This is a genomic window from Kitasatospora sp. NPDC059973 (assembly GCF_042737525.1).
Classification (GTDB): Bacteria; Actinomycetota; Actinomycetes; order Streptomycetales; family Streptomycetaceae; genus Kitasatospora.
The window spans coordinates 57672-151781 of the sequence record NZ_JBHWUI010000003.1; the positions used below are offsets into that span (position 1 = coordinate 57672).

The 94110-nt window shown below is 74.7% G+C and carries 15 protein-coding genes and 2 pseudogenes (1 of these 17 cut by a window edge); 14 read left to right on the forward strand and 3 right to left on the reverse strand.

The window, feature by feature from the left end; translation table 11 throughout:
- The 13 genes and pseudogenes from ACFWA9_RS01595 to ACFWA9_RS01655 all read left to right on the forward strand — a co-directional run.
- A protein-coding gene (locus ACFWA9_RS01595) for a type I polyketide synthase (RefSeq protein WP_380382310.1) crosses the window boundary here: on the forward strand, positions 1 to 2331 show its 3' end. 17352 nt of this gene lie to the left of the window's left edge; only the last 2331 of its 19683 coding nucleotides appear in the window; its start codon lies beyond the left edge, outside the window; it ends in the stop codon at positions 2329 to 2331.
- A 110-nt stretch (positions 2332 to 2441) separates the two neighbouring features.
- Positions 2442 to 17399, forward strand: coding sequence for a type I polyketide synthase (locus ACFWA9_RS01600; protein ID WP_380382329.1), 14958 nt, complete (start codon positions 2442 to 2444; stop codon positions 17397 to 17399).
- A gap of 82 nt (positions 17400 to 17481) precedes the next feature.
- Positions 17482 to 34077 (forward strand): annotated as a pseudogene (locus ACFWA9_RS01605) (type I polyketide synthase); the annotation flags it as partial.
- A gap of 31 nt (positions 34078 to 34108) precedes the next feature.
- On the forward strand, positions 34109 to 48817 hold the full coding sequence (locus ACFWA9_RS01610) for an SDR family NAD(P)-dependent oxidoreductase (RefSeq protein WP_380382312.1): 14709 nt from the start codon (positions 34109 to 34111) through the stop codon (positions 48815 to 48817).
- A gap of 264 nt (positions 48818 to 49081) precedes the next feature.
- Positions 49082 to 49798: a hypothetical protein gene (locus tag ACFWA9_RS01615; protein WP_380382314.1), complete on the forward strand. Its 717-nt coding sequence runs from the start codon at positions 49082 to 49084 to the stop codon at positions 49796 to 49798.
- A 5-nt stretch (positions 49799 to 49803) separates the two neighbouring features.
- Positions 49804 to 53058, forward strand: coding sequence for a condensation domain-containing protein (locus ACFWA9_RS01620; protein ID WP_380382316.1), 3255 nt, complete (start codon positions 49804 to 49806; stop codon positions 53056 to 53058).
- Positions 53059 to 53138: 80 nt separating this feature from the next.
- Positions 53139 to 54005 (forward strand): 3-hydroxyacyl-CoA dehydrogenase family protein, encoded by an 867-nt coding sequence (locus ACFWA9_RS01625; RefSeq protein ID WP_380382318.1) that lies wholly within the window; start codon positions 53139 to 53141, stop codon positions 54003 to 54005.
- Entirely contained in the window at positions 54002 to 54292 is a 291-nt protein-coding gene (locus ACFWA9_RS01630; RefSeq protein WP_329490249.1) for an acyl carrier protein, read from the forward strand. The genes ACFWA9_RS01625 and ACFWA9_RS01630 overlap by 4 nt, the downstream gene beginning before the upstream one ends.
- Positions 54285 to 55400 (forward strand): acyl-CoA dehydrogenase family protein, encoded by a 1116-nt coding sequence (locus ACFWA9_RS01635; protein WP_329490250.1) that lies wholly within the window; start codon positions 54285 to 54287, stop codon positions 55398 to 55400. The genes ACFWA9_RS01630 and ACFWA9_RS01635 overlap by 8 nt, the downstream gene beginning before the upstream one ends.
- Positions 55401 to 55445: 45 nt before the next feature.
- Positions 55446 to 56552, forward strand: coding sequence for an HAD-IIIC family phosphatase (locus tag ACFWA9_RS01640; RefSeq protein WP_380382320.1), 1107 nt, complete (start codon positions 55446 to 55448; stop codon positions 56550 to 56552).
- Positions 56553 to 56833: 281 nt separating this feature from the next.
- Positions 56834 to 76627, forward strand: a complete 19794-nt coding sequence (locus ACFWA9_RS01645; protein WP_380382322.1) for an SDR family NAD(P)-dependent oxidoreductase — start codon at positions 56834 to 56836, stop codon at positions 76625 to 76627.
- Positions 76628 to 76690: 63 nt separating this feature from the next.
- A pseudogene (locus ACFWA9_RS01650) lies at positions 76691 to 87490 on the forward strand (SDR family NAD(P)-dependent oxidoreductase); the annotation flags it as partial.
- Positions 87491 to 87556: 66 nt separating this feature from the next.
- The gene (locus ACFWA9_RS01655) at positions 87557 to 90721 is read left to right on the forward strand and encodes an amino acid adenylation domain-containing protein (protein ID WP_380382324.1); all 3165 of its coding nucleotides are present in this window, start codon (positions 87557 to 87559) and stop codon (positions 90719 to 90721) included.
- A gap of 88 nt (positions 90722 to 90809) precedes the next feature.
- On the opposite strand, the gene ACFWA9_RS01660 is transcribed toward ACFWA9_RS01655, so the two are convergent.
- The 3 genes from ACFWA9_RS01660 to ACFWA9_RS01670 all read right to left on the reverse strand — a co-directional run bounded on the left by ACFWA9_RS01660 (position 90810) and on the right by ACFWA9_RS01670 (position 93441).
- Positions 90810 to 91472 (reverse strand): response regulator transcription factor, encoded by a 663-nt coding sequence (locus tag ACFWA9_RS01660; protein ID WP_329490255.1) that lies wholly within the window; start codon positions 91470 to 91472, stop codon positions 90810 to 90812.
- Entirely contained in the window at positions 91457 to 92782 is a 1326-nt protein-coding gene (locus tag ACFWA9_RS01665; protein WP_380382327.1) for a sensor histidine kinase, read from the reverse strand. The genes ACFWA9_RS01660 and ACFWA9_RS01665 overlap by 16 nt, the downstream gene beginning before the upstream one ends.
- Before the next feature lie 212 nt (positions 92783 to 92994).
- On the reverse strand, positions 92995 to 93441 hold the full coding sequence (locus ACFWA9_RS01670) for a hypothetical protein (RefSeq protein ID WP_329490257.1): 447 nt from the start codon (positions 93439 to 93441) through the stop codon (positions 92995 to 92997).
- A 355-nt stretch (positions 93442 to 93796) separates the two neighbouring features.
- Between ACFWA9_RS01670 and ACFWA9_RS01675 the strand changes: the two genes are divergently transcribed.
- Positions 93797 to 94015, forward strand: coding sequence for a DUF5988 family protein (locus tag ACFWA9_RS01675; RefSeq protein ID WP_329490258.1), 219 nt, complete (start codon positions 93797 to 93799; stop codon positions 94013 to 94015).
- Positions 94016 to 94110: the final 95 nt, after the last annotated feature.

The window sequence follows — 94110 nt, forward strand, 5'->3', positions numbered from 1 at the left end:
CCGCTCCAGCGGCGCGACGAGCAGGGGGTGACCGGCCTGCTGGGCGGTCTCGCCCGGGCCTACGTCAACGGCGCTGCCGTGGACTGGAGTTCGGTGCTGCCGACCGGTACGCCGGTCGAGCTGCCCACCTACGCGTTCCGGCACCAGCGGTTCTGGCCGGAGGGCATCCTCTCGCTGCCGACGGCCGCGCCGGCGGTCGGCGGGGACGGTACGAGCACCGAGGCGGAGGCCCGGTTCTGGGCGGCCGTCGAGGACGGCGACCTGGCGGGCATCGCCGACACGCTGGCCATCGAGGACCAGCACCGGCTCGGCGAGGTGCTGCCGGCGCTGGCGTCCTGGCGGCGCCGGGAGCAGGACCGGTCGATGACCGCGAACTGGCGCTACCGGGGCGGCTGGGCGGCGATCGCCGAGCCCGACGCCCGGGTGCTGTCCGGCACCTGGCTGGTGGTCGTGCCGGCCGGAGCGGCCGAGCAGGCGTGCGCTGCCGCGCTCGCCGACCGTGGTGCCGAGGTCGTCACGGTCGAGGTCCCGGCGGGTGCCGTGGACCGGGCCGAGGTGGCCGGGCTGCTGGGCGCGGCGGTCGAGCCGTCGGCGGTGGCGGGTGTGCTGTCGCTGCTGGCGCTCGACGAGACGCCGGTGCCGGGCCACCCCGCGGTGACCGGCGGTCTGGCCGCCACCCTGGCGCTGGTCCAGGCCCTGGGCGACGCCCGGATCGGCGCGCCGCTCTGGCTGGCGACGCGCGGCGCCGTGGCGGCCGGTCCGGGCGAAGCCCTGGCCCACCCGCTCCAGGCGCAGGCCTGGGGCCTGGGCCGGGTCGTCGGCCTGGAACAGCCGGACCGCTGGGGCGGGTTGGTCGACCTGCCGGAGACCGTCGACGAGCGGGCGGGTGCGCGACTGGTCGCGGTGCTCGCCGGCTGCGGCGAGAACCAGGTCGCGATCCGGACGGCCGGGATCCTCGGCCGCCGGCTCACCCGGGCCGCCCAGCCCCGCGGCACCGCCCGGTGGACACCGCGCGGCAGCGTGCTGATCACCGGCGGCACCGGCGCCATCGCCGGGCACGTGTCGCGGTGGCTGGCCGGCCGCGAGGCGGAGCGGCTGGTGCTGACCGGTCGTTCCGGTCCGGCGGCCGCCGGGGTCGCGGCGACGGTCGCCGACCTCGCCGCCCGGGGCATGGACGTCGACGTGGTGTCCTGCGACGTGACCGACCGCTCGGCGCTGGCCGGGCTGGTGGAGTGGACGGGGAAGACCGGTCCGGCGCTGTCCTCGGTGCTGCACACCGCGGCGGTGCTGGACGACGGTGTCGTGGACCGGCTGTCGGTGGAGCGGCTGGAGACGGTGCTGGCCGCCAAGGCGGCGAGCGCGGTCCACCTGGACGAGCTCACGGCCGATCTCGACCTGGACGCCTTCGTGCTGTTCTCCTCGGCCGCGTCCACGCTGGGCGCCGCCGGGCAGGGCAACTACGCGGCGGCGAACGCCTTCCTGGACGCCCTGGCGGAGAACCGCCGCAGCCGCGGCCTGGCCGCGCTCACCGTCGCCTGGGGTGCCTGGGCCGGTGGCGGAATGGCCGGGTCCAGCAAGGTGGTCCGGGCGAGGGTCGAGCGGGCCCCGATGCCGGCGATGGACCCGCAGCTCGCGGTGCGCGCGCTGGGCGAGTCGCTGGACGGCCCGGACGCCGTGGTCACGGTGATGGACGTCAACTGGGCCGAGCTGGTGGCCTCGCCGGGCCCGGTGGACCCGCGGGAGTTGCCGCTGGTGCGGGACCTGCCCGAGATCCGCCGGCTGGCCGCGGCGGGTGCGACCGGCGGCGCGGTCCGCGAGGAGGGCGGACTGGCCCGGCAGCTGGCCGGGCTCGGCCGGGCCGAGCAGGAGCGGGTGCTCACCGAGGTGGTGCGGGCCGAGGTGGCCGTCGTGCTGGGGCACGCCTCGGCCGACGCGGTCGAGGACCGGCGCGCGTTCAAGGACCTCGGCTTCGACTCGCTGACCTCGGTCGAACTGCGCAACCGGCTGAACGGTGTGACGGGGCTCCGGCTGCCCGCCACGCTGGTGTTCGACTACCCCACCCCGAACGCCCTTGCCGCGTGGCTGCGAACCGAGGTTGTCTCGGACGAAGCGGTGTCGGTGCCGGTCCTCGCGGAGCTCGACCGGCTCGAAGCCGCCCTCCGCACCGGGTCGATGGCGGACCAGGTGCGGGAGGAGGCCACCGACCGGCTGCGCCGGCTGCTGGACGCCATCGGTGACCAGGCCGCCGACAAGAGCAAGGAACGGCGCGAAGCGGAACTCCGGGAAGCGACCGACGACGAGCTGTTCGCTCTCGTCGACGAACTGGAGTGACGCCTGCCAGGCCCTGACGGGCTCCGTTCGAACCCGGGCTGCCCCGCACACACCGTGCGGGGCAGCCCGCCCCTGACTCTGCCGAAAAACACCATTGCTGGGAGATGACCGTGTCCGACGAGGACAAGCTCCGTAGTTACCTGAAGCGGGCCATCGCAGACGCCCAGGACGCCCGCGCCCGACTGCGCGAGGTGCAGGAGCAGACGGCGGAGCCGGTGGCGATCGTCGGAATGGCGTGCCGCTTCCCGGGGGGCGCGGACACCCCGGAGGAGTTCTGGGAGCTGCTGGCCTCGGGCGGTGACGCGGTGGGCGCCTTCCCGACCGACCGCGGCTGGGACCTGGACGGCGTCTACGACCCGGACGGCGAGCGCGAGGGCACCTCGTACGTGGCGCAGGGGGCGTTCCTGCGGAACGCGACCCGGTTCGACGCCGGGTTCTTCGGCATCTCCCCGCGCGAGGCCATGGCGATGGACCCGCAGCAGCGGCTCCTGCTGGAGACCTCGTGGGAGGCGCTGGAGCGGGCGGGCATCGACCCGGCGACCCTGCGGGAGAGTGCGACCGGGGTGTTCGCGGGCGGATTCGCGTCCAACTACGGGATCGGGGTCTCCTGGTCCGCCGAGGCCGGGTCCGGCGTCGAGGGTCACCTGATGACCGGCAACGCGACCAGCGTGCTGTCCGGCCGGGTCTCCTACGCACTGGGCCTGGAGGGCCCGGCGGTCACCATCGACACCGCCTGCTCGTCCTCGCTGGTCGCCCTGCACCTGGCGGCCCAGGCGCTGCGCTCGGGCGAGTGCACGCTGGCCCTGGCGGGCGGTGTCACCGTCCTGGTGTCGCCGGGGACCTTCGTGGAGTTCTCGCGGCAGCAGGGGCTGTCGGCGGACGGCCGGTGCCGGGCGTTCTCCGAGGACGCGGACGGCACGGGCTGGGCCGAGGGCGTGGGCATGCTCGTGGTGGAGCGGCTGTCGGACGCGCGGCGCAACGGGCACCGGGTGCTCGCGGTGCTGCGCGGCTCGGCGGTGAACCAGGACGGCGCGTCGAACGGTCTGACCGCGCCGAACGGGCCTTCGCAACGGCGGGTGATCCGCGCCGCGCTGGCGAACGCGCGGCTGTCGGCCGCCGACGTGGACGTGGTGGAGGCGCACGGGACGGGGACCACGCTGGGTGACCCGATCGAGGCGCAGGCGCTGCTGGCCACCTACGGCCGGGAGCGGCCGGCGGGCCGGCCGTTGTGGCTGGGCTCGGTGAAGTCCAACATCGGGCACACCCAGGCGGCCGCCGGGGTGGCGGGCGTGATCAAGATGGTGCTGGCGATGCAGCACGAGGAGCTGCCGAAGACCCTGCACGCCGAGGTGCCGTCCTCGCACGTGGACTGGACGGCCGGTGAGATCGAGCTGCTGACGGCGCCGGTGCCGTGGCCCGCCGGGGAGCGGCCGCGCCGGGCGGCGGTCTCCTCGTTCGGGATCAGCGGGACCAACGCGCACGTCATCGTGGAGGAGGCGCCGGCTCCCGAGACGGCCCGGGCCGAGGCCGTGGCGCCGCTGCTGGCGGGTGCCGGTGCGTGGCTGGTGTCGGGCCGGACGGCCGAGAGCCTGACGGCGCAGGCGGGCCGGCTGCGCGCCTGGACGGTGGCGCGTCCGGAGCTGGCGCCGGTGGACGTGGCGTGGTCGCTGGCGGCGACGCGTTCGGCGTTCGAGCACCGGGCCGTGGTGGTGGGCACCGAGCGGGCCGAACTGGTCGGTGGCATCGAGAGCCTGGCCGCCGGGGTCTCCTCGGCCGCGGTGGTGTCGGGTGTGGCGCGGCCGGGTGCCCGGGTGGGTCTGGTCTTCGCCGGTCAGGGTTCGCAGTGGGTCGGCATGGGCCGGGGTCTGTACACGGCGAGCACGGTCTTCGCCGAGGTCTTCGACCGGGTCTGCGGGCTGCTGGAGCTGGAGTTGGGCGTCTCGGTCCGGGACGTGGTGCTCGGCGCCGAGGGTGTGGACGAGTCGCTGGCGCAGCAGACGCTGTACGCGCAGGCCGGGCTGTTCGCCTTCGAGGTGGGCGTCGCGGCGGTGCTGGCGGCTGCGGGCGTGACGCCGGACGCGGTAGTCGGTCACTCGGTGGGCGAGGTCGCGGCCGCGTATGTGGCCGGGGTGCTGTCGCTGCCGGACGCGGTGCGGCTGGTGGCGGCGCGGGCGCGGTTGATGCAGGCGCTGCCGGCGGGCGGGGCGATGGCGGCGGTCAACGTCTCGGAGGCCGAGGTGCTGGCCGAGCTGGTGCCCGGGGTGGTGATCGCCTCGGTGAACGGGCCGGAGTCGGTGGTGGTCTCCGGCTCGGTCGAGGCCGTCGATGAGGTGGTGGAGCTGTGGCGGGAGCGGGGTCGCCGGGTGCGGCGGCTGCGGGTCTCGCACGCCTTCCACTCCCCGGCGATGGACCCGGTGCTGGAGGAACTCGCGGCCGTGGCCGACGGGTTGGAGTACCACCGGCCGGCTGTGCTGTGGGCGGGCGCGCTTTCGGGTGAGCTGGTCACCGAGCCCGAGGCGGGCTACTGGCCGGCGCAGACGCGCCAGGCGGTGCGCTTCGCGGACGCGGTGGCGACGCTGGCCCGCCAGGGTGTCTCGGTGTTCGTCGAGGTCGGCCCCGACGGGTCGCTCTCCTCGCTCGGCCCGGACGCGGTGGCGGGGATCGACGGGGACGAGCCCGTGTTCGTCCCCCTCCAGCGGCGCGACGCGGAGGGCGTCGCGAGTTTCGTCACGGGTCTCGCCCGCGCCTTCGTGCACGGCGTGCCGGTGAACTGGAGCTCGGTTCTGCCCGCCGGGAAGCCTGTCGAGCTGCCCACCTATGCCTTCCGTCAGCAGCGCTTCTGGCCGGAGGGCGTGGTGCCGCTCACGCCGCCGGCGGCGGGCGGCGGCGACGGTGCGGGCACGGCGGGGGAGGCGCGGTTCTGGGCGGCCGTCGAGGACGGGGACCTGGCGGGCATCGCCGACACGCTGGCCATCGAGGACCAGCGGCAGCTCGCCGAGGTACTGCCGGCGCTGGCGTCCTGGCGGCGCCGCGAGCTGGACCGCCTGGTGACCACCGACTGGCGCTACCGGACGGCCTGGTCGGCCGTGGCGGAGCCCGACGCGCGGGTGCTGTCGGGGACGTGGCTGGTGGTGGTGCCGGCCGGTGCGGGCAAGCAGCCGTGCGCGGCCGCGCTGGCGGCGCGTGGCGCGGAGGTCGTCGTGGTCGAGGTCCCGGCCGGTGCCGTGGACCGGGCCGAGGTGGCCGCGCTGCTGGGCGCGGCGGTCGAGCCTTCCGCCGTCTCCGGTGTGCTGTCACTGCTCGCCCTGGACGAGACGCGCGTGCCGGACCACCCGGGGGTGACCGCCGGGCTGGCGGCCACGCTGGCGCTCGTCCAGGCGCTGGGCGACGCCGGGATCGGCGCGCCGCTCTGGCCGGCGACGCGCGGCGCCGTGGCCGCCGGTCCGGGCGAGGCGCTGGCCCACCCGGTGCAGGCGCAGGTCTGGGGGCTCGGCCGGGTCGTCGGTCTGGAACACCCCGAGCGCTGGGGCGGGTTGATCGACCTGCCCGAGGTGCTGGACGACCGGGCCGGTGCCCGGCTGGTCGCGGTGCTGGCCGGTGCCGGGGAGAACGAGGTCGCGATCCGGGCCGACGGGATCCTCGGCCGCCGGCTCAAGCGGGCCGGACAGACCCGCGACCGGGACCGCTGGTCGCCGCGCGGCAGCGTGCTGATCACCGGCGGCACCGGCGCCATCGCCGGGCACGTGGCGCGGTGGCTGGCCGAGCGCGGAGCCGAGCGGCTGGTGCTGACCAGCCGCTCCGGCCCCGCGGCCGCCGGGGTCGCGGCCACCGCCGCCGAACTGGCCGGCCGGGGTACGGGAGTGGACGTCGTGGCCTGCGACGTCGGCGACCGGTCGGCGCTGGCCGGGCTGCTGGCCCGGATCGGGGAGACCGGTCCGGCGCTGTCCTCGGTGCTGCACACCGCCGCGGTGCTGGACGACGGCGTGGTCGACCGCCTCTCGGCGGCGCGCCTGGCGTCCGTGCTCGGGGTGAAGGCCGAAGGCGCGCAGCTGCTCGACGAGTTGACCGCCGACCTCGATCTCGACGCCTTCGTGCTGTTCTCCTCGGCCGCCTCCACGCTGGGCGCCGCCGGTCAGGGCAACTACGCGGCGGCCAACGCCTACCTGGACGCCCTCGCCGAGAACCGCCGCGGCCGGGGCCTGCCGGGCCTGTCGGTCGCGTGGGGCGCCTGGGGCGGCGGCGGGTTCGCCGAGTCCAGCGCGGCGGCCCGGGCGCGGGTCGAGCGCGGCCCGATGCCGCCGCTGGACCCGCGGCTCGCCGCCCGCGCCCTGGGCGGGGCACTGGAGGGGCCGGACGCCGTCGTCACCGTGATGGACGTCGACTGGGCCCAACTGGCGTCCGCGCAGGGCACGGCGGACCTGCGGGAGGCACCGCTGTTCCGCGAGCTGCCGGAGGTCCGCCGGCTGACCGCCCGGGGCGCCGGGAGCGGGGACGGCACCCGGACCGAGGGTGAACTGCCCCGGCGGCTGGCCGGGCTCACCCGGGCCGAGCAGGAGCGGGCGCTCACCGACATCGTCCGGGCCGAGGTGGCCGTCGTACTGGGGCACGCCTCCGCGGACGCGGTCGAGGACCGGCGGTCGTTCAAGGACCTGGGCTTCGACTCGCTGACCGCCGTCGAACTGCGCAACCGGCTGGGCGTGGCGACCGGCATCCGGCTGCCCGCCACCCTGGTCTTCGACTACCCCACCCCGCTGCTGCTGGCCGGCTACCTGCGGGGCGAACTGACCGGGGACGCGGCCGGGCCGGGGCCGGTCGTCGTGGCGGCCGCGGCCGCGGCCGAACCGCTGGCGATCGTGGGCATGGCCTGCCGCTTCCCGGGCGGGGCCGGCAGCCCCGAGGAGTTCTGGGAGCTGCTGGCCTCGGGCGGTGACGCGGTGGGCGCCTTCCCGACCGACCGCGGCTGGGACCTGGACGGCGTCTACGACCCGGACGGCGAGCGCGAGGGCACCTCGTACGTGGCGCAGGGCGCCTTCGTGGGGGACGCCACGGAGTTCGACGCCGGGTTCTTCGGGATCTCGCCGCGCGAGGCGCTGGCGATGGACCCGCAGCAGCGGCTGCTGCTGGAGACCTCGTGGGAGGCGCTGGAGCGGGCGGGCATCGACCCGGCGGCGCTGCACGGCAGTGCGACGGGCGTCTTCGCCGGCGGCTACGCGTCCGGGTACGGCTTCACCCTGGCGGGTGAGGGCGGGGCCGGTGTCGAGGGCCACCTGCTGACCGGGAACGCGACCAGCGTGCTCTCCGGCCGGGTCTCCTACGTGCTGGGCCTGGAGGGCCCGGCGGTGACCATCGACACCGCCTGCTCGTCCTCGCTGGTCGCCCTGCACCTGGCGGCCCAGGCGCTGCGCTCGGGCGAGTGCACGCTCGCGCTGGCCGGTGGTGCCACGGTGATGGCCACGCCCGGCATGTTCATCGACTTCTCGCGGCAGCAGGGGCTGTCGGCCGACGGCCGCTGCCGGGCGTTCTCCGAGGACGCCGACGGGACGGGCTGGGCCGAGGGCGCGGGCATGCTCGTGGTCGAACGGCTCTCCGACGCCCGGCGCAACGGTCACCCGGTGCTCGCGGTGCTGCGCGGCTCCGCCGTGAACCAGGACGGCGCGTCCAACGGCCTGACGGCGCCGAACGGCCCGTCCCAGCAGCGGGTGATCCGGTCCGCGCTGGCGAACGCGCGGCTGTCGGCCGCCGACGTGGACGTGGTCGAGGCGCACGGGACGGGGACCACGCTGGGCGACCCGATCGAGGCGCAGGCGCTGCTGGCCACCTACGGCCGGGAACGGCCGGAGGGCCGGCCGCTGCTGCTGGGGTCGGTGAAGTCCAACATCGGGCACACCCAGGCGGCCGCCGGCGTGGCGGGCGTGATCAAGATGATCCTCGCCCTCCAGCACGAGGAGCTTCCGAAGACGCTGCACGCGGACGAGCCCTCCTCGCACGTGGACTGGTCGATGGGTGAGGTGCGGCTGCTGGCCGAGTCGGTGCCGTGGCCGGTGGGGGAGCGGCCGCGCCGGGCAGCGGTCTCCTCGTTCGGGATGAGCGGCACCAACGCGCACGTCATCGTCGAGGAGGCGCCGGCGGTCGTCGAGACCTCCGAGGTGGTCGAGGCCGTGGCGCCGGTGGTGTCAGGGGCCGGTGCCTGGCTGGTGTCGGGCCAGTCGGCCGAGGGGCTGACGGCGCAGGCGGAGCGGCTGCACGCGTGGGTGTCGGCACGGCCGTCGGTGGATCCGGCGGAGGTGGCGTGGTCGCTGGCGACGACGCGGTCGGCCTTCGAGCGCCGGTCGGTGGTGGTCGGTACCGAGCGCGCCGAGCTGGTGGCCGGGTTGGAGAGCCTGGCGGCCGGTGTGCCGTCGGGGTCGGTGGTGTCGGGTGGGGCGCGGCCGGGTGCGCGGGTGGTGTTCGCCTTCGCCGGCCAGGGTTCGCAGTGGGTCGGCATGGGCCGTGAACTGGCGCTGTCGAGCGCGGTGTTCGCGGCGCGGCTGGCGGAGTGCGAGGCGGCGCTGGCGCCGTATGTGGACTGGTCACTGGGCGATGTCCTGGCGGGTGTGCCGGAGTTGACGGCGGCGGATGTCGTCCAGCCGGCGCTGTGGGCGGTGATGGTGTCGCTGGCGGCGGTCTGGGAGGCCGCCGGTGTCAAGCCTGCTGCGGTGGTGGGGCATTCGCAGGGCGAGATAGCGGCGGCGACGGTAGCCGGGATGCTGTCGCTGGAGGACGGTGCCCGGGTGGTGGCGCTGCGTTCGCGGTCGCTGAAGGTGCTGGCGGGCCTGGGCGGGATGCTCTCGGTGAGCCGGTCGGCCACCGTGGTCGAGGAGCGGATCGCGCGCTTCGGTGAGCGGCTGGCGCTGGCGGCGGTCAACGGGCCGTCGGCGGTGGTGGTTTCGGGTGAGCCCGAGGCGCTGGAGGAGCTGAGGGCGGAGTTCGAGGCGGAGGGTGTCCGGGCCCGCCTGGTCGCCGTGGACTACGCCTCGCACTCGGCGCAGGTGGACCGCCTCGAAGCGGAGATCACCGAGGTTCTCGCGGCGGTGGCGCCGCGCCGGGGCCGGATCCCGATGGTCTCGGCGATGACCGGGGAGACGCTGACCGGTGAGGAGCTGGACGCCGCCTACTGGTACGGCAGCCTGCGCGCCACGGTCCACTTCGACCGTGCGGTGCGCACGCTGGCGGTCCAGGGGCACCAGCTGTTCGTCGAGGTGACTCCGCACCCGGTGCTGCTGGGCGCGATGAACGACACGCTCGAAGAGGTCGCCCAGGAGGCCGGCCCGGGCATCGTGCCCGCCGCCGTCTGCGGCACCCTGCGCCGTGACGAGGGCGGCGTGACCCGGCTGGTCACCTCGCTCGCCGAGGCCTTCGTCAACGGCGCTCCGGTGGACTGGCGCACCGTCCTCCCCGCCGCCGAGCGGGTCGAGCTGCCGACGTACGCCTTCCAGCACGAGCGGTACTGGCCGCAGGGGATGCTGCCCCTGTCGCCGGTGGGTGCCGGCCGGGACGCGGCGTCGCTGGGCCTGGGCGCGGTGGACCATCCGCTGCTGGGCGCGGCGGTCGAACTGGGCGGCGGCGCGGGCCTGGTCTGCACCGGGCGGCTCTCCGTGCGGACGCACCCGTGGCTGGCCGACCACACGGTGGGCGGGACGGTGCTGCTGCCGGGGACCGGCTTCGTCGAGATGGTGGTCCGGGCCGGGGACCAGGTGGGCTGCGGCCTGCTGGAGGAACTGACGCTCCAGGCGCCGCTGGTGCTGCCCGCCGACGGCGGCGGGGTCCAGGTCCAGGTGGTGCTGGCCGAGGCGGACTCCGAGGGCCGCCGCGCGGTCGAGGTGTTCTCCCGCCCCGACGTGTCCGACCCGCAGCAGGACTGGACGCGGCACGCGAGTGGCGCGGTGGCCCCGGTCCCGGCGGAGCGGCCGGCCCCCGGGGAGCTGTCGGTCTGGCCGCCGGAGGGCGCGACCGCGCTCGACGTCGGCGAGGTGTACGCCGTCCGGCTGGCGGAGGTGTACGGCCCGGCGTTCCACGGGCTGCGGGCCGCCTGGCGGCGCGGTGAGGACGTCTTCGCCGAGGTGGCGCTGCCGGAGCCGGTGGCGCGCGAGGCGGGTGCGTTCGGTCTGCACCCGGCGCTGCTCGACGCGGCCCTGCACGCCGCGCTGCTGGAGGGCACGGCCCCGGCGGACGCGGACGGCGGGCCGGGCGAGGTCCGGATGCCGTTCGCCTGGACGGGCGTCGAGCTGCACGCGAGCGGGGCGACCGTCCTGCGGGTGCGGCTGCGGCGGGACGCCCGGGGGGCGCTGGCGCTGACGGCCGTGGACCCGGCCGGCTCCCCGGTGGTGTCGGTGGAGTCGCTGGTCAGCCGGCCGGTGTCGGCCGCGCAGCTGCGGGCCGCCGACAGCGGGGTGTCGGACGCGCTGTTCGTGGAGGAGTGGGCCCCGGTGGCCGAGGTCCCGGTGGCCGAGGTGCCGGTCGGGGCGTGGGCGCTGATCGGCGCCGACCGGTTCGGTCTGGTCGAGGCGCTGGCCGCGGCCGGTGTGCCGGTCCGGTCCTTCACCGGTCCGGCCGAGGCGGCCGAGGCCGAGCCGCAGGTCGTGCTGGTCTGTGCGGGGGCCGAGGAGGCCGAGGACGGCGACGTGGCCGGGGCCGCCCGCCGCCGCACCGCCGACGCGCTGGCGCTGGCCCAGGAGTGGCTGGCCGAGGAGCGCCTGGAGAACGCCCGGCTGGTGGTCGTCACCCGGGGCGGCGTGGCCGCCGGGGAGGGCGAGGCCGTGGCCGACCTGGCCGCCGCCGCCGTCCGGGGCCTGCTGCGCTCGGCGCAGTCGGAGAACCCCGGCCGGCTGGTCCTGGTGGACCTGCCCGCCACCGGTACGGCCGAGCGGATCGCCGTTCTGCCGGGCGTCCTCGCCACCGGCGAACCGGAGCTGGCCCTCCGTGACACGGCCGTGCTGGGCCGGCGGCTGGGCCGTCCGTCCGGCGCTGGAGCAGCGGTTGAACGCCCCGTGGGCCGCGCGGCCGGCGGCCCGCGGACGCTGCTGGTGACCGGCGGGACGGGCACCCTGGGCGGTCTGGTGGCCCGGCACCTGGTGGTGACCGGGCAGGTCAACGGCGTGGTGCTGACCAGCCGTTCGGGCCCCGCCGCCCCCGGCACGGCCGCGCTGGCGGCCGGGCTGGCGCAGCTGGGCGCCCCGGTCCGGATCGTGGCGTGCGACGTGGCGGACCGGGACGCGCTGGCCGCGCTGCTGGCCACGATCCCGGCCGACCGCCCGCTGGGCTCCGTCTTCCACGCCGCCGGGATCATCGACGACGGCGTGATCGGTACCCTCACCGCCGACCGGCTGGCGGCGGTCATGCGGCCGAAGGTCGATGCCGCCTGGCACCTCCACGAACTCACCCGGGACCTGGACCTGGCGCACTTCGTCCTGTTCTCCTCGGCCGCCGCCGTCTTCGGCGCACCGGGGCAGGGCAACTACGTCGCCGCCAACTCCTTCCTGGACGCGCTGGCCGGGTACCGCCGGGCCGCCGGCCTGGCGGGCCTGTCGCTGGCCTGGGGCCCCTGGGTGCACGAGGCGGGCATCGGCCGGGAGCTGGGCGAGCGGCTGCTGAGCCGGATCAGCCGGTCCGGGGTCGCGGCGCTGGGCGCCGATGAGGGCCTGGCCGTGCTGGACGAGGCGCTCACCCGCGGCGAGGCCGTCCTGGTGCCGGCCCGGCTGGACCTGGCGGACCTGCGGGCGCGGGCCGCCCGCAGCGGGGACGTCCCGCCGCTGTGGCGGGCGCTGGCCGGTGGCCGGGTCCGGCGGGCCGCCGCCGCGGCCGGGACCGGCACCGAGGCCGGCGAGGCGCTGCGGCACCGGCTGGCCGGGCTCTCCGGCCAGGACCGTGACCGGGCGCTGCTGGACCTGGTCCGGGCGCACGTGGCCGCGGTGCTCGGGCACGCCTCCGCCGAGGCGGTCGAGCCCACCCGGGCCTTCACCGACCTGGGCTTCGACTCGCTGACCGCGGTGGAGCTCCGGAACCGGCTGCGGACCGAGACCGGGCTGCGGCTGCCGGCCACGCTGGTCTTCGACCACCCCACCCCCGTCGCGCTGGCCGCGCTGCTGCGCGGCGAACTGGCGGGCGGCCTGCCCGCCGCGGCCCCGGCGGTCCGGCCGTCCGCCGCGGTGGCGGACGAGCCGATCGCGATCGTCGGCATGGCCTGCCGGTTCCCCGGCGGCGCCGCCGGCCCGGAGGAGCTGTGGGAGCTGCTGGCCTCGGGCCGGGACGCGATCGGCCCGTTCCCGCAGGACCGCGGCTGGGACCTCGACGCCCTGTACGACCCGGACACCGAGCACGCCGGGACGTCCTACACCCGCGAGGGCGGCTTCGTCCGGGACGTCAGCGGCTTCGACCCGGCGTTCTTCGGGATCTCGCCGCGCGAGGCGCTGGCGATGGACCCGCAGCAGCGGCTGCTCCTCGAGGTGTCCTGGGAGGCCTTCGAGCGGGCCGGGATCGACCCGGCCGCCCTGCGCGGCAGCCTGACCGGCGCCTTCGTCGGCGGCTACGGGTCGGGGTACGCCGGGATGAGCCTCGAAGGCGAGTCCGAGTTCGAGGGCATCGACGGCCATGTGATGACCGGGAACGCGACCAGCGTGCTCTCGGGCCGGCTGTCCTACACCTTCGGCCTGGAGGGGCCCGCCGTCACGATGGACACGGCGTGCTCCTCGTCGCTGGTGGCGCTGCACCTGGCCTGCCAGTCGGTCCGGGCGGGGGAGTGCTCGCTCGCACTCGCGGGCGGCATCACCGTCATGGCGGCCCCGGACGGCTTCATCGCCTTCTCCCAGGCGCGCGGGCTGGCCGTGGACGGCCGGTCCAAGGCGTTCGCCGCGTCCGCCGACGGGATGGGCATGGCCGAGGGCGTCGGCATGCTCGTGGTGGAGCGGCTGTCCGACGCGCGCCGCAACGGGCACCCGGTGCTCGCGGTGGTGCGCGGTTCGGCGATCAACCAGGACGGCGCGTCCAACGGCCTCACCGCCCCCAACGGGCCTTCGCAGCAGCGGGTGATCCGGGCCGCGCTGGCCAGTGGCGGGCTGACGGCCGCCGACGTGGACGCGGTCGAGTCGCACGGCACGGGCACCAAGCTCGGCGACCCGATCGAGGCCCAGGCGCTGCTGGCGACCTACGGGCAGGACCGCCCCGAGGACCGTCCGGTCTGGCTGGGGTCGGTGAAGTCCAACCTCGGGCACACCCAGGCGGCCGCCGGGGTGGCCGGGGTGATGAAGATGCTGCTGGCGCTCCAGCACGAGGAACTGCCGCGGACGCTGCACGTGGACGAGCCGTCCCCGCACATCGACTGGTCGGCCGGGCACGTGCGGCTGCTCACCGAGCCGGTGCCGTGGCGGGCGAACGGGCGGCCGCGCCGGGCGGGCGTCTCCTCGTTCGGGATCAGCGGCACCAACGCGCACATCATCCTGGAGGAGGCACCGGCGGCCGACGCCGTCGAGCCCGCGGCGCCGGCGCCGTCCGGGGCCGGCGCGTGGGTGCTGTCGGGCCGCTCGCCCAAGGCACTGGCGGGCCAGGCGGGCCGGCTGCGCGAGTGGGTGGCCGCCCGGCCCGGGGCGGAGCCGGCCGACCTGGCCTGGTCGCTGGTCGCGACCCGGTCCCTGTTCGAGCACCGGGCCGTGGTCGTGGGCGGGGACGGCGCGGAGCTGGCCGCCGGGCTGGAGAGCCTGGCGGCGGGCGTGTCCGCGGGGTCGGTGGTGTCGGGCGTGGCCCGGGCCGACGCGCGGCCGGTGTTCGCCTTCCCCGGCCAGGGTTCGCAGTGGGTCGGGATGGGCCGTGAACTGGCCGCGGTGAACCCGGTGTTCGCCGCCCGGCTGGCGGAGTGCGAGGCGGCGCTGGCGCCGTATGTGGACTGGTCGCTGGGTGACGTCCTGGCGGGCGCCGAGGGTGCGCCGGAGTTGAAGGCGGCGGATGTCGTCCAGCCGGCGCTGTGGGCGGTGATGGTGTCGCTGGCGGCGGTCTGGGAGGCCGCCGGGGTGGCACCCGAGGCGGTGGTCGGCCACTCGCAGGGCGAGATAGCGGCGGCGACCGTCGCGGGGATGCTGTCGCTGGAGGACGGCGCCCGCGTGGTGGCGCTGCGCTCTCAGTCGCTGAAGGTGCTGGCCGGTCTCGGCGGGATGCTGTCGGTGAGCCGGAGCGCCGCGGTGGTGGAGGAGCGGATCGCGCGCTTCGGCGAGCGGCTCTCCCTCGCAGCCGTCAACGGGCCGTCCGCGGTGGTGGTTTCGGGTGAGCCGGAGGCGCTGGAGGAGCTGAGGGCGGAGTTCGAGGCCGAGGGCGTGCGTGCCCGGATGGTCGCGGTGGACTACGCCTCGCACTCGGCGCAGGTCGAGCGGCTGGAAGCGGAGATCATGTCCGTGCTGGCCGCGGTGGAACCGCGCCCGGGCCGGATCCCGATGGTGTCCGCGATGACCGGGGAGACGCTGACCGGTGAGGAGTTGGACGCCGCCTACTGGTACGGCAGCCTGCGCGCCACGGTGCACTTCGACCGGGCGGTGCGCACGCTCGCCGGACAGGGGTACCGGGTGTTCGTCGAGGTCTCCCCGCACCCGGTGCTGCTCGGCGCGATGACCGAGTCCCTGGAGGAGGTCGCGCAGCAGGCGGGCGCGGCCGCCGTGCCCGCCGCCGTCTGCGGCACCCTGCGGCGTGACGACGGCGGCGCCCAGCGCCTGCTGACCTCGCTCGCCGAGGCCTTCGTGAACGGCGCGGCCGTCGACTGGACGGCCGTCCTCCCGGCCGGCCGGCGGGTGGACCTGCCGACGTACGCCTTCCGGCACGACCGCTTCTGGCCGAAGGTCCCCTCGGCGCTGCCGGCGGGCGGCCCGGCCACCGGCCGGGACGGGGCGGCCACACCGGCCGAGTCCGCGTTCTGGGCGGCCGTCGAGGGCGGCGACCTGGAACAGCTCGCGGACACCCTGGCGATCGAGGACGGGCGCGAGCGGCTCGGCGAACTGCTGCCCGCGCTGACGACGTGGCGGCGCCACGACCTGGACCGCTCGACCACCGCGAGCTGGCGCTACCGGATGGGCTGGGCGCCGGTCGCCGAGCCCGACCCGGGCGTGCTCACCGGCACCTGGCTCGTCGCGGTGCCCGAGGCGGACGCCGCCGGCGACCTGGCGCAGGGCTGCGCGGTCGCGCTGGGTGTGCGCGGGGCCGAGGTCGTGCCGGTCGAGGTCCCGGCCGGGACGACGGACCGCGCCGTCCTGTCCGCGCTGCTCGCCCGGGCGCTCCGGGAGGCGGGCGCGGAGCCGTCCGGCGTGACCGGCGTGCTGTCGCTGCTGGCGCTGGACGGGACACCGCTGCCGGACCACCCGGTGGTGACCGGCGGGCTGGCCGCCACCCTGACCCTCATCCAGGCGCTCGGCGACGCCGGGATCGAGGCACCGCTCTGGCCGGCCACCCGCGGCGCGGTCGCGGCCACGCCCGGCGAGCTGCCGACCGCTCCGGCGCAGGCACAGGTCTGGGGCCTCGGCCGGGTCGTCGCCCTGGAGCACCCGGACCGCTGGGGCGGTCTGATCGACCTGCCCGAGGTGCTGGACGACCGGGCCGGCGCCCGGCTGGTCGCGGTGCTCGCCGGCTGCGGCGAGGACCAGGTCGCCATCCGCCCGGCCGGGATGCTGGGCCGCCGGATGAGCCGGGCCGCCGGGGTGCGGGCCGGTGAGGACCGCTGGACCCCGCGCGGCAGCGTGCTGATCACCGGCGGCACCGGCGCCATCGCCGGGCACGTGGCCCGCTGGCTGGCCGAAGGGGGCGCGCCGCGCGTCGTGCTGACGGGCCGTTCCGGCCCGGCGGCCGCCGGGGTCGCGGCCACGGTCGCCGAACTGGCGGAGCGCGGCACCGCGGTGGACGTCGTCTCCTGCGACGTGAGCGACCGCGCGGCGCTGGCCGGGCTGGTGGACCGGATCGGGAAGACCGGTCCGGCGCTGTCCTCGGTGCTGCACACCGCCGCCGTCCTGGACGACGGCGTCGTCGACCGCCTCACCCCGGCCCGCCTGGAGACGGTGCTGGCCGCCAAGGCCGCGAGCGCCGCCCACCTCGACGAGCTGACCGCCGACCTGGACCTGGACGCCTTCGTGCTGTTCTCCTCCGCGGCGTCGACCCTCGGCTCCGCCGGGCAGGGCAACTACGCGGCCGCCAACGCCCACCTCGACGCCCTGGCCGAGAACCGGCGGGCCCGCGGGCTGACCGGTCTGTCGGTGGCCTGGGGCCAGTGGGGCGGCGGCGGCCTGGCGGAGTCCAAGGAGGCGATCCGGGAGCGGATGAAGAAGCTCCCGATGTCGGCGATGGACCCGCAGCTGGCGGTCCGGGCCCTGGACGAGTCGCTGCGCGGCCCCGACGCCGTGGTGACGGTGATGGACGTGGACTGGGCCCTGCTGGCGCAGACCGCGGTGGACCTGCCGAAGGCCCCGCTGGTGCGGGACCTGCCGGAGGTCCGCCGGATCGCCACCGCCGCCGCCCGGCCCGCCGAGGCGGCCGGCCCGGGCGAGGGCGAGCTGGGCCGGCGGCTGGCGGGCCTGGACCGGGCCGAGCAGGAGCGGCTGCTGTCGGACCTCGTACGGGCCGAGGCGGCCGTGGTCCTGGGCCACGCGTCGGCGGACGGGGTCCAGGCCCAGCAGGCCTTCAAGGACCTCGGGTTCGACTCGCTGACCGCGGTGGAGATCCGCAACCGGTTGAACACCGCGACCGGACTGCGGGTGCCCGCTACGTTGATTTTCGACTACCCCACCCCGGTGGCGGTGGCCGCCTGGCTGCGCACCGAACTCGCCCCGGACGAGGCGGACTCGGTGCCGGTGCTCGACGACCTCGACCGGCTCGAATCCAGCCTGTCCGGTCCGGCACCCGACCAGGACACGAGCGAGCGAATCACGAGGCGGCTGCAGAGCATTCTGTCGAAGTGGATCGAGAAGCAGGGCGAAGCGGAATCCGGCAGCGGCGAGGTTGAACTCGAATCGGCGACACCCGACCAGGTGTTTGAGTTTCTCGACAAGGAACTTGGTCTGTCCAACTAGTTACTTCGCGCTAATTGACGGCATGTTTTGGTAAGGGGTCACTGTGGATAACCAAGAGAAACTCTTCGACTACCTCAAGAAGACCGCGGCCGAGCTCCAGGAGACGCGCAAGCGCCTGCACAAGCTGGAGGCCGGCGAGTACGAGCCGCTGGCGATCGTCGGCATGGCGTGCCGCTACCCGGGCAACGTGGAGACCCCGGAGGACCTCTGGGAGCTGCTGGCGGCCGGCGGCGACGCGGTGGGCGAGTTCCCCACCGACCGCGGCTGGGACCTGGAGAGCATCTACGACCCGGACCCGGAGAAGTCCGGCCGGTCGTACACCCAGTCCGGGGCCTTCGTGAAGGACGCCAGCGGATTCGACGCCGCGTTCTTCGGGATCAGCCCGCGGGAAGCCGTCGCGATGGACCCGCAGCAGCGCCTGCTGCTCGAAGTCGCCTGGGAGGCGCTGGAGCGCGCGGGAATCGACGCGGGAACGCTCAAGGGCAGCCGGACCGGCGTCTTCGTCGGTGGTTTCACCTCGAACTACCTGGTGAACCTGGAGCTGGCGGAAGGGGGCACGGCCGGGCTGGAAGGCCACATGATGACCGGCAACCTGACCGCCGTGCTCTCCGGCCGGGTCTCGTACGTCATGGGCCTGGAGGGCCCCGCCGTCACGGTGGACACGGCGTGCTCCTCCTCGCTGGTCGCGCTGCACCTGGCCTGCCAGGCGATCCGCGCCGGGGAGTGCTCGATGGCACTCGCCGGCGGTGTGACCGTGCTGGCGCAGCCCGGCATGTTCGTCGAGTTCTCCCGCCAGCAGGGCCTGTCGGTGGACGGCCGCTGCCGCGCCTTCTCCGACGACGCGAACGGCACCGGCTGGGCCGAGGGCACCGGCATGCTCGTCGTGGAGAAGCTCTCCGACGCGCGCCGCAACGGGCACAAGGTGCTCGCGGTGATCCGCGGCTCGGCGATCAACCAGGACGGCGCGTCCAACGGTCTGACCGCCCCGAACGGCCCCTCGCAGCAGCGGGTGATCCGCGCCGCGCTGGAGAGCTCCCGGCTGTCCGCCGCCGACATCGACGCGGTGGAGGCCCACGGCACGGGCACCAAGCTCGGCGACCCGATCGAGGCGCAGGCGCTGCTGGCGACGTACGGCCAGGAGCGCGGCGGCGGGCAGCCGCTCTGGCTGGGGTCGGTGAAGTCCAACCTCGGACACACCCAGGCCGCCTCCGGGGTGGCCGGCGTGATCAAGATGGTGATGGCGCTGCGCAACGGCCGGTTGCCGCGGACGCTGCACGTCAACGAGCCCACCCCGCACGTCGACTGGTCCGCCGGTGAGGTGGAGCTGCTGACCGAGTCCGTCCCGTGGCCGGCCGGCGAGCGGGTCCGCCGCGCGGGCGTGTCGTCGTTCGGCGGCAGCGGCACCAACGCGCACCTGATCCTGGAGGAGGCACCCGCCGAGGAGGACGCGGCCGAGCCGGTGGAGGCGGCGCCGCGGGTCGTCTCGGGCGCCGGCGCCTGGCCGGTGTCGGGCCGTTCGGCCGAGGGGCTGGCGGCGCAGGCCGGCCGGCTGCGGGACTGGGTGGCGGCGCGGCCGGAGGCGGAGCCCGCGGACGTGGCGTGGTCGCTGGCGACCATGCGCGCGACCTTCGAGCACCGCGCCGTGGTCGTGGGCGGGGACCGCGCGGAGCTGGCGGCCGGGCTGGAGAGCCTGGCCGACGGTGTGCCCAGCGGCGCCGTCGTCGCGGGCGTGGCCCGGGCCGACGCGCGGCCGGTGTTCGTCTTCCCCGGTCAGGGTTCGCAATGGCTCGGCATGGGCCAGGAGTTGGCGCGGTCGAGCCCGGTGTTCGCGGCGCGCCTCGCGGAGTGCGAGGCGGCGCTGGCGCCGTATGTGGACTGGTCGCTGGGTGACGTCCTGGCCGGCGCGCCCGGCGCTCCCGAGTTGAAGGCGGCGGATGTCGTCCAGCCGGCGCTGTGGGCGGTGATGGTGTCGCTGGCGGCGGTCTGGGAGGCCGCCGGGGTGGCACCCGAGGCGGTGGTCGGCCACTCGCAGGGCGAGATAGCGGCGGCGACCGTCGCGGGGATGCTGTCGCTGGAGGACGGCGCCCGGGTGGTGGCGCTGCGTTCTCAGTCGTTGAAGGTGCTGGCCGGTCTCGGCGGGATGCTGTCGGTGAGCCGGAGCGCCGCGGTGGTGGAGGAGCGGATCGCGCGCTTCGGTGAGCGCCTGTCGCTGGCGGCCGTCAACGGGCCGTCCGCGGTGGTGGTTTCGGGTGAGCCGGAGGCGCTGGAGGAGCTGAAGGCGGAGTTCGAGGCCGAGGGCGTGCGTGCCCGGATGGTCGCGGTGGACTACGCCTCGCACTCGGCGCAGGTCGAGCGGCTGGAAGCGGAGATCATGTCCGTGCTGGCCGCGGTGGCTCCGCGTCCGGGCCGGATCCCGATGGTGTCCGCGATGACCGGGGAGACGCTGACCGGTGAGGAGTTGGACGCCGCCTACTGGTACGGCAGCCTGCGCGCCACGGTGCACTTCGACCGGGCGGTGCGCACGCTCGCCGGTCAGGGGCACCGGGTGTTCGTCGAGGTCTCCCCGCACCCGGTGCTGCTCGGTGCGATGACCGAGTCGCTGGAGGAGGTCACCCAGGAAGCCGGGCCGGGCGCGGTGCCCGCCGCCGTCTGCGGCACGCTGCGCCGTGACGACGGCGGCGCGACCCGCCTGGTCACCTCCTTCGCCGAGGCGTTCGTCAGCGGCGCGGCCGTCGACTGGGCCGCCGTGCTCCCGGCCGGACCGGGAGTGGACCTGCCGACCTACGCCTTCCAGCACGAACGGTTCTGGCCCAAGGGCACGCTGGGCGAGCTGCGCTCCGCGCGCCCGGGCGGCGGCGACGCGCTGTCGCTCGGCCTGGGCGCGGTGGGCCACCCCATGCTCGGCGCGGTGGTGGAACTGGCGGGCGGCGCGGGCCTGGTGTGCATGGGCCGGGTGTCGCTGCGCACGCACGCCTGGCTGGCCGACCACGCCGTCGGCGGCGTCGTCCTGCTGCCCGGCACCGGCTTCGTGGAGCTGGCGGTGCGCGCCGGTGACCAGGTGGGCTGCGGCCTGCTGGAGGAACTGACGCTGCACGCACCGCTGGTGCTGCCCGCCGACCGCGGCGGGGTCCAGCTCCAGGTGGTCGTGGCCGCGCCCGACGCCGAGGGCCGCCGCGGGGTCGAGGTGTTCTCCCGCCCCGAGGAGACGGCCGCCCCGCAGGCCTGGGTCCTGCACGCGAGCGGTGTGGTCGCCCCCGCCACCGCGGCCGGGCGGACCGACGAGGACTTCCTGGTGTGGCCGCCGAAGGACGCCGCACCGGTGGACATCACCGACGTGTACGCGGTGCACCTCGCCGAGGTGTACGGCCCGACGTTCCACGGTCTGCGGGCCGCCTGGCGCCGGGGCGAGGACGTCTTCGCCGAGGTCGCGCTGCCCGAGGAGGCGGCGGCCGAGGCCGGCGCGTTCGGCCTGCACCCGGCGCTGCTCGACGCCGCCCTGCACGCCTCGCTGCTGGCGGAGCCGGTCGTCGAGGCCGAGCCGGGCCAGGTGCCGATGCCGTTCGCGTGGACCGGCGTCGAGCTGCACGCCGGTGGCGCGTCGGTGCTGCGGGTGCGGCTGCGCCAGGACGCCCAGGGCGGTGTGTCGCTGACCGCCGCGGACGCCACCGGCGCACCCGTGGTGTCGGTGGGGTCGCTGGTGAAGCGACTCGTCGCGATGGACCAGCTGCGCTCCGCGCAGAACGAGTTGAACGACTCGCTGTTCGTCCAGGAGTGGACCGAGGTGCCCGCCGGCGCCGCCCCGGCCGGCGAGTGGGCGCTGATCGGCGCCGACCGCTTCGGGCTGGTCGACGAGCTGGGCGCCGCCGCTGTGCCGGTGCGCGCCTTCGCCGGCATCGCCGAGCTGGCCGCCGCCGTCGAGACGGGCGAGGCCGCCCCCGGCACCGTCCTGCTGTGCGCGGACGCCCTGCTCGGCGGGGACGCGGACCAGGGCGCCGGCCTCCCGGACACGGTGCGCCGGGCCGGTGCCGAGGCACTGCGGCTGGTGCGCGAGTGGCTGGACGAACCACGCCTGGACGCCGCGCGGTTGGTGGTCGTCACCCGGGGCGCCGTGGACGCCGGCGGCGAGCCGGTGACGGACCTGGCGGCGGCCTCCGTACGGGGGCTGCTGCGGTCCGCCCAGGCCGAGAACCCGGGCCGGCTGGTCCTGGCCGACCTCCCGGCCGTCGAGGCCGGCGCCCGAAGCGCGCTGCTGACCACCGTGGTCGGCGGCGACGAGCCCGAGCTGGCGATCCGCGGCGAGGCCGCCTACGGTCGGCGCCTGACCCGACCCTCGGGCGAGCTGGAGGCGGTCAGCTGGCCGGCCGACCCGGTGGCCGACCCGGCGGCGCGTTCGCTGCTGGTGACGGGCGGCACCGGGACGCTGGGCGGGCTGGTCGCCAAGCACCTGGTGGCGACCGGCCGGGCCGGCGGTGTGGTGCTGACCAGCCGCTCCGGCCCGGCCGCCGCCGGAGCCGCCGCGCTGGCGGCCGAGCTGGCGGAGCTGGGCGTCTGGGTCCGGATCGTCGCGTGCGACGCGGCCGACCGGGACGCGCTGGCCGAGGTGCTGGACCGGATCCCGGCCGAGAACCCGCTGGGCTCCGTGGTCCACTCGGCCGGCGTCGTCGACGACGGCGTGATCGCCTCCCTGACGCCGGAGCGGCTGGCGGCCGTCATGCGGCCGAAGGTCGACGCGGCCTGGAACCTGCACGAGCTGACGGCTGGGCTGGACCTGGAGCGCTTCGTCCTGTTCTCGTCCGCGGCCTCCACCTTCGGCGCGGCCGGCCAGGCCAGCTACGTGGCGTCGAACTCCTTCCTGGACGCCCTGGCCGGGTACCGCCGGGCCGCCGGCCTCGCGGGGATGTCGCTGCAGCTCGGCCCGTGGATGCACGAGGCGGGCATCGGCCGGAACCTGGACCGGACCTCGCTGTCGCGGATCGACCGCGGCTTCGTCCCGCTCGGCGCCGAGGACGGTCTGGTCGTCCTGGACGTGGCGCTGGCCCGGGACGAGGCGGTGCTGATGCCCGCCCGCCTCGATCTGGCGGCGCTGCGGGCGCAGGCCGCCGGCAGCGCGGACGTCCCGCCGCTGTGGCGCACGCTGGCCGGGGTGTCCGTCCGGCGCACGGCCGTCTCGGCCGCCGCCACCGGCACCGGCGCCGACGCGGCCGAGGCGCTCCGGCGCCGGCTCGCGGCGGTCTCCGGCCCCGAGCGGGACCGGGTGCTGCTGGACCTCGTCCTCGCCCATGTCGCCGCCACGCTGGGGCACGCCTCGGCGGACGCGATCGACACCGGCCGCCCGTTCACCGACGTCGGCTTCGACTCGCTGACCGCCGTCGAACTGCGCAACCGCCTGAACGCCGAGACCGGCCTGCGGCTGCCCGCGACGCTGGTCTTCGACTACCCCACCCCGACCGCGCTCGCCACGCTGCTGCGCGGCGAGCTGGCCGGCGACCTGCCCGCCGTCGCGGCACCCGCCGCACCGGTGGCCACCGGCGCCGCGGACGAGCCCATCGCGATCGTCGGCATGGCCTGCCGCTTCCCCGGCGGCGCGGCCAGCCCCGAGGAGCTGTGGCGCCTGCTGGCCTCGGGCTCGGACGCGATCGGCCCGTTCCCGCGCGACCGCGGCTGGGACTTGGAGAGCCTCTACCCGGACACCGACCCGCACGGCGAGTCGTACACCCAGGCCGGCGGCTTCGTCCAGGACGCCAGCGCCTTCGACGCGGGGTTCTTCGGCATCTCGCCGCGTGAGGCGCTGGCGATGGACCCGCAGCAGCGGCTGCTGCTGGAGACCTCCTGGGAGGCGTTCGAGCGGGCCGGGATCGACCCCGCGTCGCTGCGCGGCAGCCAGACCGGCGCCTTCGTCGGCGGCTACAGCTCCCGGTACGCGACCGACGTCCAACTGGAGGGCACCGAGGTCGTCGAGGGCCACCTGGTGACCGGGAACGCGACCAGCGTGCTCTCGGGCCGACTGTCCTACACCTTCGGCCTGGAGGGCCCGGCGGTCACGGTGGACACGGCGTGCTCCTCCTCGCTGGTGGCGCTGCACCTGGCCGCCCAGGCGCTGCGTTCCGGTGAGTGCTCGCTCGCCCTGGCCGGCGGGGCCACCGTCACCGCCACCCCCGGGGTGTTCGTGGCCTTCGCCAAGGCCGGCGGCATCTCGATGGACGGGCACTGCAAGTCCTTCGCCGCGGCGGCCGACGGCTCCGGCTTCGCCGAGGGCGCGGGCATGCTCGTGGTGGAGCGGCTGTCGGACGCGCGGCGCAACGGGCACAAGGTGCTCGCGGTGATCCGCGGTTCGGCGATCAACCAGGACGGCGCGTCCAACGGTCTGACCGCCCCCAACGGTCCCTCCCAGCAGCGGGTGATCCGCGCGGCGCTGGCCAGCGCCCGGGTGTCGCCCGCCGACGTGGACGTCGTAGAGGCGCACGGTTCGGCGACCACGCTGGGCGACCCGATCGAGGCACAGGCGCTGATCGCCACCTACGGCCAGGACCGGCCGGAGGGCCGGCCGCTGTGGCTGGGCTCGGTGAAGTCGAACATCGGGCACACCCAGGCCGCGGCCGGTGTGGCCGGGGTGATGAAGATGGTGCTGGCGCTGCAGAACGAGCAGCTCCCGCAGACGCTGCACGTGGACGAGCCGACCCCGCACGTGGACTGGTCGGCGGGCGAGGTGCGGCTGCTGACCGAGCCGGTGGCGTGGCCCACCGGCGAGCACGTCCGCCGGGCCGGCGTGTCCGGCTTCGGAATGAGCGGTACCAACGTGCACGTCATCCTGGAGGAGGCGCCGGCCGCGGTCGCCGAGGAGGCGGAGGCCCTGGACGAGCCGGCCGGTGAGGCCGGGGCGGTGGCGGTGCTGGAGCCGGCCGGGCCGGTGGCGTGGCCGGTGTCGGCGCAGTCGTCGGAGGCGTTGGCGGGTCAGGCGGATCGGCTGCGGGAGTGGATCGGGGCGCGGCCGTCGTTCGAACCGGTGGATGTGGCGTGGTCGTTGGCGGCGACGCGGTCGGTGTTCGAGCACCGGGCGGTGGTGGTCGGCGGCGGGCGCGAAGAGCTGCTGTCCGGACTGGGCAGCCTGGTGGCCGGGTCCCGTGCGGCCGAGGTGGTGTCCGGTATTGCCCGTTCGGGTGGTCGGACGGCGTTCGTGTTCGCGGGTCAGGGTGCGCAGTGGGTCGGTATGGGCCGTGAACTGGCCCTGTGCAGTCCGGTGTTCGCGGCGCGTCTCGCGGAGTGTGAGGCGGCGCTGGCGCCGCACGTGCCGTGGTCGCTGAGCGAGGTTCTGGCGGGTGCGCCGGGTGCGCCGGAGATCGAGTCGGCTGATGTGGTGCAGCCGGTGCTGTGGGCGGTGATGGTGTCGCTGGCGGCGGTGTGGGAGGCCGCCGGTGTGACGCCCGACGCGGTGGTCGGTCACTCCCAGGGCGAGATCGCCGCGGCCACGGTGGCGGGGATGCTGTCCCTGGAGGACGGTGCGCGGGTGGTGGCGGTGCGGGCTCGGGCGCTGACGGGTTTGTCGGTGCAGGGTTCGATGGTGTCGGTGGTGATGCCGTCGCAGGCGGTGCGGGAGATCGTCGAGGGCTGGGGCGAGCGCCTGTCGGTGGCGGCGGTGAACGGTCCGGCTGCGGTGGTGGTGTCGGGTGAGCCGGAGGCACTGTCGGAGTTCGAGCGTGAGTTGGCTTCGCGCAAGGTGCTGCGGTGGCGGATCCCGGCGACGGACTTCGTGGCGCATTCGCCGGCGGTGGAGCCGTTGGAGGCGGTGCTGGCAACGGAGCTGGCCGGGATCGTCCCGAAGGCGGGCCGTGTCCCGATGATCTCCACGGTGACGGGCGAGTGGCTGACCGGCACCGAGGTCGACGCCGCCTACTGGTTCGCGAACCTGCGGCGGATGGTCCGCTTCGAGGAGGCCGTTCGCACGCTGCTGGGCGGCGGTTACGGCTCGTTCGTCGAGGTGTCCACGCACCCGGTCCTGACGGCGGCGGTGGCGGAGACGGCCGAGGACGCCGGTGTCGCCGACGTCCTGACGGTGGGCACGCTGGAGCGTGACAACGCGGGCGCCACACGCCTCCTCACCTCGCTCGCCCAGGCCTACGTCGGCGGTCTCGCGGTGGACTGGAAGGTCGTGCTGCCCGCCGCCGAGACAGTGGAGCTGCCGACCTACGCCTTCCAGCACCAGCACTACTGGCTCCAGTCCGCCGCAGCGCCGTCCCCACTGGGCGGCGACGGTGCGAGCACGGCGGCGGAAGCGCAGTTCTGGGCCGCCGTCGAAGGCGGCGACCTGGCCCACCTCACCGAGGCGCTGGCCATCGAGGACCAGCAGCTCATCGAGGTGCTGCCCGCGCTGGCGTCCTGGCGGCGCCGCGAGCGGGACCGCTCGGTCACGGAGGCCTGGCGCTACCGGGTGACCTGGTCTCCGGCGACCGTCCCCGGCGGCCTCGCCCGGCTGTCCGGCCGGTGGCTGGTGGTGCTCCCCGCCGGGGAGACCGACGGCGATGTGGCCCAGGGCTGCGTGGCCGCCCTGTCCTCCCGCGGCGCCGAGCTCGTCTTCGTCGAGGTCCCGGCCGGGACGGTCGACCGGGCGGCTCTCGCCGCACTGCTCGGCGAGACGCTGCGGGGCACCGGGGAGGTGTCCGGCGTGCTGTCGCTGCTCGCGACCGACGAGACCCGTCTGCCGGACCACCCGGTGGTGACCGTGGGCCTGGCCGCCACGCTGGGCCTGGTGCAGGCGCTGGGCGACGTCGAGGTCGTCGCGCCGCTCTGGGTCCTCACCCGGGGCGCCGTGGCCACCGCCCCGAACGAGGTGCTGACCAGCCCGCTGCAGTCCCAGGTCTGGGGCTTCGGTCGGGTCGTCGGACTCGAATACCCCGACCGCTGGGGCGGGTTGATCGACCTCCCGCCCGTCCTGGACGAGCGGACCGGCTCGCAGCTGGTGGCCGTACTGGCCGGCTGCGACGAGAACCAGGCCGCACTCCGCCCGGCCGGGATCGTGGGCCGCAGGCTCACCCACGCCCCCCAGCCGGCGGCGGCCGGGACGTGGCGGCCGACCAACGGCACCGCGCTGATCACCGGCGGTACCGGCGCGCTCGGCGGGCACGTGGCCCGCTGGCTGGTCGGACGCGGTGTGGAGCGCCTGGTGCTGACCAGCCGGTCCGGCGCCGGCGCCGCCGGTGTCGCCGCGCTCGCGGCCGAACTGGCCGCCCGGGGCGCCCGGGTGGACGTGCTGGCCTGCGACGCGGCCGACCGGGCCGACCTGGCCGGCCTGCTCGACCGGATCGCCACGACCGGACCCGCGCTGGGCACCGTGGTGCACACCGCGGCGGTGCTGGACGACGGCGTGATCGACGGCCTCTCGGCGGCGCGCCTGGAGTCCGTGCTCGCGGCCAAGGCCGCCGGTGCGGCCTACCTGGACGAGCTGACAGCCGACCTCGACCTGGACGCCTTCGTCCTGTTCTCCTCCGTGGTGGCCACCACGGGCGGCCCGGGCCAGGCCAACTACGGTGCGGCGAACGCCTACCTGGACGCCGTGGCCGAGAACCGGCGCAGCCGCGGCCTGGCCGCGCTCGCCGTGGCCTGGGGCCCGTGGGCGGCCGGCGTGGCGCAGGGCTCCGAGGCGGCCCGGCAGCGGCTGGCCCGCAACCAGTGGGAGGGCGTGATGGACCCGGACCTCGCGGTCCGGGCCCTGGGCGAGGCCCTGGACTGCCGCGACACCGTGCTGACCGTCACCAACATCGACTGGTCCGTCATCCTCGCGCAGCCGCAGCCGGCGGCGAGCCTGCTGACCGTCCCCCTGATGCGGGACCTGCCGGAGATCCACCGGCTGGCCGCCCTGCTGGCCGAGGTCCCGGCCGCGCCGGTCGAGCAGGACCTGGTCCGCCGACTGGCCGGGATGAGCCGGGCCGAGCAGCGCCGGGTGCTGACCGAACTCGTCCAGGCCAAGGCCGCCCACGTGCTCGGCTACGCCTCGCCCGAGGCGGTCGAGACCAACCGCGCCTTCAGCGAACTCGGCTTCGACTCGCTGACCGCGGTCGAGCTGCGCAACGACCTCAGCTCCGCCACGGAGCTGCGGCTGCCCGCGACCCTGCTGTTCGACTACCCGACCGCGGCCGCGCTGGCCGACTACCTGGAGGCGGAACTGCTGGGGGCGGTGCCGGACGGCGCCGGGACGCCGGCGGCCGTGCCGGCCACGATCGCGGCCGACGAGCCGATCGCGATCGTCGGGATGGCCTGCCGCTACCCCGGCGGCGTGGTCGACCCCGACGGGCTGTGGGCGCTGCTGGCCTCCGGCGGAGACGGGATATCCGGCTTCCCGGACGACCGCGGCTGGGACCTGGAGGCGCTCGGCGAGTCCTCGTACGTCAGGTCCGGAGGGTTCGTCCAGGACATGAGCGGGTTCGACGCCGGCTTCTTCGGCATCAGCCCCCGCGAGGCGCTGGCGATGGACCCGCAGCAGCGGCTGCTGCTGGAGCTGTCCTGGGAGGCGGTGGAGCGGGTCGGCATCGACCCGGAGTCGCTGCGCGGCAGCGCGACCGGCGTCTTCGTCGGCGGCTACACCTCCGGCTACGGCTACGGCGCGGACATCGAGGGCATGGCCCACCTGATCACCGGCAACGCCACGAGCGTGCTGTCCGGCCGGGTCTCCTACGCGCTCGGGCTGGAAGGCCCGGCGGTGACGATCGACACGGCCTGCTCGTCGTCCCTGGTGGCGATGCACATGGCCGCCCAGGCGCTGCGCTCCGGCGAGTGCTCGATGGCGCTGGCCGGCGGTGTCACCATCCTGGTGTCCCCGGAGGGCTTCGTCGGCTTCAGCGAGCAGAGCGGACTGGCGGCGGACGGCCGCTGCAAGGCCTTCTCGGCCGACGCGGACGGCATGGGCTTCGCCGAGGGCGCGGGCGTCCTGGTGGTGGAGCGGCTGTCCGACGCGCGGCGCAACGGGCACCAGGTGCTCGCGGTGCTGCGGGGCAGCGCGACCAACCAGGACGGTGCGTCCAACGGTCTGACGGCGCCGAACGGTCCGTCCCAGCAGCGGGTGATCCGGGCCGCGCTGGCGAACGCCGGCCTCACGGCCGCCGATGTGGACGTGGTGGAGGCGCACGGGACGGGTACCAAGCTGGGTGACCCGATCGAGGCGCAGGCGCTGCTGGCGACCTACGGTCAGGACCGTGGTGCCCGGAAGCCGCTGTGGCTGGGGTCGGTGAAGTCCAACATCGGGCACACCCAGGCGGCGGCCGGTGTGGCGGGTGTGATCAAGATGGTGCTGGCGTTGCAGCACCAGGAGCTGCCGAGGACGCTGCACGCGGACGATCCGTCGCCGCACGTGGACTGGTCCGCCGGTGAGGTGGAGCTGCTGACGGAGGCGGCGCCCTGGCCGAGCAACGGCCGGGTGCGGCGAGCGGGGGTGTCCTCGTTCGGTCTGAGCGGCACCAACGCGCACGTCATCCTGGAGGAGGCCCCGGCGGTCGCCGAGCCGGCCGATGCCGGGAACGACGCCGGGAACGACGGCCGGGGCGACGTCCCGGACAAGGTGGTCGAGCCCGGTGCGGTGGGCGCCTGGCTGGTGTCGGGCCGCTCGGCCGAGGGCCTCACCGCGCAGGCGGGCCGGCTGTACGACTGGGCGGTGGCACGGCCGTCGGTGGAACCGGCGGAGGTGGCGTGGTCGCTGGCGACGACGCGGTCGGTGTTCGAGCACCGGGCGGTCGTGCTGGGCGACGGGCGCGGTGAGCTGGTGGCCGGGTTGGAGAGTCTGGCGGCCGGTGTGCCGTCGGGTGCGGTGGTGTCGGGTGTGGCGCGGCCGGGTGCGCGGGTGGTGTTCGCGTTCGCCGGTCAGGGTTCGCAGTGGGTCGGGATGGGCCGTGAACTGGCGGCGTGCAGCCCGGTCTTCGCGGCGCGGCTCGCGGAGTGCGAGGCGGCGCTGGCGCCGTATGTGGACTGGTCGCTGGCCGATGTCCTGGCCGGTGTAACGGAGTTGAAGGCGGCGGATGTCGTCCAGCCGGCGTTGTGGGCGGTGATGGTGTCGCTGGCGGCGGTCTGGGAGGCCGCCGGTGTCAAGCCTGCTGCGGTGGTGGGGCATTCGCAGGGTGAGATCGCGGCGGCGACGGTGGCCGGGATGCTCTCCCTGGAGGACGGTGCCCGGGTGGTGGCGCTGCGTTCGCGGTCGCTGAAGGTGCTGGCGGGGCTCGGCGGCATGTTGTCGGTGAGCCGGAGCGCCGCGGTGGTGGAGGAGCGGATCGCGCGCTTCGGTGAGCGTGTTGCCCTGGCGGCGGTCAACGGTCCTTCGGCGGTGGTGGTTTCGGGTGAGCCGGAGGCCTTGGAGGAGCTGAGGGCGGAGTTCGAGGCGGAGGGTGTCCGGGCCCGGATGGTCGCGGTGGACTACGCCTCGCACTCGGCCCAGGTGGACCGCCTCGAAGCGGAGATCACCGAGGTCCTGGCCGGTATCGCGCCGCGCCGGGGCCGGGTGCCGATGGTGTCGGCGATGACCGGGGAGACGCTGACCGGTGAGGAGTTGGACGCCGCCTACTGGTACGGCAGCCTGCGCGCCACGGTGCACTTCGACCGTGCGGTGCGCACGCTCGCCGGTCAGGGGCACCAGGTCTTCATCGAGGTGACTCCGCACCCGGTGCTGCTCGGTGCGATGAACGACACGCTCGAAGAGGTCGCGCTGGACTCCACCGCGCTGCCGGCGGCCGTCTGCGGCACGCTGCGCCGCGACGACGGCGGTGCCCAGCGCCTGCTGGCCTCACTCGCCGAGGCCCATGTCAACGGCGTGGCGGTCGACTGGACGACGGTTCTGCCCTCTGCCGACCTCGTCAAGCTGCCCACGTACGCCTTCCAGCACGAGCGGTACTGGCCGCGTGCGGCCGGACCGGCCCTGGGTGGGGACGCGGTGTCGCTGGGTCTGGGGGCGGTCGGTCACCCGCTGCTGGGTGCGGCGGTCGAACTGGCCGGTGGTGCGGGCCTGGTCTGCACCGGGCGGCTGTCCGTGCGGACGCACCCGTGGCTGGCCGATCACGCGATCGGTGGGGCGGTGCTGCTGCCGGGGACCGGCTTCGTCGAGATGGTGGTCCGGGCCGGTGACCAGGTGGGCTGCGGCCTGCTGGAGGAGCTGACGCTCCAGGCGCCGCTGGTGCTGCCCGCCGACGGTGGCGGGGTGCAGGTCCAGGTCGTGGTGGCCGCCGCCGATGCGGACGGCCGCCGCGCGGTCGAGGTGTTCTCCCGCCCCGACGGGCAGGAGGAGTGGGCGCAGCACGCCGGTGGCGTCGTCGCTCCCGCCGGGGAGGCGCCGGTAACGGAGGAGGACTTCGCGGTCTGGCCTCCGCACGGGGCCACGGCGGTCGACGTGACCGGCATCTACGAGGCCGGCGCCGGGGCGTCCTACGGCTACGGCCCGGCGTTCCGGGGGCTGCGCGCGGTGTGGCGCCGGGGCGAGGACCTCTTCGCGGAAGTGGCACTGCCCGAGGGCGTGGCCGCCGATGCGGGCGCGTTCGGCCTGCACCCGGCGCTGCTGGACGGCGTGCTGCACGCCAGCGCCCTGGTCGCCGGGGCCGAGGACGAGGGCCAGGTGCGGTTGCCGTTCGCGTGGACGGGTGTCGAGCTGCACGCGGCGGGTGCGTCCGTGCTGCGGGCCCGGCTGCGCCGGGATGCGCAGGGCAGTCTGGTGCTGTCGGCGGCGGATGCCACGGGTGCGCCGGTGGTCTCCGTCGAGTCGCTGATCACCCGTCCGGTGTCGGCCGAGCAACTCCGGTCGAACGATGCCGGGGTGGCGGATTCCCTGTTCACCGTCGAGTGGGCACCGATCGCCGCTGCCGAGGCTTCGGCCGGGGCGTGGGCGCTGATCGGCGCCGACCGCTTCGGTCTGGCCGAGGCGCTGGAGGCCTCCGGCGTTCCGGTCCGCTCGTTCACGGACCTGGCCGGCCTGGCCGCCGCCACCGAGGCGGGGGAGATCGAGCCCGCCCTGGTGTTGGCCTGCGCCGGTGCCCAGGTGGAGGGAGACAACGCGGCCGAGGCCGCCCGCCGGGCGACCGGCGACGCCTTGGGCCTGGCCCAGACCTGGCTGGCCGAGGAGCGTCTGGCCGAGGCCCGGCTGGTGGTCGTCAGCCGAGGGGCCGTCGCTGCCGCGGCCGGTGAGCGGATCGCCGATCTGCCCGCCGCCGCCGTCTGGGGCCTGCTGCGCTCGGCGCAGTCGGAGAACCCCGGCCGGCTCGTCCTGATCGACCTGCCGACCGGCGCGGGCGCCGAGCAGATCGCCCTCCTCCCGACGGCACTTGCCACCGGCGAGCCGGAGCTCGCCGTTCGCGGCACCCTGGCCCACGCACGGCGCCTGGCGCGCCCGGCGGGCGAGCTGGCGGTGCCCGAGGGCCCGTGGCGGCTGGAGCCGGACGCCGGCGGTTCGCTGGAGGGCCTCGTGCTCGCGGCGGCGCCGCAGGCGGGTGACGTGCTGGAGGCCGGGCAGGTCCGGGTGGCGGTCCGCGTCGCCGGGCTGAACTTCCGGGACGTACTGATCGGCCTGGGGATGTACCCGGGCGGCGGTGTGATGGGCAGTGAGCTCGCCGGAACGGTGCTCGAAGTCGGCTCCGGAGTCTCCGGGCTGGCCGTGGGCGATCGGGTGATGGGTGTCGCCGAGGGCGCGTTCGGCCCGGTGGCGGTCACGGACGCCCGGCAGCTGGTGCGGATCCCGGAGGGCTGGACCTTCGCCGAGGCCGCGTCCGTCCCGAGCGCGTTCATGACGGCCTGGTACGCCCTGGTCGAACTGGCCGAGGCCAAGGCCGGCCAGCGGGTGCTCGTGCACGCGGGTACCGGCGGCGTCGGCATGGCGGCGGTGCAGCTCGCCCGGCACCTGGGCCTGGAGGTGTTCGCGACCGCGAGTCCGGCCAAGTGGCCGGTGCTGGCCGCGATGGGCCTGGACGAAGCGCACATCTCCTCGTCCCGCGATGCCGGGTTCGAGGCGGAGTTCCTCGCCGCGACCGGCGGCGCGGGCCTGGACATCGTGGTCAACTCCCTGGCGGGCGAGCTGACGGACGCCTCGCTTCGGCTGCTGCCGCGCGGTGGGGCCTTCGTCGAGATGGGCCGCACCGACGTCCGGGACGTGGAGGCCCTGGCCGTCCAGTACCCGGGGGTCTTCTACCGGCCCTTCGACCTGGGCGAGGCCGGGCCCGAGCGGATGGGCGCGATGCTCGGCCGGATCGTCGACCTGATGGCCGCCGGCACGCTGACGAAGCTGCCGGTCCGGGCCTGGGACGTGCGGCGGGCGCGTGAGGCGTTCCGCTTCATGCAGCAGGCGCGCCACACCGGCAAGCTCGTCCTCACCGTCACCGCCGGCCCGGCCGAACCCCGCGAGCGCGGCAGGTCGGCGCTGGTCACGGGTGGCACGGGCACGCTCGGCGGCCTGGTGGCCAGGCATCTGGTGACCACCGGGCGGGCCGACGGGCTGGTGCTGACCGGCCGTTCCGGCCCGGCCGCGCCGGGCGCGGCCGCGCTCGCCGCGGAGCTGGCGCAGTCGGGCGCGTCGGTGGACGTGCTCGCCTGCGACGCGGCGGACCGCGACGCCCTGGCCGCCGTCCTGGCCGGAGTCCCCGCCGGGGCTCCGCTGACGACCGTGGTCCACACCGCCGGTGTCCTGGACGACGCGACCATCGCGTCGCTGACCCCCGAGCGGGTGGCCGCCGTGATGCGGCCCAAGGCCGACGGTGCCTGGAACCTGCACGAACTCACCCTGGGGCTGGACCTGGAGCACTTCGCCCTGTTCTCCTCGGCCGCGGCGACCTTCGCCAGCCCCGGTCAGGGCAACTACGTGGCGGCCAACGCGTTCCTGGACGCGCTGGCGGCCGACCGCCGGGCGGCCGGACTGCCCGCCACCTCGCTCGCCTGGGGCATGTGGGCCGAGGCCAGCGCACTGACCGGGCGGCTCAGCGACTCCGAGCGCGCCCGGATCAACCGCGGCGGCGTCGCCGCGCTCAGCGCGGACGAGGGCCTGGCGCTGCTGGACCTGGCGCTCGCCAGGGACGAGGCGGTGCTGGTCCCGGCCAAGCTCGACCTGGCCGGGCTCCGGGCCCAGGCCGGCCGCGCCGCCGACGTCCCGCCGCTGTGGCGGGCCCTGGTCGGCGGCGGGACGGGCCGGCGCCACGCCGCCTCGGGCGCCGTCGGTGCGGACTCGCTGCGCAAGCAGCTGGCCGGGGTGTCGGAGCCGGAGCGGCTGCGGCTGCTCGTCGACCTGGTCCGGGCCCACGTGGGCGCCGTGCTGGGGCACGCCTCCGTCGAGGCGGTCGAGTCCACCCGGGCCTTCACCGACCTGGGCTTCGACTCGCTCACCGCGGTCGAACTGCGCAACCGCCTGGGCACCGCGAGCGGACTGCGGCTGCCGGCCACCCTGGTGTTCGACTACCCCAACCCCACGGAACTGGCCGGGCTCCTGCTGGAGAAGCTGCTGCCGGAGCTCGCCGAGCACGGCGAGGCGGACGCGGCCGAGGAGAAGCTGCGGAAGGCCCTCGCGACCGTCCCGCTGTCCAGGTTCCGCGATGCCGGGCTGATGGAGGCGCTCATGCGGCTCGCCGACGTCCGGGACGCCGCGCTGATCGGCGACCAGGGCGAAGAGGCCGAGGCCATCGACGAGTTGGACGCGGACAGCCTGATCCGCCTGGCCCTGGACGGCGAGTCGGAGTGATGTTGATGATGCTCGATGCGTGGAGGCAGCGATGACCGGACAGGCCGACAAGCTCCTTGAAGCGCTGCGTGCCTCCGTGAAGGAAACCGAGCGGCTGCGACAGCGGAACCGCCAGCTCGTCTCGGCGGCCTCGGAACCGCTGGCGATCGTCGGCATGAGCTGCCGCTACCCCGGGGGCGTGACGACCCCCGAGGAACTGTGGGAGCTGCTCGCCGCCGGCGGGGACGCGATCTCCGGGTTCCCGGACGACCGCGGCTGGGACACCGAGGGCGTCTACGACCCCGACCCCGACCACCAGGGCACGTCCTACGTGGTCGAAGGCGGGTTCCTGCGGGACGCGGCCGGGTTCGACGCCGGGTTCTTCGGGATCTCGCCGCGTGAGGCGCTGGCGATGGACCCGCAGCAGCGGCTGCTGCTGGAGACGTCCTGGGAGGCGCTGGAGCGGGCCGGGGTCGACCCGGCCTCGCTCCGGGGCTCGCAGACCGGCGTGTTCGTCGGCGTCGCCCCCTCCGACTACGTCGCGCACCAGTCCCTGCAGACCATGGAGGGGCTCGACTGGCACCTCATGACCGGTGGTGCGGCCAGCGTGATGTCCGGCCGCATCTCCTACCTGCTCGGTCTGCAGGGGCCGGCGGTCTCCGTCGACACGGCGTGCTCGTCGTCGCTGGTGGCGCTGCACCTGGCCTGCCAGGCGGTGCGCGCCGGGGAGTGCTCGCTGGCGCTGGCCGGCGGTGTCACGGTCATGGCCACCACCATGGGCTTCGTCGGGTTCTCCCGGCAGCGCGGCCTGGCCGAGGACGGGCGTTGCAAGGCGTTCTCGGCCGACGCGGACGGCATGGGGATGGGCGAGGGCGCCGGCATGGTCGTCGTCGAGCGCCTGTCGGACGCGCTGCGCAACGGGCACAAGGTGCTCGCGGTGGTGCGCGGTTCGGCCGTGAACCAGGACGGCGCGTCCAACGGTCTGACGGCGCCGAACGGTCCGTCCCAGCAGCGGGTGATCCGCGCGGCCCTGGCCAACGCGCGGATCTCGGCCGCCGACGTGGACGCGGTCGAGGCGCACGGCACGGGCACCACGCTGGGCGACCCCATCGAGGCCCAGGCGCTGCTCACCACCTACGGCCAGGACCGTCCGGAGGGACGGCCGCTGCTGCTGGGGTCGGTGAAGTCCAACATCGGCCACTCCCAGCAGGCGGCGGGTGTCGCCGGTGTGATCAAGATGGTGCTGGCGCTCCAGCACGAGCAGCTGCCGAAGACCCTGCACGCGGACGTGCCGTCGCCGCACGTCGACTGGACGGAAGGCGAGGTCCGGCTGCTGACCGAGGCCGTGCCGTGGCCGGCCGGTGAGCGGGCCCGCCGGGCCGGGGTGTCCTCGTTCGGCCTGAGCGGTACCAACGCGCACGTCATCCTGGAGGAGGCCCCGGCCGGGGGCGCCGAGGCCCAGGAGGGTGACACCCCGGCGACGGCGCCGGTGGTGTCGGGGGCGGACGCGTGGCTGGTGTCGGGCCGGACGGCCGAGGGGCTGACGGCGCAGGCGGAGCGGTTGCACGCGTGGGTGTCGGCGCGGCCGTCGGTGGATCCGGCGGAGGTGGCGTGGTCGTTGGCGACGACGCGGTCGGTGTTCGAGCACCGGGCGGTCGTGCTGGGTGGCGGGCGCGGTGAGCTGGTGGCCGGGTTGGAGAGTCTGGCGGCCGGTGTGCCGTCGGGGTCGGTGGTGTCGGGTGTGGCGCGGCCGGGTGCGCGGGTGGTGTTCGCGTTCGCCGGTCAGGGTTCGCAGTGGGTCGGCATGGGCCGTGAACTGGCGGCGTGCAGCCCGGTGTTCGCGGCGCGGCTCGCGGAGTGCGAGGCGGCGCTGGCGCCGTATGTGGACTGGTCGCTGGGCGATGTCCTGGCGGGTGTGCCGGAGTTGACGGCGGCGGATGTCGTCCAGCCCGCGTTGTGGGCGGTGATGGTGTCGCTGGCGGCGGTCTGGGAGGCCGCGGGCGTCACCCCGGACGCCGTGGTCGGTCACTCGCAGGGTGAGATCGCGGCGGCGACGGTGGCCGGGATGCTGTCGTTGGAGGACGGCGCCCGGGTGGTGGCGCTGCGTTCGCGGTCGCTGAAGGTCCTGGCGGGCCTGGGCGGCATGTTGTCGGTGAGCCGGAGCGCCGCGGTGGTCGAGGAGCGGATCGCCCGGTTCGGTGAGCGGCTGTCGCTGGCGGCGGTCAACGGGCCTTCGGCGGTGGTGGTTTCGGGTGAGCCCGAGGCGCTGGAGGAGCTGAGGGCGGAGTTCGAGGCCGAGGGTGTCCGGGCCCGCCTTGTCGCGGTGGACTACGCCTCGCACTCGGCGCAGGTGGACCGTCTCGAAGCGGAGATCACCGGGGTTCTCGCGGCGGTGGCTCCGCGCCGGGGCCGGATCCCGATGGTGTCTGCGATGACCGGGGAGACGCTGACCGGTGAGGAGTTGGACGCCGCCTACTGGTACGGCAGCCTGCGCGCGACGGTGCACTTCGACCGCGCGGTGCGCACGCTGGCCGGTCAGGGGCACCAGGTCTTCGTGGAGGTGACTCCGCACCCGGTGCTGCTGGGCGCGATGAACGACACGCTCGAAGAGGTCGCCCAGGAGGCCGCCGCGCTGCCGGCGGCCGTCTGCGGCACGCTGCGCCGCGACGACGGCGGTGCCCAGCGCCTGCTGGCCTCACTCGCCGAGGCCTTCGTCAACGGTGCTCCCGTGGACTGGCGCACGGTGCTCCCGGCCGCCGAGTCGGTGGAGCTGCCCACCTACGCCTTCCAGCACGAGCAGTTCTGGCCGCCGGCTGCGGCGCCGTCCCTCGGTGGCGACGCGGTCTCGCTCGGCCTGGGCGCGGTCGGTCACCCGCTGCTGGGCGCGGCCGTCGAGCTGGCCGGTGGCGCGGGGCTGGTCTGCACCGGGCGGCTGTCGCTGCGGACGCACCCCTGGCTGGCCGACCACGTGGTCGGCGGGGTCGCGCTGCTGCCGGGGACCGGCTTCGTCGAGATGGTGGTCCGGGCCGGTGACCAGGTGGGGTGCGGCCTGCTGGAGGAGCTGACGCTCCAGGCGCCGCTGATCTTCCCGGCGGACGGCTCCGGTGTGCAGGTCCAGGTCGTGGTGGCCGCCGCCGATGCGGACGGCCGTCGGACCGTCGAGGTGTTCTCCCGCCCGGACGCCGCCGACGCGCAGCAGGCGTGGCTCCAGCACGCGAGCGGTCTGGTCGCCCATGCCGGTGAACCCGCCCTCGCCGAGGAGGACTTCGCGGTCTGGCCTCCGCGCGGGGCCACAGCGGTGGACGTCAGCGGTATGTACGAGGCGCTGGCCGGGACGCCCTACGGCTACGGCCCGGCGTTCCGGGGGCTGCGCGCGGTGTGGCGCCGGGGCGACGAGGTCTTCGCCGAGGTGGCGCTACCCGAGGGCGTGGCCGCCGATGCCGGTGCGTTCGGTCTGCACCCGGCGCTGCTGGACGGCGTGTTGCACGCCAGCGCCCTGGTCGGCGGTTCCGAGGAGGGCGAGCCCGGGCAGGTGCGGCTGCCGTTCGCGTGGACGGGTGTCGAGCTGCACGCGGCGGGTGCGTCCGTGCTGCGGGCCCGGCTGCGCCGGGACGCGCAGGGCAGTCTGGTGCTGACGGCGGCGGACGCCACCGGCGCGCCGGTGGTCTCCGTCGAGTCGCTGATCACCCGCCCGGTGGCAGCCGACCAACTGAACTCCGCTGCCTCGACGGTGGCGGATGCCCTGTTCACCGTCGAGTGGGCACCGATCGCCGCTGCCGAGGCTCCGGCCGGGGCGTGGGCGCTGATCGGCGCCGACCGCTTCGGCCTCGCCGAGGCACTGGACGCCTCCGGCGTTCCGGTCCGGGCCTTCACGGACCTGGCCGGTCTGGCCGCCGCCACCGAGGCGGGGGAGATCGAGCCCGCCCTGGTGCTGGCCTGCGCCGGTGACCAGGGCAGTGACAACCCGGCGCGGGCGGCCGCGCGCGTGACCGGTGAGGTGCTCGGCCTGGCCCAGGCCTGGCTGGCCGAGGAGCGTCTGGCCGAGGCCCGGTTGGTGGTCGTCACCCGGGGAGCCGTCGCTGCCGCGGCCGGTGAGCGGATCGCTGATCTGCCCGCCGCCGCCGTCTGGGGTCTGCTGCGCTCGGCGCAGTCGGAGAACCCCGGCCGACTCGTCCTGGTCGACCTGCCCGCCGGTGAGTCCGGTGCGCCCGCCACGGTGCTGCCGTCGGCGGTGGGCAGCGGTGAGTCCGAGCTGGTCGTCCGCGCCGACCAGGCCCACGGGCGGCGTCTGGCGCGCCCGGCGGGCGAGCTGGCGGTGCCCGAGGGCCCGTGGCGGCTGGAGCCGGACGCCGGCGGGTCACTGGAGGGGCTGACACCGGCGCCGGCGCCGCAGACGGGCGCCCTGCTGGAGACCGGACAGGTCCGGGTGGCGGTCCACGCGGCCGGGCTGAACTTCCGCGACGTGCTGATCGGCCTGGGCATGTACCCGGGCGGCGGTGTGATGGGCAGTGAGCTCGCCGGAACGGTGCTCGAAGTCGGCTCCGGAGTCTCCGGACTGGCCGTGGGCGACCGGGTGATGGGCGTCGCCGCAGGCGGGTTCGGGCCGGTGGCGGTCACGGACGCCCGGCAGCTGGTGCGGATCCCGGAGGGCTGGACCTTCGCCGAGGCCGCGTCGGTGCCCGTGGCGTTCATGACGGCCTGGTACGCCCTGGTCGAACTGGCCGAGGCCGAGGCCGGCCGGCGGGTGCTCGTGCACGCGGGCGCCGGTGGCGTCGGTATGGCGGCGGTGCAGCTCGCCCGGCACCTGGGCCTGGAGGTGTTCGCGACGGCGAGTCCGGCGAAGTGGCCGGTGCTGGCCGCGATGGGCCTGGACGAGGCGCACATCTCCTCGTCCCGCGATGCCGGGTTCGAGGCGGAGTTCCTCGCCGCGACCGGCGGCGCGGGCGTGGACATCGTGGTGAACTCCCTGGCGGGCGAGCTGACGGACGCCTCGCTTCGGCTGCTGCCGCGCGGTGGGGCCTTCGTCGAGATGGGCCGTACCGACCTCCGTGACGCGGAGGCCCTGGCGGCGCAGTACCCGGGGGTCTTCTACCGGCCGTTCGATCTCGGCGAGGCCGGGCCCGAGCGGATGGGCGCGATGCTCGGCCGGATCGTCGACCTGATGGCGGCGGGCGAGCTGACGCGGCTCCCGGTCCGGGCCTGGGACGTGCGGCGGGCGCGTGAGGCGTTCCGCTTCATGCAGCAGGCGCGCCACACCGGCAAGCTGGTCCTGACCGTCCCCGTCGAACTGCGCGCCCCCCGCACATCCGGGCGGTCGGCGCTGGTGACGGGTGGCACGGGCACGCTGGGCGGTCTGGTGGCCAGGCATCTGGTGACCGCGGCCCAGGCGGACGGTCTGGTGCTGACCAGCCGTTCCGGTCCGGCTGCCGCCGGGGTGGCCGTGCTGGCGGCGGAGCTGGCGCGGTCGGGTGCGTCGGTGGACGTGGTCGCCTGTGACACGGCGGACCGTGAGGCGCTGGCCGCGCTGCTGGCGGCGATTCCGGCCGGGCGTCCGCTGCGGAGCGTGATCCACACCGCCGGTGTCCTGGACGACGGGATCATCGCGTCGCTGACGCCCGAGCGGGTGGCCGCGGTGATGCGGCCGAAGGCCGACGGTGCCTGGCACCTGCACGAGCTCACCCTGGGGCTGGACCTGGACCGGTTCGTGCTGTTCTCCTCGGCCGCGGCGACGTTCGGTGTCCCGGGTCAGGGCAACTACGTGGCGGCCAACGCGTTCCTGGACGCGCTGGCAGCCGACCGGCGGGCGGCCGGACTGCCCGGCACGTCGCTGGCCTGGGGCCTCTGGGCGGAGGTCAGCGGCCTGACCGGGCAGCTCTCGGACTCCGACCGGGCCCGCCTGACCCGCGGTGGCGCCGTGGCACTGAGCGCGGCCGAGGGCCTGGCCCTGCTGGACCAGGGGACCGCCCGCTCCGAGGCGCTGCTGGTGGCGACCCGGCTGGACCTCGCCGGGCTGCGCGCGCAGGCCGCGCGGAGCGCGGAGGTCCCGCCGCTCTGGCGGACCCTGGTCACGGCCGGGACCGGCCGGCGGACCGCCGCCTCGGGCGGCGTCGGCGCGGACTCGCTGCAACGGCAGCTGGCCGGCCTCTCCGAACAGGAGCGCACCCGGCTGCTCACCGACCTGGTCCGGACCCACGTGGCGGCCGTGCTGGGGCACAGCTCCGCCGAGGCCGTCGAGCCCGGCCGGGCCTTCACCGACCTGGGCTTCGACTCGCTCACCGCGGTCGAGCTGCGCAACCGCCTGGGCACCGCGACCGGCCAGCGGCTGCCGGCCACCCTGGTCTTCGACTACCCCAACCCGGTCGCGCTGGCCGGTCACCTGCGGGCCCGGCTGCTCGGTGACGCCGAGCAGCCCGTGGACCTCCTGCCGGTCCGCCCGGCGGAGGCGGGAGCCGACGAGCCGATCGCGATCGTCGGGATGGCCTGCCGGCTCCCCGGCGACGTGAACGACCCCGACGGGTTCTGGCAGCTGCTCACCACCGGGGCGGACGCGATCTCCCGCTTCCCGGACGACCGCGGCTGGAACGTGGAGGGCCTCTACGACCCGGACCCCGAGAGCGTCGGCACCTCCTACACCCAGGAGGGCGGCTTCGTCGCGGACGCCGGCGGCTTCGACGCCGGGTTCTTCGGGATCTCGCCGCGTGAGGCGCTGGCGATGGACCCGCAGCAGCGCCAGCTGCTGGAGACGTCCTGGGAGGCGCTGGAGCGGGCCGGGATCGACCCCGCGACGCTGCGCGGCAGCCAGACCGGCGTCTTCGTCGGCGGGTTCGCGTCGGCCTACGGGCTCGGACTGGCGACCGGCGGCGAGGGAGCCGAAGGGCACCTGACGACCGGCTTCGCGACGAGCGTGATGTCCGGCCGGGTGTCCTACACGCTGGGCCTGGAGGGCCCGGCGGTGACCATCGACACCGCGTGCTCGTCCTCGCTGGTGGCGCTGCACCTGGCCACCCAGGCGATCCGCGCCGGGGAGTGCTCGATGGCGCTCGCCGGCGGGGCCACCGTGATGGCGACCCCCGACGGCATTGTCGGGTTCAGCCAGCAGCGCGGTCTCGCGGTGGACGGCCGCTGCAAGGCCTTCTCGGCCGACGCGGACGGCATGGGCTTCGCCGAGGGCGCCGGCATGGTGGTCCTGGAGCGGCTGTCGGACGCGCGGCGCAACGGGCACCGGGTGCTCGCGGTGGTGCGCGGCTCGGCGGTGAACCAGGACGGTGCGTCCAACGGTCTGACGGCGCCGAACGGTCCGTCCCAGCAGCGGGTGATCCGGGCGGCGCTGGCGAACGCCGGCCTCACGGCCGCCGATGTGGACGTGGTGGAGGCGCATGGGACGGGTACCAAGCTGGGTGACCCGATCGAGGCGCAGGCGCTGCTGGCGACCTACGGTCAGGATCGTGGTGCCCGGAAGCCGCTGTGGCTGGGGTCGGTGAAGTCCAACATCGGGCACACCCAGGCGGCGGCCGGTGTGGCGGGTGTGATCAAGATGGTGCTGGCGTTGCAGCACCAGGAGCTGCCGAGGACGCTGCACGCGGACGATCCGTCGCCGCACGTGGACTGGTCCGCCGGTGAGGTGGAGCTGCTGACCGAGGCGGCGCCCTGGCCGGTGGGGGAGCGGCCGCGTCGGGCCGGTGTGTCCTCGTTCGGGATCAGCGGCACCAACGCGCACGTCCTGCTGGAGGAGGCGCCCGCGGAGGCCGGTACCGCGACCGACGCGGAGCCGGTCGAGCCGGCCGCTGCCCCGTCGGTGGTCGAACCCGGCGAGGTCGGGGCCTGGGCGGTGTCGGGGCGTTCCGCCCAGGGGCTGACGGCGCAGGCGGAGCGGTTGCACGCGTGGGTGTCGGCACGGCCGTCGGTGGATCCGGCGGAGGTGGCGTGGTCGCTGGCGACGACGCGGTCGGTGTTCGAGCACCGGGCGGTCGTGCTGGGCGACGGGCGCGGTGAGCTGGTGGCCGGGTTGGAGAGTCTGGCGGCCGGTGTGCCGTCGGGTGCGGTGGTGTCGGGTGTGGCGCGGCCGGGTGCGCGGGTGGTGTTCGCCTTCGCCGGCCAGGGTTCGCAGTGGGTCGGCATGGGCCGTGAACTGGCGCTGTCGAGCGCGGTGTTCGCGGCGCGGCTGGCGGAGTGCGAGGCGGCGCTGGCGCCGTATGTGGACTGGTCGCTGGCCGATGTCCTCGCGGGTGTGCCGGAGTTGACGGCGGCGGATGTCGTCCAGCCGGCGCTGTGGGCGGTGATGGTGTCGCTGGCGGCGGTCTGGGAGGCCGCCGGTGTCGCGCCGGACGCCGTGGTCGGTCACTCGCAGGGCGAGATCGCGGCGGCGACGGTGGCCGGGATGCTGTCGCTGGAGGACGGCGCCCGGGTGGTGGCGCTGCGTTCGCGGTCGCTGAAGGTGCTGGCGGGCCTGGGCGGCATGTTGTCGGTGAGCCGGTCGGCCACCGTGGTCGAGGAGCGGATCGCCCGGTTCGGTGAGCGGCTGTCGCTGGCAGCCGTCAACGGTCCGTCCGCGGTGGTGGTTTCGGGTGAGCCCGAGGCCCTGGAGGAGTTGAGGGCGGAGTTCGAGGCGGAGGGTGTCCGGGCCCGGCTGGTCGCGGTGGACTACGCCTCGCACTCGGCCCAGGTGGACCGCCTCGAAGCGGAGATCACCGAGGTCCTGGCCGGTATCGCGCCGCGCCGGGGCCGGGTGCCGATGGTCTCGGCGATGACCGGCGAGACGCTGACCGGTGAGGAGCTGGACGCCGCCTACTGGTACGGCAGCCTGCGCGCCACGGTGCACTTCGACCGCGCGGTGCGCACGCTGGCGGGCCAGGGGCACCAGCTGTTCGTCGAGGTGACTCCGCACCCGGTGCTGCTGGGCGCGATGAACGACACGCTCGAAGAGGTCGCCCAGGAGGCCGGCCCGGGCATCGTGCCCGCCGCCGTCTGCGGCACCCTGCGCCGTGACGAGGGCGGTGTGGCCCGGCTGGTCACCTCGTTCGCCGAGGCCTTCGTCAACGGCGCCTCCGTGGAGTGGACTTCCGTCCTCCCCGCCGCCGAGCGGGTCGAGCTGCCGACGTACGCCTTCCAGCACGAGCGGTACTGGCCGCGTGCGGCCGGACCGGCCCTGGGCGGGGACGCGGTGTCGCTGGGCCTGGGCGCGGTCGGTCACCCGCTGCTGGGTGCGGCGGTCGAACTGGCCGGTGGTGCGGGCCTGGTCGGCACCGGGCGGCTGTCCGTGCGGACGCACCCGTGGCTGGCCGACCACGCGATCGGTGGGGCGGTGCTCCTGCCGGGGACCGGCTTCGTCGAGATGGTGGTCCGGGCCGGGGACGAACTCGGTTGCGGCCTGCTGGAGGAGCTGACGCTCCAGGCGCCGCTGGTGCTGCCCGCCGACGGCGGGGTGCAGGTCCAGGTGGTGTTGGCCGAGGCGGACGACGACGGCCGTCGGACGGTTGAGGTGTTCTCCCGCCCCGACGGGCAGGAGGAGTGGACGCAGCACGCCGACGGCGTCCTCGCTCCCGCCGGGGAGGCGCCGGTCGCGGAGGAGGACTTCGCGGTCTGGCCTCCGCACGGGGCCACGGCGGTGGACGTCAGCGGTGTGTACGAGGACGCGGCCGACGGGCCGTACGGCTACGGGCCGGCCTTCCAGGGCTTGCGGGCCGCCTGGCGCCGGGGCGACGAGGTCTTCGCGGAGGTCGCGCTGCCGGACTCGGTGGCCGCCGATGCGGGTGCGTTCGGTCTGCACCCGGCGCTGCTGGACGGCGTGTTGCAGGCCAGTGCGCTGGTGTCGGAGGCCGGGGACGAGGTGCGGTTGCCGTTCGCGTGGACGGGTGTCGAGCTGCACGCGGCGGGTGCGTCCGTGCTGCGGGCCCGGCTGCGCCGTGATGCGCAGGGCAGTCTGGTGCTGACGGCGGCGGATGCCACCGGTGCTCCGGTGGTCTCCGTCGAGTCGCTGATCACCCGTCCGGTGTCGGCCGACCAACTCCGTTCGAACGATGCCGGGGTGGCGGATTCCCTGTTCACCGTCGAGTGGGCACCGATCACCGGGGCCGAGGCTCCGGCCGGGGCGTGGGCGCTGATCGGCGCCGACCGCTTCGGTCTGGCCGAGGCACTGGACGCCTCCGGCGTTCCGGTCCGCTCGTTCACGGACCTGGCCGGTCTGGCCGCCGCCACCGAGGCGGGGGAGATCGAGCCCGCCTTGGTGCTGGCCTGCACCGGTGCCCAGGTGGAGGGAGACAACGCGGCCGAGGCCGCCCGCCGGGCGACCGGCGACGCCCTGGGCCTGGCCCAGACCTGGCTGGCCGAGGAGCGACTGGCCGAGGCCCGGTTGGTGGTCGTCAGCCGAGGGGCCGTCGCTGCCGCGGCCGGGGAGCGGATCGCCGATCTGCCCGCCGCCGCGGTCTGGGGTCTGCTGCGCTCGGCGCAGTCGGAGAACCCCGGCCGGCTCGTCCTGATCGACCTGCCGACCGGCGCGGGCGCCGAGCAGATCGCCGTCCTCCCGACGGCACTCGCCACCGGCGAGCCCGAACTCGCCGTTCGCGGCACCCTGGCCCACGGACGACGGCTGACGCGTCCATCCCGTTCCACGGAGGCAGTTGAACAACTGCCGGGCCGCACATCCGGGCGGACGGCGCTGGTGACGGGTGGCACGGGCACGCTGGGCGGTCTGGTCGCGCGGCATCTGGTGACCGCGGCCCAGGCGGACGGTCTGGTGCTGACCAGCCGTTCCGGTCCGGCCGCCGCCGGGGTGGCCGTGCTCGCGGCGGAGTTGGCGCGGTCGGGTGCGTCGGTGGACGTGGTCGCCTGTGACACGGCGGACCGTGAGGCGCTGGCCGCGCTGCTGGCGGCGATTCCGGCCGGGCGTCCGCTGCGGAGCGTGATCCACACCGCCGGAGTGCTCGACGACGGGACGATTCCGTCGCTGACGCCCGAGCGGGTGGCCGCCGTGATGCGGCCGAAGGCCGACGGTGCCTGGCACCTGCACGAGCTCACCCGGGAGCTGGACCTGGAGCAGTTCGTGCTGTTCTCCTCGGCCGCGGCGACGTTCGGCGTCCCGGGTCAGGGCAACTACGTGGCGGCCAACGCGTTCCTGGACGCGCTGGCAGCCGACCGGCGGGCGGCCGGACTGCCCGGCACCTCGCTCGCCTGGGGCCTCTGGGCGGAGGTCAGCGGCCTGACCGGGCAGCTCACCGACGCCGAGCGGTCCCGGATGACCCGGAGCGGGACCAGCGGGCTGAGCGCGGCCGAGGGCCTGGCCCTGATGGACCTGGCGCTCGGCCGGGACGAGGCGGTGCTGGTCCCGGCCCGGCTGGACCTGGCCGGGCTGCGGTCCCAGGCGGCCCGCACCGGTGACGTCCCGCCGCTCTGGCGGGCACTGGCCGGCCGACCGGCCCGGCGCACCGCCGCCGCCTCCGACGGGGCGGGCGCGGACTCGCTGCGGCAGCGGCTCGCCGCACTGCCCGCCGCGGACGGCGACCGGATGCTGCTGGACCTGGTCCGGGCGAACGTGGCGGCCGTGCTGGGGCACAGCTCCGCCGAGGCCGTCGAGCCCGGCCGGGCCTTCACCGACCTGGGCTTCGACTCGCTCACCGCCGTCCAGCTGCGCAACCGCCTCACCACCGGGACGGGACTGCGGCTGCCGGCCACCCTGGTCTTCGACTACCCCAACCCGGCCGTGCTGGCCGGGCACCTGCGGGGCCGGCTCGGCGGCGGAGCCTCGGCGGCCATGGCACCGCCGGCCCCGGTCGGGGCGGCGGCCCACGACGAGCCGATCGCGATCGTCGGCATGAGCTGCCGGTTCCCGGGCGGTGTGACGGGGCCCGAGGACCTCTGGCGGATGATCTCCGAGGGGCAGGACGCGATCTCGCCGTTCCCCGCCGACCGCGGCTGGGACCTGGACTCCCTCTACGACCCGGACGCCGCGCACATCGGCACCTCGTACACCCAGGCGGGCGGGTTCGTGCAGGACGCCAGCGCCTTCGACGCCGGGTTCTTCGAGATCAGCCCGCGCGAGGCGCTGGCGATGGACCCGCAGCAGCGGCTGCTGCTGGAGCTGTCCTGGGAGGCCATCGAGGGGGCCGGGATCGACCCGGTGTCCCTGCGCGGCAGCCAGACCGGCACCTTCGTGGGCGGCTACACCTCCGGCTACGAGATGAGCGTGCTGGCGCACGGCGGCGCGGAGGCCGAGGGCCACCTGATGACCGGGATCGCGACCAGCATCCTGTCCGGCCGGCTGGCCTACACCTTCGGTCTGGAGGGGCCGGCGGTCACGGTCGACACGGCGTGCTCGTCGGCGCTGGTGGCGCTGCACCTGGCGGCCCAGGCACTGCGGTCCGGCGAGTGCACGATGGCGCTCGCCGGGGGCGTGACGATCATGGCCACGCCGGGGACGTTCGTCGAGTTCTCCCGCCAGCGCGGGCTGGCCCCGGACGGCCGCTGCAAGGCGTTCGCCGCCGCGGCGGACGGCACCGGCTTCGCCGAGGGCGCGGGCGTGCTGGTGGTCGAGCGGCTGTCCGACGCGCAGCGCAACGGGCACCGGGTGCTCGCGGTGCTGCGGGGCAGCGCGACCAACCAGGACGGTGCGTCCAACGGTCTGACCGCCCCCAACGGGCCCTCGCAGCAGCGGGTGATCCGGGCCGCGCTGGCCAACGCCGGCGTCCGCGCCGACGAGGTCGACGTGGTGGAGGCGCACGGCACGGGCACCAGGCTGGGCGACCCGATCGAGGCCCAGGCGCTGCTGGCCACCTACGGCCAGGACCGGCCGGAGGACCGGCCGCTCTGGCTGGGGTCGGTGAAGTCCAACATCGGACACACCCAGGCCGCGGCCGGCATCGCCGGAGTGATCAAGATGGTGCTCGCCCTGCGGCACGGCCGGATGCCTGCCACGCTGCACGTCGACGAGCCCACGCCGCAGGTCGACTGGACGGAGGGCCGGGTGCGGCTGCTGACCGAGCCGGTGCCGTGGCAGCCGAACGGGCGGCCGCGCCGGGCGGGCGTCTCCTCGTTCGGGATCAGCGGTACCAACGCGCACGTCATCGTGGAGGAGGCCCCCGCGCCGGCCGCGCCGGCCGCGCCCGTCGCCCCGTCGGCAGCGCCGGCGGTGGTGCCGTGGGTGCTGTCCGGACGGACCGAGGAAGCGCTGCGGGCCCAGGCCGGGCGGCTGCGCGACTTCCTCCTCGACCGGCCGGACGCGGACCCGGTGGACATCGGGTTCTCCCTGGCCACCACGCGCACCGTCTTCGACCACCGGGCGGTCGTGCTGGGCGCGGACCGGGACGGCCTGCTCGCGGGCCTCGCGGTGGCCGCCGCCGGCGTGCCCACCAGGGACGTGCTGACCGGCACCGCGACGGCGGGCCACCGGCCCGTGTTCGTCTTCCCCGGCAGCGAGTCCCGGTGGCTCGGCTGCGCCGCCGCGCTGCTGGACGAGGCGCCGGTCTTCGCGGACCGGATCGCCGCGTGCGAGCGGGACCTGGCCCCGTACGTGGACTGGAAGGTCACCGAGGTGCTGCGGGAGGGCCCGGCCGGTCCGGCGCTCGACCGCCCCGAGGTCCTCCAGCCGGTGCTCTGGGCGGTGATGGTGTCGCTGGCCGCGCTGTGGCGCTCGGCGGGCGTCCACCCGGCGGCCGTCGCGGGCCACGCGGTGGGCGAGGTCGCGGCCGCCCAGGTGGCCGGTGTGCTGTCACCGGCGGACGCGGCCCGGATCGCGGTGCTGACCGGCCGTTCGGCGGCCGGCGCGGCCGCCGACCGGGCGGAACTCGCCGCCGTCCGCCCGCGGGCGGGCACGGTGCCGCTGTTCTCCACCCGGGCGATGGCCTGGGCCGAGGGCGCCGGGCTGGGCGCCGACCACTGGGTCCGGAGCCCGCAGGACACCCTGCCGGCCGAGGAGTTGGCGGCGGCCCTGGCCGACGGCGGGTTCGGCGCGTACATCGAGGTCAGCGCCGACCCGGTGCTCACCGCGGCCCTCGCCCGGGCCCTGGACGACCGGGGCCTGCGGGCCGGGGCGGGCGCCACCGTCACCGGGACGCTGCGCCACGGGGAAGGGGGCCTGCGGTCGTTCACGGCCGGCCTGGCCGCCCTCCACGTCCTCGGCGTCCCCGTGGACTGGGCCGCGGTCCTGGGCGGCGGGCGCCGCGTCGACCTGCCGACGTACGCGTTCCAGCGACAGCCCTACTGGCCGCAGCCGCCGGCCCGCAGGCCCGGCGCCGAACCGGTCGCGGCCGGCTCCGCCACCCCGGGCGAGCAGCGCTTCTGGGCCGCGCTGGAGGGCGGGGACATGGCCGCCCTGGCCGAAGTCCTCGGCCTGGCCGAGCCGTTGCGGGAGGACATGCCGCTGGGCACGGTGCTGGCGCGGCTCTCGACCTGGCGGCAGCAGGAACGCGAGCAGGCGCCGCTCGACGGCCCCGACGGGTCCGCCGACGGCTCCGGCGACCTCGACTGGCTCCGGCAGCTGGCCGGCCTCGGCGAGGCGGAGCAGCGGGAGCTGGTGCTCGACCTGCTCCGCCAGGAGATCGCCACGATGCTCGGCTACGCGTCGGTCGATTCGGTCCGCCCGAACGGCGACGTGTTCGAGATGGGCATGACGTCCATGTCGGCCGTTCAACTGCGGGAAAGAATTACCGGGCTGACCGGCCTTAAGCTGCCGGAGGGCTTCATCTATGACCTCTATCTGCCGGAAGCGATCGCGGATTTCCTGCTCGGCGAGCTGACGGCGGTCCTCCGGGAAAGCACCGACGGGCAATGAGCCGGCGGGCCATGAGCCGGGGGCCGATGAGCGGCCCCCGGCGATCCGGGGCCGTGCCGGTGTCCGACCGGTTCTTCGAGGAAATGTTCCACGGGCTGTGCCGCAGGGAAACCAGCCGTCCGACTCCGAAGATGGGATGAGAAAGTGCCGAACGAGAACGCCTGGAGCGTCATAACCGCCCCGACGTCGAAGTCCCTTGTTCTCGGAATCGATTTCCCCGCCGCCGGGCGGCGCGAGGCCGGATTCGAGGACCTCGCACGGAAGATGGGCCCGGCCTGGGCCGGGCACGGGTTCCTGCAGACCACGCCCCCGCCGGTCCGCCTGGCCGACCGCCCGGCCGGCGACTACTACACCGAGCACTGGCTGAACGCCGGCGAGTGGGAGAAGTACGAGGTGGTGGCCGTGCTCGGCTACTGCGTCGGCGGCGTCTACGCCGGTGAGATCGCCGACCGCCTGGCGCAGCGTCAGGGCACCGCGCCCAAGGTGATCCTGTTCGACCCGCAGGTCACCGACCTGCAGCTGCTGGAGTCCGAGATCCACAAGATGATCGCGCTGGCCGGCCCGGTCTTCACCGCGGAGGAGGCGGAGCACGCCCGCGAGCGGGCCGCCGAGATCGTCGGGGCCCCGTCGATCGGCCTGCTCGACGCCGCCGTCGAGATCGTCGGCCTCTACCGCGAGATGGCCTCCATCGCCTTCCGGCGGATCGGTCTCGCCGACGCCCGCCGGGACGAGGTCGTGCTGCTCTTCGAGTCGTACATGACGTGGCTCTCCGCCGCCTCCCAGATCGACCCGAGCCGGGCCTGGGGCGAGGCGCTCGCCGTCACCTCCTCCGACTACGCGGAGCTGGAGCGGACCGGCGCGGCGACGGTGGTCAACGCCAGCAAGGTGCTGGGCCGGCGGCTCTCGCTGGAGATCGGCCACGTCGACCTCCTGCGGGACGACTCGACGGTCCGGCTCCTCCTCGACAACGCCGAATTCTGAGGGCGATGAACTCCGACCTGGGCGCGTCCGGCCGACCGCCGGAACCGGACCGCGCGAACGCACCGACGAACGCACCGACGAACGCCCCGACTACCGCGACGACGAACGCGCCGACGACCTCGGCGTCGACCGCGACGACGAGCAAGGAGAAGGCCCTCTGGCTGCTGGAGCAGCTGGTCCCGGAGACCGGGGTCAACAACCTGGGGCTGGCCCTCCAGGTGAGCGGGCGGCTGCGGCCGGACGCGCTGCGGGCGGCCCTGGCGATCGTGGTCGGCCGGTACGAGGTGCTGCGGACCGTCTACCGCACCACCGGGGCGGACCTGGTCAAGGAGGTCGTCCCCGCGAGCGGGTTCGCCCTGGAGATCGAGCCGCTCGACCTGTCGGGCGACTCGGTGGAGCGGCAGCTGACGGCGTTCGCGGACCGGCCGTTCCGGCTCGACGGCCGGCCGCTGGTCAGGATCGGGCACGCCGTCCGTCCGGACGGCGACGTGCTCTGCGTGGCCGTGCACCACCTGGTCTTCGACATGGTCTCGGTGGCCCTGTTCCTCCAGGCGTTCATCCCGGTCTACGACGCGATCGCGGCGGGCCGGCCGGTGCCGCCGCAGGCCACCGCACCGGCCCCGGCGCTCGCCGAGCCCGAGCCGCGGCCCGCCGACCTCGCCTACTGGCGGGAGACCCTGGAGGGCTTCGACCCGGCCGGGCTGGAGCTGTGGTGCGGCACCCCGCGCGACCGGCAGCCGCGGCTGCGGGGCGAGACCGCGAGCCGCGCGCTCTCCCCCGCGGCGCAGCAGGCCGTGCTGCAGTTGCAGCGCGCGGTCAGGGCGCCGCTCGGCGCGGTGATGCTGGCCGCCTACGCGGCCCTCCTCGCGGCGCACGGCGCCGGACCGGACCTCGTCATCGGCTCCCCGGTCAACGTCCGCGGGGCGAACACCGCCGCCATCGGCTACCACGTCAACGTCGTGCCGATCCGGATCCGGGTGGACCTCGCCGAGGGCTTCCGGGCGCTGGCCCGGCAGGCCCGGGACGCGTTCCTCGGGGCGATGGCGCACGCCGACACCCCGGTCGACGAGCTGACCGGGGAGCTGCCGGGGATCGGTACGTCCTGGCAGACCCAGCTCTTCCGGCACCTGTTCAACTTCCTGCCCGAGGCGCCGGCCGGCGAGCTGTCGGTCGGCGGCATGGCGGCCCGGGTGCTGACGGTGGAGAACCCGCACAGCAAGTTCGACCTGGAGCTGGTCGGCTCGCCGTCCCGGGCGGAGATCGTGTTCCGCCACTCCGAGACGCTGGCCCCGGCCGAGGTCGAGGCGATGCTGGACCGGTTCGACGCCCTGCTGGTCGCGGCCGCGCAGGACCCGGACCGGCCGCTCGCCGGGACGGCGGGCTGGAGCGACGCCGACCGCCGGGCCGTCGACCGGGCCGACGGGACGGCCGCCCCGGCCGTGCGCCCGACGGTGCCCGCGGCGTTCCGGGCCTGGGCGGAGAAGACACCCGAGGCCCCGGCCGTGACCGACGGCGACCACGGCGTCGACTACCGGCAGGTGGACGGGGCGGCATCCGCCGTCCGCGCGCTGCTGGCCGGCGCCGGCATCGGGCCGGGCGACACGGTGGCGATCGCCGTGCCGCGGCGCGAGGCCGCGGCCGCCGCCCTCGGCGTCTGGCGGGCCGGCGCCGTCTGCCTGCCGCTCGACGCCGGACACGACCCGTCCTGGCTGACCCGGCAGCTCACCCACGCGCGGGCGAAGGCCGTCCTCACCGGCACGGGTGTCCGGCTGCTCGACGGCGCCGACCTGCCGCCGGTCCTGACGCCGGTCGACGCCCCCGCGCCCGCCCCCGCGCCCGCCCCTGCGCCCGGTCCCGCCGGACCGGACGCGGACGGCGAACCATCCGCGCCCGCCTGCGTGTTCTACACCTGCGGGGAGGCCGGAGAACCGGTCGCCACCGTGCTCAGCCACGCGGGCCTCGCGGACGCGGTCGGCCACTTCGCGGCCGAGCTCGGCGTCGGGCCCGGCACCGGTGTGCCGACGCTCGCCGCGCCGGCCGGCTTCGACGCGCTCTTCGAGACCTTCCTGGCGCTGGGCGCGGGCGGCCGCTGCGTGGTCCTGCCCGACGGCGCCCGGACCGACGCGACCGCCCTCCGGGCCGCCGCCGACGGGCTCGACGCGACCGTCGCCGTCGTTCCGCCGGGCACCCCGGCCCGCCTCCTGGCGGACCGGGCCGGGCAGCTGCCCGGACTGACGGTGCTGGCGAGCGGCGACGAGCTGACTGCCGAGGTGGCGGAGCGGCTCCTCGCGGCCGGCTGCCGACTGCACAGCGGCCTCTGCCTTCCGGGGACCACCGGCTGGGCGCTGTCCGGCCGGGTGGAGAGCCCCGACGGGCTGACCCGGGGGCGGCCGGTGGCCGGCACCCGGGCCTTCGTCACCGCCCCCGACGGGCGCGAGCTCCCCGTCGGACTGCGCGGTGAACTCCGCCTCGCGGGAACGGCTTCGGCCCCGAGCGGGCCGGACGGTCCGGCGGTCGCGACCGACGCACGGTACGGGCGCCACCACCGCACCGGCGAACTCGCCCGCCGGCGGTCCGACGGGGCGATCGAGTGGCTCGGCCGGGCCGACCGCCGGGTCACCACCGAGGACGGCCCGGTCGACCTCGGCCGCGTGGAGGCCGACCTGCTCGGCCGGCCCGGGGTGACGGCGGCCGCCGCGCTGGCCGTGCCGCGGCCCGACGGCGGGCACACCGTCGTCGCCGTCGCCGAGACGACCACCGAGACGACCACCGAGGCGACCACCGAGGCGTCCACCGAGGCGTCCACCGCGACGACCACCGAGGCGCCCACCGACCCGGCCCCCGGGACAGTCGCCGACCCGGCCGTCGACACAGTCGTCGACCCGGGCACGGCCACCGACACCGGCGCCCCCGCCGGGTCCCGGCTGTTCGTCCGGCTGGCCGCGCTGCCCAGGACACCGGACGGCCGCCCCGACCACGAGGCCCTCCGCGCGCTGGCCCGCAAGGCCGTCGAGCAGGGCGCCGACCGGCCGGACCCGGCGGAGGACGACGCGCTCGTCCGCAGCCTCGTCGGGATCTGGGGGCAGCTGCTGAGCACCGGCGCCACGGCACAGACGAACTTCTTCGACTCGGGCGGCCACTCGCTGCTCGCGGCCGTCCTGGCGCAGCGGGTCGAAGAGCTCACCGGCAGGAACCTCGAACTCGCCGACGTGTTCAAGCACCCGACCCCCGCCGCTCTCGCCGCGCTGCTGCGCGCCTGAGCGGCGGACCACACCGGGCCGCGTCACCACGACCGGGCCGGCCGACAGGAACCGGCTCACGAAACAGCAGGGAAGAATCCATGAGCACTGCTCTTGAGGAGCACCGCCTCGCCATCATCGGCGCCGGTGTGATGGGTACCAACATCTCGGCGCTCGCCCTCGGCCACGGCGTCTCCGTCGTCCTGGTCGACGTCGACGAGATCGTGCTGGAGACGGCCCGGCAGGCCATCCGGCAGAAGCTGCGGCACGCCCAGCTCATGGGCGTCCTGCCGGCCGACCGCCCGCAGGGCACGCTGACCACCAGCGTCAACCTCGACGACATCGCCGAGGCCACCACCGTGGTCGAGGCCGTCACCGAGGTCGACAAGGTCAAGCAGGAGGTGCTCTCCGCGGCCTCCCGGGTCGTGACGCCCGGCACCACCCTGATCTCCAACACCTCGTGCATCCCGATCGACGAGATGGCCGAGTGGATCGTGCGCCCCGAGGACCTGGTGGGCGTGCACTTCATGAACCCCTCCTACATGATCAAGATGGTCGAGGTCATCCGCGGCCCGCGCACCGACCCGGCCGTCCTGGAACAGGCCACCGAGCTGCTCACCGTCCTCGGCCGCGAGGCACTCGTCATCGAGGACTCGGCGGGCTTCGTGATCAACCGCCTGCTCCACCCGCTGATCAACACCGCGGCCATGCTCGTCCAGGAGGGCGTCGCCTCCGTCGAGGTCGTCGACGGCCTGCTGGAGGGCTGCCTCGGCCACTCCACCGGCCCGCTGCGCACCGGCGACCTGATCGGCCTGGAGAACCTGGTCGACTCGCTCAACGTGCTCTACGAGCGCCGCGGTGACGAAAGCTGCCGCCCCTGTGACCTCCTGCTCGAAAAGGTGCGGGACGGCCACCTCGGCCGGAAGACCGGCCGGGGCTTCTACGACTACGGAAAGGTCGCGTCATGACCGTCCACGGGGACAACACTCCGCTGACCGCTGAGACCCTCCAGAAGGAGATCCTCGGCTTCCTCGCCGAGCGCATCAAGACCGACGTCGAGCTGGACCAGGACCTCTTCGCCTCCGGCGTGGTCTCCTCGATGTTCGCCATGCAGCTCGTCGTCCACCTGGAGGACGCCTACGACATCGCCATCGTCGGCGGCGACCTCAAGCTCGACAACTTCCGCACCGTCGGGGGCATGGCCGGCCTCGTGCTGCGCCTGCGCGGCGACGCGGTGGCGGCCGGGAATGCCTGACCGACCGGCCGACGAGCGCGCCCTCATCGGCGAGCTCGTCGGCTCCCGGGCCGGCTCCTGGGACGTCGCGGGCGAACTGCCCCTCGACGTGCTGCGCACGCTCGGCGCCAAGGGCCTGCTGTGCGCGCAGGTGCCGGCCTCCTACGGCGGCCTCGGGCTGAGCAGCCAGGACAACGGCGAACTCACCGCGTACGTGGGGAGCCTGTGCAGCTCCCTGCGGTCCATCATGACCTCGCAGGGCATCGCGGCCTGGACCATCCAGCGCTTCGGCGACCGCGAGCAGCGGCGCACCTTCCTGGCGGAGCTGACCGGCGGGAAGCTCACCGCGGTCGGCTTCAGCGAGCCGGGGGCCGGCAGCGACCTGGCGGCCATGCGCACCCGGATCAAGGCCGACGGCGACGGGTTCGTCATCGACGGCGAGAAGAAGTGGGTCACCGGCACCCGGTACGCCGACTTCGTCGTCGTCATCGGCCGGCAGGGGGACAGCGACGGCGCGGCCGCCGCGATCGTCCCCGTCGACGCGCCGGGCGTGCACATCGACCTGGTACCCCAGCCGATGGGCTGCCGGGCCGCCGGCCACGCCAACATCCGCCTGGACAACGTCCGGCTGCCGGCCACCCACGTGCTGGGCGGCGGCGGACAGCCCCTGTCGATGCTCTTCACCACGGCGCTCTCCTACGGGCGGGTGTCGATCGCGTGGGGCTGCGTCGGCATCCTGCAGGCCTGCCTGAGCGCCGCCACCCGGCACGTGAAGCACCGGCACCAGGCGGGCGTGGCGCTCGCCGAGCACCAACTCGTCCGCGGGCACCTCGCGGAGCTGCTCGTCGCCGAGCAGGTCTCGCGGCGCAGCTGCGAGCACGCCAGCCGGCAATGGGACTCCGCCGCCCCGGACATGGGGCTCACGGCGGTCCTCGCCAAGCACGTCAGCGCGAACCACGCGGCCCGCGGCGCCGCCACCGCGGTCCAACTGCTCGGATCGACCGGTGCCGAGGACGGCCACGTGGTGGCCCGCGCGTTCCGGGACGCCAAGCTCATGGAGCTCATCGAAGGCAGCAACGAGATCTGCCGGCTGATCCTGGCGGACCACGCCCTGTCGATTTCCGACTGACGTCCATCCGACCGAAGTCCGACCGAAAGCTGGTAGGAGACCCCCGTGGCTGAGAAGCCAACCCTCGTGAAGTGCCTGGTCTGGGACCTGGACAACACCGTCTGGGACGGCACGTTGCTGGAGGACCCGACCGTCGAACTGTTCCCCGGAATCCACGACACCATCGTCGAGCTCGACTCCAGGGGAGTCCTGCACTCGGTGTCGAGCAAGAACGACCACGACCTCGCCTGGAAGCGGCTCGAAGACCTGGGCCTCGCCGAGTACTTCGTGCATCCCCAGATCGGGTGGGGGCGAAAGTCCGACGCGGTCAGGCTGATCGCCGAGCGGCTGAACTTCGCGGAGACGGCCGTCGCCTTCATCGACGACCTGCCCACCGAGCGCGCCGAGGTCAACTACCACGCGCCCGACATCCGTTGCTACCCGGCCGAGCAGGCGGCCGAGCTGACCGCACTGCCCGAGTTCAGCCCCGAGATCGTCACGGTCGACGCCCGGCGCCGCCGGGAGATGTACCAGGCGAGCTTCCGCCGGGACGCCGAGAAGGACACCTTCAGCGGCCCCGACGAGGAGTTCCTGCGCACCCTCGACCTCGTCATGGAGATCAAGCGCGCCGACCAGGAGGACATCTCCCGGGTCGAGGAACTGACCCTGCGCACCAGCCAGATGAACGCGACCGGCGTCCACTACTCGGACGCCGCGCTGCGCGCGCTGCTGGTCGACCCGGACCACGAGGTCCTGACCGTCAACCTCACCGACCGCTTCGGTCCGCACGGCGCCGTGGGCGTGCTCCTCCTGGAGCGCCACGCGGATCTGTGGCACCTCAAGCTCCTCGCGACCTCGTGCCGCGTGGTGACCTTCGGTGCCGGCGCGGTCATCCTCAACTGGCTGATCGACCAGGCGGCCCGCTCCGGCGCCCACCTCGTCGCCGACTTCCGGCGCACCGAGCGCAACCGCATGATGGACATCGCCTACCGGTTCGCGGGCTTCGCCGACGACCCCTGCGCCTGCCAGGCCGTCCTCGGCGAGCCCGCCGGGGAGGGCGTCCAGCGCCTGCACCTGGTCGCGGACCGCCGCGAGGGGCCGACCACGATGCGGCTGGACTCGCCCGAACTCGCCGCGGCCGCCCCGGAGAAGGACGCCGTCGCCCGAGGGTGAGCGGTACCGGGACTCCCCGGCCGAACGGAAAGGCGCGCCGATCAACCGGCGCGCCTTTCTCGGTTGAACACGTGGTCCTCCGGACGGAGCGGCTCATATCCTGACCGTCGGGGGCTCCGGCGGGCCATTTCCCGGATTTCCTCGCACAGCTCCAGTGCGGTTCTTCGACGCAGCTTTCTGTGCGGCCGTTCTGTTCAGCCCTTTTGCATTGCTGTTTCTCCTTGGCTGAAAGACATTCGACCAGGTATCGCACTCCCAGACTCCGGAATGCCGAGGGATTTGTGAACGAGACTGATGGGCCGGCCCTGACGGAACGTGCCGCAGCCGGTGCGGAGCCGTTGGCGATCGTCGGCATGAGCTGCCGCTACCCCGGCGGGGTCCGTTCGCCCGAGGACCTGTGGAGTCTGCTGGCCGAACGCCGGGACGCCCTCTCCGACTTCCCCGCGGACCGGAACTGGAACCTCGAATCCCTCTACGACGCCGACCCGGAGAGCGCCGGGAGGACCTACCTCACCCGGGGCGGTTTCCTCGACGACGCCGCCGGTTTCGACGCCGCCTTCTTCGGCATCCCGCCGCGCGAGGCGCTGGCGATGGACCCGCAGCAGCGGCTGCTGCTGGAGACCTCGTGGGAGGCCCTGGAGCGCTCCGGCATCACCCCGTCCGCGATCCGGGGCACCCGGACCGGCGTGTTCGTGGGCGCCGAGCCGAGGGAGTACGGCCCCCGGCTGCAGGAGGCGCCGGAGGGCGTGAAGGGCTACCTGCTCACCGGCACCACGACCAGCGTGATGTCCGGCCGGATCTCCTACCTGCTCGGGCTGCACGGGCCGTCCCTCACGGTGGACACCTCCGCCTCCAGCTCCCTGGTCGCCATCCACCTCGCCGTGCAGGCGCTGCGGTCCGGCGAGTGCTCGCTGGCGCTCGCCGGCGGCGTGTCCGTGATGGCCACCCCGGGGAACTTCGTCGCGTTCAGCGGGCTGCGGGCGCTGTCCTCGGACGGCGTCTGCCGCCCGTTCTCGGCCGCCGCCGACGGCACCGTCTGGTCCGAGGGCGCCGGCCTGATCGTCCTGGAGCGGCTGTCCGACGCCCTGCGCAACGGCCACTCCGTGCTGGCCGTGCTGCGCGGCTCGGCGATCAACTCCGACGGGACCAGCGACGGCCTGACCGCCCCGAACGGCCGCGCCCAGCAGGCGGTCATCCGCCGCGCCCTGGCGAACGCGAGCCTGTCCGCCGCCGACGTCGACGCGGTGGAGGCACACGGCACGGGCACCCGGGTCGGCGACCCGATCGAGGCGGGCGCACTGCTCGCCACCTACGGCCGGGAGCGCCCGGAGGGCCGGCCGCTGTGGCTCGGCTCGGTGAAGTCCAACATCGGGCACACCCAGGCGGCCGCCGGTGTGGCCGGGGTGATCAAGATGGTGCTGGCGCTCCAGCACGGCGAGTTGCCCGCGATGCTGCACGCGGAGGAGCCGTCGCCGCGGGTGGACTGGTCGGCGGGTGAGGTGCGGCTGCTGGCCGAGCCGGTGCCGTGGCCCGCCGGGGAGCACACGCGGCGCGCGGGCGTGTCGGCGTTCGGGATCAGCGGGACCAACGTCCACGTCGTCCTGGAGGAGGCACCGCCGACTGTCGAGACCGCCGAGGTGCCCCACCTGGCGCCGGTCCTCCCGGGCGCCGGTGCGTGGCTGGTGTCGGGCCGGTCGGCCGAGGGGCTGACGGCCCAGGCGGAGCGGCTGCGCGACTGGGTGACGGCCCGGCCGTCGGTGGAACCGGTGGACCTGGCGGCGTCGCTGGCGACCACCCGGGCGACGTTCGAGCACCGGGCGGTGGTGCTCGGGGCCGAGCGCGCCGAGCTGGTGGCCGGCCTGGAGAGCCTGGCTGCCGGGACGCCCTCGGCTTCGGTGGTGTCGGGTGTGGCGCGGCCGGGTGCCCGGGTGGGTCTGGTCTTCGCGGGTCAGGGTTCGCAGTGGGTCGGGATGGGCCGGGGCCTCTATGAGGGCAGTGCGGTCTTCGCCGAGGTCTTCGACCGGGTGTCCGGGCTGCTGGAGCTGGAGTTGGGTGTCTCGGTCCGGGACGTCGTGCTCGGCGCCGAGGGTGTGGACGAGTCGCTGGCGAACCAGACCTTGTACGCGCAGGCCGGGCTGTTCGCCTTCGAGGTCGCTGTCGCGGCGGTGCTGGAGGCCGCGGGCGTGACGCCGGACGCGGTGGTGGGTCATTCGGTGGGCGAGGTCGCGGCCGCGTATGTGGCCGGGGTGCTGTCGCTGTCCGAGGCCTCGCGGCTGGTGGCGGCGCGGGCGCGGTTGATGCAGGCGCTGCCGGCGGGCGGGGCGATGGCTGCGGTGAACGCGCCGGAGGCCGAGGTGCTGGCGGAGCTGGTGCCCGGGGTGGTGATCGCGGCGGTCAACGGCCCGGAGTCCGTGGTGGTTTCGGGTGAGGTCGAGGCCGTCGATCAGGTGGTGGAGCTGTGGCGGGGGCGGGGTCGCCGGGTGCGGCGGCTGCGGGTCTCGCACGCCTTCCACTCGCCGGCGATGGACCCGGTGCTGGACGAACTCACCGCCGTCGCGGCCGGGTTGGAGTACCACCGGCCGAACATGATGTGGGCGGGCGCGCTCACCGGTGAGCTGGTCACCGAGCCCGAGGCGGGCTACTGGCCGGCCCAGACCCGCCAGGCGGTGCGCTTCGCCGACGCGGTCGCCGCGCTGGCCCGCGAGGGCGTCTCGGTGTTCATCGAGGTCGGCCCCGACGGGTCACTCTCCTCGCTCGGCGCGGACATCGCGGCCGGCACCGCGAAGGACGAGCCCGTCTTCGTCCCGCTCCAGCGGCGCGACGACGAAGGCACCACGAGCCTGGTGACGGGCCTGGCCCGCGCCTCCGTGCACGGCGTGCCGGTGGACTGGCGTGCGGTCCTGCCCACCGGGAGGCCGGTGGAGCTGCCGACGTACGCCTTCCGGCACAAGCGCTTCTGGCTCGACAGCGGCCCCTCCGCGCAGGTGATGGAGCTGCCGCACGCGGCGGACGACACGGCCGGGGCACCCCCGCTCGACGCCGCCGACGGCTTGCTGCGCCGGCTCACGGGCCTGTCGCGGCCCGAGCAGGACCAGGTGGTCCTCGACCTGATCGCGGCGCACGCCGCGGCCGTCCTCGGACACCCCTCCGCGCAGGCGCTCGACCCCGCGCACACCTTCAAGGAACTCGGCTTCGACTCGGTGACCGGGGTCGAGCTGCGCAACCGGCTGAGCAGCGCGGTCGCCCTGCGGCTGCCCACCACACTGATCTTCGACTACCCGACCCCGGTGGCGCTGTCCGAGTACCTGCGGGCGCAGACGCTGGGGCACACCGACGACACCACGGCGGCGGCCCGGACGGCAGCGGCCGCCGACGAGCCGATCGCGATCGTGGCGATGAGCTGCCGCCTCCCCGGTGACGTCAGCGCCCCCGAGCAGCTCTGGGACCTGCTGGCCACCGGCGGCGACGCGGTCGGCGAACTCCCCACCGACCGCGGCTGGGACCTCTCGCAGCTCTTCGACCTGGACGCGGAGCGAGCCGGCACCTTCTACACGCGCGGCGGCGGATTCATCACCGGAGCCGGGGAGTTCGACGCCGGGTTCTTCGGGATCAGCCCGCGTGAGGCGCTGGCGATGGACCCGCAGCAGCGGCTGCTCCTCGAACTGTCCTGGGAGGCCTTCGAGCGGGCGGGCATCGACCCCAGGCGGCTGCGCGGCTCGGCGACCGGCGTCTTCGTGGGCGCCTCCTCGTCCGGCTACGGCGCCAACGCGCCCGAGGAGCTCGAAGGGCACCTCCAGTCGGGCATCGCGCCCAGCGTGATCTCCGGCCGGGTGGCCTACACGCTCGGCCTCGAAGGGCCGGCGCTCACCGTCGACACGGCGTGCTCGTCCTCCCTGGTGGCACTGCACCTGGCAAGCCAGTCGCTGCGGTCGGGGGAGTGCTCGCTGGCGCTGGCGGGCGGCGTCACCGTGCACGCCACCACGGCGTGGCTCGCCTGGTTCAGCCGACAGCAGGGCCTCGCGGCGGACGGCCGCTGCAAGGCGTACTCGGAGCAGGCCGACGGCATGGGCATGGCCGAGGGCGCCGGCATCGTCGTGCTGGAGCGGTTGTCGGACGCGCTGCGCAACGGGCACAGGGTGCTCGCGGTGGTGCGGGGTTCGGCGGTGAACCAGGACGGTGCGTCCAACGGTCTGACGGCGCCGAACGGGCCGTCGCAGCAGCGGGTGATCCGGGCCGCGCTGGCCGGCGCCGGGTTGTCCGCGGCCGAGGTGGACGTGGTCGAGGGGCACGGCACCGGGACCAGGCTGGGTGACCCGATCGAGGCGCAGGCGCTGCTGGCGACGTACGGCCAGGACCGGCCGCAGGACCGGCCGCTGCTGCTCGGCTCGCTGAAGTCCAATATCGGGCACACCCAGTGGTCCTCGGGTGTCGCGGGCGTGATCAAGATGGTGCTCGCCCTGCAGCACGAGCAGGTGCCCCAGACGCTGCACGCCGAGGAACCCTCCTCGCACGTGGACTGGGAGGCGGGCGCGGTCCGGCTGGCGACATCGGCGGTGGCCTGGCCGCACTCCGAGGAGCGGCCGCGACGCGCGGGTGTGTCGTCGTTCGGCATCAGCGGGACCAATGCGCACGTGATCATCGAGCAGGCGCCGGTGCAGGATGCTCCGGTCACCCGCGCCGATGGTGTCGACCTGCCGGTGGTGCCGTGGTCCCTTTCGGCGCGGTCGGCGGAGGGTCTTGCCGGTCAGGCGGAGCGGTTGGCGGCGTTCGTTGAGCGTGCTGATCCTGATGTCCTGGACGCTGGTTGGTCGTTGGCGGTGTCGCGGGCGGCGTTGGAGCAGCGGGCGGTGGTGCTGGGCTCGGACCGCGAGGAGTTGCTGGCGGGTCTTGCGGCGCTGGCCGGGGGCCGTGAGGTTCCCGGTGTGGTGACCGGGTCCGTGGGGGGTGCGGGCAAGGTCGGGTTCGTGTTCACCGGCCAGGGTGCGCAGCGCGTCGGTATGGGGCAGGGCCTCTACCAGGCGTTCCCGGTGTTCGCCGAGGCCTTCGACGCGGTGTGTGCGGGGCTAGCCGAGCATTTGGACGGTTCGCTGGCGGGTGTGATCCGGGGTGAGGGCCCGATCGACGAGACGGGGTGGGCGCAGCCCGCGCTGTTCGCGGTCGAGGTGGCGCTGTTCCGTTTGCTGGAGTCGTGGGGTGTGAGTCCGCAGGTGGTGGCCGGTCATTCGATCGGTGAGCTGGCCGCGGCGCATGTGGCGGGGGTGTGGTCGCTGGAGGACGCCTGTGCGGTGGTGGCCGCGCGTGGCCGGCTGATGCAGCAGCTGCCGTCCGGTGGTGCGATGGTGGCCGTCGAGGCGACGGAGGAGCAGGTTCTCGAAGGGATCGCGGGCCGGGCCGGTGTCGGTATCGCGGCCGTGAACGGCCCCAAGGCCGTGGTGATCTCGGGTGTCGAGGACGAAGTGCTGCAGGCCGCCCAACAGTTGGCTCAGGCGGGCGCACGCACGAAGCGTCTCCAGGTTTCCCACGCCTTCCATTCCCCGCTGATGGAGCCGATGCTGGAGGAGTTCGCCCGCGTCGTCGCCGCCGTGAGCTACCGCGTGCCCAAGCTGGCGATGGTCTCCGCCCTGACCGGCCTCCCTGTGACGGACGAGGTCACGGACCCGGCCTACTGGGTGAAGCACGTCCGCGAGGCCGTTCGCTTCCACGACGCCGCGCAGTCCCTTCGCGCCGCCGGTGTGCGGACGTTCGTGGAGATCGGCCCCGACGGCGTGCTGTCCGGCATGGGCCCGCAGACCCGCACCGACGACCAGGGCGAGCCCGAGGTCTGGCTGCCGCTGCTGCGTCGCGGCCGTGACGAGCCCCGCGCCTTGATGACCGCGCTCGCGAAGCTCTTCGTGCGCGGTGTGCCGGTCGCCTGGGAGCAGGTCTACGCGGACACCGGTGCCCAGCAGGTCGACCTGCCCACCTACGCCTTCCAGCGGCAGCGTTACTGGTTGACCGCGACGGCGGGCAGCCGCGCCGAGGACCTCGGTCTGGAGAACCCCGGACACCCGCTGCTCGGCGCCGCCGTCACCCTGCCGGCCACCGGCGGCGTCGTCCTGACCGGAAGGCTGTCACTCGCCGCACAGCCCTGGCTGGCCGATCATGTGGTCGCCGGGCAGGTCGTCGTCCCCGGCGCCGCGCTGGTCGAGATGGCCGTGCGCGCGGGCGACGAGGCCGGCTGCACCCGGGTCGAGGAACTGGTCATCGAGGCGCCGCTGGTCCTCCCTGCGCAGGGTGGCGTCCGGGTCCAGGTGACGGTGGACGGTCCGGACGAGTCCGGTCGCCGGGAGCTCGGTGTCTACGCCCAGGCCGAGGAGGCGGCGCCCGACGGGGAGTGGACCCGGCATGCGTCGGGCACGCTGTCGGTCGCCACGGCGTCGGCCGACAGCCTGCCGGCCGAGTGGCCCCCGGCAGGCGCCGAGGCGGTGGACCTCGAAGGGTTCTACCCGGCGCTGGCCGCCAGCGGCCTCGCCTACGGACCGGCGTTCCAGGGGATACGGGCGGCCTGGCGGCGCGGCGAGGAGCTGTTCGCCGAGGTCGCGCTGCCGGACGGCGTCAGCGCCGCCGACTTCGGGCTGCACCCCGCCCTGCTGGACGCCGCCCTGCACGTGATCGTGGGGACGGGCGAGCGCCGGGACCGGCTTGAGGTCCCGTTCTCCTGGGGGAACGTCGACCTGCATGCCACCGGCGCCGCCCTGGCCCGGGTCCGGGTGACCCCGGAGCTGAGCGGTGAGGGCGTGTCGCTGACGCTGGCCGACGCGACGGGCGCGTTGATCGCCTCGGTCGGTTCGCTGGTCCTGCGGCCCTTCGCGGGCGCCGCGGCACCCGCGAGCGACGGCCTGTTCGGCGTGGAGTGGGTCCCGGCTGCCCTGGACGGCGCGGAAACGGAGGGCGGCCGGTGGGCCGTCCTCGGGACCATGGAACTGCCGGGTGCGGAGTCGTTCCCGGATCTGGCGGCGCTGGTGGCGTCGGCGGAGCCGGCTCCTGAGGTCGTGGTGGTACGGGTCGTGCCGGAGCCGGGTGACGTCCCGGCCGGGGCCCGTCGTACAGCCGCCGGTGTGCTGGGTCTGGTGCAGGAGTGGCTGGCGGCGGATTCCCTGTCCGCGTCCCGTCTGCTGGTGGTGACCGAGCGGGCCGTCGACGCCGGTCCCGAGGCACCGACGGAGGTCGCGGCCGCTCCGGTGTGGGGCCTGGTCCGGGTGGCGCAGGCGGAGAATCCGAACCGGATCGTCCTCGCCGATGTCGAGGACGCCTCCATGGAGGTGCTGCGCCAGGGTGTGGCCTCCGGTGAGCCGCAGTTCGCGGTGCGGGCCGGCCAGCTGCGGGTGCCCCGGCTGGCGCGCGTCGCGGAGGGGTTGCCGGTCCCGGCGGAGCGGGTGTGGAGCCTGGGCTTCCACGAGCGCGGCACGCTGGAGAACCTCACCCTGCTGGGTGCCGAGGAGGCGGGTGCGCTCGCCGCCGGTCAGGTGCGGGTCGCCCTGCGTGCGGCGGGCGTGAACTTCCGCGACGTGCTCAACGTGCTGGACATGTACCCGGGTGACGCGGGCCGGCTGGGTCTGGAGGGCGCCGGTGTCGTGCTGGAGGTCGGTCCGGGCGTGACCGGGCTCCGGCCGGGCGATGCGGTGATGGGCCTGTTCACGGGCGCGTTCACCACCGAGGCGGTGACCGACCAGCGGCTGCTGGCCCCGGTGCCGTTTGGATGGACGATGGCGGAGGCGGCCGGTGCGCCGCTGGTGTTCCTGACCGCCTGGTACGCGCTGGTGGAGCTGGCCGGCCTGCGGCGGGACGAGCGGGTGCTGGTCCACGCCGCCGCCGGTGGCGTGGGCATCGCGGCGGTGCAACTGGCCCGGCAGCTGGGGGCGGAGGTGTTCGCGACCGCGTCGCCCGCCAAGTGGGCGGCGGTGCGCGGACTGGGTGTCAGTGCGTCGCACGTCGCGTCGTCCCGCACGACCGACTTCGAGGAGACCTTCCGGACCGCGTCCGCCGGCCACGGGGTGGACGTGGTGCTGGACTCCCTGGCCGGGGAGTTCGTGGACGCGTCGCTCCGGCTGACCCGGGCGGGCGGCCGGTTCGTCGAGATGGGCAAGACCGACATCCGTGACCCGGAACAGGTGCGCCGCGACCACGGCGTCGCCTACCGGGCGTTCGACCTGCTGGACCTGGACCCGGACGTGCTCGGCCGGATGCTGCGGTCGCTGACCCTGCTGTTCGAGGAGGGCGCCCTGCGGCCGCTGCCGGTGGCCTGCTGGGACGCACGCCGCGCGGTGGACGCCTTCCGGTTCCTGAGCCAGGCGCGGCACATCGGCAAGGTCGTCCTGACCCTGCCCGCGACGGCCGCCGGGGCGGGCACGGTCCTGGTGACCGGCGCGTCCGGTGCGCTGGGCGGTCTGGTGGCCCGGCACCTCGCCGAGAGCGGGCGGGCCGGGCACCTGGTGCTGGCCTCGCGTCGTGGCATCGAGGCCGCCGGGATGCCGGAGCTGGTCGCCGACCTGGAGGCGCTGGGCGCCGAGGTCACGGTGGCGGCCTGCGACGTGGCCGACCGCGACGAGCTCGCGGCCGTCCTGGCGGGTGTGCCGCTGACGGGCGTCGTGCACGCCGCCGGGATCGTCGACGACGGGATCGCGGCCTCGCTGAGCCCGGAGCGGGTGGCGGCGGTGATGCGGCCGAAGGCCGACGCGGCTTGGCACCTGCACGAGCTGACCCGCGGCCTCGACCTGGACATGTTCGTCCTGTTCTCCTCGATCGCCGGCGTCTGGGGCAACCCGGGCCAGGCCAACTACGCGGCCGGGAACACCTTCCTGGACGCGCTGGCGGCCTCCCGCCGCCGGGCCGGTCTGCCCGCCGCGTCCCTGGTGTGGGGGCCGTGGGAACACGGCATGACCGCCAAGCTCGACCGGGCCGACTGGCAGCGGATGTCCCGCCAGGGGCTGAAGCCGCTGCCCGCGGCCGACGGCCTCGCCATGCTGGACACGGCGGCCCGCGCCGCCGACGCCCTGACGGTGACGGCCAAGCTGGACCTCGCCGCCCTGCGCCGCTCGGGCGAGGTCCCGCCCTTCCTGTCCGGTCTGGTCCGAACCGGGCATGCGGGCCCGCCCACCCGGCGCACGGCCGGCGGTCCGGCCGCCGACGGCCGGAACGCGCTGACCACCAGGCTCCTGGCGCTTGACCCCGCCGAGCGGACCGCCGCCGTCCTCGACGTGATCGCGGCGCAGGCCGCCCTGGTGCTGGGCATGGCCGGACCGGAGAGCATCGAGGCCGGCCGAGCCTTCCGCGAGACCGGCTTCGACTCGCTGACCTCCGTGGAACTGCGCAACCGGCTGAACTCGGCGACGGGCCTGCGCCTGTCGGCGACGACGGTCTTCGACTACCCGACGCCGGCGGCGCTGGCCGGGTTCATGCTGGGCGAGCTGGTCGGCGCGGCCGAGCCCGGCCCGGCGGGGGCCGCGCCTGCGGTCACGGCCGGCGCGCCCGCCGACGAGGACCCGGTGGTCATCGTCGGCATGGGATGCCGGTTCCCCGGCGGGGTGTCGTCCCCCACCGAGTTCTGGGAGCTGCTGGAGGCACGCGGGGACGCGATCGGTCCGTTCCCGACGGACCGAGGCTGGGCGCCGGACGTCCACGATCCGGACCCGGAGGCGGTCGGCAAGAGCCTGTCCGGCGAGGGCGGATTCCTCTACGACGCCGGGGAGTTCGACGCCGGGTTCTTCGGGATCAGCCCGCGTGAGGCCATCGCGATGGACCCGCAGCAGCGACTGCTGCTGGAGACGTCGTGGGAGGCGCTGGAGGACGCCGGGATCGACCCGAACACACTGCGCGGCTCCGCGACCGGCGTCTTCGCCGGCCTGATCTACCACGACTACCTGCCGTTCGGCGCGGTGTCCGAGAACGTCGAGGGCTATGCCGGCACCGGCGGCTCGGGCGGGGTCGCCTCCGGGCGGGTGGCGTACGCGCTGGGGCTGGAGGGCCCGGCGGTGACGGTGGACACGGCGTGCTCCTCGTCGCTGGTGGCGCTGCACCTGGCCTGCCAGTCGCTGCGCTCGGGCGAGAGCACGCTGGCCTTCGCCGGCGGCGTCAACGTGATGTCGACGCCCGGCACCTTCATCGACTTCACCCGGCAGGGCGGTCTGGCCGCCGACGGCCGGTGCAAGGCGTTCGCGGAGTCCGCGGACGGCACCGGGTGGGGCGAGGGCGTCGGCGTCCTGGTGCTGGAGCGGCTGTCGGACGCGCGGCGCAACGGTCACAAGGTGCTCGCGGTGGTGGCCGGTACGGCGGTCAACCAGGACGGTGCGTCCAACGGTCTCACCGCCCCGAACGGCCCGTCGCAGCAGCGGGTGATCCGGGCCGCGCTGGCCGGCGCCGGGTTGTCCGCGGCCGAGGTGGACGTGGTCGAGGCCCATGGCACCGGGACCAGGTTGGGTGATCCGATCGAGGCGCAGGCGTTGCTGGCGACCTACGGCCAGGGGCGACCGGAGGACCGGCCGCTGCTGCTGGGGTCCGTGAAGTCCAACATCGGCCACGCCCAGGCGGCCGCCGGTGTGGCGGGTGTCATCAAGATGGTCGCGGCGATGCAGCGCGGTGTGTTGCCGGCGACCCTGCATGTGGACGCGCCGTCCTCGCACGTGGACTGGGAGTCGGGCGCGGTCCGGCTGGTCACCGAGGCGCAGCCGTGGCCGGATGCCGGGCATCCCCGGCGCGCGGGCGTGTCCTCGTTCGGGTTCTCCGGGACCAATGCGCACGTGATCATCGAGCAGGCGCCGGAGCAGGATGCCCCGGTCGCCCGTTCCGGTGGTGTCGACCTGCCGGTGGTGCCGTGGTTCCTCTCGGGGCGATCGGCGGAGGGTCTTGCCGGGCAGGCGGAGCGGTTGGCGGCGTTCGTTGAGCGCTCCGATGCTGATGTCCTGGACGTGGGTTGGTCGTTGGCGGTGTCGCGGGCGGCACTGGAGCAGCGGGCGGTGGTGCTGGGCTCGGACCGCGAGGAGTTGCTGGCCGGTCTTGCGGCGCTGGCCGGGGGCCGTGAGGTCCCCGGTGTGGTGACCGGGTCGGTGGGTGGTGCGGGCAAGGTCGGGTTCGTGTTCACCGGTCAGGGTGCGCAGCGCGTCGGTATGGGGCAGGGCTTGTATGCCGCCTTCCCGGTGTTCGCCGAGGCCTTCGACGCGGCGTGTGCGGGGCTGGCCGAGCACGTGGACGGTTCGCTGGCGGGTGTGATCCGGGGTGAGGGCCCGATCGACGAGACGGGGTGGGCGCAGCCCGCGCTGTTCGCCGTTGAGGTGGCGCTGTTCCGTTTGCTGGAGTCGTGGGGTGTGGGCCCCCAGGTGGTGGCCGGTCATTCGATCGGTGAGCTGGCGGCGGCGCATGTGGCGGGGGTGTGGTCGCTGGAGGACGCCTGCGCTGTAGTGGCCGCGCGTGGCCGGCTGATGCAGCAACTGCCGTCCGGTGGTGCGATGGTGGCCGTCGAGGCGACTGAGGAGCAGGTTCTCGAAGCGATCGCGGGCCGGGCCGGTGTCGGTATCGCCGCGGTGAACGGCCCCAAGGCTGTGGTGATCTCCGGCGTCGAGGACGAAGTGCTCTTTGCGGCAGCCGAGTTGGCCGCGTCCGGCGCTCGGACGAAGCGTCTCCAGGTCTCGCACGCGTTCCATTCCCCGCTGATGGAGCCGATGCTGGAGGAGTTCGCCGGCGTCGTCGCCGCCGTGAGCTACCGCGTGCCCAAGCTGGCGATGGTTTCCGCCCTGACCGGTCTCCCGGTGACGGACGAGGTCACGGACCCGGCCTACTGGGTGAAGCACGTTCGCGAGGCGGTTCGCTTCCACGACGCCGCGCAGTCCCTGCGTGCGGCCGGCGTCCGGACGTTCGTGGAGATCGGCCCCGACGGTGTGCTGTCCGGTATGGGCCCGCAGACCCGGATCGACACCGAGGGCGAGGCAGCCGCCGAGGTCTGGCTGCCGCTGCTGCGCCGGGGCCGTGACGAATCCCGCGCTCTGCTCACCGCCCTCGCGAAGCTCTTCGTGCGCGGTCTGGCGGTCGCGTGGGGCGAGGTCTTCGCGGGCACCGACGCCCAGCGGATCGACCTGCCCACCTATGCCTTCCAGCGGCAGCGTCACTGGCTGCCCGCCGCTGCCGCTGCGGTGGACGCGGCCGGCCTGGGCCAGTCACCGGCGCGTCATCCGCTGCTGGGCGCGGCGGTGACCCTGCCGGCCAGTGGGGGTCTCGTGCTGACCGGGCGGCTGTCGCTGACCGGACAACCGTGGCTGGCCGATCACGTGGTCGCCGGGCAGGTGGTCCTGCCGGGGACGGCGCTGGTCGAGATGGCCGTGCGGGCCGGGGACGAGACCGGGTGCGGGCGGGTCGAGGAACTGGTGATCGAGGCACCGTTGGTGCTCCCGCCGCAGGGCGCGGTCCGGGTGCAGGTCACGGTGGACGAGGCGGACGAGTCCGGCCGCCGTGCCGTGGCCGTCTACGCCCAGGCCGAGGACGCGGCGTTCGCGGAGGAGTGGACCCGTCATGCGTCGGGCACGCTGACGCCGGTCGCGCCGGAGGCGGGGGAGGCGCTGACCGAGTGGCCGCCGGCGGGTGCCGAGGCGGTGGACCTCGAAGGCTTCTACCCGGCGCTGGCCGCCAGCGGTCTCGCCTACGGTCCGGTGTTCCAGGGGGTGCGGGCGGCGTGGCGGCGTGGCGAGGAGCTGTTCGCCGAGGTCGCGCTGCCGGACGGGGTGGGCGTGACCGGGTTCGGACTGCACCCCGCTCTGCTGGACGCCTCCCTGCACGTGATCGTGGGTACGGGCGAGCGCCTGGCGCGGCCGGAAGTGCCGTTCGCCTGGGGCGATGTGGTCGTCCATGCCGCGGATGCGGTGGCTGCCCGGGTGCGGGTCACGCCTTCGGGTGAGGGCGTGTCGCTGGCGCTGGCCGATGCCACGGGTGGGTTGATCGCCTCGGTGGGTTCGGTGGTCCTGCGGCCCTTCGCAGCGGTGGCGGCGCCGGCTCATGGTGACCTGTTCGGTGTGGAGTGGGTTCCGGCTGCCCTGGCCGACGCGGAGACGGAGGGTGGTCGGTGGGCTGTCCTCGGCAGGGCGGAGCTGGCGGGTGCGGAGTCGTTCCCGGATCTGGCGGCGCTGGTGGCGTCGGCGGAGGCCGTGCCCGACGTGGTGGTGGTGCGGGTTGCGCCGGAGCCGGGTGATGTCCCGGCTGCGGCCGGTCGCACAACCGCTGACGTGCTGGGTCTGGTGCAGGAGTGGCTGGCGGCGGAGTCCCTGGTCGGGTCCCGTCTGCTGGTGGTGACCGAGCGGGCCGTCGACGCCGGGCCGGAGGAGTCGATGGACGTCGCGGCTGCTCCGGTGTGGGGTCTGGTCCGGGTGGCGCAGGCGGAGAACCCGGACCGGATCGTTCTCGCCGATGTCGAGGACGCCTCTATGGAGGTGCTGCGCCTGGGTGTGGCCTCCGGTGAGCCGCAGTTCGCCGTGCGGGCCGGCCAGGTGCGTGTACCCAGGTTGATGCGGGTGCCGTCGACGCCTGCCGCCGACTCGGCCGGTCGTCCGGGCACGGTGCTGATCACCGGCGCGTCGGGTGCGTTGGGCGGTCTGGTGGCGCGGCACCTCGCGGAGAGCGGGCGGGCCGAGCACCTGGTCCTGCTGTCGCGTCGGGGCATCGAGGCCCCCGGAATGCCGGAGCTGGTCGCCGACCTGAAGGGCCTGGATGTCGATGCCACGGTCGTGGCCTGTGACGTGGCCGATCGCGAGGAACTCGCCGACGCGCTCGCGGGTGTGCCGCTGACGGGTGTCGTCCACGCGGCCGGGATCGTCGACGACGGGCTCGTCGCCTCGCTGACCCCGGAGCGGTTGGCGGCGGTGATGCGGCCGAAGGTCGACGCCGCCTGGCACCTGCACGAGCTGACCCGTCACCTGGACCTCGACATGTTCGTCCTGTTCTCCTCGGTGGCCGGCGTCTGGGGCAACCCGGGTCAGGCGAACTACGCGGCGGGGAACACGTTCCTGGACGCCCTGGCCGCTCACCGGCGGCACGAGGGCCTGGCCGCGGTGTCGCTGGCGTGGGGCCCGTGGGAGAACGGCATGGCCGGCGGTCTCACCGACGCCGACTGGCGCCGGCTGTCCCGTCAGGGGCTGAGGCCGCTGCCCGCGTCGGACGGGCTCGGCATGCTCGACGCGGCCGCTCGCGCCGCCGCACCGCTCGTGGTGACGGCCAGGCTGGACCTGGCGGCTCTGCGGAACTCCGGCGAGGTGCCGCCGCTGCTGACCGGTCTGGTCCGCGCCGGGCACCAAGGCTCGCGTACCCGCCGCTCGGCGGGCCGGGCCGCCGTCGGCGCCCAGAACGCGTTGGCCGCGCGGCTGGCCGGGCTGGGGCCGGACGAGCAGCGGGAGGTGGTGCGGGAGCTGGTGCTGTCGCAGGCCGCTCTGGTGCTGGGGATGGCCGGACCGGCCGGCCTGGACGCCGAACGTTCCTTCCGGGACGTCGGGTTCGACTCGCTCACCGCCGTCGAACTGCGCAGCCGACTGAACAATGTGACGGGTCTGCGGCTCTCGGCGACGATCGTGTTCGACTACCCGACACCGGCGGCCCTGGTCGGCCACCTGGTGGGCGAGCTGGTCGGTGGGGCCGAGCCCGTGTCGGCGGGCTCCGCACGGTCCGTGGTCCGACGCGCGTCGGCCGAGGACGACCGCGTGGTGATCGTCGGAATGGCGTGCCGGTTCCCGGGCGGGGTGTCGTCGCCAGGTGAGTTCTGGGAGCTGCTGGAGTCGCGCGGGGACGCGATCGGCCTCTTCCCGACCGACCGCGGCTGGCCCGGCGACGTGGTCGATCCGGATCCGGACGCGGTGGGCAAGAGCGTGTCCGGTGAAGGCGGATTCCTCTACGACGCTGCCGAGTTCGACGCGGAGTTCTTCGGGATCAGTCCGCGTGAGGCGGTGGCGACGGATCCGCAGCAGCGGTTGTTGCTGGAGGCGTCGTGGGAGGCGTTGGAGGACGCGGGGATCGACCCGACGGGGCTGCGGGGCAGCGCGACGGGGGTGTTCTCGGGGCTCTTCTATCACGACTACCTGCCGTCGCACTTCGTGCCGGAGGAGGTCGAGGGGTATCTGGGGACGGGGGGCACGGGTTCGGTGGCCTCGGGGCGGGTGGCGTATGCGCTGGGGCTGGAGGGTCCGGCGGTGACGGTGGACACGGCGTGTTCGTCGTCGCTGGTGGCGCTGCACCTGGCTTGCCAGTCGCTGCGCTCGGGGGAGAGTTCGCTCGCGCTGGCGGGTGGTGTGACGGTGATGTCGACGCCCGGTACGTTCATCGACTTCTCGCGGCAGCGCGGTCTTGCGGCCGACGGCCGGTGCAAGGCCTACGCGGAGTCCGCGGACGGCACCGGGTGGGGCGAGGGCGTCGGCGTCCTGGTGGTGGAGCGCATGTCCGACGCGCTGCGCAACGGGCACCGCATCCTGGCCGTGGTCGCCGGTACGGCGGTCAACCAGGACGGTGCGTCCAACGGTCTGACGGCGCCGAACGGGCCGTCGCAGCAGCGGGTGATCCGGGCGGCCCTGGCCAACGCCGGTCTGTCGGCTAGCGAGGTGGACGTGGTCGAGGGCCACGGCACCGGGACCAGGTTGGGTGATCCGATCGAGGCGCAGGCGTTGCTGGCGACCTACGGCCAGGACCGGCCGCAGGACCGGCCGCTGCTGCTGGGGTCCGTGAAGTCCAACATCGGTCACGCGCAGGCCGCCGCCGGTGCCGCAGGGATCATCAAGATGGTCGCCGCGATGCAGCACGGCGTGGTGCCGGCGACGCTGCACGCGGATGAGCCGTCCTCGCGGATCGACTGGGAGTCGGGCGCGGTCCGACTGGTGACCGAAGCGGTGCCGTGGCCGGATGCCGGGCATCCCCGGCGCGCGGGTGTTTCGTCCTTCGGGTTCTCCGGGACCAATGCGCACGTGATCATCGAGCAGGCGCCGGACCAGGACACTTCGGGCTCCGGTTCCGGTGGTGTTGACCTGCCGGTGGTGCCGTGGTTCCTCTCGGCGCGGTCGGCGGAGGGTCTTGCCGGGCAAGCGGAGCGGTTGGCGGCGTTCGTTGAGCGCTCTGATGCTGATGACCTGGACGTGGGTTGGTCGTCGGCGGTGTCGCGGGCGGCGCTCGAGCAGAGGGCGGTGGTCCTCGGTGCGGACCGCGAGGAGTTGCTGGCGGGTCTTGCGGCGTTGGCCGAGGGCCGCGAGGTCCCCGGTGTGGTGACCGGGTCCGTGGGGGGTGCGGGCAGGGTCGGGTTCGTGTTCACCGGTCAGGGTGCGCAGCGCGTTGGCATGGGGCAGGGCCTCTACCAGGCGTTCCCGGTGTTCGCCGACGCCTTCGACGCGGTGTGTGCGGGTCTGGCCGAGCACGTGGACGGTTCCCTGGCGGGTGTGATCCGGGGTGAGGGCCCGATCGACGAGACGGGGTGGGCGCAGCCCGCGCTGTTCGCCGTTGAGGTGGCGCTGTTCCGTCTGCTGGAGTCGTGGGGTGTGGGCCCGCAGGTGGTGGCCGGTCATTCGATCGGTGAGCTGGCGGCGGCGCATGTGGCGGGGGTGTGGTCGCTGGAGGACGCCTGTGCGGTGGTGGCCGCGCGTGGTCGGCTGATGCAGCAACTGCCGTCCGGTGGTGCGATGGTGGCCGTCGAGGCGACTGAGGAGCAGGTTCTCGAAGCGATCGCGGGCCGGGCCGGTGTCGGTATCGCCGCGGTGAACGGCCCCAAGGCCGTGGTGATCTCGGGTGTCGAGGATGAAGTCCTGGCTGCGGCAACCGAGTTGGCCACATCCGGCGCACGCACGAAGCGTCTCCAGGTCTCGCACGCCTTCCATTCCCCGCTGATGGAGCCGATGCTGGAGGAGTTCGCCCGCGTCGTCGCCGCCGTCAGCTACCGCACTCCCAAGCTGACGATGGTCTCTGCCCTCACCGGCCACCAGGTCACCGACGAGGTCACGGACCCGGCCTACTGGGTGAAGCACGTTCGCGAGGCGGTCCGCTTCCACGACGCCGCACAGGCCCTTCGCGCCGCCGGCGTCCGGACGTTCGTGGAGATCGGCCCCGACGGTGTGCTGTCCGGCATGGGCCCGCAGACCCGTACCGACGACCAGGCCGAGCCCGAGGTCTGGCTCCCCCTCCTGCGTCGCGGCCGTGACGAGCCCCGCGCCTTGATGACCGCGCTCGCGAAGCTCTTCGTGCGGGGTGTGCCGGTTGCCTGGGAGCAGGTCTACGCGGACACCGGTGCCCAGCAGGTCGACCTGCCCACCTACGCTTTCCAGCGGCAGCGTTACTGGCTGACCGCGACGGCGGGTAGCCGTGCCGAGGACCTCGGCCTGGAGAGCGCAGGGCACCCCCTGCTGGGCGCGGCGGTCACCCTGCCAGCCACCGGCGGAGTGGTCCTGACCGGAAGGCTGTCACTCGCCGCACAGCCCTGGCTGGCCGATCATGTGGTCGCCGGGCAGGTCGTCGTCCCCGGCGCCGTGCTGGTCGAGATGGCCGTGCGCGCGGGTGACGAGGCCGGCTGCACCCGGGTCGAGGAGCTGCTGATCGAGGCGCCGCTGGTGCTGCCGCCCCAGGGCGGAGCGCGGGTGCAGGTGACGGTCGACGAGGCGGACGAGTCCGGCCGCCGCGTGGTGGCCCTTTACGCCCAGGCCGAGGAAGCGGCGCAGGAGGAGGAGTGGACCCGGCACGCCGCCGGTGTTCTCGCTCCGGCCGACACGTCTGCCGAAGTTCACGGCGATCTGGCGCAGTGGCCGCCGGCGGGTGCCGAGGCGGTGGATCTTGACGGGTTCTACCCGGGGCTCGCCGACAGCGGTCTCGCCTACGGTCCGGTGTTCCAGGGGGTGCGGGCGGCGTGGCGGCGTGGCGAGGAGCTGTTCGCCGAGGTCGCGCTGCCGGACGGGGTGGGCGTGACCGGGTTCGGGCTGCACCCCGCGTTGCTGGACGCCTCCCTGCACGTGATCGTGGGCACGGGCGAGCGCCTGGCGCGGCCGGAAGTGCCGTTCGCCTGGGGCGATGTGGTGGTGCATGCCGCGGATGCGGTGGCCGCCCGGGTGCGGGTCACGCCTTCGGGTGAGGGCGTGTCGCTGACCCTGGCCGATGCCACGGGTGCGTTGATCGCCTCGGTCGGTTCGGTGGTCCTGCGGCCTTTCGCGGGTGCCGCGGCGCCCGCGAGCGACGGCCTGTTCGGTGTGGAGTGGGTTCCGGCTGCTCTGGACGGTGCCGCGACGGAGGGTGGTCGGTGGGCTGTCCTCGGGACGGTGGAGCTGGCGGGTGCGGAGTCGTTCCCGGATCTGGCGGCGCTGGTGGCGTCGGCGGAGGCCGTGCCCGAGGTGGTGGTGGTGCGGGTTGTTCCGGACGCCGTGGACGAGGTCCCGGCTGCGGCTGGTCGCACAACCGCTGACGTGCTGGGTCTGGTGCAGGAGTGGCTGGCGGCGGAGTCCCTGTCCGGGTCCCGTCTGCTGGTGGTGACCGAGCGGGCCGTCGACGCCGGGCCGGAGGCGCCGATGGACGTCGTGGCGGCTCCGGTGTGGGGTCTGGTCCGGGTGGCGCAGGCGGAGAATCCGGGCCGGATCGTTTTGGCGGATGTGGACGAGATGTCCGCAGAGGTGCTTCGCCTGGGTGTGGCCTCGGGTGAGGCGCAGTTCGCGGTGCGGGCCGGCCAGGTAAGGGTCCCCCGCCTGGTGCGGGTGCCGTCGACGCCTGCCGCCGACTCGGCCGGTCGTCCGGGCACGGTGCTGATCACCGGTGCGTCGGGTGCGCTAGGCGGTCTGGTGGCGCGGCACCTCGCGGAGAGCGGGCGGGCCGAGCACCTGGTCCTGCTGTCACGTCGGGGCATCGAGGCCCCCGGAATGCCGGAGCTAGTCGCCGACCTGAAAGGCCTGGATGTCGAGGTCACGGTCGTGGCCTGTGACGTGGCCGATCGCGAGGAACTCGCCGACGCGCTCGCGGGTGTGCCGCTGACGGGTGTCGTCCACGCGGCGGGTGTTCTGGACGACGGGCTCGTCGCCTCGCTGACGCCGGAGCGGTTGGCGGCGGTGATGCGGCCGAAGGTCGACGCGGCGTGGCATCTGCATGAGCTGACGCGCGAGCTGGACCTGGACATGTTCGTCCTGTTCTCCTCGATCGCGGGTGTGATCGGTAACGCGGGTCAGGCGAACTACGCGGCGGGGAACACGTTCCTGGACGCGCTGGCCGCTCATCGGCGGTACGAGGGTCTGCCGGGGGTGTCGTTGGCGTGGGGCCCGTGGGAGAACGGCATGGCAGGTGAGCTCTCGGAGGCGGACCGCCGCCGGATGGGCCGGCAGGGTCTGCGGCCACTGTCCGACGCGCGTGGGCTCGCCGTCCTGGAGGCGGCCGTCGGTCGGACCGAAGCACTCTTCGTGGCGGCGGAGTTGAACGTGGCCGCCCTGAGGGGATCCGGCGAGGTCCCGCCGCTGCTGTCCGGTCTGGTGCGCGGATCGCGGGCCGGTGGGTCGGCCCGTCGATCGGTCGCGGAGCCTGCCGCCGACGGTCGGAGCACCCTGGCCGCGCGGTTGGCCGGGCTGGGGCCGGACGAGCAGCGGGAGGTGGTGCGGGAGCTGGTGCTGTCGCAGGCCGCCCTGGTGCTGGGGATGGCCGGTCCGGGCAGTCTGGACGCCGAACGTTCCTTCCGGGACGTCGGGTTCGACTCGCTCACCGCCGTCGAACTGCGCAACCGGCTGAACAGCGCCACCGGCCTGCGGCTGCCGGCCACGGCGGTCTTCGACTACCCGAGCCCGACGGCCCTGGCCGACTTCCTGGCCCAGGAGACCTTCGGGTCGGTCGCCGAGGTGTCGGGCGCCTTGGCGGCGTACTCCGGACTCGACCGGCTCGAAGCCTCGGTCACCGAGCTCCTGGGCGACGAGGCCGCCCGGGCCCGGGTGACGGCGCGGCTCAAGGACATCCTCTCGGCGCTGAGCGACACCGCCGGGTCCGGCGAGGGGGACGAGGGTGCCTCGGTCGCCGAGACGATCCAATCGGCCAGTGACGACGACATGTTCGACTTCATCGACAACCAGCTCGGGCTCTGAGTACGTCGCCGTACCACCGTGCGAAATGAGGAAGGCGTCCATCGGATGGCGAACGAAGAGAAGCTCCGTGACTACCTCAAGCGGGTCACCACCGACCTGGCGCAGACCCGGGAGCGCCTGCGCGAGGTGGAGGGCCGGCAGCAGGAACCCGTGGCCATCGTCGGTATGGCGTGCCGGTTCCCGGGCGGGGTGTCGTCACCGGAGGAGTTCTGGCAGCTGCTGGCCTCGGGCGGGGACGCGATCGGCCACTTCCCGACGGACCGCGGCTGGCCGGGGAACCTGGTCGATCCGGATCCGGACGCGGTGGGCAGGAGCGTCTCCGGCGAGGGTGGATTCCTCTATGACGCGGGGGAGTTCGACGCGGAGTTCTTCGGGATCAGTCCGCGTGAGGCGGTCGTGATGGATCCGCAGCAGCGCTTGCTGCTGGAGACGTCCTGGCACGCGCTGGAGGGTGCCGGGATCGACCCGACGGGGCTGCGGGGCAGCGCGACGGGCGTGTTCGCCGGCCTCTTCTACCACGACTACCTGCCGTTCTACCCCGTACCGGAGGAGGCCGAGGGCTATCTCGGCACCGGGGGCATGGGTTCGGTCGTCTCCGGGCGGGTGGCGTATGCGCTGGGGCTGGAGGGTCCGGCGGTGACGGTGGACACGGCGTGTTCGTCGTCGCTGGTGGCGCTGCACCTGGCTTGCCAGTCGCTGCGGTCGGGGGAGAGTTCGCTCGCGTTGGCGGGTGGTGTGACGGTGATGTCGACGCCCGGCACGTTCATCGACTTCTCGCGGCAGCGCGGTCTTGCGGCCGACGGCCGGTGCAAGGCGTTCGCGGAGTCCGCGGACGGCACCGGGTGGGGCGAGGGCGTCGGCGTCCTGGTGGTCGAACGGCTGTCGGACGCGCGCCGTAACGGTCACAAGGTGCTCGCGGTGGTGACCGGCACGGCGGTCAACCAGGACGGTGCGTCCAACGGTCTGACCGCGCCGAACGGCCCCTCCCAGCAGCGGGTGATCCGGGCCGCGCTGGCCAGCGCCGGAGTCGGCGCCGACGGCGTGGATGTCGTCGAGGGCCACGGCACCGGCACCCGGTTGGGTGACCCGATCGAGGCGCAGGCGTTGCTGGCGACCTACGGCCAGGAGCGGCCGGCCGACCGGCCGCTGCTGCTGGGCTCGGTGAAGTCGAACATCGGGCACGCGCAGGCGGCCGCCGGTGTGGCGGGTGTCATCAAGATGGTCGCCGCGATGCAGCACGGTGTGGTGCCGGCGACGCTGCACGCGGACGAGCCGTCCTCGCGGATCGACTGGGAGTCCGGCGCCGTCCGACTGGTCACCGAGGCGCAGCCGTGGCCGGAGACGGGTGAGCGGCCGCGTCGGGCGGGTGTGTCGTCCTTCGGGTTCTCCGGGACCAACGCACACGTGATCATCGAGCAGGCGCCCGCCGAGGAGGCTGTCGCGCCGAGGGGCGAGGGCTGGACGCTCCCGGTGGTGCCGTGGTCCCTCTCGGGGCGGTCGGCTGCGGGTGTCGCCGGGCAGGCGGAGCGGTTGGCGGCGTTCGTTGAGCGCTCCGATGCTGAAGTAATCGATGTGGGCTGGTCGTTGGCGGTGTCGCGGGCGGCGTTGGAGCAGCGGGCGGTGGTGCTGGGCTCGGACCGCGAGGAGTTGCTGGCGGGTCTTGCGGCGCTGGCCGGGGGCCGTGAGGTCCCCGGTGTGGTGACCGGGTCGGTGGGGGGTGCGGGCAAGGTCGGGTTCGTGTTCACCGGTCAGGGTGCGCAGCGCGTTGGCATGGGGCAGGGGCTCTACCAGGCGTTCCCGGTGTTCGCCGACGCGTTCGACGCGGTGTGTGCGGGGCTGGCTGAGCACGTGGACGGTTCGCTCACTGCTGTGATGCGGGGTGAGGGCCCGATCGATGAGACGGGGTGGGCGCAGCCCGCGCTGTTCGCGGTCGAGGTGGCGCTGTTCCGTTTGCTGGAGTCGTGGGGTGTGAGTCCGCAGGTGGTGGCCGGTCATTCGATCGGTGAGCTGGCGGCGGCGCATGTGGCGGGTGTGTGGTCGCTGGAGGACGCCTGTGCGGTGGTGGCCGCGCGTGGCCGGCTGATGCAGCAACTGCCGTCCGGCGGTGCGATGGTCGCCGTCGAGGCGACTGAGGAGCAGGTTCTCGAAGCGATCGCGGGCCGGGCCGGTGTCGGTATCGCCGCGGTGAACGGCCCCAAGGCCGTGGTGATCTCGGGCGTCGAGGACGAAGTGCTGCAGGCCGCCCAACAGTTGGCTCAGGCGGGCGCACGCACGAAGCGTCTCCAGGTCTCGCACGCGTTCCACTCGCCGCTGATGGAGCCGATGCTGGAGGAGTTCGCCCGCGTGGTCGCCGGCGTCAGCTACCGCACTCCCAAGCTGACGATGGTTTCCGCCCTGACCGGTCTCCCGGTGGCGGACGAGGTCACGGACCCGGCCTACTGGGTGAAGCATGTCCGCGAGGCGGTCCGCTTCCATGATGCCGCGCAGTCCCTGCGTGCGGCCGGTGTGCGGACGTTCGTGGAGATCGGCCCCGACGGTGTGCTGTCCGGTATGGGCCCGCAGACCCGTACGGACGACCAGGGCGAGCCCGAGGTCTGGCTGCCCCTGCTCCGTCGCGGCCGTGACGAGCCCCGCGCCCTGATGACCGCGCTCGCGAAGCTCTTCGTGCGGGGTGTGCCGGTCGCCTGGGAGCAGGTCTACGCGGACACCGGCGCCCAGCAGGTCGACCTGCCCACCTACGCCTTCCAGCGCCGGCGCTACTGGCTGCCGACCGGTTCCGGCGTGGTGGACGCGGCCGGGCTGGGTCAGTCACCGGCGCGTCATCCGCTGCTGGGTGCGGCGGTGACGCTGCCGGCCAGCGGGGGTCTGGTGCTGACCGGGCGCCTGTCACTGGCTGCACAGCCCTGGCTGGCCGACCACGTGGTGGCCGGGCAGGTCGTCGTCCCAGGGGCGGCGCTGGTCGAGATGGCCGTGCGCGCGGGCGACGAGGCCGAGTACAGCCGGGTCGAGGAACTGCTGATCGAGGCGCCGCTGGTGCTGCCGCCCCAGGGCGCAGTCCGGGTGCAGGTCACGGTGGACGAGGCGGACGAGTCCGGCCGCCGTGCGGTCGCGGTGTATGCCCAGTCCGAGGAGGCGGCCTTCGCGGAGGAGTGGACCCGGCACGCGACGGGCGCGCTGACACCGGTCGCGCCGAGTGCCGACACCGTGCTGCCGGCCGAGTGGCCCCCGGCGGGCGCCGAGACCGTGGACCTGGACGGGTTCTACCCACGCCTGGCCGCCAGTGGCCTCGCCTACGGTCCGGTGTTCCAGGGGATGCAGGCAGCCTGGCGGCGCGGCGAGGAGCTGTTCGCCGAGGTCGCACTGCCGGACGGTGTCGGCGTGTCCGGATTCGGGCTGCACCCGGCCCTGCTGGACAGCGCGCTGCACGTGGCGGGGCTGAGCGGCGACGGGGACGGGGACGGCCTGACGCTGCCGTTCGCGTGGAGTGACGTCGAGGTGCACGCATCGGGTGCGGCGGGGGCCCGGGTGCGTGTGGCACCGGCTGCCTCGGGCGAGGGCGTGTCGATCACGCTGGCCGATGCTGCGGGCGAGCTGGTGGCGTCGGTCGGTTCGTTGGTGCTGAGGGCGGCCTCGGCCGAGGACCTGGCGGGTGGCACCGGGGCCGCGACTGAGTCGATGTTCGGTGTGGAGTGGGTTCCGGCTGCTCTGGACGGCGCCGCGACGGAGGGTGGTCGGTGGGCTGTCCTCGGGACGGTGGAGCTGGCGGGTGCGGAGTCGTTCCCGGATCTGGCGGCGCTGGTGGCGTCGGCGGAGGCCGTGCCCGACGTGGTGGTGGTGCGGGTTGCGCCGGAGCCGGGTGATGTCCCGGCGGCGGCTGGTCGCACAGCCGCCGGTGTGCTGGGTCTGGTGCAGGAGTGGTTGGCGGCGGAGTCCTTGTCCGGGTCCCGTCTGCTGGTGGTGACCGAGCGGGCTGTCGACGCCGGTCCCGAGGCACAGACGGAGGTCGTGGCGGCTCCGGTGTGGGGTCTGGTCCGGGTGGCGCAGGCGGAGAATCCGAGCCGGATCGTTTTGGCCGATGTGGACGAGATGTCCGCAGAGTGGTTGCGCCTGGGTGTGGCCTCGGGTGAGGCGCAGTTCGCGGTGCGGGCCGGCCAGGTGTGTGTACCCAGGCTGGTGCGGGTGCCGTCGACGCCTGCCGCCGACTTGGGGGGGCGTCCGGGGACGGTGCTGATCACGGGCGCGTCGGGTGCGTTGGGCGGTCTGGTGGCGCGGCACCTCGCGGAGAGCGGGCGGGCCGAGCACCTGGTCCTGGTGTCGCGTCGGGGCATCGAGGCTCCCGGGCTGTCGGAGCTGGTGGCCGACCTGAAGGGGCTGGGTGTCGAGGTCACGGTCGGGGCCTGTGACGTGGCCGATCGCGAGGAGCTCGCGGACGCGCTGGAGGGCTTGGCGCTGACGGGTGTCGTCCATGCGGCGGGTGTTCTGGACGACGGGCTCGTCGCGTCGCTGACGCCGGAGCGGTTGGCGGCGGTGATGCGGCCGAAGGTCGACGCGGCGTGGCATCTGCATGAGCTGACGCGCGAGCTGGACCTGGACATGTTCGTCCTGTTCTCCTCGATCGCGGGTGTGATCGGTAACGCGGGTCAGGCGAACTACGCGGCGGGGAACACGTTCCTGGACGCGCTGGCCGCTTACCGGCGGTACGAGGGCCTGCCGGGGGTGTCGTTGGCGTGGGGCCCGTGGGAGAACGGCATGGCGGGTGAGCTCTCGGAGGCGGACCGCCGCCGGATGGGCCGGCAGGGTCTGCGGCCACTGTCCGACGCACGCGGGCTCGCCGTCCTGGAGGCGGCCGTCGGCCGGCCCGAAGCACTCTTCGTGGCAGCGGAGTTGAACGTGGCCGCCCTGAGGGGATCCGGCGAGGTCCCGCCGCTGCTGTCCGGCCTCGTCCGTGCGACACGCGCAGGCTCGCGTCCCCGCCGTACGGCCGGACTGCCGAGCGCCGACGGTCGGAGCGCCCTGGCCGCGCGGCTGGCCGGGCTGGGGCCGGACGAGCAGCGGGAGGTGGTGCGGGAGCTGGTGCTGTCGCAGGCCGCCCTGGTGCTGGGGATGGCCGGACCGGGCAGCCTGGACGCCGAACGTTCCTTCCGGGACGTCGGGTTCGACTCGCTCACCGCCGTCGAACTGCGCAACCGGCTGAACAGCGCCACCGGCCTGCGGCTGCCGGCGACAACAGTGTTCGACTATCCGACCCCGGCGGCCCTGGTCGGCTTCCTGCTGGGTGAGCTGGTCGGTGGCAACGACCCCGTCTCGACGGTTACCCCGCTCCCGGCCTCCGGACGCGCACGGGTCGAGGACGACCCGCTGGTGATCGTCGGGATGGCGTGCCGGTTCCCGGGCGGCGTGTCGTCCCCGGGCGACTTCTGGGAGTTGCTCGCCTCGGGCGGGGACGCCATCGGGGAGTTCCCCACCGACCGGGGCTGGGCGACGGACGTCTACGACCCCGATCCGGCGGCCGCAGGCCGGAGCGTCTCGCGGGAGGGCGGGTTCCTCTACGACGCGGCCGAGTTCGACGCGGAGTTCTTCGGGATCAGCCCGCGTGAGGCGGTCGCGATGGACCCGCAGCAGCGGTTGTTGCTGGAGGCGTCGTGGGAGGCGTTGGAGGACGCGGGGATCGACCCGACGGGGCTGCGGGGCAGCGCGACGGGGGTGTTCTCGGGGCTCTTCTATCACGACTATCTGCCGTCGCACTTCGTGCCGGAGGAGGTCGAGGGGTATCTGGGGACGGGGGGCACGGGTTCGGTGGCCTCGGGGCGGGTGGCGTATGCACTGGGGCTGGAAGGTCCGGCGGTGACGGTGGACACGGCGTGTTCGTCGTCGCTGGTGGCGCTGCACCTGGCCTGCCAGTCGCTGCGCTCGGGGGAGAGTTCGCTCGCGCTGGCGGGTGGTGTGACGGTGATGTCGACGCCCGGCACGTTCATCGACTTCTCGCGGCAGCGCGGCCTGGCCCCGGACGGGCGCTGCAAGGCCTACGCGGAGTCCGCCGACGGCACCGGCTGGGGCGAGGGCGTCGGCGTCCTGGTGGTGGAGCGGCTGTCGGACGCGCGCCGCAATGGTCACAAGGTGCTTGCGGTCGTGCGGGGTTCGGCGGTCAACCAGGACGGCGCGTCCAACGGTCTGACGGCGCCGAACGGGCCGTCGCAGCAGCGGGTGATCCGGGCGGCCCTGGCCAACGCCGGTCTGTCGGCTAGCGAGGTGGACGTGGTCGAGGGCCACGGTACGGGCACGCGGTTGGGTGACCCGATCGAGGCGCAGGCGTTGCTGGCGACCTACGGCCAGGACCGGCCGGTCGACCGGCCGCTGCTGCTGGGGTCCGTGAAGTCGAACATCGGGCACGCCCAGGCGGCCGCCGGTGTGGCGGGTGTCATCAAGATGGTTGCCGCGATGCAGCGCGGGACCGTTCCGGCGACGCTGCACGTGGACGAGCCGTCCTCGCATGTGGACTGGGCGGCAGGCGCGGTCCGGCTGGTCACCGAGGCGCAGCCGTGGCCGGAGACGGGTGAGCGGCCGCGTCGGGCGGGCGTGTCGTCGTTCGGGTTCTCCGGGACCAACGCACACGTGATCATCGAGCAGGCTCCCGAGCAGGACATTCCGCGCCCCCGGGCGAACCACCGGACGCTCCCGGTGCTGCCGTGGGTGGTGTCGGGGCGGTCGGGGGAGGGTCTTGCCGGTCAGGCGGAGCGGTTGGCGGCGTTCGTTGAGCGTGCTGATCCTGATGTGCTGGACGCTGGTTGGTCGTTGGCGGTGTCGCGGGCGGCACTGGAGCAGCGGGCGGTGGTGCTGGGCTCGGACCGCGAGGAGTTGCTGGCGGGTCTTGCGGCGCTGGCCGAGGGCCGTGAGGTCCCCGGTGTGGTGACCGGGTCCGTGGGGGGTGTGGGCAAGGTCGGGTTCGTGTTCACCGGCCAGGGTGCGCAGCGCGTCGGCATGGGGCAGGGGCTCTACCAGGCGTTCCCGGTGTTCGCCGAGGCCTTCGACGCGGTGTGTGCGGGGCTGGCCGAGCATTTGGACGGTTCGCTGGCGGGTGTGATCCGGGGTGAGGGCCCGATCGATGAGACGGGGTGGGCGCAGCCCGCACTGTTCGCGGTCGAGGTTGCCCTTCACCGCTTGCTGGAGTCGTGGGGTGTGAGTCCGCAGGTGGTGGCCGGTCATTCGATCGGTGAGCTGGCGGCGGCGCATGTGGCGGGGGTGTGGTCGCTGGAGGATGCCTGTGCGGTGGTGGCCGCGCGTGGCCGGCTGATGCAGCAACTGCCGTCCGGTGGTGCGATGGTGGCCGTCGAGGCGACGGAGGAGCAGGTTCTCGAAGCGATCGCGGGCCGGGCCGGTGTCGGTATCGCCGCGGTGAACGGCCCCAAGGCCGTGGTGATCTCGGGCGTCGAGGATGAAGTCCTGGCTGCGGCAGCCGAGTTGGCCACATCCGGCGCACGCACGAAGCGTCTCCAGGTTTCCCACGCGTTCCACTCCCCGCTGATGGAGCCGATGCTGGAGGAGTTCGCCCGCGTCGTCGCCGCCGTCAGCTACCGCCCGCCCAAGCTGGCGATGGTCTCCGCCCTTACCGGTCTCCCGGTCACGGACGAGGTCACGGACCCGGCCTACTGGGTGAAGCACGTCCGCGAGGCCGTTCGCTTCCACGACGCCGCACAGGCCCTTCGCGCGGCCGGTGTGCGGACGTTTGTGGAGATCGGCCCCGACGGTGTGCTGTCCGGTATGGGCCCGCAGACCCGTACGGACGACCAGGGCGAGCCCGAGGTCTGGCTCCCGCTGCTGCGTCGCGGCCGTGACGAGCCCCGCGCCCTGCTCACCGCGCTCGCGAAGCTCTTCGTGCGCGGTCTGACGGTCGCCTGGGAGCAGGTCTACGCGGACACCGGTGCCCAGCAGGTCGACCTGCCCACCTATGCCTTCCAGCGGCAGCGCTACTGGCTGACCGCGACGGCGGGCAGCCGTGCCGAGGACCTCGGTCTGGAGAACCCCGGACACCCGCTGCTCGGCGCGGCCGTCACCCTGCCGGCCACCGGCGGCGTCGTCCTGACCGGAAGGCTGTCACTGGCCGCGCAACCGTGGCTGGCCCAGTCGCTCCTCAGGGACCGGGTCATGGTCCCCACGGCGGCGCTGGTCGAGATGGCCGTGCGCGCGGGCGACGAGGTCGGCTGCGGACGGGTCGAGGAACTGGCCGTCGAGACGCCGGTCGTGCTGCCGGAGCGCGGCGGCGTGCGCGTCCAGGTGACCGTGGGGGAGAGCGGTCCCGCCGGGCGGCGGGAGGTCGCGCTGTTCGCGCGGGCGGACGACGGGGAGTGGGTGCGGCACGCGTCCGGCACCCTGGCCCCGGACGAGCCCGGCGAGCCGGCCGGCCACTCCGGAGCGGACCCGGCGGCGTGGAGCGTGCAGTGGCCGCCGGTGGGTGCCGAGGTGGCCGACGTGGACGCGATGTACGCGCGGCTGGCGGCGGCCGGGCTCGGCTACCGGCCGGCGGTCCGGGCCGCGTGGCGGCGCGGCGACGAGGTGTTCGCCGAGGTGGCGTCGGCCGAGGGGACCGAGGTGTCCGGGTTCGGGGTGCACCCCGCCCTGCTGGACGCCGCGCTGCACCTCGTCGGCCTGGAACAGGACGCCGAGGAGGGCCCGCTGCTGCCCCTCGGGTGGGCCGACGTGACGGTCCACGCCTCGGGCGCCCCGGCGGCGCGCGTACGGGTGGCGCCGTCGGCCTCGGGTGAGGGCGTCTCGGTGGCCCTGGCCGATCAGTCCGGACAGCCGATCGTCTCGGTCGGCTCGGTGGTGCTCGGAGCGCCGGCCGCCGGCTTGCTGGACCGGGCCGCGGGGGCGGTCGGTGACGGACTCTTCCGGGTGGACTGGGTGCCGGTCGCCGCGCCGGAGACGGCCGGCGAGCCGGGTCGGGCGTGGGCGGTGCTGGGCGACGACGGTGGCCTGGCCGTGCCCGGCGCCGCGGCGTACGCGGACGTGGCGGATCTGGTCGCGGCCGTGGAGGCGGGGGCTGCGGTCCCGGACGTCGTGCTGGTCTGCGGCGTTCCCGGAACAGCACCCTTCGGAACGACCACCGGCGAAGGCGCGGGCGTCGTCCCGGCCGCGGCGCGGGCCGCCGTGCTGCGTGTGCTGGCGGTGCTCAGGGACTGGCTGGCGGCGGGCTCGCTCGAGGGGACGCGGCTGGTCGTGGTGACCGAGCGCGGTGTGGAGGCCGGCTGCGGCGCGAGCGTGCGACTGGACAGCGCGGGCGTGGTCGGACTGGTGCGGGCGGCGGCCGGTGAGCATCCGGAGCGGATCGTGTCGGCGGACGTGGCGGAGCTGGCGGGCTCCGGGCCGCTCGTCGTGGCCGGAACGGCGCTGGGGGAGCCCGGGTTCGCGGTGCGGGACAGCACCGTGCGAGTGCCGCGGCTGACGCGCGCGGCCGATCAGGACCGGCAGGAGCCGGGCGAGCAGGCCTCCAACCGGAACGACCGGAACGACCGGAACAACCAGAACGACCGGGACGACCGGGACGACCGGCACCGGCTCCACACCACCGACCGCCCGCGCACCGTCCTCGTGACCGGCGCCTCCGGTGCCCTGGGCGGTCTGGTCGCCCGGCACCTGGCGGCGAGCGGACAGGCCGGACGGCTCCTGTTGGCCTCCCGTCGCGGCCCGGCCGCCGCCCAGCTGCCCGCGCTGGCGGCCGAGTTGGCCGGTGCCGGGACGAGCGTGCGGGTGGTGGCGTGCGACGCCGCCGACCGCGCGCAACTGGCGGGCGTACTGAACGGCGAGCCGCTCACCGGGGTCGTCCACACGGCGGGTGTTCTCGACGACGGTGTCGTCGGCTCGCTCACCGACGACCGCGTCGAGCGGGTCATGCGGCCGAAGACCGACGCCGCCTGGCACCTGCACGAGCTGACCCGCCACCTGGACCTGGACACCTTCACCCTCTTCTCCTCGGTGGCCGGTGTCTGGGGCACCCCGGGGCAGGCCAACTACGCGGCCGGCAACACCTTCCTGGACGCGCTGGCCGCCCACCGGCGGCACGAGGGCCTGCCCGGTGTGTCGCTGGCGTGGGGCCCTTGGGAGCAGGGCATGGCCGGTGAGCTCACCGAGGCCGACCGCCGTCGGATGGCCCGGCAGGGCCTGAAGCCGCTGTCCGCCTCCGAAGGGCTCGCGCTGCTCGACGCGGCCGCGCACGCCGTCGACCCCCTGCTGGTCGCGGCCCGGCTGGACCTGCCCGCGATGCGTCGCCCCGGGAGCGTCGTGCCGGCGCTGGTGACCGGGCTCGTCCGCCCCGGTCGGCGCTCGGTGGGGCGCGGGGCCGGTCCGGAGGGCGGGAGGAGCCTCCTGAACCAGCTGGTCGCGCTCCCGCCGGAGCAGCTGGAGGGCGCGGTCCTGAACCTGGTGCTGACCCAGGCGGCCCTGGTGCTCAACCGGCCGGGCTCCGAATCCATCGAGGCCGGCCGGTACTTCCGTCAGCTCGGCTTCGACTCGCTGACGGCGCTGGAGTTCCGCAACCGGATCAGCGGCGCCCTCGGGCTGCGGCTGCCCGCGGCGGTGGTCTTCGACTACCCCACCCCCGCGGAGCTGGCCCGCTACCTCCGGGACCGGGTCGCCGAGCAGGAGATCGACTACGAGCCGGTGCTGGGCGAGCTCGACCGGCTCAAGTCCCTGCTGACCGCGATCGCCCGGCGGGGCGGCGGCCAGAACGCGAAGATCACGAGCCGTCTCGAACTGCTCCTGGAGGAGTTCCGCGGTGCGGACGCGAACGGCGCGCCCTCCGACGAGGACATCATCGGGGCGACGGACGACGAGATCTTCGACCTGATCGACAAAGAGCTGGGGATCTGAGCGGTCGGGCAGCAGCGGGAACGCCGGCGGACCCAACGGACTGGTAACGGGTAGAGGAGTGACGTGATGATTTCCGCGGAAGGGCGTACGCCTGCGGATCCGGCTGACGACGCGGGAGTCTCCCCCAGGGAAGAGGCGCTGTGGCTGCTGGAGTCGCTGGTGCCGGGCACGCCTGTGAACAACGTGTCCGCGGCGTTCGCCGTCGCGGGCCGGCTGGACCCGTTGCGGCTGGACGCGGCGCTGGCCGTCGTGCTGCGGGGCCACGCGGCCCTGCGCACCGTCTACCGCGCCGACGGCACCCGGCTGACCAAGCGGGTGGTCGCCGCGGCCGACTTCCGGCTGGAGCTCGTCCAGGTCGTCCTGGCGGGCGAACCCGGCGAGGCCGACCTGGCATCGGTGGCCGCCGCGCCGTTCCGGCTGGACGGGGGGCCGATGCTGCGGGCGGTGCTCCTCCGCTCGCCGGAGTCGGACGTCCTCTGCGTCACGGCGCACCAGCTGGTCTTCGACGAGGTGTCCGTCCCGGTGTTCCTGGCGGACCTGGCCTCGGCCTACGAGAACGCCGACGCCGACACCGACAGGAACGCACCGCCCGCGCCCGTGCCCGGCTGGACCGAGCCGGACCCGACCCCGGAGAGCCTCGCCCACTGGCGCGCGGAGCTGGCGGGCGCGAGCACCGACACCATGGAGCTGGCCTGCACCGAGCCCGAGCCGGACCGCCCGACGCTGGCGGCGGCGCAGCTCGACCGCACCCTGCCGCCCGGTACGGTGGCCGGGGTCCGCCGCCTCGCCGAGGACCTCGGCGTCCCGGAGTCCGCCGTCCTGCTGGCCGCCTACTACGTGCTGCTGGAGGCGTCCGGCGCCGGGCCCGACCTGCTGGTCGGGTGCCCGGTCGATCTCCGGCCGCCGCACGCCGCCCGCACGATCGGGTACCACGTGACCCATGTGCCGCTGCGGCTGCGGCTGGACCGGGCGGAGAGCGTCCGCGCGCTGGTGCGCCGCAGCGGCGAGCGGCTGCGCACGGGCGCGGCGCACGCCGACGTGGCCGTGGACGCCCGGGCGGACCTCATGCCCGCGGCGCGGACCGGCCGGTGGTCGCTGCCCTTCCGGCACGTGTTCGACCACCGGACGGCGAGTGGCGCCGCCGCGCCGGCCCTGGACGGGCTGCCGGTCAGGCTGGTCGCCGTCGGGAGCGGCTTCGGCAAGTTCGACCTCCAGCTCTGCGCCACCTCGACGGCGGACGCCGTCTCGCTGCGGGCCGTGTACCGGACGGAGCTCTTCGAACGGGCCCATGCCGAGCTGCTGTTGGGCCGCTTCGAGGCGGTGCTGGCCTCCTTCGCCGAGGATCCGGACCGCGCGGTCGGCGACGTGCGGTGCTGGAGCGACCGGGACCACGCGATCATCGGCGCGGCGAACGACACCGCCCGGCCCGTGCGGCCCGGCTCCGTCCTGGAAGCCGTCCACGCCCAGGTCCTGCGCTCGCCCGACGCGGTCGCCGTCGTCGAGGGCGACCGTTCGGTGCGGTACCGGCAGCTGTGGAGCGCGGCGCACGCGATGGGCGCCCTCCTCCGGGGCGCCGGGGTCCGGGCCGGCGACGTGGTGGCGACGGCCCTTCCGCGCGGGCCCGAACTGGTCGCGTCCGTCCTGGGGGCGTGGCTCGCGGGTGCGGCGTACCTGCCGGTCGACACGGCCCACCCCGAGGAGCGGATCCGCCACCAGCTCTCCGACTCCGGCGCGAAGGTGCTGGTCGCGGGCCCGGCCGGGGCCACGGGCGGGCCCGGTGGCCCGGAGCAGGCGGCCGGGACCGGCCCGGTGGTGCTGACCGCGCCGGCCGTCGAGGACGCGCCGGACCGGGTGCCGGCCGAGGCCCGGCCCGCGGCGGTGGATCCGGCGGCCTGCGCGTACCTGATGTACACCTCGGGCTCGACCGGCCTGCCCAAGGGCACGCTGGTCGACCACGCGGCGCTGGCCAACGTGGTCGCGCACTTCGCCGAGCAGTTCGGCGCGGCGGCCGGTGACACGACGCTGTGGACGACCACCTTCGCGTTCGACATCTCCGGCCTCGAACTGTTCGTGTCGCTCAGCTCCGGCGGCCGGCTGGTGGCCGCCCCCGACCGCGCCAGGAGCGACGGCCGGGTCCTGCGGGAGCTGATCGAGCGGTACGGGGCACGGTTCGTCCAGGCGACGCCGACCACCTGGCGGCTGGTGATCGACCGGGTGGCGGACTGCCTGCGCGGCCGCGGCGTCGTCGTGGGCGGCGAGCCCGTGCCGCTGTCCCTCGCCCGGCGGCTGGTGGCGGCCGGCTGCGTGCTGCACCACGCCTACGGGCCGACCGAGACGACCATCTGGTCGACGTCACGCGTCGTCACCGAGGCGCCGGCCGGCCGCCTCGACGTCGGCGCGCCCATCCGCAACACTCGGGTCCACGTGCTCGACCGCCACGGCCGCGAGCTGCCGGTCGGCGTCCGCGGCGAGCTCTGCATCTCGGGCGTCGGGGTGGCGATCGGGTACCACGGCCGGCCGGACCTCAACGCCCAGCGCTTCGGCGAGCACCCCGGGTTCGGCCGGTTCTACCGGACGGGCGACGTCGCCTGCTGGCGCGCGGACGGCCTGCTCGACCTGTTCGGCCGCAGCGACCGGCAGGTCAAGCTCCGGGGCAACCGCATCGAACTCGGCGAGATCGAGGCGACCCTGCTGGCGCACCCCGAGGTCGGCGGCGCCGCGGTGGTCATGGTCGGCGACCCGAGCGCGGACGCCGTGCTGATCGGCTGCCTGGAGCCGGCCGCCGGGCCGATCGACACCGGGAGCGTCTGGGCGCACGCCCGCGCCCGGCTGTCCCGGTCGATGCTGCCGGGGGACCTCGTGACGGTCGACTCGCTGCCGGTCAACGGCAGCGGGAAGGTCGACTACCCCGCGCTGCAGCGGATCGTCGAAGCCCGGCGCGCGGCCGCCACCCGGTCCGGCCCGGACCGCCCGGAGCGGCGCGACGTCGACGACCTGACGGCCGAGCTGACGGGGCTGTGGCGGAGCATCCTGCGGGACGAGGCGCTCGACGCCGACACCGACTTCTTCGCCAACGGCGGGAACTCCATGCTCGCCGCGCTGGCGATGCAGGAGTTCCAGAACATCAGCGGGGTGTCGGTCAGCCTGGCCGAGGTGTTCGAGCGCCGTACGCCGCGGGAACTGGCCGCCGCCGTCCGGGACTCGGCACGGGCGCAGGCGCCGGCCGGCTGACCGTCCCGCGCACACGGCAGCGGCCCTGCGGGAGGACGTCCCGCAGGGCCGCTGCCATGTGCTGTCCGGCTGTCCGGCTGCCCGGTGCTCAGTCCTCGCCCTGCCCGTCGGCGCCGAGGTAGGTGAGGACGGCGCGGACCCGGCGGTTGGTGTCGTCGTCGTTGGCGAGCCCGAGCTTGGCGAAGATCGCCGTCGTGTACTTGCTGATGGAGCCCTCGCTGAGGAACAACTGGTTGGCGATCGCCGTGTTGGAGAGCCCCTCGGCCATCAGCGCGAGGACGGAGCGCTCCCGTTCGGTGAGGGTGGCGAGCGGGTCGGCCCGCATCGGCCGGCCCAGCAGCTTGGCGACCACCGTGGGGTCGAGCGCGGTGCCGCCGTCGGCCACCCGCTGGACCGCGTCCATGAACTGGTTGGCGTCCAGGACACGGTCCTTGAGCTGGTAGCCGATGCCGCCGTGGCCGTCGGCGAGCAGCTCGCGCGCGTACAGCTGCTCCACGTGCTGGGAGAGGATCAGCACCGGCAGCCCGGGGACGACCCGGCGGGCGGAGAGCGCGGCCTGGAGTCCTTCGTCGGAGAACGTCGGCGGCAGCCGGACGTCCACGATCGCCGCGTCCGGTTTGTGGGTGACCAGCGCGTCGAGCGCGGCCGGCCCCGAGTCGACGGCCGCGACGACGGTGTGGCCGTACGCCTCGACGAGGCGCACCAGCCCGTCGCGGAGCAGGAAGAGGTCTTCGGCTACGACAATTCGCACGGCACCGCCACGGTGATACGAGTGGGTCCACCGGCCGGGCTGTCGATCTCCAGACGTCCGCCGAACGCCGCCATGCGGCGCTCGATGCCACTCAGCCCGGACCCTGTGGATGCGGCCGCTCCGCCGATTCCGTCGTCGCTCACGGTAGCAGTCAGCAACCGTGCCGCGTAGTTCAGTTCGACCTTGACCCGCTCGGCGCGGGAGTGCTTCGCGACGTTCGCCAGCAGTTCCGCGACGGAGAAGTAGACGGCCGACTCGACGGGGCGTTCGGGCCGGGCCGGCACCTCGCTGAAGACGTTGACCTTCACCGAGGAGTCCAGGGCCAGGGCCCGCAGGGCGTCGACCAGTCCGCGCTCGGCGAGGACGGGCGGGTTGATGCCGCGGACGAGCGAGCGCAGCTCGGCGAGCGCGGTGGCGGAGGTGGCCCGGGCCTCGGCGAGGATCGCCTTCGCGGCGTCGGGGTTGGTGTCCACCAGCTGCTCGGCGGCGCCCATCGACATCCCCATGGCCACCAGCCGGGCCTGGGCGCCGTCGTGCAGGCCCCGTTCGATGCGCTCCAGCTCGGCGGCCTGGGTCTGGGTCAGGTCGGCGCGGATGGCCTCCAGCTCCTCGACCCGCCGCCCGAGCCGGGTGCTCGGGACCGGCCCGAGGAACCGCCGGGCCATCGGGCCCAGGATCCGCCAGGCGAAGGGGGCGCCGGCCAGGCCGGCCACGATCACGGCGACGCCGTAACCGGTGAGGGCGGGCGTCAGCGCCATGTACCCGCCGTAGCCGAGCGCGAGCAGCGGCAGGGCGGCGACCGGGAGCACGGTGACCGAGGCGACCAGGGACCAGACGCCGTCCCAGTGCAGCTGCGGGTCGTGGAACCGGGCGTGCACCTTGGCCCGCCGGCGGGCCTCCCGCTCGGACTTGTGGTACTCGTGGCCGTCCCACCAGAAGCCCGTGGCCATCCTGGTGACCGGCGGGACGGGGCGGTAGGCCACCCGGATCTCCAGGTCGAGCCACTTCTCCGCGCAGTGGCGCGCGCCCCTGGCGAGGGCCCGGCTGGTCAGCGGGTGGACCACCCAGAGCGACACGGCGACCCACAGGACCACCACCAGGGTCTCCCCGAGGGTGGCCAGCGCGCGGACGGCCAGCGGGGCGGACAGCCCGTCGGACCAGGAGTAGGCGAGGGCGGAGCCGGCCACCGCGACGGGCACGGCGACCAGGGCCATCACACAGGTGAGGCCGGTCAGCACGACGGACCGGTACAGCCCGAGCCCGATCCCGGCGCCCCACCGCAGGGGATTGCCTCCGAGCGGTATCCGCATCTGCCAGTTCCTTTCGCAAGGGTGATCATTGTGTCAGCCGGGCGCCGGTTCCTCAGGCGGTACCTGCGAACGTACGCCGGGCGGGTCCCCTACCGGGGCTGCCGGTACGCCACGCGCGCGGGTGTCCCGCGCGCGCCGGGGGCCCGGACGCCGGATGGCCGGATGCCCAGGGGGGTCCGGCCATCGGAGGGGCGGAGCAGGTCCTCAGCACGTCACTTCTTGTCGGGGGCGGGGAAGACGGCGCTCAGCGCGGAGCCGCGGGTGAGGACGGCGACGCCGATCAGGGCCAGCGCGGACAGGCCCTGGAGGACGGCGTACCAGACCGGGCAGAGGCCGGGGATCAGGTCGACGACGATGATCGCGATCGGCATGATCGTGGAGAGGGTGCGCACCCGGTCGAAGGCCTTGTAGGAGCCCTGGGCGGCGCGGGCCGTCATCCGGTGCAGCAGGAAGGTGATCAGGAAGAGGATCGCGCCGCGGATCCACATGAACGGCGAGGCCTCGTGGCCGGTGAACGCCATGACGGCGACCGTGCCCAGGACGATGGCGCCGACGGCGCCGAAGAGCGTGATGCACTTCTTCACGGTGTCGAATGCGTCCTGCGTGCGGGACTCGCCGAGCTGCGCCGCCGAGGCCGTGATGTCGCTGGTGTTCGCCATGGTTCCTGCTCCTTCGTGTCGTTGTGCTAACGACATTACGGATCGCCGGCCCGCCCCGACATGGGTCTGTCCGTACGGGTGGGTGGGTCTGGACCCACTCCCCGCGGAGCCCTCCCGAGCAGGCCGTTCGACTGTTCAACTGCCGCACGGCCAAGGGCGGTTGGGATTGTTACGATCATGCGCAAGGCCAGGGCCGGGTGCGCTCCCCCGAAGCACCCGGCCCTTCCCTCTTCCGGCCGGGCCGACCCGGCCCCGGGGGAGAGCGGAACCACCGCGCGCGCCTCGTCGAGGGACGTCGAGGAACCGAGACCGGAGAAGAACAGGAATCCCGAACCCCAGAGAAGTGAGGGTGATCATGAACGACAACGGTGCACCCAACGTGTTCCTCACCGGCGCCCCCGTGCTCACCGGTGCGGAGCGGCTGCGCCACGTGGCGGATACCGGTGCGACCAAGGTGAAGGTCCCGCTCGGCAACCGCTACGAGCACTTCGAGGCCAGTTCCGAGACCACTCTCGTCGACGACCGCGAGCTGCGGGTCTTCGTCTGGACCCACAGCACGTACGTGGCCGAGTAGCGCGACCGGGACGCCGAACGACCCGCACGTCGACGGCGTACGGCAGAGCGGAACCGTGCACCGGAGCCGTGCACCGACCGGGACCGTCCGGTCGG

Bases quoted from the DNA above. Each gene is read 5' to 3' on its own strand.
- ACFWA9_RS01610 (WP_380382312.1), top strand. From the start codon at position 34,109: ATGACCGGACAGGCCGACAAGCTCCTTGAAGCGCTGCGTGCCTCCGTG.
- ACFWA9_RS01615 (WP_380382314.1), top strand. From the start codon at position 49,082: ATGGGCCCGGCCTGGGCCGGGCACGGGTTCCTGCAGACCACGCCCCCG.
- ACFWA9_RS01620 (WP_380382316.1), top strand. From the start codon at position 49,804: ATGAACTCCGACCTGGGCGCGTCCGGCCGACCGCCGGAACCGGACCGC.
- ACFWA9_RS01625 (WP_380382318.1), top strand. From the start codon at position 53,139: ATGAGCACTGCTCTTGAGGAGCACCGCCTCGCCATCATCGGCGCCGGT.
- ACFWA9_RS01630 (WP_329490249.1), top strand. From the start codon at position 54,002: ATGACCGTCCACGGGGACAACACTCCGCTGACCGCTGAGACCCTCCAG.
- ACFWA9_RS01635 (WP_329490250.1), top strand. From the start codon at position 54,285: ATGCCTGACCGACCGGCCGACGAGCGCGCCCTCATCGGCGAGCTCGTC.
- ACFWA9_RS01655 (WP_380382324.1), top strand. From the start codon at position 87,557: ATGATTTCCGCGGAAGGGCGTACGCCTGCGGATCCGGCTGACGACGCG.
- ACFWA9_RS01665 (WP_380382327.1), bottom strand. From the start codon at position 92,782: ATGCGGATACCGCTCGGAGGCAATCCCCTGCGGTGGGGCGCCGGGATC.
- ACFWA9_RS01670 (WP_329490257.1), bottom strand. From the start codon at position 93,441: ATGGCGAACACCAGCGACATCACGGCCTCGGCGGCGCAGCTCGGCGAG.
- ACFWA9_RS01675 (WP_329490258.1), top strand. From the start codon at position 93,797: ATGAACGACAACGGTGCACCCAACGTGTTCCTCACCGGCGCCCCCGTG.